At 36.5% G+C, this 103,003-nt stretch carries 90 protein-coding genes, 1 tRNA gene and 1 pseudogene; 10 read left to right on the top strand and 82 right to left on the bottom strand.

Features of this window, described 5'->3' with window-relative positions; translation table 11 throughout:
* Positions 1-776 precede the first annotated feature (776 nt).
* The 8 genes and pseudogenes from P9L98_05395 to P9L98_05360 form a co-directional block, all read right to left on the bottom strand.
* A complete protein-coding gene (locus P9L98_05395; GenBank protein MDP8216732.1) occupies positions 777-1,595 on the bottom strand; it encodes a hypothetical protein in 819 nt (272 codons plus the stop codon).
* Positions 1,596-1,816: 221 nt separating this feature from the next.
* Positions 1,817-2,914, bottom strand: a pseudogene (arsB, locus tag P9L98_05390) (ACR3 family arsenite efflux transporter).
* Between the two features lie 12 nt (positions 2,915-2,926).
* On the bottom strand, positions 2,927-3,610 hold the full coding sequence (locus P9L98_05385; GenBank protein MDP8216731.1) for an aromatic aminobenezylarsenical efflux permease ArsG family transporter: 684 nt from the start codon (positions 3,608-3,610) through the stop codon (positions 2,927-2,929).
* Positions 3,607-4,122: a nitrophenyl compound nitroreductase subunit ArsF family protein gene (locus P9L98_05380; GenBank protein MDP8216730.1), complete on the bottom strand. Its 516-nt coding sequence runs from the start codon at positions 4,120-4,122 to the stop codon at positions 3,607-3,609. The genes P9L98_05385 and P9L98_05380 overlap by 4 nt, the downstream gene beginning before the upstream one ends.
* Positions 4,123-4,449 (bottom strand): putative zinc-binding protein, encoded by a 327-nt coding sequence (locus P9L98_05375; GenBank protein ID MDP8216729.1) that lies wholly within the window; start codon positions 4,447-4,449, stop codon positions 4,123-4,125. It abuts the gene before it with no gap.
* A 54-nt stretch (positions 4,450-4,503) separates the two neighbouring features.
* Positions 4,504-4,734, bottom strand: coding sequence for a thioredoxin family protein (locus tag P9L98_05370; GenBank protein MDP8216728.1), 231 nt, complete (start codon positions 4,732-4,734; stop codon positions 4,504-4,506).
* Positions 4,735-4,752: 18 nt separating this feature from the next.
* Complete coding sequence (locus P9L98_05365; GenBank protein ID MDP8216727.1) at positions 4,753-5,925, bottom strand: permease; 1,173 nt, start codon at positions 5,923-5,925, stop codon at positions 4,753-4,755.
* 49 nt (positions 5,926-5,974) lie between these two features.
* A complete protein-coding gene (locus P9L98_05360; GenBank protein ID MDP8216726.1) occupies positions 5,975-6,316 on the bottom strand; it encodes a metalloregulator ArsR/SmtB family transcription factor in 342 nt (113 codons plus the stop codon).
* 535 nt (positions 6,317-6,851) lie between these two features.
* Between P9L98_05360 and P9L98_05355 the strand changes: the two genes are divergently transcribed.
* Positions 6,852-7,910: an integrase core domain-containing protein gene (locus P9L98_05355; protein ID MDP8216725.1), complete on the top strand. Its 1,059-nt coding sequence runs from the start codon at positions 6,852-6,854 to the stop codon at positions 7,908-7,910.
* 53 nt (positions 7,911-7,963) lie between these two features.
* Here P9L98_05355 and P9L98_05350 read toward each other — a convergent pair whose 3' ends face one another.
* From P9L98_05350 to murJ, 9 genes are all read right to left on the bottom strand, one after another.
* Positions 7,964-10,102, bottom strand: coding sequence for a class II D-tagatose-bisphosphate aldolase, non-catalytic subunit (locus tag P9L98_05350; protein MDP8216724.1), 2,139 nt, complete (start codon positions 10,100-10,102; stop codon positions 7,964-7,966).
* Between the two features lie 13 nt (positions 10,103-10,115).
* Complete coding sequence (locus tag P9L98_05345; GenBank protein MDP8216723.1) at positions 10,116-11,516, bottom strand: hypothetical protein; 1,401 nt, start codon at positions 11,514-11,516, stop codon at positions 10,116-10,118.
* A 160-nt stretch (positions 11,517-11,676) separates the two neighbouring features.
* Complete coding sequence (locus P9L98_05340; protein ID MDP8216722.1) at positions 11,677-12,582, bottom strand: hypothetical protein; 906 nt, start codon at positions 12,580-12,582, stop codon at positions 11,677-11,679.
* A gap of 213 nt (positions 12,583-12,795) precedes the next feature.
* Positions 12,796-14,259 carry an apolipoprotein N-acyltransferase gene (gene lnt / locus P9L98_05335; GenBank protein MDP8216721.1) on the bottom strand — a complete coding sequence of 488 codons (1,464 nt, stop codon included), beginning with the start codon at positions 14,257-14,259 and terminating at the stop codon, positions 12,796-12,798.
* Complete coding sequence (gene secA, locus P9L98_05330; protein MDP8216720.1) at positions 14,235-17,108, bottom strand: preprotein translocase subunit SecA; 2,874 nt, start codon at positions 17,106-17,108, stop codon at positions 14,235-14,237. The genes lnt and secA overlap by 25 nt, the downstream gene beginning before the upstream one ends.
* Before the next feature lie 9 nt (positions 17,109-17,117).
* Positions 17,118-18,192 (bottom strand): peptide chain release factor 2 gene (prfB, locus tag P9L98_05325; protein MDP8216719.1). Its coding sequence is split into 2 segments (ribosomal slippage): positions 17,118-18,131 and positions 18,133-18,192, totalling 1,074 coding nucleotides; the frame shifts between segments, so codons are not numbered across the junction.
* Between the two features lie 37 nt (positions 18,193-18,229).
* Positions 18,230-18,550, bottom strand: a complete 321-nt coding sequence (locus tag P9L98_05320) for an MGMT family protein (GenBank protein ID MDP8216718.1) — start codon at positions 18,548-18,550, stop codon at positions 18,230-18,232.
* Complete coding sequence (locus tag P9L98_05315) at positions 18,516-19,937, bottom strand: excinuclease ABC subunit UvrC (GenBank protein ID MDP8216717.1); 1,422 nt, start codon at positions 19,935-19,937, stop codon at positions 18,516-18,518. Before P9L98_05315 ends, P9L98_05320 begins: the two co-directional genes overlap by 35 nt.
* Positions 19,916-21,451, bottom strand: coding sequence for a murein biosynthesis integral membrane protein MurJ (gene murJ, locus P9L98_05310; protein MDP8216716.1), 1,536 nt, complete (start codon positions 21,449-21,451; stop codon positions 19,916-19,918). The genes P9L98_05315 and murJ overlap by 22 nt, the downstream gene beginning before the upstream one ends.
* 84 nt (positions 21,452-21,535) lie before the next feature.
* On the opposite strand from murJ, the gene rpsT reads away from it, so the two are divergent.
* Positions 21,536-21,802: a 30S ribosomal protein S20 gene (gene rpsT, locus P9L98_05305; GenBank protein MDP8216715.1), complete on the top strand. Its 267-nt coding sequence runs from the start codon at positions 21,536-21,538 to the stop codon at positions 21,800-21,802.
* 96 nt (positions 21,803-21,898) lie between these two features.
* Here rpsT and P9L98_05300 read toward each other — a convergent pair whose 3' ends face one another.
* The 25 genes from P9L98_05300 to P9L98_05180 form a co-directional block, all read right to left on the bottom strand.
* Positions 21,899-23,122 (bottom strand): peptidase U32 family protein, encoded by a 1,224-nt coding sequence (locus P9L98_05300; GenBank protein ID MDP8216714.1) that lies wholly within the window; start codon positions 23,120-23,122, stop codon positions 21,899-21,901.
* Positions 23,123-23,149: 27 nt separating this feature from the next.
* A complete protein-coding gene (gene carB / locus P9L98_05295) occupies positions 23,150-26,353 on the bottom strand; it encodes a carbamoyl-phosphate synthase large subunit (protein MDP8216713.1) in 3,204 nt (1,067 codons plus the stop codon).
* 182 nt (positions 26,354-26,535) lie between these two features.
* Positions 26,536-27,126, bottom strand: coding sequence for a hypothetical protein (locus P9L98_05290; GenBank protein MDP8216712.1), 591 nt, complete (start codon positions 27,124-27,126; stop codon positions 26,536-26,538).
* 36 nt (positions 27,127-27,162) lie between these two features.
* Positions 27,163-27,444 carry a hypothetical protein gene (locus P9L98_05285; protein ID MDP8216711.1) on the bottom strand — a complete coding sequence of 94 codons (282 nt, stop codon included), beginning with the start codon at positions 27,442-27,444 and terminating at the stop codon, positions 27,163-27,165.
* Positions 27,445-27,559: 115 nt separating this feature from the next.
* Complete coding sequence (locus P9L98_05280; GenBank protein ID MDP8216710.1) at positions 27,560-28,069, bottom strand: hypothetical protein; 510 nt, start codon at positions 28,067-28,069, stop codon at positions 27,560-27,562.
* Positions 28,070-28,081: 12 nt separating this feature from the next.
* Positions 28,082-28,369, bottom strand: a complete 288-nt coding sequence (locus tag P9L98_05275) for a DUF1805 domain-containing protein (protein MDP8216709.1) — start codon at positions 28,367-28,369, stop codon at positions 28,082-28,084.
* Entirely contained in the window at positions 28,362-29,210 is an 849-nt protein-coding gene (locus tag P9L98_05270) for a hypothetical protein (protein ID MDP8216708.1), read from the bottom strand. Before P9L98_05270 ends, P9L98_05275 begins: the two co-directional genes overlap by 8 nt.
* Positions 29,207-29,725, bottom strand: coding sequence for an LptE family protein (locus P9L98_05265; GenBank protein MDP8216707.1), 519 nt, complete (start codon positions 29,723-29,725; stop codon positions 29,207-29,209). Before P9L98_05265 ends, P9L98_05270 begins: the two co-directional genes overlap by 4 nt.
* Positions 29,726-30,676: a tetratricopeptide repeat protein gene (locus tag P9L98_05260; GenBank protein ID MDP8216706.1), complete on the bottom strand. Its 951-nt coding sequence runs from the start codon at positions 30,674-30,676 to the stop codon at positions 29,726-29,728.
* 32 nt (positions 30,677-30,708) lie between these two features.
* A complete protein-coding gene (locus tag P9L98_05255; GenBank protein MDP8216705.1) occupies positions 30,709-31,029 on the bottom strand; it encodes a DnaJ domain-containing protein in 321 nt (106 codons plus the stop codon).
* A gap of 2 nt (positions 31,030-31,031) precedes the next feature.
* Positions 31,032-32,741 carry a ferrous iron transporter B gene (locus P9L98_05250; protein MDP8216704.1) on the bottom strand — a complete coding sequence of 570 codons (1,710 nt, stop codon included), beginning with the start codon at positions 32,739-32,741 and terminating at the stop codon, positions 31,032-31,034.
* The gene (locus tag P9L98_05245) at positions 32,738-32,971 is read right to left on the bottom strand and encodes a FeoA family protein (GenBank protein MDP8216703.1); all 234 of its coding nucleotides are present in this window, start codon (positions 32,969-32,971) and stop codon (positions 32,738-32,740) included. The genes P9L98_05250 and P9L98_05245 overlap by 4 nt, the downstream gene beginning before the upstream one ends.
* Positions 32,961-33,746: a radical SAM protein gene (locus P9L98_05240; GenBank protein ID MDP8216702.1), complete on the bottom strand. Its 786-nt coding sequence runs from the start codon at positions 33,744-33,746 to the stop codon at positions 32,961-32,963. The genes P9L98_05245 and P9L98_05240 overlap by 11 nt, the downstream gene beginning before the upstream one ends.
* A gap of 645 nt (positions 33,747-34,391) precedes the next feature.
* Complete coding sequence (locus P9L98_05235) at positions 34,392-34,961, bottom strand: hypothetical protein (GenBank protein MDP8216701.1); 570 nt, start codon at positions 34,959-34,961, stop codon at positions 34,392-34,394.
* Between the two features lie 708 nt (positions 34,962-35,669).
* Positions 35,670-36,575 (bottom strand): hypothetical protein, encoded by a 906-nt coding sequence (locus tag P9L98_05230; GenBank protein ID MDP8216700.1) that lies wholly within the window; start codon positions 36,573-36,575, stop codon positions 35,670-35,672.
* Between the two features lie 308 nt (positions 36,576-36,883).
* Positions 36,884-38,161, bottom strand: coding sequence for a tetratricopeptide repeat protein (locus P9L98_05225; GenBank protein MDP8216699.1), 1,278 nt, complete (start codon positions 38,159-38,161; stop codon positions 36,884-36,886).
* 90 nt (positions 38,162-38,251) lie between these two features.
* A tRNA-Ser gene (locus P9L98_05220) sits at positions 38,252-38,343 on the bottom strand.
* Between the two features lie 72 nt (positions 38,344-38,415).
* Complete coding sequence (locus P9L98_05215) at positions 38,416-38,790, bottom strand: hypothetical protein (protein MDP8216698.1); 375 nt, start codon at positions 38,788-38,790, stop codon at positions 38,416-38,418.
* Between the two features lie 89 nt (positions 38,791-38,879).
* Positions 38,880-39,122, bottom strand: a complete 243-nt coding sequence (locus tag P9L98_05210; GenBank protein ID MDP8216697.1) for a hypothetical protein — start codon at positions 39,120-39,122, stop codon at positions 38,880-38,882.
* 158 nt (positions 39,123-39,280) lie between these two features.
* On the bottom strand, positions 39,281-40,687 hold the full coding sequence (locus P9L98_05205; protein MDP8216696.1) for an HD domain-containing protein: 1,407 nt from the start codon (positions 40,685-40,687) through the stop codon (positions 39,281-39,283).
* A 62-nt stretch (positions 40,688-40,749) separates the two neighbouring features.
* The gene (locus P9L98_05200; GenBank protein ID MDP8216695.1) at positions 40,750-41,043 is read right to left on the bottom strand and encodes a hypothetical protein; all 294 of its coding nucleotides are present in this window, start codon (positions 41,041-41,043) and stop codon (positions 40,750-40,752) included.
* 68 nt (positions 41,044-41,111) lie between these two features.
* A complete protein-coding gene (locus P9L98_05195) occupies positions 41,112-42,377 on the bottom strand; it encodes an oligosaccharide flippase family protein (GenBank protein ID MDP8216694.1) in 1,266 nt (421 codons plus the stop codon).
* Positions 42,370-43,311, bottom strand: coding sequence for an SDR family oxidoreductase (locus P9L98_05190; protein ID MDP8216693.1), 942 nt, complete (start codon positions 43,309-43,311; stop codon positions 42,370-42,372). The genes P9L98_05195 and P9L98_05190 overlap by 8 nt, the downstream gene beginning before the upstream one ends.
* Positions 43,308-44,252, bottom strand: a complete 945-nt coding sequence (locus P9L98_05185; GenBank protein MDP8216692.1) for an SDR family oxidoreductase — start codon at positions 44,250-44,252, stop codon at positions 43,308-43,310. Before P9L98_05185 ends, P9L98_05190 begins: the two co-directional genes overlap by 4 nt.
* Position 44,253: 1 nt before the next feature.
* A complete protein-coding gene (locus P9L98_05180) occupies positions 44,254-45,546 on the bottom strand; it encodes a nucleotide sugar dehydrogenase (protein MDP8216691.1) in 1,293 nt (430 codons plus the stop codon).
* A gap of 186 nt (positions 45,547-45,732) precedes the next feature.
* Between P9L98_05180 and P9L98_05175 the strand changes: the two genes are divergently transcribed.
* Genes P9L98_05175 through P9L98_05165 form a run of 3 tightly spaced genes read left to right on the top strand, consistent with a single transcriptional unit; the run spans position 45,733 to position 48,329 of the window.
* The gene (locus P9L98_05175; protein ID MDP8216690.1) at positions 45,733-45,942 is read left to right on the top strand and encodes a lysine biosynthesis protein LysW; all 210 of its coding nucleotides are present in this window, start codon (positions 45,733-45,735) and stop codon (positions 45,940-45,942) included.
* 12 nt (positions 45,943-45,954) lie between these two features.
* Positions 45,955-47,301: an RNA polymerase factor sigma-54 gene (gene rpoN / locus P9L98_05170; GenBank protein MDP8216689.1), complete on the top strand. Its 1,347-nt coding sequence runs from the start codon at positions 45,955-45,957 to the stop codon at positions 47,299-47,301.
* A 2-nt stretch (positions 47,302-47,303) separates the two neighbouring features.
* Complete coding sequence (locus tag P9L98_05165) at positions 47,304-48,329, top strand: sigma-54 dependent transcriptional regulator (GenBank protein MDP8216688.1); 1,026 nt, start codon at positions 47,304-47,306, stop codon at positions 48,327-48,329.
* On the opposite strand, the gene P9L98_05160 is transcribed toward P9L98_05165, so the two are convergent.
* From P9L98_05160 to P9L98_05020, 29 genes are all read right to left on the bottom strand, one after another.
* The gene (locus P9L98_05160) at positions 48,326-48,682 is read right to left on the bottom strand and encodes a PilZ domain-containing protein (GenBank protein MDP8216687.1); all 357 of its coding nucleotides are present in this window, start codon (positions 48,680-48,682) and stop codon (positions 48,326-48,328) included. The genes P9L98_05165 and P9L98_05160 overlap by 4 nt on opposite strands.
* Positions 48,683-48,901: 219 nt before the next feature.
* Positions 48,902-50,611 carry a hypothetical protein gene (locus P9L98_05155; GenBank protein MDP8216686.1) on the bottom strand — a complete coding sequence of 570 codons (1,710 nt, stop codon included), beginning with the start codon at positions 50,609-50,611 and terminating at the stop codon, positions 48,902-48,904.
* Between the two features lie 97 nt (positions 50,612-50,708).
* A complete protein-coding gene (locus P9L98_05150) occupies positions 50,709-52,247 on the bottom strand; it encodes a hypothetical protein (protein ID MDP8216685.1) in 1,539 nt (512 codons plus the stop codon).
* A 14-nt stretch (positions 52,248-52,261) separates the two neighbouring features.
* Positions 52,262-55,168: a S8/S53 family peptidase gene (locus P9L98_05145; GenBank protein ID MDP8216684.1), complete on the bottom strand. Its 2,907-nt coding sequence runs from the start codon at positions 55,166-55,168 to the stop codon at positions 52,262-52,264.
* Between the two features lie 37 nt (positions 55,169-55,205).
* Positions 55,206-62,408: a hypothetical protein gene (locus P9L98_05140; GenBank protein ID MDP8216683.1), complete on the bottom strand. Its 7,203-nt coding sequence runs from the start codon at positions 62,406-62,408 to the stop codon at positions 55,206-55,208.
* Positions 62,398-66,972: a hypothetical protein gene (locus P9L98_05135; GenBank protein ID MDP8216682.1), complete on the bottom strand. Its 4,575-nt coding sequence runs from the start codon at positions 66,970-66,972 to the stop codon at positions 62,398-62,400. The genes P9L98_05140 and P9L98_05135 overlap by 11 nt, the downstream gene beginning before the upstream one ends.
* Before the next feature lie 94 nt (positions 66,973-67,066).
* Positions 67,067-67,867 carry a hypothetical protein gene (locus tag P9L98_05130; protein MDP8216681.1) on the bottom strand — a complete coding sequence of 267 codons (801 nt, stop codon included), beginning with the start codon at positions 67,865-67,867 and terminating at the stop codon, positions 67,067-67,069.
* Between the two features lie 166 nt (positions 67,868-68,033).
* The gene (rdgB, locus tag P9L98_05125) at positions 68,034-68,627 is read right to left on the bottom strand and encodes an RdgB/HAM1 family non-canonical purine NTP pyrophosphatase (GenBank protein ID MDP8216680.1); all 594 of its coding nucleotides are present in this window, start codon (positions 68,625-68,627) and stop codon (positions 68,034-68,036) included.
* Positions 68,624-69,343, bottom strand: coding sequence for a ribonuclease PH (gene rph / locus P9L98_05120; protein ID MDP8216679.1), 720 nt, complete (start codon positions 69,341-69,343; stop codon positions 68,624-68,626). The genes rdgB and rph overlap by 4 nt, the downstream gene beginning before the upstream one ends.
* Before the next feature lie 14 nt (positions 69,344-69,357).
* Positions 69,358-69,870 (bottom strand): FumA C-terminus/TtdB family hydratase beta subunit, encoded by a 513-nt coding sequence (locus tag P9L98_05115; protein ID MDP8216678.1) that lies wholly within the window; start codon positions 69,868-69,870, stop codon positions 69,358-69,360.
* Positions 69,870-70,703, bottom strand: coding sequence for a fumarate hydratase (locus P9L98_05110; GenBank protein ID MDP8216677.1), 834 nt, complete (start codon positions 70,701-70,703; stop codon positions 69,870-69,872). Before P9L98_05110 ends, P9L98_05115 begins: the two co-directional genes overlap by 1 nt.
* A gap of 2 nt (positions 70,704-70,705) precedes the next feature.
* The gene (locus P9L98_05105) at positions 70,706-71,386 is read right to left on the bottom strand and encodes a 7-carboxy-7-deazaguanine synthase QueE (protein MDP8216676.1); all 681 of its coding nucleotides are present in this window, start codon (positions 71,384-71,386) and stop codon (positions 70,706-70,708) included.
* Complete coding sequence (gene queC / locus P9L98_05100; protein MDP8216675.1) at positions 71,383-72,051, bottom strand: 7-cyano-7-deazaguanine synthase QueC; 669 nt, start codon at positions 72,049-72,051, stop codon at positions 71,383-71,385. The genes P9L98_05105 and queC overlap by 4 nt, the downstream gene beginning before the upstream one ends.
* Positions 72,044-72,412 (bottom strand): 6-carboxytetrahydropterin synthase QueD, encoded by a 369-nt coding sequence (gene queD / locus P9L98_05095; GenBank protein ID MDP8216674.1) that lies wholly within the window; start codon positions 72,410-72,412, stop codon positions 72,044-72,046. Before queD ends, queC begins: the two co-directional genes overlap by 8 nt.
* A complete protein-coding gene (gene murI, locus P9L98_05090; protein ID MDP8216673.1) occupies positions 72,387-73,232 on the bottom strand; it encodes a glutamate racemase in 846 nt (281 codons plus the stop codon). The genes queD and murI overlap by 26 nt, the downstream gene beginning before the upstream one ends.
* Positions 73,216-74,295 (bottom strand): N-acetylmuramoyl-L-alanine amidase, encoded by a 1,080-nt coding sequence (locus P9L98_05085; GenBank protein ID MDP8216672.1) that lies wholly within the window; start codon positions 74,293-74,295, stop codon positions 73,216-73,218. The genes murI and P9L98_05085 overlap by 17 nt, the downstream gene beginning before the upstream one ends.
* A gap of 33 nt (positions 74,296-74,328) precedes the next feature.
* Positions 74,329-75,033: a polyprenol monophosphomannose synthase gene (locus tag P9L98_05080; GenBank protein MDP8216671.1), complete on the bottom strand. Its 705-nt coding sequence runs from the start codon at positions 75,031-75,033 to the stop codon at positions 74,329-74,331.
* A 191-nt stretch (positions 75,034-75,224) separates the two neighbouring features.
* Positions 75,225-75,695, bottom strand: a complete 471-nt coding sequence (greA, locus tag P9L98_05075; protein ID MDP8216670.1) for a transcription elongation factor GreA — start codon at positions 75,693-75,695, stop codon at positions 75,225-75,227.
* 1 nt (position 75,696) lies between these two features.
* On the bottom strand, positions 75,697-77,556 hold the full coding sequence (locus P9L98_05070; GenBank protein MDP8216669.1) for a phosphoenolpyruvate carboxykinase (GTP): 1,860 nt from the start codon (positions 77,554-77,556) through the stop codon (positions 75,697-75,699).
* 87 nt (positions 77,557-77,643) lie between these two features.
* Positions 77,644-79,164, bottom strand: coding sequence for a hypothetical protein (locus P9L98_05065; GenBank protein ID MDP8216668.1), 1,521 nt, complete (start codon positions 79,162-79,164; stop codon positions 77,644-77,646).
* Between the two features lie 135 nt (positions 79,165-79,299).
* The gene (locus tag P9L98_05060) at positions 79,300-80,241 is read right to left on the bottom strand and encodes a hypothetical protein (GenBank protein ID MDP8216667.1); all 942 of its coding nucleotides are present in this window, start codon (positions 80,239-80,241) and stop codon (positions 79,300-79,302) included.
* 101 nt (positions 80,242-80,342) lie between these two features.
* Positions 80,343-81,191 carry an acetylglutamate kinase gene (argB, locus tag P9L98_05055; GenBank protein MDP8216666.1) on the bottom strand — a complete coding sequence of 283 codons (849 nt, stop codon included), beginning with the start codon at positions 81,189-81,191 and terminating at the stop codon, positions 80,343-80,345.
* The gene (gene argJ, locus P9L98_05050) at positions 81,191-82,342 is read right to left on the bottom strand and encodes a bifunctional glutamate N-acetyltransferase/amino-acid acetyltransferase ArgJ (GenBank protein MDP8216665.1); all 1,152 of its coding nucleotides are present in this window, start codon (positions 82,340-82,342) and stop codon (positions 81,191-81,193) included. The genes argB and argJ overlap by 1 nt, the downstream gene beginning before the upstream one ends.
* A complete protein-coding gene (gene argC, locus P9L98_05045) occupies positions 82,339-83,361 on the bottom strand; it encodes an N-acetyl-gamma-glutamyl-phosphate reductase (GenBank protein MDP8216664.1) in 1,023 nt (340 codons plus the stop codon). The genes argJ and argC overlap by 4 nt, the downstream gene beginning before the upstream one ends.
* Position 83,362: 1 nt before the next feature.
* Entirely contained in the window at positions 83,363-84,121 is a 759-nt protein-coding gene (locus tag P9L98_05040) for an undecaprenyl-diphosphate phosphatase (protein ID MDP8216663.1), read from the bottom strand.
* Positions 84,118-85,332 carry an HD domain-containing protein gene (locus tag P9L98_05035; GenBank protein ID MDP8216662.1) on the bottom strand — a complete coding sequence of 405 codons (1,215 nt, stop codon included), beginning with the start codon at positions 85,330-85,332 and terminating at the stop codon, positions 84,118-84,120. The genes P9L98_05040 and P9L98_05035 overlap by 4 nt, the downstream gene beginning before the upstream one ends.
* Position 85,333: 1 nt before the next feature.
* Positions 85,334-86,533 carry an electron transfer flavoprotein subunit alpha gene (locus tag P9L98_05030; GenBank protein ID MDP8216661.1) on the bottom strand — a complete coding sequence of 400 codons (1,200 nt, stop codon included), beginning with the start codon at positions 86,531-86,533 and terminating at the stop codon, positions 85,334-85,336.
* Positions 86,530-87,318: an electron transfer flavoprotein subunit beta/FixA family protein gene (locus tag P9L98_05025; protein MDP8216660.1), complete on the bottom strand. Its 789-nt coding sequence runs from the start codon at positions 87,316-87,318 to the stop codon at positions 86,530-86,532. Before P9L98_05025 ends, P9L98_05030 begins: the two co-directional genes overlap by 4 nt.
* Positions 87,315-88,472, bottom strand: a complete 1,158-nt coding sequence (locus tag P9L98_05020; protein MDP8216659.1) for an acyl-CoA dehydrogenase family protein — start codon at positions 88,470-88,472, stop codon at positions 87,315-87,317. Before P9L98_05020 ends, P9L98_05025 begins: the two co-directional genes overlap by 4 nt.
* 116 nt (positions 88,473-88,588) lie before the next feature.
* On the opposite strand from P9L98_05020, the gene P9L98_05015 reads away from it, so the two are divergent.
* The gene (locus tag P9L98_05015; protein MDP8216658.1) at positions 88,589-90,490 is read left to right on the top strand and encodes a DEAD/DEAH box helicase; all 1,902 of its coding nucleotides are present in this window, start codon (positions 88,589-88,591) and stop codon (positions 90,488-90,490) included.
* 23 nt (positions 90,491-90,513) lie between these two features.
* On the opposite strand, the gene P9L98_05010 is transcribed toward P9L98_05015, so the two are convergent.
* The 6 genes from P9L98_05010 to glgP form a co-directional block, all read right to left on the bottom strand.
* Positions 90,514-91,524, bottom strand: a complete 1,011-nt coding sequence (locus P9L98_05010) for a LacI family DNA-binding transcriptional regulator (protein ID MDP8216657.1) — start codon at positions 91,522-91,524, stop codon at positions 90,514-90,516.
* An 82-nt stretch (positions 91,525-91,606) separates the two neighbouring features.
* Positions 91,607-92,608 carry an AmmeMemoRadiSam system radical SAM enzyme gene (amrS, locus tag P9L98_05005; GenBank protein MDP8216656.1) on the bottom strand — a complete coding sequence of 334 codons (1,002 nt, stop codon included), beginning with the start codon at positions 92,606-92,608 and terminating at the stop codon, positions 91,607-91,609.
* Positions 92,605-93,231, bottom strand: coding sequence for an endonuclease III (gene nth / locus P9L98_05000; GenBank protein ID MDP8216655.1), 627 nt, complete (start codon positions 93,229-93,231; stop codon positions 92,605-92,607). Before nth ends, amrS begins: the two co-directional genes overlap by 4 nt.
* Positions 93,224-93,739, bottom strand: coding sequence for a cob(I)yrinic acid a,c-diamide adenosyltransferase (locus P9L98_04995; protein MDP8216654.1), 516 nt, complete (start codon positions 93,737-93,739; stop codon positions 93,224-93,226). The genes nth and P9L98_04995 overlap by 8 nt, the downstream gene beginning before the upstream one ends.
* Entirely contained in the window at positions 93,730-94,326 is a 597-nt protein-coding gene (locus P9L98_04990; GenBank protein MDP8216653.1) for a nicotinamidase, read from the bottom strand. Before P9L98_04990 ends, P9L98_04995 begins: the two co-directional genes overlap by 10 nt.
* 27 nt (positions 94,327-94,353) lie before the next feature.
* Complete coding sequence (glgP, locus tag P9L98_04985) at positions 94,354-96,027, bottom strand: alpha-glucan family phosphorylase (protein MDP8216652.1); 1,674 nt, start codon at positions 96,025-96,027, stop codon at positions 94,354-94,356.
* 203 nt (positions 96,028-96,230) lie between these two features.
* Here glgP and P9L98_04980 point away from each other — a divergent pair, with 203 nt between their 5' ends.
* Complete coding sequence (locus P9L98_04980; GenBank protein ID MDP8216651.1) at positions 96,231-97,154, top strand: sensor domain-containing diguanylate cyclase; 924 nt, start codon at positions 96,231-96,233, stop codon at positions 97,152-97,154.
* Here P9L98_04980 and P9L98_04975 read toward each other — a convergent pair.
* Positions 97,151-97,630 (bottom strand): nucleoside deaminase, encoded by a 480-nt coding sequence (locus tag P9L98_04975; GenBank protein ID MDP8216650.1) that lies wholly within the window; start codon positions 97,628-97,630, stop codon positions 97,151-97,153. The two genes, P9L98_04980 and P9L98_04975, sit on opposite strands and share 4 nt — an antisense overlap.
* A 93-nt stretch (positions 97,631-97,723) precedes the next feature.
* Here P9L98_04975 and P9L98_04970 point away from each other — a divergent pair, with 93 nt between their 5' ends.
* Together P9L98_04970 and P9L98_04965 are read left to right on the top strand one after the other, a co-directional pair.
* A complete protein-coding gene (locus P9L98_04970; GenBank protein ID MDP8216649.1) occupies positions 97,724-98,401 on the top strand; it encodes a DUF3047 domain-containing protein in 678 nt (225 codons plus the stop codon).
* Positions 98,394-98,816: a hypothetical protein gene (locus P9L98_04965; GenBank protein ID MDP8216648.1), complete on the top strand. Its 423-nt coding sequence runs from the start codon at positions 98,394-98,396 to the stop codon at positions 98,814-98,816. Before P9L98_04970 ends, P9L98_04965 begins: the two co-directional genes overlap by 8 nt.
* Before the next feature lie 5 nt (positions 98,817-98,821).
* Here the strand turns inward: P9L98_04965 and P9L98_04960 are convergent, their stop codons facing one another.
* The 4 genes from P9L98_04960 to P9L98_04945 all read right to left on the bottom strand — a co-directional run bounded on the left by P9L98_04960 (position 98,822) and on the right by P9L98_04945 (position 102,691).
* Positions 98,822-99,490, bottom strand: coding sequence for a PhoU domain-containing protein (locus P9L98_04960; protein MDP8216647.1), 669 nt, complete (start codon positions 99,488-99,490; stop codon positions 98,822-98,824).
* Positions 99,491-99,504: 14 nt separating this feature from the next.
* The gene (locus P9L98_04955; GenBank protein MDP8216646.1) at positions 99,505-100,626 is read right to left on the bottom strand and encodes a Na/Pi symporter; all 1,122 of its coding nucleotides are present in this window, start codon (positions 100,624-100,626) and stop codon (positions 99,505-99,507) included.
* Positions 100,627-100,733: 107 nt separating this feature from the next.
* Positions 100,734-101,150 (bottom strand): peptide chain release factor-like protein, encoded by a 417-nt coding sequence (locus tag P9L98_04950; GenBank protein MDP8216645.1) that lies wholly within the window; start codon positions 101,148-101,150, stop codon positions 100,734-100,736.
* A gap of 134 nt (positions 101,151-101,284) precedes the next feature.
* Entirely contained in the window at positions 101,285-102,691 is a 1,407-nt protein-coding gene (locus P9L98_04945; protein ID MDP8216644.1) for a citrate/2-methylcitrate synthase, read from the bottom strand.
* 236 nt (positions 102,692-102,927) lie between these two features.
* Between P9L98_04945 and P9L98_04940 the strand changes: the two genes are divergently transcribed.
* On the top strand, positions 102,928-103,003 hold a 76-nt coding region (locus P9L98_04940; protein ID MDP8216643.1), incomplete at its 3' end, for a cold shock domain-containing protein.

Here is a 103,003-nt window from a genome sequence, read left to right as displayed (position 1 = left end):
CTTTATTTTTCCTGTATGCATTTTAAACCTCCCTTTTGGTTTTTATCAGGACGAATAAGATAGCGCCCTTCTTTTTTTATAATCCTCAAAACAAACATTGATGCATCTTTTATCTATTAGCTCTTCTCATACTTTCTGATAGTATTATACGACAAACAAAAACCCCTTGCAACATAGATAATTACAAAAGGTTGAAATATAAAAACTCCCCGTGCAAATATTAGTTATAATATCCTCTCTGATTCCTGGATCTATGAATGCATACTACTTAAACAGTTATATAAGATTATATGCCAATTCAGAGAGGATTTTATAGTGGCATTATCGCGGTAGCTAAAGAGGCTCGAACTTGTATTTAATAGACTGATGGCTTTCAGAGGGCCTGCCTGCCGACGAGGCAGGGTGCAAAAATTAAGAGAACCAGGCTAAAAGGTGAGTTTTTTGTCCAATTTTGTCCGGTATTTTGGAGAGTCAATTTGCATAACTTTTTTATCGCTTAGTAGTTAAATAATGTCTACTTCCTAAGGCCGCACATATCACTTGATAGAAAAGGCGGGCTTGATTTAATCAAATCTGCTTACTTATCATCCTGTTTATCGCTACTCTCTTAATTCTTATCTCCCCGCGCACTCCAAAAATCCGAACTTTTCTGTGACTATTTATTTAGGAATAAATTGCAAAAAGAAAGGCAAAAGAAGTACGATTGTGTTTTGAACATAAAAGCCGCCCTTTTCTTCCCTTTCCTATTGTCAATTAAAAATAGAAGCATCCCATTTTCACTTATTAAAATCAGCTAAAACATCAATATAGGTGTTAAGCCGTCTTTTCCATCCAGGCAACCATTTCTGTTCATTTCTTCTTGGCGGAGCGTTCTTAACGCGCTCTGTTAATAGTTTTTCAGCTACCTGGACAAACTCTTGAAGCACCTGGGTGCCTCTCTTGTTTCCCTTCATTTCTTCTAAAACCTGAAGCAATCCCCACCCTTGTCCTTTATAACGCTCAGTGGACAACGTTCCTTCGCCCTTAAAGTTAACATAATCTATCAATGCATACATTCCAGCAGGAGTAAGGGCTAAACGATAAAACTGTCTTTCTATGTGAGGCTGCAATTTTTCTGGGGCGGCCTTTAACATTTTTGGTAATGCCTCTTTCAAGCGTTCAACAAGAAATAATAATTGCAAAGATTTGGTCTCCATCAAAAATTCCCGCAAATCAGCTACTTTCTGATTCTGTAAATCCTGCAGAAACTCATCCCGACTTCTCCAAGGACAATGCGGCTCTCCTGACTCTTGTAACCAATTAGGTAGAGTCTTACCTTTTTCTTTAACAAAAAGTAATAATTTAGGAAAGCTTTCTTCAAAAGGCCCCTTTTTACCTTTTGGATACCATATAAAATGCCCTATCCCTATCGACATAAAATCTTCCCCTTCATTCCAAGTAACAAGAAATTCAATTTTACCACCGCATTCGTTGTAGAATATTTTCTTCCCTATCCATTCAGCCTGTTCATTCGTTAAAGAGATTTTCTGCCTTAGACTACAGATTACAGCAATAAAAATTACTATAACAATTATCCCTATAATTATTCTCTTCATTACATACATCCAATTGTAAATAGCAAAATAAAGAAACCCTCTGCAATGTATTATATCACAGAGGGCCAAAAATTAAAACTCCCCGAGACCCCCAAAAATCCGAACTTTTCAATAAACATATACGCAGGACAGAACAACAAGAAAAATGGAGATAGGTGGAAAGTGCTCTTCTAACGCCCAAGCTGCTTTAATATAACGTAATAATAAACCAAGCAAACTCATTAAAAGTTTTCCTGAGCACTTTCATGCCTAAACCAATTACTAGTCCTCAAACAAATCTTAACCAACATCAGCATCACAGGAACCTCAATCAAGACTCCGACAACAGTTGCCAAAGAAGCCCCCGAAGATAATCCAAACAGCATAGCTGACGTTGCGATTGCTACCTCAAAATGATTGCTTGCCCCTATCAAGGCTGATGGCGCAGCGTCCCTGTAAGGAAGCTTAAGCCATTTCGCCAGGCCATAAGCAATCGCAAAAATCAGGCATGTCTGAATAAAAAGCGGAACGGCAATCAAAAAAATCACTTGAGGCTGGTTAATGATAAGCTCGCCTTTAAAAGAAAACAAAAGCACAAGCGTTGCCAATAAAGCTGAAATTGACACAGGAGTAAGATAATGGATGAACTTTTCTTCAAACCACTTAAAACCCTTCTTGGCAATAATGATTTTTCTCGAATAATACCCCAGAAACAGAGGTAACCCAACATAAGCAACAACAGACAAAATAATAGTCTGCCACGGAATAGGCATCTGGTTCACGCCGAGCAACCAACCACCTAAAGGCGCATACAGAAACAACATTGTAAGAGAATTTATTGCCACCATAACAAGGGTATGGCCATCATTCCCTTTAGAAAGATGCCCCCAAACAAGAACCATCGCAGTGCAAGGAGCAATGCCAAGAAGAATACAACCCGAAATATAAGAACGGAATAGTTCAACCTGAGCACCGCCCTTAATGATCTCCACGCTTGGAAGCTATCCCTTAAAGACAACGCCAAGAAAAAAAGTCGCAATAACGAGCATAGTAAAAGGCTTAACACACCAATTGACAAACAACGTAAGAAACACTGGCTTTGGAGTTTTGCCGGCCTTAATCACCTCAGCAAAATCAATCTTGACCATAATCGGATACATCATGAAAAATAGACAGACAGCAATAGGAATCGACACCTGATAAACAGAAAACTTATCCAGCGCCACTGCCACATCAGGAAACAGCTTCCCAACAAAAATCCCAAAACCAATACAGAGAAGCACCCACAGAGGCAGGTATTTTTCAAACACAGACATACTTCTCTCAACTTTTACGCTCATCTTAATACCTCTTTAACTAAAAAAGTTTATCAACAAATGAGACCACACAAAATAAATCCCGACAAGCACAAAAATCCAGCCGGTTATCCTTCTCATCAAAAGCTCAAACTTGGCAGTCTTATGAAACCACTTTGAAAACGATTTCACGCCAAAAACAATGCCTAACGCAAAAACAACAACAGGAATACCAGTTCCTACCCCATAAATAAAAGGATGAATCATCCCAAAACTGCTTTTGAGAGCAAGCGGAATAAGGCTACCGAAAAACAAGGCAGCAGCAATAGGACAGAAAGACAAGGCAAAAAGCATCCCCAACAAAAAAGAACCCACAAGACCTGAATCTGCCAAGCGACTCTGCCGTTCATGCGAAATAGACAACAACGGGATATTCAACTTAACAATATCCACCAAAAACAGCCCAACAAGGATAAGGACAGGCCCGATAATCTTATTCATATAAACCTGAAGGAAATTAGCAACAGCGGGGACGCTCACAAGAGAAGCGATAATTACAGAACCAATAACTGCATACGACACCATACGCCCAACGACGTAAGCCATGCTCGAAAGAAACACAGCCCTAGGATGATTGACCTTCTTAGACAAGAAAGAAACAGCCGCAATGTTTGTAGCCAACGGACAAGGGCTGATAGAGGTAAGGATACCAAGCCACAACGCAGACAAAAGCTCAATCATGAAGAACCCCCTTCCGCCGAAAGGAACGCTTCGGTCTCTTTTTTGACATAATCAAAGAACTGACCTTTATCCCTGAGATACTGCCACACACCTTCAAGATTCTTATAATCAACTTTTTTCCCGCCTTCAACTTTTGAAAGGACTACGCTCTTGGTGTAAAGCTTGTAATCATTGACGAAGTGCTCATTGCCTTTCTCCTCAACATTCACAGCACGGAACTCAAGCCTTCCCGACGCAATCTCATCAGAAAAATACAAATCTAATGCTTCCTTCGTATAAGCCTCGATTGCCCTGCACGAAGCGCATCTGTAATTGCCATAAAAATAATACGCAACAACGACAGAATCAGAAACAGGAACAGAAGCAGCAGAAGAATCCTCAGCATTAGAAGCATCCTCAACAAGCTCTAAAGATGACATATCGTTCTCTTTAGGCGAGTCGCATCCAGATAACAAAGAAAAGCCTATAACACCCACTATCAAAACAACAAATAAAAACACACTCTTTTTCATTTAATCACTCCCCCCGATTATCCTTGACGTAACATCAGAAATCACGTTGTCATTTATCTCACTCTTTCCCTTCTCAAAACCGAACTGCTTAAGGACATAAGGCTCAGGGACAAATCCTGCATGCTCAAGAAGCCTTCTTGCACACATCGCTGGACAGCCGTCAATAGAGATTATCTTATCTGCTGATTTGGCAGATTCAATCATTCCGTCAACGTGAGCGCCAATCCCTGCAAGACAGAACATCTTTGCTTTTCCGTCCTTTGACAACTTTCTTGCAACAGCATCAGAAAGGGCACCCACATCAGCACCCCCCGAGCAGGGAAACACCAAAACCTTGTTTGTTTCACAACCACATTTTTCAGACATTTCAATTACCTCTTTTTATGAAAGCAGCCCCTTAATCTCATCGCTCGAAGGCACCTTGCCAGCAACCTTAACTTTTCCATCAACAACCAAAGCAGGCGTAGTCATAACGCCATACTCCGTTATTTTATCCATATCCTCAACCTTGACCAATTCCGCCTCAATGCCCAATTCATTTAAAGCTTTCTCGGCATTATCAAAGAGCTGTTTGCATTTTGGACAACCCATGCCTAAAATCTCAATCTTCATCTTTATTTCCTCCTATTTTTATCCTGCAATAATTCCAAAAATAATTCCGCTTATTGTTGCCATGACAACGACCAAGCTTACGTAAACAACCGTCTTCTTTGTGCCAATCACACCCCTGATAACAAGCATGTTAGGAAGACTCAAAGCAGGCCCAGCAAGCAAAAGAGCTAATGCCGGCCCTTTCCCCATACCTGCACCTATAAGTCCCTGCAAAATCGGAACCTCAGTCAAGGTGGCAAAATACATGAACGCCCCGACAATCGAAGCAAAAAAATTAGCAGACAACGAATTGCCGCCAACAAGCATTTCAATAAGCCGAGACGGGATCAAACCCTCATACCCCGGCCTTCCCAGAAGAAGACCCGCTACAAGAACGCCGGCAAGGAGAAGAGGCATAATCTGCTTTGCAAAAGACCATGACGAACCAGTCCATTCTTTAAGCTCGTTTTTCTTAAACCACCGAAACAGCATAAAGCCCAAAAGAGACAAAAAAACAAGCGTAATCACCCACTTCGAACCAAAAACAACAGCCCACCAGCCAGCATCACCAGTCTGAGGCTTTCCCCAATTAGCGAAAACAAGGACTGCGACCATAGAGAAAAAATACATCCCGTTCTTCCAAAGAGGCCGTGCTTCCTTTTCTTTACCAAACTGAAACTTTCCGCTAACCTGTCTCGCACGCTCTTCCTTAAGAAATATGAGATGCATCAAAAGCCCAACAACCACACTAAATACAATAGCTCCTATGGCTCTGGCTACGCCTAACTGCCAACCGAGAATTCGAGCAGTCATTATTATGGCCAAAACATTAATAGCTGGCCCAGAATAAAGAAAAGCAACAGCAGGCCCCAAACCAGCCCCTTTCTTATAAATACCGGAAAACAACGGAAGAACCGTGCAGGAACAAACAGCAAGAATAGTCCCCGAAACAGAAGCAACGCTATAAGCTAATACCTTTTTGGCTTCTGCGCCAAAATACTTAATCACTGATGCCTGACTTACAAAAACCGAGATAGCACCCGCAATAAAGAAGGCAGGAACAAGACAAAGCAAAACATGCTCACGTGCATACCACCGAACCAATGCAAGAGATTCAAAGACAGGATTTCTGAAAGGCAGAAGCTCCACAGGCAGATAAAAACATCCCAAAAAAGCTGCAAACATCAACAAAAACCTATCTCTTTCCTTCATCCTTGTCTCCATATTTCCATTTGGTTATATAATTTTTGCAAAAAAATATTTACTTCTTGCAGCAGAGCTTTTCTCTATTAGCTTTCTCTGTTTTCTTCAAATCATCAATTATCATTTTTTCATCATTTAACCACTGACTCAGTATTGTCAACAGCTTCTTTGCGTAAAGATTCTTTGGGCTAATGAAATAATTAGTCCAAAACCCGTCCTGCTCACAATCAACCAAACCAGCCTTTACCATTTTCTTAAGCTGCTTCGACACAGCAGGCTGAGAAACCCCCAAAACAAACGCAAGCTCACAAACACACATCCTGCGCCTGCCGAGAAGTTTCAAAATCCTCACCCTATTAACATCAGCCAACGCCTTAAAGATAACATCCAAATCTTTCATAAAAAACACCCTTTCACAACCAAATAACTAAATGGTTATATAAATATAACCATTTCCAAACCAAAAAGTCAAGAAACAAAAAAGTTCGGATATCTGAATAAGGGGGGTCAATTCGGGTAAAAATCCGAACTCTGTATTTCTACTGCGAGAAAAACATTTTCCCTATAAAAAATCCCCGGCTACGATAAGTAACTGGCTCCCCGTGCAAATATTAGTTATAATTATATCTCTGATTCCTGGGCTTATAGATATGCGCTATATAACCAGATATATCGGATTATATGCCAATTCAGAGAGGTTGTTTTAGTAGCATTATCACCGCCCCGCAAGAGGCTCGAACTTGTATTTAACAGGCTAATGGTTCCAGGGGGCAAAAATTAAGAGAATACGGCTAAAAGGTGGTAAATTTGTCCAATTTTGTCCGGTATTTTGGAGAGTCAATTTGAATAACTCTTTTGTTTTCAAACAGTTGCAAGATGTCCAGCCTCATGGGGTGGACATTTAACCAAAACGGTGCAATTTCAAGGAGGTAAACATGTCAAGCAAGTGCTTTTATAACACGAACGGCAGGCTTTTTCAAAAGTTTTTGTTTCTTTTAGAGCACTTAGTGCATAGCCGGTTGATCAGGCAGATAGAATACCTTAAGGTAGAAAACCAGATCCTGCGTAAGAAAATCAAAGGCCGTATCATTATTACCCCGACTGAAAAGAGAAGGCTCATTAAATATGGCCTTCCTTTAAAAGGTGATATACAGAAATTGATTTCTATTGTCAGTTATTCCAGTTTTAGAAGATGGGTTAAAGGCAGAGAGCCTCAGGGAAAACAAAGCCCCAAAAGAGGAAGGCCAAGAACCAAACAAGAGATCAGAAAGCTGGCCAAAGAGAACAACTGGGGTTATACAAGAATATTAGGTGAGATTAAGAAGCTGAGGATATACTGCCTATCACGAAATACCATAAAGAATATCTTAAAAGAGAACGGGCTTGATCCGACTCCCAAAAGAACTGAGGATACCTGGGATGATTTTATCAAAAGGCACGTTAAGACCCTCTGGGCTTGTGACTTCTTTACAAAGACCGTATGGACAATGGCGGGGCCAAAGAGCCTCCATGCGTTATTCTTTATTAATGTGCATACAAGGAAAGTTCATATTGCAGGAATTACCAAACATCCTAACAGGGAATGGGTAACTAACAGAGCAAGAAGTGTATCTTTTTTATTTGAAACAGGTAAGGAATCGGACAGAAAGCTTCTGATAAGAGACGGAGACGGGAAATATTCCAAGGAATTTGACAGGATAATCGAAGAATACGGAGTGAGGGTAAAGAAGATTCCCTATAGATCACCTAATTTAAACCCTTATGCAGAAGGGTGGGTGGGAACGATAAAGAGAGAATGTTTGGATTATTTCTTTGTGTTTGGAGAGAGGCATTTTAGGTATTTGGTTAAGGAGTACGTTAAATATTACAATACCGTAAGGCCGCATTCGGCACTGAATAATATGCCAATAAGATATAGGTCAAAGAATTTAGACGGCAGGGTTAAATGTGAATCAAGGCTGGGTGGGATTATTAGACATTATTATAGAGAATGAGTAAATTTTTGCACAGGTAGGATCTTATTATGATGCTTAAAACAGACAGAATTTTATAGGTTGTTGATTAAAATTGGCTCTTCAAATGAGCTTACATCTATTATATAATCACCTTGGAAAGGAAATTTTATTCTATAAAGTCTATAAGCAGCTAAATCATATCGGATTCTCTGCAACAGTTCTTCTCTACTTATTTGATTCATACTTGGTTTTCTACTTTCACGTTGAAGAATACGAGCTAAAACTTCATCTGTATCCTGCATATTATACTCCATTGAAACAGAGATATCAAAACCTACCTCATGAGGCAAATGATTAAGCATTACTCCTGAATATATTATTACGGCATCGCGAGGTATATTAAAATTTATGTTTCGACCACGTCTTCCTGTTGTTCGATCATATATTTGAAAAGGCACTGATAAGATAGCTTGACTGCCCCTTATGAACGAACCTAATTCTTCAAACAAATATTGCATTGCATTCTGATCGAAAAGATGTTGAAAGTATAAAAAATCAAAGTTACGATCATTAGTATCTAAAGATGATTGTCCTAACAGTCGTGTTTCTCTGCTTTCCAAGAACATTTCGTCATCTATCAAAACAACTGTATGCCCTTTATCTTCTAAACGCTTCTTGAGTCCTTGTATATTTAAATCTCCATCACCGTTGACAAATGTTGTTTTACCTGCTGCCATATCTCCAGTAATAGCAACTGTTATTGGTCGACTAATACCAGTATTTTCTTGTATCTCTCTTATAGCTTCTACATTGCTAATTATTTTATCTCCATAAATATCATAAGAATGCTGACTGGATTGCACCTGAGTTATACCATCCAATGACTCATAAAAATCCATAATTTTTGTGATGATTCTGCTTTGTATAAATAACTGCAAATAGTTTTCGTATCGTAAACTATTCATATTCTGCTCTAACAGTCTCAGAGCTCCTTGCACCTCACTATCTCCATAGGAATAGTGAGCATTGAATTCAACGACTTCTTTTAATTTTGCATGATCAGATCTAACATCTTCCTCACTCCAGCCTTCTGTAAGTGGAACCCATTTTTTCCAACGACCATCTAAAAATACAGCCTCAGTAATAACCTCTCGCAAATGAGATGGAACAAGACCGTTGTTGGCAACATTTTCTAAAATGCGCGTTTCTTCATCTGCCAAAGCTAATAAAGCACGTGTTTGCACTACTGGAACTTCCGGTGCAACATTTAGTGTATACACTCCTAATGAAGATAGTTTTTCGCGATCAGATGGATCCATAAAATCACCGTTGTGATATTTGACATAATAACCTTGCTCATTAATCGAAGCAGCCAATCGTTGAACAAAATCCTCATCTAGTACAGCTTGGCTAGTACCTCGCTCTCTTAAAGGAGAAGGATTAACAGTAACAAATCCTATCAGGTCTTGATTTAAACCCCGTAGTTCAAGAAGTCTTTTTAAAGAGACTAAAAAACGTTCTGTTATTTCAATCATACTTTGGTCCCAATATTTCCTTTCTCCCCTAACCTCATATTGAATAGCTGGTAATCCTAGCGTACAACGTTGGTTTTCAACATATTCAATCAGTTCAACTGTTCTCTGTAACATCAACATTTCTTGTACCTTACCTAACTCAACACACTCAGAACTATGAGGACTTCTACTAGCATCTATATGAAGTACATTAAAACCCGCTTTCAAATCTGCAAGAAGCGACATTTTAGCTCGCTGCATAGCTTCCTCAGCAGAAATCGCCTCTCTAAACTCTTCATCTCTTTGCCAAGGTCCACTATGATCACGATAAAAATAAACGGGAACATCGCTAGCTCCTAATTCTTGCATGCGTTGCCTTACAAATCCTACGAAACGTTCTTGATTCCAACCTTCCACATACCCACCACCAAATTCGTCCATATCAACCTGATTACGGCTAGGTATAAATATTAGCGGCTGCTGTTCAATTCGAGCTGCCAGTATTGCAGAATCTACAATTAAAGGTGATTGTGGCCCAATGAATAAAACAGTGACACCTTTTCTCCTGGCTTCATCTACTATATCAACGACACTGTTAGGAAAAGAAGTCTCTACATCCTGTATCCTTCTTGCGAATGCCACGTTCAAATTAAACAAAAATATTATGAGAGTGATGATACAGTTGAATCGATATTTTTTTAACTTAAAATTTTTCATCTGAATATAAACCTCATGGTGCGTAAGTATGTATAATTTTACACTTATCATAAGATGTTAAAGTAATACTTTCTCCCTTCTCTATTTCTAAAACCTCTCCAGGAAACAATGAATAGTGTTGACCTTCTTTGATTACATTCAATATTCCATTTAATACAAGTACTACTTCCGATGTACGTGTACGTCCTCCAATATTTCTACTTTCTCCATTAGAAAAAGTGATTTGATCAATCACATAGTTGGGCGTAGTCTCTATTCTCACTACACCATCATCTTCAGTAATTATACTTTCCTGTATTTCTCTTCCCGCATCAGAAAATTCAACTCTTGCTACATCGTCTCCTAATGCAACAGGAAGCCTCGGGCCCCACCAATTTATATTTAATCTTTGAGCTTCTTTAATAGTCCTTTCGCTATCTGTGTATTTATCTAATAATCTAGTAGTCACAGTTGGAGCTGCAGCTTCTTCCCCTGAATTAAATTCCAAGTGCATAATAAGTCCCTGAGTAGGTCTTGAAGTATGCACAGTACCCACAGGTATATTTCGAATAGTCAAATTTTCACCGCCAATATTCACAAAAGGTAAACTATCAAAAAAAGACGATACCTCTTCCATGTCAGACTCATGGAATAATCCTACTTTTTCTCTTAAATTTCCAAACTCATCTAGAAGCAAATGCAAAATCTCTCCATGTCCAAAATACAACTGAGATTCAGTTTTTTTCATATGCCACTGAACAGACTCATGTTCTCCTTGCATTATATATATGGCTTTTATCCCGAAAAGATCATTTTCCGCAATCCAGACTTCCATTCCCCAGGGTTTCGCTACAATATGTGAAGAGGAAAGAGTCTTTTCTCCTTCTGTAAGTTGAGCAATTTTTATTTCCGGAGTCATTAGATAGCTATCAATATTTCCATATAAAGCGCTACGTTGATTTCCATTTAAATCAGGCTCATTTTGCAACACAATGTTTAGTAACATATTACAAAATGAAACATTAATATGTTCAGCAACATTATTATTAATACGATTTATTGGAAAATAATTATAAATCTGTTCAATGCCTCCATTAATAATTACGTCAAGGTTTCTGCCAATTATCTCATATAAATCAGCTGGCACATTACCGTTTCTATAATTCCACAGCAGAGCTTCTTTTTTCCGGATCGTAATACCAATTATTTGTTCTCTTGGATAATTAGAAAAATATCTACATCTTCTATAAGCGGAATTTTGCGATACAGATGAATTGGAAATTTCTTTAGATATAAAAAATGAGTGAAGATTAAGCAAAAAAACTATCACACATACACTAAGTAAACATTTTTTTACGATTGCTATAATTTCATCCCCCTTATATTTTATTAAGCAATATATAGTATTTGTACCATATGTAATTACCGATTTCAAATAACCACGTCATTTTATTTGGATAAATAAAAAAGCCTCTGAAACTTATCGCTATACAGAGGCTTGAGATATAAAACTCCCCGTGTTGGACGAATTTCGCAACTGGCTATACTCAGAGGAAGCTAAAGAAAATTACAGATAAGATTATAATAACACCTGACTATCTAAAGCTTATTATCGGCATTCCTTGTGCGTACATTAGATACGAGCGATAAAAAAGATTGCCTAAGTCTCCCTCAAGATAAGATTTGCATTGTTTTAACCGAAGTGCTAGCTCTTCCAACTCGCCAATTTTTATTATCCTTCCGCCTATAAAAATATTTTGTTCTTTGATACTATCACCGCAAAAACTAAAACCAAACAATTCTTTATCATACTCTCTTAAAAAAATCTCTAACCCTTCAATCAATTTTTGTTTACTTGCTATCATAAGTACAGGATCCAGACGTCTTCCTCCTATCTCCGCGGCAATATCCGTGGCTAATATTTTAGCTGTTTCTCTTAAATCAGGATCTACTATATCATATGTATCTTTGATAGAACCTGCTTTTACTTGCCTAACACCTTCAAGATAGATATTAAATTCCTTTTCAGTTAAATTTGTTACGCTATAAAAATCATATATAGCAGGTGTAATAGGACTATTTGTTGGTACTCCAACTTGATAATGATTTACTATACCTCTTTCTTGCTCTATTTTCCTTATGCTATCGAGACTAGCATTATAAATTTCAACAAACTGGCCTGCCTCTGTCATCTGAGTAGAATCTTTTGGATTATATACGCATACCATAACGAACGCTTCATCGTTTCTTCGTATCTCTATGAGAATGCCAGAAGATGATTGGAAACGTATTCCATCGCGCAAACGTTCCCAGTTTCTTTCAAAAAAATCGGGTTGAGCAATATCTTGGAATTGAAAAGAAGAATCTTTTAATCTACGTAGGTGTAAAGCATAATCCTGGGTAGAATCTTCATTATTAGTAAATATTGCAAAATTTTCATAACAACCTACTATAATAAACATTAATAATAGAAACCAGCCAGCCATACCCTTTTTAATCACATTGAGCTCCTTTTTTCATTCCATCCCCCTCACGCCTCACAAAGTATCTGCAATATATATACCACATATATACGCAGTGTCAAATAACCACGCTGTTTTTAAAATAAATAAAAAAACCTCTGTAAGTTATTGTTTTACAGAGGCTTAAATATAAAAACTCCCCAACAAGGACTCGAACTATTCCTAATTGAAGAAAACTTAAATATTATAAACTTAGAACGTTTTTTTATTACTCCAAGCGGAATACAATAAAACAAAAATAAAAACAATAATAATAAGTAACAATAAACCATATTTAGAATAAAAAGATAACTCTCTATAAATTGGAACAGCAACCATTAAAACATCTGCCCTAAATGGATCTAATTGACTTAATATACGCCCCTTATAATCTATCAAGCAAGTTATGCCTGTATTTGTTGAACGCAAAAGCGAGCGTCTACTCTCGATTGCACGGAAAACCGCAATCTGATTATTCAGATATATCTCTTGGCTGTTCTTAAACCAACCTTCATCAGACTGATTAACTAAAAAAGAGGCACCGCTTAAAGCAGCTTTTCTTGTAATATCAGAGAAGATATCTTCGTAGCATATCAAAACAGAAAAATAGTGGTCTTGATACTTAAGAAGATTTGAATCTACGCCGGGAGAATAATATCCGACAGGATAAAACTCCGTTAAAAAAGATAATATTTTCTTACATGGAAGATACTCACCGAAAGGCACCAGATGATTCTTAAAATACCTGCCTTTGACCTCTCCATTCTTGCTAAATAAAAGAGATGAGTTATAAAGCTTGTCATCCTGATAATAAGGAATGCCTAAAATCAGATTGCTGTTGAGCTCTTTGACGATATCTTCTATATCATCCATAACTCTCTTATCTCTATTCCAGCTATAGGGCAATACTGTCTCAGGAAATATTATAAGTTCCGCCCCTCTCTCTTTTGCAATTAGCCCAAGCAACCTGATTCTTTTTAAATTATCTCCATACAGTTCTGGATCCCACTTTAGGTTAGAATCCACATTTGTCTGAATCAAGGCAACGTTATTAATACTACCTTCAGGCAGAAGAGAGTTCAAGCGATGCCTGCTATAACAAAAAGAACAGACTATGGTTAATAGGATTATTATAAAATTAACCGCCTTATACCTTCTATTTTTTTCGATAAATGAATAGAGTAACGCTGTATTAATCAAAACAACTGCAAATGATATACCGTAGATACCGAATAGATCTGCAATCTGAATAAAATTCAAACGGCTCCAAAAAGCATAACCCAAAAAACCCCAAGGAAAACCTGTAAAGAGAAAAGAACGCAAAAATTCAAGAGATACCCATAGAGTTGCTATATAAAAAGGATTAGTCAATTTTCTATTTCTACTAATTAGAGCTGTAAAGAGTCCGGGGTATAAAGCGAGATAAAAAATTGCCGCTAAAAACCCGAGAAAAGTTATATGAATAACCCAATATGACAAAAAACTAAAAGTTATGATACCCCAAAAATATCCTAATAAAAATTTTCTCTTAAGAGACGCTGTGCTTATTCCGATATAGATTAGAGGAGTAAGAGAGAAGAGCAGAAACAGGTCAGAATAATAAAAACCAGCTGCTGTTAATAGTGCAGAGAGCAGAACAGTCAAAAAGATTTTCATCCATATTTTGGATAACAGCATTTTTTATACTTCTTACCGCTATTACAAGGACAGGGATCATTTCTACCTACTTTTTTATTATCCCTCCTGTAGGTCTGGTGTCTATCTACTCCTAGCTTCTCATGCGGCGTCAAACGAGTTGGGTCTTCAGATTCAGATTTCATCTTTTTCAAAGACTGGAACTGATTAACCTCTTCATGTTTGTAGTCCTGGGCAGATTTTTCAATCAAACCGCCTGAAGCCATCCTAAACCTGGGATGAAATTTGAACAGATACTCGACAACATCCAGTTTGATCCTCGCAGCCATCTCTTGAAACATCGCATAAGATTCATTTCTATATTCAACCAACGGATCTCTCTGCCCATAAGCTCTAAGACCTATACCCTCTCTTAAATAATCCAAGCCATAGAGGTGCTGTTTCCATCTCATATCTATAACATGTAAGAATATCATCCTCTCTAATCTTCTTATCTCATTCTCTTCCAGCTCTCTCTCCCTATCTTGATAAATCTCTTTCATCTTAGTACTCAGATATTCAAAGCAGTTAGTTACGATCCTATGCCAGCTGCTCTTATGCTCTCTCTCACCCTCTAAAGATCTCTCTTTCAATCTATCTCCTGTAATCTGAACTCTAAATTTATCCAATAACCACTTAGAGAGCCCATCCCAATCATAGTTATCAGCCAGTTCAGATTCAGAGATATAAATCTCTATCTGATACTCTAAAACCTCATCTATTATTTCATAAATATGTTCTTTTAGATTTTCATTAAACAGAACGCCCCTGCGTTCATTATATATTGCCTGACGCTGCTTATTCATTACATCATCATAATCCAAGAGATGCTTCCTGATCTCGAAATTAAAACTCTCAACCCTTTTCTGAGCCGTACCTATAGCTCTAGTGATTAAACCGTGCTCTATCTTTTCGCCGTCTTCAATGCCCAGCCTATCCATAATCATAGCAATTCTCTCAGAACCAAAAATACGCATCAGATCATCTTCTAACGATAGGTAGAATTTTGAAGAGCCAGGGTCACCCTGACGGCCAGAACGCCCCCTGAGCTGGTTATCGATGCGTCTTGATTCATGACGTTCTGTTCCTATGACATGAAGGCCTCCCAATTCAATTACTTTTTTATGCTCATCCTCCACTAAAGATGAAACTTCCTGGGCTGCCTTTTTAAACTCCTCCTCGGTAATATCGTTACTATCTCTATTATTCTGTTTTAATCTAGCTTTTGTCAAAAATTCCGGGTTACCGCCTAAAAGAATATCTGTTCCGCGGCCAGCCATATTTGTCGCTATCGTCACCGCCTTAAGCCTTCCTGTCTGAGCAATAATCTCAGCCTCCTTCTCATGGTATTTAGCATTGAGTACATTGTGAACCACTCCTCTTCTTTTTAATAATTCACTTATAATCTCAGACTTCTCTATGGATGTAGTTCCCACAAGTACAGGCCTGCCCGCTTCATACATCTGGCTAATATCACCGACAACTGCATTGAACTTCTCTCTCTGACTTTTATAAATCACATCGGGGTTCTGCGATCTTCTTAAGGTTTTATTGGGAGGCACAACGATCACTTCTAAATTATATATCTTGTTAAACTCCGGGGCCTCCGTAGCCGCCGTCCCTGTCATACCGGAGAGTTTCTGATACATTCTGAAATAGTTCTGAAAGGATATAGTCGCAAGAGTCTGATTCTCTTGTTCTATCTTAAGAGCTTCTTTAGCCTCAATCGCCTGATGTAAACCGTCAGACCAGCGGCGCCCGGGCATAAGACGGCCTGTGAATTCATCTACTATTAAAACCTTGCCATCTTTTACAACATAATGAGTATCTCTCTTAAATAGAAACCTGGCTCTCAAAGACTGGTTTATGTAATGAGACCAGGGTTCAGAATAAGCATTCGGCATCTCCTCCCAAAGACTATCTATCTTCAGTATCTCTTCACACTTTTTCTCACCTTTTTGAGTTATGCGAGAATTATTGCTCTTCTCCTCGGCTATAGCATCACAGCTGTCGTTAAACTCCTCCCGAGGAATCTTCTCTTCACGTCCATCCTGAGTTCTGATTACAGTAAATCCATCCTGAGTATTTCTTGCATCAATAATCACTCTTGCCTGAAGCTGCTTAGCTACTCTATCTGCAAGATAATATTTATCCACTGACTCCTCAGAAGGACCCGAGATAATAAGAGGGGTCCTTGCCTCATCAATGAGTATCGAATCAACTTCATCTACTATAGCGTAATGGTGAGCTCGCTGAACCACATCTTCTTGAGATATCACCATATTATCTCTTAAATAATCAAACCCAAACTCATTGTTTGTGCCATAGGTAATATCGCAATTATAAGCTTCTTTTTTCTGAGCATGGCTCTGTCCATGCACAATAACGCCTACAGTTAAGCCTAAAGATTCATAGATAGAACCCATCCAATCCCTATCACGTTTAGCAAGATAATCATTTACAGTAACAATATGTACGCCTTTTGAATTTAAAGCATTTAAATAAGCAGAGAGTGTCGCAACGAGAGTCTTACCTTCACCTGTTGCCATCTCAGCAATCTTACCCTGATGAAGCACTGCTCCGCCTATAAGCTGGACACCAAAATGTCTCATTTTCAGTCTTCTTTTTGCAACTTCCCTTACAACCGAAAAAGCATCGGGTAGAATATCTTCCAAGCTCTCTCCAGCCGAAAGCCTCTCTCTAAACTTATCGGTCTTAAGACGCAACTCTGCATCGGTTAATCTCTGCATTTCGTTTTCATAAGAGTCTATCTCATTAACCAAAGGATTGAGTTTTTTTAACTCTCTTTCGTTCTGGGTTCCTACGATCTTTTTCATTATAAAATTAAGCATGGTATACCCTTACCTTTTCTTCAAATAGGCTTCTATAAAACCGTCTATGTTACCATTTAATACACCCTGGACATTACCAACCTCCAATCCAGTTCTATGGTCTTTTGCCATGGTATAGGGATGTAAGACGTAGGAACGTATCTGGTAACCCCAGCCTATATCTCCTTTAACCCGCATCTCCTGAAGCTCTTCCTTCTGCTTCTCTTTATTTAAATCATAAAGCTTAGATCTCAGGACCTTCATAGCTGTAGCTTTATTTTTATGCTGGGAACGTTCATTCTGGCACTCAACAACAATGCCGGTTGGGTTATGCGTTATTCGTATTGCAGAGTCCGTTACATTCACATGCTGACCGCCGGCACCAGAAGAACGGAATGTATCAATTCTTAAATCTTTACCATCTATATTAACTTCAATATCTTCGACTTCAGGCAGCACCTCAACTAATGCAAAAGAAGTATGTCTGCGCTTATTCGCATCAAAAGGTGATATTCTCACCAATCTATGAACCCCTTTCTCAGCCTTTAAAAAACCGTAGACATAATCGCCCTTTATGATAAAAGTAGCATTTTTAACACCAGCCTCTTCACCTTCTAGAATATCCAGCATCTCTATCTTATACCCTCTTTTTTCAACCCACCTGGAATACATTCTGATTAACATCTGAGTCCAGTCACAAGACTCCGTACCGCCAGCCCCGGCATGGATTGACATTATAGCATTGCCGGAATCATGGGGTTCACTTAGGTAAGCCTTGAATTCTAATCTATTAATCTCTGACTCAACTTTTTTCAACTCTAAAGACAAAGAATTGTCCTCTTCATCCGTTGATATATCAATCAACTCTTTTAAATCTTTTAACTCTCTCTCTAAAAACTTGGAATCTCCAACACTCTCTTTAAGGATTTTGAGTTCTTTAAGGATGCTGGTATTTATAGAGCCCTGATCCCAAAATCCAGGCTGAGATATCTTCTCTTCTATCTCTGCTATATGTTTATTCTTTTTATCCAGGTTAAAGAAAACCTCGCAGTTCTTGAAATCTCTCTTTAAGCTCTACCACTCTCTGTATTAAGTTATCTCTCATATCTCCTCCCAATAGATTCATAATATATACAAACAGGTTACCTAGACTTCTCTATTATAACGGATTTTACTCTTTTTTCCAAATCTAGTAACTTCTTTTTAATTTCCAAACCAAACATATATCCGCCAGGGGTTCCATCGCTCCTTATAACTCGATGACAGGGTATTAGGAAAGGATAAGGGTTCTCTGATATAGCTCTCGCAACAGCCCTTACTCTATTTGAAACTCCAATCTCTTCTGCAACCCGTTTATAACTACGGGTCTCTCCATAGGGAATCTCCAATATCTTAAGATATACCATCTCTTTAAACTTCGGCAACCCTTTAAGAAGTTTCTTTAATTCCTTTCTTTTTAACATAATTATATATCCTCCCTGCAAGCATATCGCCGATGCCTTTAATTCTTTTTAGATCTGAAACCGATATATCTTTATAGCGACCTAAATCGCTGAGGTATTTTAAAACAGCATTGACTTTAGATATACCGACTCCGGGTATATTTTCAAAAGCAGTCTTTTTCATTCTCTTCCCTCTCAAACGCCTGTGGTATCCAATAGCAAACCTGTGAGCCTCATCTCTTATCCTGATAAGAAGATTCTTCTCCAAAGAATTTTGAGATAGAGCTACGGGGCTCTTTCTATATCCGGAGTGAATGAGATCTCTTCCTTTAGCATAGGCAATCAAAGGTATATCTATTTTAAAATCCTTGTTAATAATCGCACTAATTCTATTCAGATGACCCTTACCGCCATCAAGCATGATAAGATCAGGCAAATCTTCTTTTTTCTTGAAAAGATCCCTGTAACGCCTCAGCATAACTTCAGACATCATTTCATAATCATCTATAAAATTCTGTTTTTTTAGCCTAAATTTGCGATAGAGATTTTTATCTCTAACTCCGTCTTTAAATCTAACCACGGCTCCTGCTGCAGAAGTGCCAGATATATTAGATATATCCACAGCATCAATAATGCGGGGCACTTTAGGAAGATTTAAAATCTTCTTTATGTTCTCCAGTACATTAATCCCTCCGCTAAGACCAAAGATGCCTGAACTGCCTCCCAAAGCCCTCAATCTATCCCGTACCTTAGCAGCTTTCTCATACTCTCTATCTTTAACATAGCCGTCCATCTCTTCCGTTAAATCTTTCACTACACCTTCTCTATCTCCAAGAAGAGTCTTCACTATAATTAATATGCTCTTGCGATACTCTGCTTGGCTTATTTTGCTCAGGCAAGGCCCAGGACAGAAACCTATATGTAAATAAAGGCATCCGTTCTTACTAAAATTTCTACAACTTCTAAAAGGAACAATCCCTCTCAAAATTTTAAGAGTCAACTTCAATCCCTTAACATCCGGATAGGGGCCCAGATAGAGCGAACCATCTTTACTCTTATTGCGAGCTACAAAGATACGCGGGAAATCATCTTTAAGCATAATTTTAAGGTAAGGATAAGACTTATCATCCTTTAAACTTATATTGTAAAAAGGCTTCTCTCTTTTAATAAGATATGATTCAAGCAATAACGCTTCAGCCTCAGAAGAGGTGATAATATAATCAATATTCTTTACTCTGGAAATCAATCTCTCGCTTTTTGAGCTAGTATTTTTGGAATAAAAATGGTTATAGACTCTTTTAAATATTGATTTAGCTTTTCCTATATAAATAGTCTCTCTTTTTACATCTTTAAAAATATAGACACCGGCTAAATCCGGAAGCTTATCTATCTTTTCTTTCCAGACCATATAAATCTCCGCAAATCTTCGCTGTTTATAAAAAGACTTGAAAATAGATAGACAAATATTGATATCAATATCAGGGAGATAAGCACCAAAATATCTGAAGAGATATTTTCCAAAAACAACCTCTTGGTAAAGAGTAGGGCTCCAGCCATGATAACAGAGCAAAGCAAGATCTTTAAAATACCTGATACAAAATTTTTATTATAAAACTTTATCTTTTTATTTAAAGCCAGGAACAGCAGAATAAAATTACAACTTGCCGCAAAAGAGGTGGCAAGACATAAGCCTGAGACTTTCATTGGAAACATCAAGGCAATGCTAGCTGCTATATTTACAGCTAAAGATATCACCGATATCTTTACCGGCGTCAAAGTATCCTGCATAGAATAGAAAGTAACAACGAGAATCTTTATACCCGCATAAAATAGCAGACCTAAAGCATAGAACCTCAGAGCACCAGATGTTATAGCTGTAGAATAACTAGAGAAACTACCATGTTGAAAAACAACAGATATTATCTCTTTTGCTAAAATGAAAAAACCAAACGTCGCAGGTATCATAATAAAAGAGACGAACCTTAAAGAGAGAAGCAGATTATCTCCTATAGATGCATTTTCATTTTTTGTTCTCCTGGCAGAGAAGAAAGGCAGTACCGCAGTTGCAAGAGAGGTAGCAAAAACAGCCAGTGGAAGCTGTACAAACCTTTGAGCATAATACAGAGCTGCAATAGCACCGGAACCTACGATGGATTGAAGAGAGGCTAAGATAGTATCTATAAATATGCTAACTTGATAGACTCCAGCACCAAGAAACCTGGGGAGCAACAGCTTCCAAATCCTACCATATTCCGGATGGAACATCCTGGTCTTTGCCCTATACACTCCTTTTCCTCTTATAGCAAAAAACTGCATCAAAAGCTGAATGACCCCACCTATTATTATCCCAAAAGCCAATGCATAGACTCCATATCTTCTGCCTAAGACAAGAATGCTGGATATGATAGAGATATTTAAAACGGCAGGAGCCCAGGAATAGCTCCAGAATATCCGTTGAGACATTGCAATACCCGCTACTATAGCCGTTAACCCTATAAGAAGTACATAAGGAAATATTACCCTGGTCAACCTAACGGAGAGAACATATTTTTGGATATCAGCTATAAAGCCAGGTGCTATCAACTTAATTAACAATGGAGCAAAAAAAATCCCACCTATAGTAACCAAAGTCAACATGAAGGCAGAAGACTTTATAAGAGATTTAGATAGACCTTTAAAATTGTCTGAATCTTCCTTAGCTCTATATTCAGATAGAACCGGGACAACCGCAGCATTAACCGCCTCCTCCCCCACGAAACTACGCCAGATATTCGGAAGACGAAAAGCCACAACAAAAGCCTGAGCTTCATAGCCGGTTCCAAAGAAAAAAGCAATCAAAATATCTCGTATAAACCCCAATACCCTGCTGATAAAAGTGGCTGTTCCAATCGTAAAAGAGTTCCTTAATATCTGTCTAAACATATTTATGCTTATATATCTATTAAAATTGTTTGACAAACCGAAATGATATATGCTATATTTTGTCTCAAAACTGGAGGTTTTACAATGCCGAATTTAAAGTCTGCCTGCAAAAGACTCAGGCAAAATGTAAAGAGAGAGTCTAAAAATAAAACTGTAAAATCAGAACTTAAGACTAAAATCAAGAAATTCAGAGTACTGGTAGCAGAGAAAAAACTATCAGAAGCTGAAGAATATTTTGAAGAACTTAAAAAGAGATTGATGCAGGCTGAAAGCAAAAACATTATTCACAAGAATAAAGCTTCACGCTATATATCAAGATTACAGATCCTACTAAACAAAGCAAAGGGTTAAAATTAACACTTGTTTTTAATCTATAAACTCAATTTCAATATAAAACTTTTAACGTTTTCAAAGAGACATTAGCGCCATACTACACTACCTCTATTCTTATTTTTTTCTCCAGATATAGACCTTGTCTCTCTCTTTGACTCTAAAAGGAATTTTGATTCCGGCTAATTCGCTTTTCTTTACTCGAGTTACATATTTATGCTTTTGCTGAATTTCAGACGCTTTTACAAATTGAGCTGAAGTACTTTTACCTATAAATAATAACTCATCCTCTTTTTTTAGAGTACCGGCTTGGATTAATATCTCTGCAACAGAAATCTTAGGATAATACTTTTTAACCTCACCTAAATATATCTTCTCATAGAGATGCTCTAAACGCCTGCTTATATCTCCATCAGGGTTTTTAAAATAGAAGCCGTCTGAAAATCCTCTATTATATACACTCTTAAGTTTTTTCTTAAGTTTCTTTTTTAAAGATTCGTTTAGCCTATTTTCATAAAAAGCATCTATTGCCTCTCTATAGGTAGATACTACAGCCTTTATATACTCTGGAGAACGCATCCTGCCTTCAATCTTAAAAGCATCTATCTCTGCTCTTATTAAACTATCTATAAAATCTATCGTACATAAGTCTTTTGGGCTTAAGATATAGTCTTTCCCTAAACTATACTCCAAATCGCCCCGCCTCTCTTTTATAATGAACTCACGCCTGCAAGGCTGAAGACACCTGCCTCTGTTTGCAGACTCTCCATAAGAATATTCAGATAAAAAACATCTTCCCGATATACTGACACACATCGCACCATGGATAAAAGTCTCTATCTGGGTATCTATATTTTCTCTTTTTATTAAACCTTTAATCTTTCTTATATCAGAGAGACTACATTCCCGTGCTAAAACAACTCTCTTAATACCTAATCTGTTATAGCATCTTATTGCTTCAATATTAGAGACGCTGGCTTGAGTTGAGAGATGAATTTTTAATCCCATTCTTTTTGCCAAGGAGATAATAGCCATATCCCATGCTATTACAGCATCAATATTGCTCTCATTAGCCTTTAACAAAATCTTCTCTGCTCTTCTTAATTCATCATTCATGACTACGACATTGAGAGTGAGATATCCTTTTACCTTTCTCTCGTGTAATAATCGCATGATCTTCTTTAAGTCTGAAATCTTAAAATTGGAGGCGCGTTCGCGCATATTTAATCCTTGGATACCGAAGTAAATACTATCTGCCCCATTCTCAATAGCCGTGACTAAAGATGGCCAGTCACCGGCAGGAACAACCAGTTCCGGTTTATGGAAAGTAAAACGCTTCATATCAGAGTTGAAGGATAAAAAGAACTGCTATTTATCCTTATAATAATCCTGCAAAGCCTTAACTGTAAGCTCTTTATCTTTAGCAGCTTCAATTCCTTCTACTCCAGCCAATGCAGCTGAGATAGTAGTCATATAAGAGACTTTATTCTGAATAGCCATAATCCTAATGTAGCTGTCATCATACTTGCTCTCTTTACCAACAGGAGTATTTATAATAAGCTGAAGCTTTTTATTTTTAATAAGATCTACTATGTTGGGCCTACCCTGATGCAGTTTCTTTACCCTTAGAACTTCTATGCCGTTATCTTTTAGAAAATCGGCCGTACCATCTGTAGCATAGATCTTAAAACCTAACCTATCCAACCCTTTTGCGATTGGAAGAAGCGGCTCTTTATCCTTATTTTTAACTGTCAAAAGAACAGCTCCTGAAGTTGGTAATTTAACACCAGCAGCTTCCTGAGCCTTATAAAACGCAAGCCCGAAACTATCGGCTATACCCATCACCTCACCTGTTGCCTTCATCTCAGGTCCTAATACAGGATCAACCTCAGGAAACATATTGAAAGGGAAGACCGCCTCTTTAATTCCAAAGTAAGGTAAATTATATTTTTTTAATTCCTTAAAATCTTTTATCTTTTTACCCAGCATAAGAAGCGTTGCAATTCTCGCTATAGGTATTCCGGTAACTTTTGAAACCAAAGGTACTGTACGGGATGCTCTAGGGTTTGCTTCTAAGATATAGACCTTATTATCACAGATAGCATATTGAATATTTATCAGTCCTACAACTTTAAGCTCTTTTGCTATTGACCTAGTATACTCCTCTATTTTATCAAGATGTTCTTTAGATATAGTTCTGGTTGGAATAACACAGGCAGAATCACCAGAGTGTACTCCGGCATACTCAATATGTTCCATAACAGAAGCAACAAAAGTATCCTCACCATCCGATAAAGCATCGACTTCAAGCTCAACAGCATTCTCTAAGAATCTATCAATAAGCATCGGGTATTCAGGCGATACGTCTATCGCCTCCTCAGCATATTTTAAGAGCCTATCTTCGTCATATATAACCTCCATACCCCGCCCCCCTAAAACAAAAGAGGGTCTAACCATAAGAGGATATCCGATATTATCAGCTATCTTTACAGTCTCATCTACTGAACGTGCTATACCACTCTCGGGCTGAAGAACACTTAAATCTATCATCTTTTTTCTAAAACGTTCTCTATCTTCTGCAAAATGAATACTCTCAGGAGAAGTCCCCAATATATTAACCCCGCAATCTTTTAGCTCCTGGGCAATATTTAATGGTGTCTGGCCGCCAAATTGAACTATAATACCTTGAGGTTTCTCTTTTTTGTATACAGCTAAAACATCTTCAACCGTCAGAGGCTCAAAATATAACTTATCAGAAGTATCATAATCGGTAGAGACGGTTTCAGGATTGCAGTTAACCATAATAGTTTCAAAACCTTCATCCTTTAAAGCAAATGCAGCATGGACACAGGTATAGTCAAACTCTATACCCTGGCCTATTCTATTAGGCCCTCCACCGAGAATCATAATCTTTTTATTATCCGATACAGAAACTTCATCTTCTCCTTTAGAATAGGTCGAATAATAATAGGCTGTATCTTCGACTCCGCTTACAGGTACAGCTTCAAAGCGAACATTTATATCTAAAGAGACTCTCTTCTCTCTAACTTCTTTCTCTTCAACACAGAAGATAGAAGCTAAATATTTGTCAGAGAACCCAAGTTCTTTAGCTTTTCTCAAATTACCCTCAGATAAACTTTTCCAATCTCCAGTAGCTATTTTCTCTTCAAAATCAACCAGCTCTTTTATCTCTTCCAAAAACCATTCTCCTATATGAGTAATCTTATAAAGCTCTTCTACCGTGATACCTTTTCTTAAAGCTTCATATACAATAAAGACTCTTTCACTTGATGGGTATATCAGCTTCTTTTTTAACTCATCTAACGAAAGGTCTCTAAATTTTTTCACTCCTCCTAAACCATACCTCTTTATCTCAAGAGACCTGATAGATTTCTGAAAAGACTCTTTAAAAGTTTTAGCAATACTCATAGCCTCTCCCACTGCTTTCATCTGAGTACCAAGTATATCTTTTGCTTGTGAGAACTTTTCAAATGCCCAACGTGCAAATTTAACTACAACATAATCACCCGAGGGGGTGTACTTCTCCAACGTTCCATCTCTCCAATAAGGAATCTCATCCATTGTTAGGCCTACTGCAAGCTTGGTAGAGACCCTTGCAATAGGAAAGCCTGTTGCCTTTGAGGCCAGAGCTGATGAGCGAGAGGTTCTGGGATTTATCTCAATAACAACTATTCTTCCGTCTTTTTTGTTATGGGCAAATTGAACATTTGTCCCGCCTGTTACACCTATTGCATCTACTATTTTATATGAAATATCCTCTAATTTTTTCTGCAGATCATCAGATACCGTAAGCATCGGCGCAACACAGAAACTATCCCCGGTATGAACCCCCATCGCATCTACATTTTCAATAAAACATACTGTAATTTTCTGATCTTTAGCATCACGGACTACTTCAAGCTCAAGCTCCTCCCAGCCGATAACAGCTTCTTCAACTAAAACTTGATTTACAATGCTTGCCGCTAGACCACGCGTAACTATGGTCCTTAACTCTTCAACATTATAAGCTATGCCTCCTCCTGTACCACCCATAGTATATGCAGGGCGTAATACAACGGGATAACATAGTTCGCTGGCTATTCTTTCTGCTTCCTCAACCGAGTGAGATATCTCAGACTTTGCAAGCGGAATACCAAGTTTATCCATTGTCTCTTTAAAAACCAGCCTATCTTCGCCGCGTTCTATAGCATCAGTCTTTACTCCTATTACCTCAACATTGTATTTATCAAGTATTCCTTCTTTATATAAGGTAGAAGATAGATTTAGTCCTGTCTGACCGCCAAGATTAGGAAGTAAAGCATCAGGCCTCTCTTTCTCTATAATTTTTGCTATACTCTCAATCGTTAAAGGTTCTATGTATGTTTTGTCAGCCATATCAGGATCAGTCATGATAGTTGCCGGATTAGAATTGACAAGGATAACCTCATAACCTTCTTCTTTAAGAGCCTTACAGGCCTGAGTACCTGAATAGTCAAATTCACAAGCTTGCCCTATAATAATCGGACCTGACCCTATTATTAGAACTTTGTGGATATCAGAACGCTTCGGCATAGACCCTCCTTATAATGGTTGAAATTTGAGCACTATTATACCAATAAGGACTAACTAATCAACAGCAATTTGGAGAATTTTATAACTCTTCTTTGAGATGAGACCACTCCATAGAGGTTGGGATTAAAATACTAAACTTATCTATTTTAAACAAGCTAAAAATTAAATATTTAATCTGAATTTTAATAGGAACTGATAAATTCAGCTATTCGTTCTTCCATTCTTTCTTTATACTTTGTGAACTCTTCATCACTTAATAAATCCTGAGCCTTTTTTATACAGGAGATTTCAATAGGACTGCCGGCATGTAATATCCTTGTCAAACTCTCTGCTGATGTTTTTATGCTTTTGGCAAAATCTTTCTCCTCTACACCCAATATATTTATTGCTTCTTCAAGCAGCCAGCGGGCATAGATATAACCGGGATAATAAAACTCTCTCTGATTTTCCTGCGCATGTTTTTGCTGCAATTGACTTATCTTTTCAACCATATCATCTGCTATATCTGCTTCTGCACTAAGAATCTTTTCTAATTCACTAAGCTTAACTTCAAGCTCCTCAGCTAAAACAGAATTATCAACACTCAATGTATCCTGCAACCTAATTAACATATTTAGCCTATAAAGCTGAGTTGACTTATTGAATATCTCATCTGAAACAGGAACTTTATAGCCTAATATCTTACTTAGATGAAACTTTGTTATACCAAGTTTTAAAGCAAGTACTTTTCTATTTAATCCAAATTCAGATTGCAGCCTTACAAGCACTGCCACTCTATCCTGACCAGGCTTAAATCTCTCTCGAGCCTCTTAAAGGCGAGCATCAGGGATAGCCATATTACCTACAAGGTATAAACGCATAAACATAACTGATATGTTTAATTCCTTAGCAAAATCTTCTATAGAAAGACCTGATCTCTGCTTTATCTCTCTAAGCTCTTGTTGTGCCAAATCTATATCAGAACCAAGCTTATCGTCTGGATTATTCTCATTAGGGATGGTTTTTGTTCTTCTGGCAAAAGAATTATTGATATTGAGATTAGATAAAAAAAACAGACTGATTATTATCAAAAATCTTAAGTATAACCTCAAAATCCCCCCCCCTTCGCAAATTGAAAGATACTATAGCTATTAACTACAACTATATTATACAGAAAATTAACTACTTTTCAAATTAGAAAAAAGAGAAAAATTATAAAAGCAGACTTTAGAAATAACCGGCAAAATCCTCTAAGTCAAACTTAAATGATTCTTTATCGCCGCCTCTCTGCATGCTCTCTATCTTAACCCAGATCTGATAACGCTTTCCAGCTACCACTTTCTCGCTTGGTATCTCAAATTTTAAGAGCTCTTTTGTAAGCGTTCCCGATGTTTTCTTTGCTTCTTCTTTACTGGAGAACCTTATAAAACCACCACTTTTTTTTGTCGGAAAAGGCTCTTCGTCTTCCATAGTAGGATAAAGAGTCTCACGCATCTTAGGTACCAAGCGACCAATCTTAGGACCAATCACTATCACATTATATATTCTAGGTTTTGTCCTATCCATCCTGGCTATTACTTTTACTTCCAGAATATTGCCTTCTAGATAAGCCTCGACTGCAGCGGTTGCTCTCCTATGTTCTTTTGCCTCTCTTAATAGAAGCACCCTATCTTGAGCGTAGCCTAAAGAAGATAAAATTAAAACTAAACCGGTAACGGCAAAGGTTAATCTTTTCATAACTTATACCTCCTATACGATTAACTCAAGAATCTCATTAATACTCTGGCCCTCATAGATACCGATATTTTTAGCCTCTCTACTAACCTCTTCAGCTTCAGTATTTAATGCTTCCTGAATTGTCCTAATCCCTGTTATCTTAATCGCAACATCCCCAAAATTATCTGCTGCATCCATACTAAGATAACCACACATAACGTAACCCCTGCTACCTCTTAAAACAATAAGATTATGATTATCTAATTCAATTGAAACAGCCTCTATAAAGCTATCTCCTACTTTTATCATCTCTTTAATCATTATTTAAAACTCCGGCAGATATTTTAAAAATCTCTCTGTGTGTAAAAAACAGGATCAGATCCAAAATTAAAGAGTAGGCATCTTTCTTACCCGTTTTAAAACTCTTCTCCAGATGGACAATAAAATCAGCCTCTCTATTATCTACATTATCAAGAAAACGAGGCATAAGAGAGAGAAGTATTCTCTCGTCTTTATAGCCTTTCTCCTTTAGAGATAAGACTGTCTCAAGAGAACGCTTCGCGTCCTTTGCCAATACCATCTCGTAAAGATACTTTATCTCGGGCGGTTCTCTCTCCTGAAGAAATTCACTGAGAGAACCTAAGTCTATATAATCTTTCTCGGGATAAAGCAGCTCAACTTTTGAAACAGCATCAAGAATAGATTTAAAATCTCTGCTTTTGTTATATACCTTCACTATATGGCTTAGGACTTCTTGAGAAACCTTCTTATCGCTAAATTCCTCAAGGTATAGCTTTATGTCGCTCGGGTTAAATCGCAATTCTATAACTTTTAACCCCTTGATGCCCTCCCATTTAGGCAGCTGCAGCCAATAAGTCTTGCTTATAAGATTAAAAATGTAGCTATCTTTAAGTTGTGTAAAATCTATTTTTTCTTTTAAGAAGGCTATATTTTTTGGTTTAAGAGCTTCTGCATTATCTATAAAATACAATGTTCTATCTTCAAAAAGAGAAGAATTAAATATATCAGCTATAATATTTTCAAAACTTATAGATTTAAAAGAATATCTTTGGACTCTCTTGGGATTTAATCTTTTGAACTGAGACTCTAAAAATATCTCAGCAAGAGTACTATCTTTTGAATGTATTAAAAAAGCACTCACCAGTTAATTACTACTCTATCTACAATCTTTCTGGATAGATCACCCAGAGCATCCCTTAAAGCCTGAGTCTCGCTTTTAGCATTAGCACCTGCTGTAAGATAGGTTGACTCTCCAGACATGCTTTCAGCCCAGAGCTCTTTTTCTTTCTCTATGAGACGGACATTTGTACTAACCGTAATCTTATACTCATCAACATCCTCGTTGCTAGCATAGCTTAGAGCACTCTTGTTATAGTCTAATATCTCACCTTCTACGACAATATCAGCATCTTGGACACTAGAGACGGGTAGAATATTACCATCATATCTAAACCTCTCTCTTAAAATATTCTCAAGCTCTATCTCTAGACCGCGATAATAGAGTTTATAATCTGAAGAGATGTTATTTATAGAGATCTTATTAAAGAATACCGGAATGTAGATTGTCTCATAAGGTGAATCTTGAGCGCTTCTCAAAGTATAACCGCAACCTGAGACAATTAAAGCAGCCAATAATAACGTCGCTAATCTTTTCAATTAATTTTCCTTCTTCTTCAATGCTGCAACCTTCCCGGCAGCTATTACAGCCCAATCAGTATTAGGATATTGTTTAACTATTTCTTCATAATATATCACAGCACTATCATATAACTTTTGCTTCTCATAAAACTTAGCTGTATTATAGAGACTCTCCGCCTTACGCTCTTTTAACCTTATTAATATCCTATCACCTTCTTCAGGCATATCACCAATTTGAGACATCTCTTCTAGTCTCTTGATTGCAATCTCTGTCCCTTCCTGAGAATAATCTACCTTGGCTTCTTTCTCTGATGCAACCTCTGCAAGCTGTATCACTGCATCATCCGCCAGCTCAGAACCCGGATAACCTGTAATAAGATTTTTAAAAGCTTCTTCTGCTCCGGGGTAATCGCCTATTCGTTTATACACCAGGCCTAATTTAAACTGAGCCAAAGGCGCATACTCTCCGTAAGGAGAATTATCGACTACTTTTTTAAATATCTCAATAGCTTTCGAGTTATCATCCAAGAAAGATACCCTCTCTATTAAATTCCTATCTTCATTATCTCTCACAAAATAGAGATTGGCTATCTTGTATTCCAGAGATATAACCTCATCTACTCTTGAGGTATAAGGATAGGTGTCTATGATCTTCTGATATGATTTAAATGCCGAATAATATTTGCCCAGCCTCTCGTAAGCCTGGCCAATGTAGAACTGTGCTTCCGGAGCATATTTTGACTTTTCATAATATTTGACGAGTTTTTTAAAAGCCTCAATAGCTCCTTTAAAATCTTCCTCCTGAAATTTCTTATAACCCAGATTAAACTGTTCCTCAGGTGTATCCCGAACATAACTATCAGGGTTTATCCATTTACCTGTCTCAGGGGTCCAGATCCAAAAAGAAAACGCATTGTTTAAGAAGCTGAAAAAGACTATAAGTACGATAAGAACCTTGAAGTTTTTCATAGCAAGAATTCTAAATAATAAGGGTTTAAAAGTCAAATAGATAAATCTCCTAGCCAATTATCAAAGAACCTGTTCATGTGGTCTTTTATTCCTCTGTTTAAGTCTAAATGTTTCTTATTAAAATCCTCTTCCTTGAAAGAGAATTTATAATGGAATAGATAATTCATAATAACTTCATATGCCCATGATATCTCCCTGAACCTCTCTATCGCTTTCTCCTTGTTTTTATCTTTAGCAACATCCGGATGGGTCTCTTTTGCTAATTTATGAAAAGAATCTTTAACCTCTTGAACCATGGCCTCAGCCTCTAAGTTAAGAATCTTCCTATCTTTATCCAGTTCTTCAAATTTCATAGTTAGAGTATAAAGTTAAGTATTCCTCCAACCATAAGCGCCACTCCTACCATAATAAAAGCCGCCTTTAGCATATCTCTTAACCCCAGCTCTCTAAATAAGACTATGAAAGTAGCAAAACAGGGAAAGTATATGGCAAGAATAACACAACCTACAGTAAGCTGTTTCAATGTTAAACCCATTGGCCCCAACATACCCACAGCAACATCTTTTCTTAAAAACCCAATCAATAATGCCGATATTGCCTCAGGCGGCAAACCCCAGATGTTTTTAAGTACCGGTGAAAAAATGTGAGCAAAGAAATCTACAATTCCAAAAGCATAGAGCATATTAACCAAGAGAACACCTAACAAAACATAGGGTATCGCAGTAATAAAAAAACTCGATATCCGCATCCAAAGCTTCTTTAAAACAGCCCTAAAATGAGGTCTCCTGTATGGAGGAATCTCAAGAATCAAAGGAGCACTCTCTCCTCTTAAAACCTTATTTAAAATATATCCTATAATGAACCATAGCAAGAGAAGGGTTAAAAATACAATCATTACCGCCCTACCGCTCCTAGCCCCTAACAACCCGGCTATAACAGCGATCTGAGCCATGCAGGGTACCGCAATACTAAGAAGCGTTGAAGCAATAAACTTCTCCCTCCTGCTTTCAAGTAATCGTACTGATAAAGCACCAGAGACATTGCAACCTAAACCTAAGATCATCCCAACAGCAGCATAGCCGTGTAATCCTAATTTATGCATTACATTGTCAACTAAAACAGCAAGACGAGGCAGATACCCAAAATCTTCCATGAGCCCTAGAACAAAATAGAAGCTTAAGATATAAGGAGCCACCATTACAATGGGCACATAGAGTCCTGTAGTCAAAAGCCCGAATGAGAGCCCAAAGTCTATCCCTCCATTAATCAACTTGCCTATGATCACATAATGCAAAAAGCTAAACTTAGAGAGAACAGTGCTTAGACTGTTCATTACGGGAAGCCAGTAATTTTCAAATAGCGGATCCAATAGATGGTTGATAACACCTTCGCCTATAACCCTTACTACAAAGAAAGAGGCTACCATAATAATTAATCCTATGATCAGACCGCTAACCGGTCTAATGCTCAATCCTTCTAATATCTCAAGAAATGTATGGTGCCTGTGGCAAAGTCTCTGTACCTCTTGAGTAATACTGCCTATCTCTATCCAACGCTGCTGATCAGAAACATCCTCTTTCTGTTTTGGCTTTAAATCTTTCATCTTTGATGCTATTTCTCTTATACCTTCCCCCGTTAAACCGCAAGTACTTACAACAGGTACTCCTAACAGCTCTTCTAATCTCTTGATATCTATACTAATCCCACGATGCTTTGTCTCATCCCAAATATTTAACGCAACTATAACAGGCAGACCTCTTTCGATTAATTCTAGGGTGAGATAGAGGTTTCTTTCCAAATTCGTTGCATCAACTACATTGATAACAATATCACCCTCATCAATCATCTTAACTGCAACCTCTTCAGCGCAACAATTGGGTTTCAAACTATATGTACCTGGAACATCTATTACATCTACAATATCTCCGAAGATCTTACTTCGACCCTTTGTATATTCAACGGTTGAGCCAGAAAAGTTAGATATAACAACCCTTGCCCCGGTAAGACGAGAGAATATCGCACTCTTACCTACATTGGGATTTCCAACTAACAGAATATTTTTCATTTACCTGTATCTACCCTAATCTTCTTAGCCATACCATGACCGATAGCAACTTTAAAATTATCAATCTCGATAGTCTGCGGGCCTCTCCAGAAATGAGAACTAACCTTAATGACTCTCTTACCGATTCTTATGCCCATGCTCTGAAGGCGGTCAATAAGACCACAGCCGCCTTTTATCTCAATAATCACACCGCTCTCTTTGGATTTTAGATCAGTTATATCAATTATCATAATCCTTTCCCCTTCTTCTCATTGTATCTTTTTTACTTATTGATTCTACTTTTTTCTTCTCTCTATCATAAACCGAAATAGCATTGAAACCCTTAAAGCAATCCTTTATTTTATCCATATCGTCTTTCGAAAGAGCTTTGACTTTAGAATCACGCAAGGGAGTATTAAGCTGCACTTCATCTGGATTTAATTCTGATGCAATTCTTGCAATACCTTCTGCCTCAAATTTATTTGACTCTAAAAACATAATCTGGATTCCAAATTTTCCTTTATAATTAGCTTTGAACTTCTTAATTCCATCTAATATGCTTAAAAAATCTAAATCTTCATGAGGCCTGTTGATAACCCTTAAATGTTCATCGCTACAAGCATCTACCTTGGCTATTACAAAATCAATATCTAAAATATCATCTCTAACATCTTCTCTTAAAAGCATAGTAGAGTTAGTAAGAAGAGCAACTGGATGACCTAAGATACTCTTTGCAGCGATAGTTATATCCTTAATGTTTAAAGCCAGAGTAGGCTCGCCCCTACCTGAGAGAGTAACGTAGTCAATATCTAAACCTGAAGGTAGAGCCTGAAGTTCATTAACAATCAATTCAGTCTCTACAAAAATCTTTCTCTCCATGCTTAATAGACTCAGCTCTTTTATTTGACAATATACGCAGTCAAAGCTGCATATTTTATTCTCTCCCGATATAGGGTCAATACCCAAAGAAGAACCCAATCTCCAGGAAGAGACCGGACCATAGATATATTTAAAATTACTCTTCATAATAATTCTTTAAACAATTACCTCCATACAATCAATACCAATAATAACTATTTGATTAACACCCACAACATATACGCATTAATAAACTATACTATGAAATATTTCTTTGTAAAGAGTCTACTGGATATATGCATATAAGATTAAATTATAAAAATATCCTAAGGTAGTATACCTAATATAGGTACAGCTTGACTAACTGAGGGATATGGCTTATTAGCGAGAAGCTAACATAATTGATTTTATAGAACCTGTAATTAGAAAATCTATCTCTTCTTTATTTAAACAATTATCAAAGAGACTTATTAATTCTCTTCTTCTCTCCGCTACATTTAGATCCTTTGATTCAAAAGAATGGATGGAACAGTAATACCCGAAAACAAATTATCATTTTAGAAAATTTGTATCGCTTAACGCTTTCTCGTCCTGCAAGAAATACTTACAAGGCTATCTTTATTATAATAAAAGCATAACAAATGCTAAAATGAGTAATTTTCTCACATTATCTATAAACACTCTCTTACCGTTTAGATATCGTATACTATACAAAAAAGTAAAGGTAAGACACAATAGTAGTGACTAAAATCTCCGCACGTCAGTTATTACCTATCGGTCTATTGTTTCTGACGATTTAAAGCTTTTTTAATCCTATTCTACGAGATTGTTTGATTTCATCAAACTGAGCAATAAATTCTTTTTAACGCATATGATTAAACAAATTTTGCGGAATAAAGTGAAGTAATTTTTGGATGGAGCCTGCAAAAATGTCGAAAACAAAGTCGTAGACACAGCATGATACAGAGAGGCAGCATAAGAAATACTAATTAAAATAGAACTCATTGATTTATTACTTGGAGGGTGCCCAATGTATTTGCCATTGACTTTTTTGCCATATTTGGGTGGGTTGTAAATCTTTTTAACTTCTTTAACTTTGAAATTATTCTTAATCAAATCAGTTTTTACAAAAAAAGCGTTGGTTCCTTTTTTATCACATGCCACTAAAGTATACCCTTTTGATTTACTAAGTTTTGTTAATGCTAATAAACTCGCTCCAAAATAATTAGTGCCATCCCAATGGGCATTTTGATCATACTCTATAGTCTTACTTTCTGCTGGAGGAATAGAGGAATTATATTCAATAACTACAACTCTTGGGGAGTATCCCCTGATTGCCTTCCAAATCCAATAATCATTGAAATCTATATCGATAGAAAGCAAGTCAAATTCTTTAGGAACATTGTAATTTACTAATAACTGATTAATATTCTCTACAGTTATATATTCTTTTCTAATAACTTTTCCATCACCATTTTAATCCATCCATAAACAATTCCACCCTTTTTTTTGTAGGTAAATGGTATTACCCTCCATTGGATGAATGCCAAACTCTACACAAAATTTATTAGTTGATCCTATTTTACCAAATATTGCTTTTATTATGCCATCCTCTCCATTTTGGGAATAAAACATTTGTTCGAAGAGAGCAAAATTTTTAATTTTGCGTATTATAAAGAAACGTCTAACTAATGAAGAAAGAATATTTTTTATAATCCACCCTTTCTTAAAATATTTGTAACATTTTATAAATTTTCGTTTTTGGCTTAAAGATGCATTACAGTAAACTGTTTTAAGTATTCTTTTAAACATATTCTACATTACTAAAAGAGGTGGAACTTCTAATTTGAAGCCAAAATTAACTAGCGGAGAGGCTGGGATTCTGTTAGGCTAAATCCCTTAACTCCTTATACATCAATAAACTATACTATAAACCTCTTATTTGTAAAGGATTTACTGAGTGCGGATTGTTACGTTTGCTTACGTTTGCCTACGGATGTTTCGATGTAAGATGGGCACAGTTTGGGCACAGAAATAAAACTCTCTATTATCGTTCATATTGCAGAGCTATCAATTGACAATTTAATCTATTTAATACTGAACCACTTTACCTTCTTCGTCTATGAAAACGTGAATTGGATTTATCTCTCCACCTAAACACAGAAAGGAACAAAAAGATTTAATCTGGCCTATAACAACTCCATCCAACTTAACTATCCAATCACCAAGAACTTCAAAATTATCCAATTCTGTTCCTACTGGCAACGATGGATAATTTGAAGAAAAAACTTTGCTATCATCAAATATCACCCTATACATATCAACACCAAACCTTAGATTGTCAGCATTGCCAATAGAAAAAGACTCTATACTTTTAATAAGATCTGTATTGCTTAAATTGGTTCCTAGACTTCTAATACCCAAAAGAGCAGCTTGAGCATAACTAACTGTCTCTAACTTAGTGACACGCTGCATAATAGAAATTATCAGAGGATTTTGAGACAATGTGGTTGCTTTGGTAACACCTTCAACCATATTTGAGTAAGCAACAATCCAATTTGAAACCGTTAAGCCAATACCATTTTTGCGCATCCCTTCATCTATAGTAATATCTCCCAATATTATCCATCCTTCATTAATTTCCCACTCTCGAAATCCCACATATTTTTGTTCAATGTATATATCAGCTTGTAATCCAGGCCTACCTTCTACTTTTTTTATTCGTAATTCTAACTTTTCTCCTGTCTCTAAATTTGTTGTTATAACTCTATCTAATTCAGAACCTCTATAATAATATTCATCTAAAACATGACCTAATTTATCAACTATTTTTAATGGACGAAAATTACCATTATAACTTTCATAATAAGTAACTGTCCCAAAATTATCAACTTGAGTTAATACTTCCCTCACCCTTCTGGCAAAAGAAATATTTGGAATAAATAGACCAAGCGCTAAAAATATCAAAATAATTCTAATAATTGAAATTCTCTTCATTTTATGCCCAAGCCATCCTTTTATATATTTATACCATATAGATATATACGATACAAATTGAGGGGTAATATAGATTTAGGAAGGATTAATGGCGGAGAGGCTGGGATTCTATTAGATTAAATCCCTTAACTCCTTATATATCAACATATATGTTATAAACCACTGCTTTATGAAGGACTTATCGAGTGCGAATGGTTACGTTTGCCTACGTTTGCATACGTTTGTTTTGATGTAAGATGGGCACAGTTTGGGCACAAGAGTATTTTACCAAGAGAAAATTGTTTTTAGATAAATTCACTTATTTTTACTTATAGTAATCTTTGAACTTCAGGCGGAAGACGATCCTTCATGCTAGGGTCTAGTTTAATCGCTTTTCTGACAGCTTCAATTCCTTCCTGTGATTGTCCTAATTGGAATTTGCAATATCCAACATGAAACCATGCCTCAGCATTATTTTGGTTATGTTGAGCTGAATATGTAAAATATTCAAGCGCTTTATTAATGATCCCTAAGTTAATATGAACCAGACCAAGATTATAAAAAGCTTCCGATAAAATTGATGGATCTGGTGTTAATTTTATTGCTTCTCTAAAACTTTCTTTTGCTTCATCATATTGCTTTAGAAAGGCCAAAGCAGTCCCGCGATTAAACCACGCTTGGGCTAGGTTTGAATTAAAACCTATCGCTATATCGCAATCATCAACTGCCTCACTGTGTAATCCTAGAACAATTTTAGTAGAAGCGCGATTGTAAAAAGTCTCGGCTAAATATGGGTTTAACTCTATCGCTCTGTCAAAATATCGAATTGCCTCATTGTATTGCCCTTGATTAGATAAAATTAAACCAATGTTGCTCCAAGCTTGAGCCACTCCCGTTGCTCTACCATAACACTCGACTGCCTCATTAGTGCGTCCCGCCTGTTCTAACATCCAACCACGATTATAGTATCTACCTTCAATTATCCCCTGCTCGTTTACCCTTTGAACAATTTTATATATTTGAGGCAAATTACTCCCTTCTTTTAAACACCATATACTTCCTTCTCTTTGATAATTTTCATCCCAGTTAAAAACCTGACTCTGATAATAATTAGAAACTAACTCATTAGCTAAATCTAAAACCACATGACCACTATCTAATTTAATCAGATTGGCTCCGTGTCCTGGATAAATTGGAATTACCTCCACATCTAGCCCTAGCGTTTTACCTAAAACGTAAAAAAGCTCGGCATAACCAAAGCAAATGGATTTTCTACTATTAAGCACGTCTGATAATTCAAAATATAATAAATCTTCTCCTTCACTCCAGCTATGTGCAGATATATTTTGTTTTATTATATCAGCTAAAGCTACAATCTTTGCCTGAGGAGATAAGGCTTTAAGATCCCCAAAATCAGGGAAAATTTCTAATATTAAAGCATTGATTTCACCTGCTTCTTGCTCATATCCAATTCCTACAAGTATTTGATGCAAAGAAACTGCTATATTATCTGCATTCTTAGTTCTTCTAGCAAAAGAAATATTTGGAATAAATAGACCAAACGCTAAAAATATTAAAACAATTTTAATAATTGAAATTCTCTTCATTTTATCTACCAAGCCACCCTTTTATATATTTATACCATATAGATATATCGAATACAAACTAAGGAAGAATATAGATTTAGGAAGGATTAATGGCGGAGAGGCTGGGATTTGAACCCAGGGACCTAATTTCTTAGGTCAAACGATTTCCAGTCGTTTTGATTCGGCCGCTCTCACACCTCTCCATGCCATCAATTGTAAAAGGAATATAAATAAATTGCAAGTACAGGTACAAAACAGGATAAGGATTGGTAAAATTACAACTCAGGGCCTTCAACTAATTCTAGAGAGTAGCTTAACGCCTTACCTTCTTGTAAAAAACCATAAAAACAATACACAGGAGATTTGGCAAATTCATCTGAAAGTATTGTCTCTTGAGTTTTGCTGAAAAGAATGAATCCCCCTTTAGGAGAAAGGCGCTGATTTACAATATACAACGTATTATACTCCGCATTATCACCTTCCGGACTTATAGACCTAAAGTAAAAGTAATCCTGAAAAGGTTCTACCCCAAATACATTATTGTTACACGATGGAGCACAAAGCTCGACTCCATTTTTGTTCACAAGATATGAAACCATCGCCTCATTAATAATAACTTCACCATCTATTTCAACTCGCAACGCTGTCATACTATTATCTTTATCCTTAGAAAACAATACCGTTGCCTTTTTATTAGCATATTTTTCACCCAGACGTATTCGAAATTGACCGAGAAGCGTTACCCCAAAATGCTGTTCGTACTATAGTTAATAATTCCATTCTCATCCACAGGTACATCAGTTACAGATATCACTCTATTTTCATCAGTAAACATATTTCGCAATCTCTTCCAGGAAATACTGCCATGAGGCCCACAGCGAAGTTCATCAAATACAATTACCTTGTCCACATGTGTAATCCTTTCTTCTAAATCCATCAAGATATCTTGGACTGTTTGATAAAAATTAATATTACCGCCCACTCTTACTCTTCTGAAACAATTCAGCGAAATATCCTGAAATTTGCCAGATGAGACAACAGACAAAAGTAAGAAAAATATAACAAATAGACTGCGCTTCTTTATAATAGATTTTTGCCCCCTTACCTTAAAAATACCGCATTTCTAAATATGTGTCAAATTTAAGACTTTATATGACTTATGTATTTCATTGCATCTTCACGAGTTTTAATTTCACCCAATGCCTGTCTCTCCTGAATCTCTTTTAAAATCTGGCCTACCTTTCTAGATGGCTCTATTTTTAAGATCTCTATTATATCATTTCCGTTTATTAGTTTAGGCGGTATTATCTCCTCGCTCTTATTAAAATATTCTTCAATTAAATCCAGTAAAACTTCTCTATGATTAGCTATATCATTTAAATCGGATAACTCTCCCCGGGTAGCACTCTTATCTGCTACAGATAGAAGCATGATTGAGACAGCCTCAGAATCAGTATCTCTAAAATACCTGAACTTCGCCTTTTTAGAATGGATACACTCAATAAGACAACCCGGCCTTAGATGATAATAGACCATATCGGATATCATTGTAGATTCTCTCTTGGAAAGCTTAAGCTCAAGAGCTAGATCATCAATCATCTCTCTGCCCAGTTTATCATGACCAGTAAATTTTATCTTACCATCACTATCTACAAAATAGGCAGAGCCTTTACCGATATCATGTAACAAGGCTGCAAGCTTTAAGATATCAACTCTTCTTCGGTTCTCTCTTATCTTTTCATTTAAGTAGTCTTGGACTCTTAAATTATCAGCCAAATCTTCAAGTAAAGACTCAAGCTGTTTTAAGCTCTCTATAGAGTGAAAATCTACCGGAAGATGATGATAAGGACCGGGATCCGGGATAGAGAGCCCTGCCCAACCTGGCAATATAATGCTTAAGATACCCAGCTGATGCAATATCTGAACATACTTATAAGAAGAGCTGCCCTGAAAGAGTCTAAAAAGCTCAAAGCTTATTCGTTCCCCGGCAATACTCTTAATAAGACCTGAATGTTTCTTTAGTAATTCATAGCTTGAGGGTTCAATGGTAAAGTCGAGATAACTAGCAATGCTCACCCTTCTCAAAATCCTTAGAGGGTCGGAGAGCAGATTATCTTCAGAGATAACTCGAACTATTTCTTTACTCAGGTCATTCAAGCCCCCGCAAGGGTCTATTAAATTTTCAGTATCTAAACCTTTTTTTTCTACCTTAAGCCCTAGAGCATTTATTGTATAATCTCTGCTCTTTAGATCTTCTTCTATGCTCTCTCCCCTTAAGGCAGAGAAATCATATTGAATAATAGACTCTTCTCTTATTACCACCCTATAGATACGGTTAAAATCATCCAGACTGACCCAGCTCCCGCCTATACTCTCTGCAAACTTTTTAGATATTGACCCAACATCGCCTGAGGAGGCAAAATCAAAATCAAGAGAATCTCTTTTTCTGCCTAAGATTAGATCCCGTAAAAATCCACCCACCAGATAAATCTCTTCATCATCTAAAAATTGATAAAGACCATTTATATGTTCAATTACTACTCTCATAATATAAAAATAGAAAAAGGGGGGCCTAAATTACCCCCCTGCTAAAACATAACTTAACTAATCTATTCTTGCTTGGGCTCTTCTTGGGGTGCTTCCTGCTGCTCTGTCACTTCTTGAGATACAGCTGGTTCTGGCTTTGGTTCTTCTTGAGGCTCTTTCTTCTCCTCTTTCTTTCTAGCTATAGCATCTCTAATTTCACCTACTGCAGCTATTGCCATAATAGCACCAATGAAAGCCAGAAAAGGACAACCTCCGCCTTTTAACACTATAAGAAAATTCGGCCACCAAGCAACTGCTCCTACAATACCCAATACAACAAAAAGAACTCCTAAAATCAACACAACGTACTTTACCATCTAAACACCTCCTTATTTCTGCTTAAGTATTAATAACTTACTCGAAAAGTTATTTCAAGTCAACTTAATTAAGTGAAATTTTTCTTAATTATTACTACGTTTGCTAAAAAGAGTACAAAAGCAGCAGCTATGACAATACCCAATATCTGACTAAGGCTATTATGCCAGAAATATATTAAACCTGCCTCTAAGACCAGCACAATGAGGAAGGGAATCATAAACTTTATCCTGTTTAAAGACAGATAATAGAGCAGAAAATTAAAACATATGGCAAAAAACCCCATACTTACAGCGAATAGCCTCACCAGGTTGTAGCATTGAGGATAGACCTTACCTGTAAACAATTTTACCATAAGTTCCGGGAATATTATAATCACAGAGGCTGCAAAGATAACAAGTACTACTATATAAAGAGTAGAGTGCTTAAGATGGTGTATCGTCTCTTCTTCTTTAGCATGAGAGTTAGCAACCTTTGGCAGCATCACCATGCATATCGCAGCCGGAAGAAAGAGCACCATCTTACCTATCATCTGAGCTATAGAGTAATATCCCGCTTCAAGAGGGGTAAAGAAATGTTTAACGAGAATAAGGTCTAAATGAGTCAACATCACAAAAGATAACATTGCAAGACTGACAGGTAAAATATAGAGGTATATCTCTTTGAAACTCACATCTACATTGGTATCTTTTTCAAAATCTATCTTTCTGATAGAACTCTTTAGAATCGCAAAAGCAATAACAGCACCAATCAGAACTCCTGCAGTCAAAGAGTTTAAAGCCCCTGTTACGCCGAAACCTAACAAAACAAAAGCAACAGCCAATATAAGTTTCCCTACATTCATGCAGATCATACTCAAACCTAAAGAGAGAAAATGCTGCAGACCTTGTAAACCTGCCATAGTAACCGGCAGCAATAGGCTAGCCATAACCACACCTGCCATACTGTAGACAGGCATAAGATTATCTATATGCAGATAGCCGGCTATAGATCTTGCACCCACAAATATTACTGCTGCAATAATGGCACCTAAAATAAATATTCTTCCTGAGATACCCTTAAGTAATCTTACTATTGCCGATTTAGAGCCCATACCATGATAGCGTGCTACAAAACGAGTAAGCGTAATTTGAAGATTTCCTGTAGGCATAGCAAAAAACATGATACAGGCAAAAAGAGTGCTCATAACACCGTAATCTTGAGGGCTAAGCGCCCGAACCATAAAAAGGTGATACAACAGACTAAAGAAGTTACCTACAGAGGCAGCTAAGAATAGAATTGTCGCCTGGGAATAAAGCTGTTGTTTTTTGAATACCACTTTAATTTTGTTAATCAAGTGACAATCTTTCTTTAAAGTACTCTATGGTTTTAGCAAGCCCTTGCTCTAAAGATATCTCTGCTTTCCAATCAAGCAGCCTTTTTGCTTTAGTTATATCAGGCCTTCTTAATTTAGGATCATCTTGAGGAAGAGATAGAAACCTCTTCTTACTTTTACTCTTTGTAATATCCAATATAATACCGGCTAATTCTACTACCTTTAACTCCCGAGAATTTCCCAGATTAACAGGTTCATGTTCCTTGACTCTCATAAGAGCCAAAATACCTTTTATCAGATCATCCACATAACAGAACGACCGGGTCTGAGTCCCATCGCCAAAGATACTCAGGTCTTCTCCTCTTAATGCCTGAGTTATAAAATTAGGTACTACTCTACCGTCATCATATCTCATCTTAGGGCCATAAGTATTAAATATTCTGATAATCCTAGTATCTATATTATGCACTCTTCTATAGGCCATAACCATAGACTCGGCAAACCTTTTGGCCTCATCATATACCCCTCTAGGCCCAATCGGATTCACATTACCCCAGTAATCTTCAGGCTGGGGATTTAGGAGCGGGTCGCCATAAACCTCTGAAGTTGAAGCAAGCATATATTTTGCACCCTTGGCTTTAGCCAGACCTAAAGTATTGTGGGTACCCAACGCACCGGCCTTGAGAGTCTGAATAGGGTAATTCAAATAATCTGTCGGAGATGCGGGAGAAGCAAAATGGAATACCCAATCAACTTCACCTGGAATATCTATATACTTAGAGACATCGTAGTTTATATGTTCAAAAATAGAATCAGAGTTTATCTGCTCTATGTTTTTCAAATCTCCGGTAATAAGATTATCTATAGCCACAACTTCAAACCCATCTTCAATCAACCTTTGACACAGATAAGACCCTAAAAAACCGCAACCTCCGGTAACAACAGCCCTTTTCATATAGTATTCTCCTTAAACCATTCTATGGTTCTCCTGACACCCTCTTTGAAATCAACCTCTGCTCTATACCCCAGAATGCTCCTTGCCCTTGTTATATCTGCAAGGGTATGTTTGACATCTCCAACTCGCGGAGATTCAAACTTAGGTTCTAATTCGATTTTAAAATAATCTTTTATGATCTTAAATAACTCCAAGACTGTATTGGCTCTACCTCCGGCAATGTTAAATATACCGCTAGCATCTTTCTCAGTTGCTGCAAGAATATTTGCATTAACAACATTTGTTATATAAGTGAAATCTCTGCTTTGAAGCCCATCGCCGTATATAGGAGGTGGTTCTTTTTTGATAAAAGAGTTGATAAACTTAGGGACTACAACCGCATATTTATTTTCCAGCGACTGTTTAGGTCCAAAAACGTTAAAATACCTTAAAACTATAGTCTGGACTCCATAAAGCTTTGAGAAGACATTACAGTAATACTCTCCGTTAAGCTTTGCAGCGGCATAGATAGAGAGCGGATTAGGCAAGTCACTCTCTTCTTCAGGCAGATCTTCTCTCTCCCCATAGACAGAACTTGAAGACGCATAGACAACGCGCTTAATATCAGCTTCTTTAGCTGCAATTAAAACATTCATCGTACCTTTAACATTGACTTCGTCATAATCTCCCGGATTATGAAAAGATTTAGGTACTGAGCGCAGAGCTGCCTGATGTAATACATAATCTATATCCTTAAAAGATTCCTTAAGTAAATCCATATCTCTAATATCCCCCTCTATAACTCCAAAACCAGAAAGATTCTCGCCGGAGAAAACGAGATTCTCTCTTCTGCCAGTAGAGAAATTATCAAATATCTTAACACTCTCCCCCCTCTTTAAAAGCTCCTCTACGATATTAGAACCTATAAATCCAGCACCGCCTGTAACCATCCAGTTTGCCATTTTATATCCTAATCAGGTTTTTACCTTTCCACTTTATCACTCCCCTTGTATCTATAAGAAGAGCTGCCTTCTTGAAAATATTGTAATCTATCACGCTGTGGGCCGCAGCAATAATTACTACGTCTTGCTCTACTACTTTTTTCGTATTTAAATCAATAGACTTATACTTTTTGCCCTTTAAGTTTAACTCTTTTACTAATGGATCATAAAATTCAATCTTAACCTTGCTCTTATTGAGTAACCGCATTATCTCTATAGCAGGCGACTCCCTTGTATCATTAACATCTGCTTTATAACTTACACCTACAATTAGAACCTTAATAAAGTTTAAAGCTGTCTTTCTCTCCTTAAGCGCATCTCTTACTAACTTTAGGATATGCTGAGGCATGCTGGAATTTATCTTATGGGCTGTGCGAATAAGGTCCGGCTCATACCCAGAGAGCCGTGATTTCCAGGCAAGGTACATCGGATCTGCCGGTATGCAATGGCCTCCGATACCAGGCCCGGGATAGAAAGGCATAAAACCAAAAGGCTTGCTCTCTGCTGCCTTTATAACCTCCCAGACATCTATATCTATTCTATCGCATATTAAAGCCATTTCATTAGCCAGAGCTATATTTACAGCCCTAAAAGAGTTCTCCAGGAGTTTAACCATCTCAGCAACTCTGGGAGAAGATACGGCTACAACCTCCTTTACAACTTGAGAATACAACAATTTACTAACACTAAGACAGCTCTTGGTGCAGCCCCCTACAACCTTGGGAATATTCTTCGTATTATATCTCTTATTTGCAGGGTCTATCCTCTCGGGTGAAAAAGCCAGGTAGAAATCACGCCCCACCTTAAAACCGCCGCCGGAGAGCAGAGGTAATATTATCTCCTCCGTTGTTCCAGGGTAAGTTGTGCTCTCTAAGACAACTATGGTATTCTTCTTAAGATATCTTTTAAGTTCCTTAACAGCAGCTATAACATAAGATATATCAGGCTCCTGGGTCTTCCTTAAAGGGGTAGGCACAGATATAATAACAGCATCGGACTTAGCAATAGTGCTATAGCTTGTCCCGGCTCTTAAACTCCTCTCTTTAACTAAAGTTTGGAGAATCTTATCATCTACATCCACTAAATAAGACTTACCTCTATTCACACTCTTGACTCTCTCTCTATCTATATCTATTCCGCAAACCCTATATCCTTTCTTTGCAAACTCAACAGCTAAAGGCAAACCTACGTAACCGAGTCCTATAATTGAAATTAGCGCATCTTTTTTTAAAATTAACCTCTTAAGGTTATGCATAGTGCATTAATTATAGACCAATTTAGAATTTTGTAAAGAGAATCAGAAGCGGCAACCCTAAGATTTCAACTATTTCCCCTTGATTTAAATAAACCTCTACTAATTTTTATTTGAAGCCCTCTGTTTTTATGTTAAACTAAGTGAGATTTAAAAGAACAAAACAACCAGATAAAAGGAGAAATAAGAATGGAAGAGCTCACTGCAGTATGTCCTGCTTGCGGTGAAGAGATACTTCTTGATTTTACACCTGAGATCGGGGAGACAATCTCCTGTCCCCAATGCAATACTTCATCAGAGATAATAAGGAAGAATCCTCTGACACTTGTGGCAATAGAGGATAATAATGAAGATTTCCTCAAAGAAGAGCCTGGAGATTCTAAAGAGGATATGTTTTAAGCCCAAAAGATTATGGAAAGATTGATTCCCCGTCTTGAACAGCACCTGGCGCTAAAACTTAAGCTCTTGCCTCAGTTTTGGCAGCTCCTAAACCTTCTCCAGGTACCAATCACAGAACTCAAAGAAAAACTGGAAGAAGAGTTCGAAGAGAACCCGCTTCTTGAGATCGAAGAAGAGAAAGATCCCGACATCCCGGATGAAGAGAAATTTGAATTCCAAGAAGATAATATCTGGGAGAAGAGGTCTGAAAAGTTTGGCCAGGAAGACATTAAAAAAAGAGAGTACCTTGAAAGTTTAGTTACAAAACCTGAAACACTTCAGGAGCATCTCTTAAAACAGCTCCATATACAGAAGATGACCATTGAGGAGCTTTTAATAGGCGAAGAGATGATAGGCAATTTGAACTCCAATGGATATCTTGAAATAACCCTGCCTGAGATAGCTGAGAAATTAAAAGTCTCAAATAGAAAATGCGAGAAAGTTTTAAAAATAGTTCAGGATTTTGAACCTGCCGGAATCGGAGCCAGAGATATAAAAGAGTGTCTGACCATACAGCTTGCAAGAAAAGGGTTAAAAGAAAAAATATTCCAAGAGATAATAGAAAGATTCTTAGAGGAACTTGCTACGCATAATTACAAAAGAATAGAGAGAGAACTCCAGATAACCGATAAGAAAATGGAAGAGTTTCTCCAGATATTGAAGAGCCTGGATCCAAAACCAGGCAGAAACTACAGCAGTATATTCCCCAGCTATGCAATACCGGAACTATTTCTGGATATAACACCGGACGGCAAATATAATCTTAAAATTAACAAGAGAGATATTCCCAAAATAAGGATAAATAAACAGTACCTTAAAATATTAAAAGACCCTCTAACCCCGCAGGAGACTAAAAAATATTTAAAAGAGAAACTTAAAACCACAAAAGAGCTTATCCAGGCAATGGAACAGAGAGGCAACACTATAATCAAAATTACTGATTTTATCATAAATTACCAGAAAGATTTCTTTAAGAAGGGCAAGGCCGGACTTAAACCCTTAACTCTAAATAGAGTTTCAGATAACACCGGATTAGATGAATCTACAATCTCAAGAACCGTAAACGGTAAATATATCGATACACCTTCTGGGATATTTGAACTGAGAGATTTCTTCTCAAGCAATGTGAAAGGTATTTCAAGTGAACTTATTAAAGAGAAGATAAAGGACGTAGTCGTAGCAGAAGATTCCAAAAAACCTCTTAGTGATAATAAAATCGTACAGCTATTAAAAGAAGACGGGGTCAATGTTGCAAGAAGAACAGTAGCTAAATACAGAGAGGAACTTAAAATATTGTCTACAAAGTTAAGGAGGGGTTAAATATGGAAGAATATCAGAATCCATTTCCAGAGATAATAGGCACAAACAGTCAGATGAAAGAGAGCTATAGGATTATGGAGAAGGTTGTAAATACAAATAGCACAATCTTAGTAAGGGGTGAGACAGGAACAGGCAAAGAGCTCATCGCTAAAGCGCTTCATTATCACTCTAAGAGAAGGAACGCTCCTTTCATAGCTGTCAACTGCTCAGCCCTGACTGAGACACTGCTTGAATCAGAACTATTCGGCCACATCAAAGGCTCATTTACCGGAGCAATCGCAGAGAAGAAAGGCCTATTTGAAGCAGCCGATAAAGGAACATTCTTTTTAGATGAAGTAAGTGAGATTTCACCAGGCCTGCAATCCAAGCTCTTAAGGGTCTTGCAGGAAGGGGCCATAAAGAGAGTCGGCTCAACAAATGATATAAATGTAGATGTAAGAATAATCGCTGCAACAAATAAAAATCTCGAAAAAGAGGTAGAGAGAGGCGCCTTTAGAAGAGACCTCTTTTATAGGATCTGCGTCATAGACATTCCGATTCCGCCATTAAAAGAGAGAAAAGACGATATTCCGGTCTTAGCAGAATATTTTCTGAGGTTATATACCGATAAAAATGATAAAAAATCCATCAAAAATATAGTACCGGATACAATAAAATATTTCTTAGAGTATGACTGGCCAGGCAATATACGGGAATTAGAGCATGAGATAGAGAGAGCTGTGATACTATCGGAAGGATCTCATATACTGCCCAGCGACTTATCTGAGAAGATAAGGTCAGGGGGTGTCAATCTTAAACTAGAGGCAGTAAAAGATAAGACGCTTAAAGGCGTAGTTGAGATATACGAGAAGAGGCTATTGACTGAGATACTATATGAACTTAAATGGAATAAATCTAAGGTTGCAAATCTACTTGGCATATCCCGTCAGGCTTTGAATAAGAAGATAGATAAATACGACTTAGATAGAAGGAAGAAACAGAAAGAGTTAGAGAGAAAAAGAGAGTTGGAGAGGAAGAATAGATCTTAATTCAGGTTTTTTCTGACAATATTGGAAAGCTGAACTCTTGCCTCTGAAGGAATCGTATCAAACTCAACACCTATCTCATACATATTGGTATGAGAATCTCTTACCGACCAAACAACCTTAACAGTTGCTTTAACAACCGGGATATCATTGAGATCCATGTTTACAACAAGCTTACTATCTTTAGGAAGAAATTTATCAGTTGCAAATCTTATACCGCCTTCACTTATATCTCTTGTCTCTGAATCTAATGGAGAACGGCTGAATTCACCTACCTCTCTGAATTTAAGAGGTACATTCATATCAACCCGAGACCACTGTCTTCTTTCAATCCCATCGTAAATCAATTTGCCCACCCCTTATGTAAACTTAATTTCTGTTCTACCATCTTTTCTTACCTAATATATTTGTACCATATAAAGTAGGGGCTGTCAAATTTTATCACTACTTTTAAAAATTATGGGGGTAAAAATAAATACCTGATGAATATTGAGTTACAATAAGTCTATTATTCATTATCAATAATAAATCTAAAATCTATATTCTCTCTCTTTATCTTATATTCAAAACTACCATCACTTTCTATTGTTAGAATTCCCCCCCCCCATAAAAGATATCTGCGTTTTAAAACTTAAACCTTGATTATTTATCCTGCCTCTAATCTTAACTTCTTCACTAAGTGGTATACCAAAACCTAGATATAAATCGTCTTCAAAATCATAACCAAAACACCAGTTGGTAGAACTATCTTGAACTTCCAATCCTCTAAGAAGAATATCCAAGGCTGATGAACCAAGTAAGCTATCTTCTACACTCCTTACCTCAAACCCTTCCCTGTTGATATCACCCTCGATATTTTTAACTCTAAAAGCTACAGATTCAATATTTCCATCAAGGGATACTCCTAACTTAACTAAAGATAGCGCCGCTAAATCAGCAAGCTTAAATAGAACTAGACCATCACTATTATAACCAACTTCAGCTGTAGATGCAGTTGAGATACTTGATATATCAGCAAGACAATTAATCTGAATAGCATCTGGTTCTAAGCCCATCTTTAAGGCTAGGCTATCCTCTATTAGTGGAAATGTAAGCTCAGCGTTTTTTTGACTATTATTACTAGATAAATCCAAATATAGACGTACTTCGCCTGGAACTACTAATCCCTGTCTCTGCTCATTTGCATCCTGAACTATTTCAAACATACCTTCTAAATCATCCCCTGTTGCCTCCCATAAAACCTCTCTTATATCATCTACCGTCATATTAGGGTCAAGACTATCATCGTCTTCTGCTAACTGTACGACCATCTTTTGTAAATCAACTGCAATCTCAGTATAGAATTTATCTATTATCTCCCGCATGCTACCATTTTGAGTTATCTCAAAGTAACCGCCCTCTCCTATTCTTAACACAACCTTCTGCTCATCTTCATTTAATGTAATTTCAATATTTCCATCAATATTTCCATCTTCGATCTTAAAAGAGTCGGAGCTTAAAGATATGCTATCCTCAAAAGACATTGGAAGATTCATATTAAGCTTTAAAGATAGCTCATCTTGATCTAAATCAACCGATAAAATCTCCTGATCTGAATCTTTTAAAATAATATCAAGATAAGGTTTATGATTCACAAAACCCAACGAGTACTCTCCATCAAACACCCCAAGATTAAACTCTTTCTTATAGTATATCCTGGGGTATACCTCACTATTTAAAGGTTTAATTGATATCCCTAGGCTCTCTTCAGAATCACAAACAGTTATTTTAAAGCGTTCATTAGCCCATTCAAACTCAAGGAAAGTATCTTTAAACTCACCCTCTAAATCATAGAAACCATCATCTTTAACCATAAAACTTATACTGCTTCTCTCTTTATTGCCCAAGATAAGCTTAAATACTTTATTTCCCTCATCTATAACTTCTACTGAAATAGGTAACTCAACAACAATCTCTTCTATTTCGATATCAGGCAATTCAACAATATTATCAAAACAATATGGACTGAAATTACTTTCAACCTCTATATTAGAAAAAGATACACCACTAAGATCTATGTTGGACTTGAAATCATCGCTTAACTCTTCTAAATTGAATATAGGAAGCATTGAAAAAGATTGGATAGATGTGTTAATGTTCCAAACGGTATAAGATTGACATTGGACAGGATATACCCCTAATATAGACATCCCTGAATTTTCTAAATCTTCTATTGCATATGAAATATTTAAAAGCAACAGGGATAAAAAAACTAGAACAAACAGTACAATCTTCTCTGTTTTCACCCCTTCCTCCGTATAAGTAATTATACCATTAAATTGAAAAAATAGAATGTTTTTAAATATAAAAGACGGGATAAAAACAAATCGAATAATCGCAGGCTTAATTCTGGAATACTTTAAGATCTTCCTCTTTGATAAAACCTTGATTTTTAAACCAATTGTAAGTAAAACCCCACATTTCCTGCAATTGCTCCGGTTGTTTAATCACAGCATAGTAAATTGCTTGTGAAAATTTTAAAACATTTTTTTCTTTCAACCGTTTTGATATTTTGCATACTAACTGTGTCGCCTCAGGAATATTTAATCCTTTTTTTACAAAATATGCTCGTAAAGTATCTTCGAAGTATGTTTTAAGAATAGCAAGCTTTTTATCGTTCTCTTTCATAACAATATCATTCGAAAGCAATATATAATACATCTGAGAGTGCAACAGATTATCTTCAAATATTCCACGACCAAATACTAAAGTTTCCACTGCTAAATTATCTAAGTTAATATCGTTATCCATTCCATAATGCCCAATTCCCCTAATTGTAAAAATGAGAGAGTTGGGGTGTTTTGCGACTATCTTTTTTATTTGACTTCTAAAATCATCATCTCTTCTTTTAATATTATACTCCCAATATCCCTCAATAAATCTTTCTATAGATTTAATATACTTATCAATATTGTTGAAAAAAAAGTAATTGATAGCCTTGCTATAATATTCCATGCTGTCAAAAACAACTATCTTTTTCCATGCATCATATCGCAAGTCTTCCATGTATGATTCAATCTTATTCTTTGCTAAATATTGATAAAGCTGTCTATAGAATGGATTGGTTTCACCTAAAATAGCAACTCCTTTTCCAACATTAGATATATCTTCATTTAACATCTTCTTAATTAGCTCAAAAGCCTCTTTTTCTCCAATTTGATTTACCTTCATATAAGATTCAATAGACCTTTCTGGAATTAAGCCTAATTCATCAATGTAAATAAGTTTCTTATTTGTCCTTTCCGCCTCTTCTTTTAATTTTTCTAAAACTTTACGCAATAAGTTAAAATCTTCACCTGAATGATAAAAATAAAGAGCAACAAATTTATTATCCCCCTCCTTATTCAGTAATCTTTTTGCTTTAATATTAACAAGCGGTTTTGAAATAACCATACCTTCCCAACAAGAAAAAAAATCACGTTCATCTATAAAAATTTCCTTTCTATCGGGCAAAATACAACTAAATACAGCTTTATTATTTTTAATCTCTATATTTTTAACAACATAACATAAATCTCCATTTTTGAGTAAAGATATAAACGCTGTTTTATTTTCTTTAAGTTTCGTTATATCTTTAGACTCTAAAGCAAACGCTTCTAAAAAAACTCCCTGTTTCCGCACAGCTCTGACAATATTTACAATAAAACTTTCTTTAGAAGCCTTCGCCTTTAAAGGTGTTAGTTTTTCAATATCTTCTATTAGTTGCTCTTTGTCTAGCAAGCTACCCCATTGTTCTGTCAAAATCAAAACAGCTGAGATTAATTTATCTTGACTAAACTCATTACCTTCTGAATATGATAAAAAAAAGCAACAAAACAATAAGGAAATACTTAAAAAACAACCTACGTAATAAATAATATTTCTTTTACTCAATACTTTCATACATATTAATTAAATTACAAAAATTGATTAAAATCAAATTCAATATTTCCAAACTGCTGATCAATTACAGCTGTATCTACTCCTGGAACAGTAAGAGAGGTGTTTGTTTCTATCGTTGGAACGCTAATATTATCCACTTCATCCCACCTAATGCTACGTATAATACTTGTACCTAATAAAATTTGAGGTAATTCTGCTTCCTGTTCAATGCTATCCAAAATATTTCCTTGAGCAGCAATAATATCTATATCTCCATTTACAAAATCCCAAATATGAGCATTAATTGCATCCTGAAACTCTGAAGATATTATTTTTTGTTCCAAAAAAATTGAACATAAATTTTCTACTAAACCTGTATAAAAAAATTCTACATCTTGATAGACTTCTAAGTTTTCCATGTACTCTTTCCGCTGAATATTTTGGTCTAAAAATTTACTCCAGTCTTCCCAATTACCCAAATCACTTAGCTTTAAATAATCTACCGAATAATCTATTTCATTATTCCACTCTAAATCAAATTTCTCAATAGCAGTAAACATTTCATTTAAGTAGTTTAATGTATTTGCTACATCAAATACATGCAACGTTAAAGAGTCTGTATCTCTACATTCAAATAAAGACTCTTGAATAATAACATCCATTATTCCTGAGTCTAATTGTGGAAACTGATGCTGAAGAAGATTCTTTAAAAACTCCACATCATCTAAGCTATCAACATATAATGCTATAGCTATTTTAGAATCTTCATCCCCTAATGATGTACATACATCCCACGCTATATTACACACCATTTGCTGAGCTTGGTTTGAATCTATTTCAGCATTTATAAATCTATTAATAATACTCACAAATTGAGGAATATATTTCTCGAACATTTTATTTTGCATACCAAAAATTAATTCCACACTTTGCATAAAAGAACTTTGGGAAATGGTTGAATCTTTTAAATCTTGATATAAGTCGCTCAATACTACATACGACTTAAAAACATGCTCTATTTTAAAAATATCAAAATTATTATCCTCATTGCTTACAATATCTAACATTTTCTGTACTATATCTGTCGAAGTGCCAGAAATACTTTTTTCCAGCACAGATTTTAAAATTCTATCATCCTGAAGATAATTTATAGCTAATCCCGATGCTACCCGTATGCCAACATCTGACTCCAAATTCCATAGCTGAGTGAGAAAATTCACCTCAAGCTCTTTCGCTGTAAGCACCCCCGAAATAAAAAGATCTATATCGTTTAATAGCCTATTTTCAACTTGTTCTGAAATCAATTTTTGACTAAAAATTAAATTTTGATTTATCTGTTCCAATAAATCAAATTCATCGGAAGTATAATCATCAATTAATGCTATGACATCTTTTATAGAAGAATATGCGCAAGCAAGAATAGCTGCTTGCTGCCCATCTATTTGTTTAAAATAAATCTCCAAATTACTATCAAATATATTACAAGAACTTGCAATAATAATATTACTCATTTCTGCTGGGGTTAAATCTGGATTTTCATTCCAAATTAAGCCAACCATTGCAGTAACAAAAGGTGCTGCAAGGGATGTTCCTCTCTTAGATTTAGTTTCAATTAAACTACCGTCCTGAATGTCGTAAGTCCAAACATCTCCATAGGCATACCCTCCTGGAGCATATAAATCTACCGCATTGCCATAGCGAGAATAACTTGCAATATTATCATTATAGCTTGCCCCAACCCCAATTACTCCAGGATAACTCGAAGGTAAAGCCATGCCTGAATCATTACAATTACCAGCTGCAGAAACAATAATTGCATGTTGAGAAAATTCTTCAAAATCTTCATAAAGAGGACTTTTTACAAAATACTGGAAATCGCGTCTTGCAACATGTTCAGCATATTTAAGTAAACTTATCTCTTCGTCAAACAAAGAAAACTTCTCTCTAACAATTGCCCAATCACTTTCATCCCAATTCTGAAAATTATTAATTATTCCAGAATCAACCATTGTAAAAATCTCGTCAACAATACCATAAGATTTGATTCGAGCCTCATTACGATAATCAATATAGCTATCATATATTGCTTTATCATCCTGACCATCGATTCTTGCTTCTTCAATTGATTGAGCTAAATAATAATCTCTTAATAAAAACTTCATTGTATCATAACTAAAAGATTCTAAAGAAATGCTCATACTAGAATTTATAATCAATCGCTCTTTATTATCTCTAGTCTCTCTGATAGCATATTTAATCCCCTCGATAAATGTTCCTAATCCACCATCGAACTGTATGTGCATAATTTCAGAACCTTCTCCTAAAGTGCTGAGTAATGTAGCAACTTGAGTACCATGGCCATTTGTATATTCTTCAATATTGTTAACCACATTTACACTATTATCAACACTCCTTTGGAAACAAACTCCATTGCGATATATTCCTGCATCATTCAACTGTTGAATCAATTCTGGATGAAGACCAGAGCTATCAAGAAGAGCAAATACAACACCGCCACTTTCAGGCAATAGTGAACTGTACAATTGCATATACTCTTGTGCTTGTAAAAATCCTATTTCATTTAAACTACTCTCGTTTTCATCTCGTGCTCTTTTTACTACGCCTTCTAAGTCAGACATGCTTTGCGCATGCATATAGTAACTGGGTAAAACATATCTTACTCTTTTATCATTTAGAAAGCTTCTTTTCACTTCGCTATAATAAACTCCTCGAGGTAAGACTAAAGCGTAAACCCTAAACTCATCAATCGGAGCCATCAGCTCACACCCATACTCTTCAATAAAAGATTCTATCTCTTTATTGCTACTATTATGTTTAAACCCAACAATAATCTGATTATATATATAGTTCCAGTTTTGTCTTTCCGAAATAATTTGTTTAAAACCAGAGATATTATCTGCCCAACCCGGACTTACCAGCACAGTGAAAATGCATAACACTACAAATATTACTTTAATATCAGTTCACCAAATCCAAAATAACTAAAATTTCATATATATCAGCTGCTTCTTCTAAGAGCCAGTCATTAAAATCACTCTTAATTCCATAATGAACAGCAGCTTGTTCGCCACCAAAATTATTCAACACCATTGATTTATATGTAGGAACAACTCTACTCGTTGCTGTCTCTCTTTGAGAATTTTGCGAATTAGGATCCGAAGGAGTAAGATATTTTAACATTATTGCTTTTAAGTCTCCATTTCCTACATCATCTAAACACTGATTAATAATCTCCGGCAAATTATTGTTTCCAATACTTCTTGCAGAGTTTGCAAATAATGTATACAGCTCTTCAATGTTGGATTTTTGATTTATTGATAATAGCGGTGAATCCAAGATTCTCCACCTTAAATAAACCAGTTGCGGAGAAATTAAATTATCCTCATTTTCTAAAGTTTGTATTAATTGAATTTTTGTTTCTTCGCTACAATAGAGAGAGTCATTTTGAATCCAGCCTTTTAAGTTATCGACTGTTATTCCACCTAGCGTTTCAAATATTCTAAATTCTTTAAACACTTGATGTGGATTATTCCTTGCATGTATTTGCCCTATTAAATCTTCTTTATCTTCGGCAGTAAAATTCTTAGATTCTTGAATTTCCTGAATTTCCTGAATTTTCTGCTGTTGTTCTTGGGTTAGATTGCCATTAATTCTTTCACCCAATCCCCGTATAAAATCAACCTGAAATTCATATAGTGGTTTGTATTGCTCCATCACATTCATCAAAGTTCCAAGAACTGATTGAACATGAATACCTTGAATTTCTTGAATACGTGCATCTAAAAAACTAAATTCATTCATCCTTGCGTCACCAATTGAATCAGACAATCTTACAACACTTGATTCAATTGTTTCCCACCATTCCGGATGAGCTATGAACAATTTTTGATATTGCTGCCAAATTGGATCATTGACAAAATCGGTAGAGAAAAATACTGCAGCAGTCCCTGGTCGCCCTCCACGTTTTGCTCTTCCAATAATCTGCTGTGTAAGCCATAATGCCATTAATCCATCAGCAACAACATGAAGATTGCGATATATTGAACCCCACTCTCCTTTCATTTCATACAATACTTGATCTGAGTCGCCAACATTAAACTCTTGTCCAATATTTGGTGAACAGAAAATAATAAATCTCCCTCCCTCTCCATTAATTTCATTAGCTTGGTCTATCTCTGCTTGAATTTTTGCTTTTACCTCTGGGGATAAATCACCTTCTTTAGTGCCGTAACTAAACAATACTACTTCTTTACCTTCATACTCTATTCTAATTTTTCTAGCACCTTCTAAGCCTTCTACAGACTCAGCTTCTATATCATCTAATGCTAAATAAGATAGGAATTCATTCAGTGCATCCTCATGCTTTTCTGAAGCAAATACAACAGCTTGACCACTTAATGTATTCTCCAGTACTTCCTGAATCAATTCATTTTTAGATATCGCGTTATTATCAGTAGAATCTTCAGAAATTCTTTGTGATGTATCAATGTCAATTCCCCTACCAAAAATCGGAGAACCAATTGTAATTAATCCCATTTCTCCTGCTAATTGTTCAATCATACCTTTTAACACTGGGTCTAAATCTTCCCGAGCTCCATATTTCTGTACATACAGAACATCTCCCGTAGACAAAGTTACCTTATAGCGTATCTTACCCTCTGTTTCCTCTATAGCTTCTTCTTCTATTTGGGCACCCTGATCTCTAAAATATGTCAAAACAGCATCACACTTCTGTTCATATTTTAATGTTGCCAATACAACAGATTCGCCGTGCATAGCATGCTCTATAAGGCTTCCAATCATATCCTGTTGACTACGATCATAATTTGTATAACCATATACAGGAGTTGTCTTTCGAAACTGCTCTAAATCATTTAAAGCTTCAGGAAAAGTCATAACTGCGGCATTAAGAAGATCTTGCCAAACTTTTTGAAATACATCCACAGTGCCTGAAAGCCCTACAACATAACCCATTTTTGCAAGTATTTCATACATAATAACTGAACCTGAAGTATAGCTAGTCGTACTCACAGGAACCCCTTCTACATAAGATTCTATCATTTGGTGTATCCAATTCTGCCATTTTTTACCTGGCTGTGCTTCGTGACTAAATTCACTTACAATAATTACTCTTGGAACACCATTTTCAAACTCTATAATGTACTTATCTTTATAATTTTGTATTATACTCTCGGCTGATCCCAGCGCCTCAATTAAGCCAGAGTAATTTAAATCTGCAATATTGTCAGCTAATATCTCTGGAATCTGCTCTCTTAACTCAGACGATACTTTTAACTTCCAGTCACGATATACCTGCAAAGGACTATTCCCTGCACTTAATTCTTCTATCAGATTTTCTCTATCCTCATCGCTAATATCCCTAGATTCTTGGATTTCCTGTTTCAAAGCATCAATATCTACCTCAGGTGATGATTCCCACAAGCCAAACTTGCCGAATAAATCCAATCCGCGAATATATCTACCTACAGCTTCAAAGAAATCTCCCTCTGGCGTACCAACGCGGTATGTTTCTGCGCCACCCCTGCTTATTATAAATGGACTCTGTGCTTGTTCTAAGGCAGTAGCATCAACTTCATCAAGAATTACAGCTACTCGGTCTAAATTATCAAATTCTGAATAATCCTCATCAGCCAGTTTATAAGCAATGTGAAATATTATATTTGAAATAGGTGCATAAACAATGTCTGGCTTATGCTGCCCTCTCAACCTTTCTAGTAAATTACGTTTGTAATCTACAAATGATTTAACTGTATTATCACGGGGTTCCTCTAAATGGGCTACTCTTAAGCCCAAGGCGCTATAAAACTCCTGCATATCGATATTAACACCTCTGTCGTTATCAGTTTTACCCTCGAAATCTCTTTTACAAAGAATATTAGAAGAGAATGCAATAAGCACCGTATCAAATGCTTTTTCCCCGTCTTTCCTCATCAATGCAAGCGCTGCTGCAGCTGCAGGTTCTATATAGGTTTTGCCTTCACCTGTAGATACATTAAAGACTTTATCTATAATTGAACGTATTTTACCTGTATCAGTTTTTCTTACATTGTATCCCTCACATACAAAGTATGCTGCAAGCAGTTGCGGGAATGTTAGATTTAAAGGGATGCCTGTTCCTACGCTAAGGGTATTGTGCATAACCGTATAGACTTTAGCCAACGCCTGAGCTAAAGAAACATCTGTCCTATCTGTTAGATTATTCAAATTTTCAGATAAAGCACGGTAAAATTGAGTAAAGAATGGCATATTTCCAGCACTTATTAATTCTTCGGCTTCGTCTCCTTTCAGTTCCTGAAATCTTTGTAATTCTTCTACTGTTAATCCAATCAATTCATATTTAAGTTTTAAAAATCCTGCTTCTGTTAATGTCTTACTTTGGTCAACATTCTTTTCATATAACACATCCCAGAAGTTTCTGACTTCACCACTAACTCGTACTTTAAAACCTTTTATATAATCAAGAAAACTCTCCTCATTCGGAAACTTCTCTAAATCAGCAAAATACACAAACTGTGCAGTGGGCTCTTCGTCTGATTCACTCTGACTCTCAACGCTACTTGAAGTAGAAGAAGATTCCACTTCTAGAGCAGTTACATCTAAGCCGGCAAAAAGTCCTGCGCTAAAAACTATATTTGCCTGATGTATAGTTGCCCGAGCCGTCTTAAATTTATTCAGCACATTTTGCAAAGCTACTTCTGTTTTAAAGCCTTCTATCTTTTCTTGAATCTGTGTAATAAGTGGGACATGGATCTCATATTTACGACAAAAATCTAGCATAGGAGATCTTGTAGGCCATCTTCCAGTCCTTGCAAAGTTAAATCCATCCAATGCAACAGATATAAATTCAAAAACATCTCCTAAATTACCTAGACGTTCAGACGCAGGGATTAAGAATCCAACAGGATTATTCATGAAAGACCATAAATTCCTCCCTGGTTTTAGATAACCCATTGCTGCACCTGTACCTACTATAGAAGCGTTAACTCCATAACGTAACGCCATACCAAATAAATTCGGACTTAAACTCCCCAGCATCCTACCGGCTTTACCCATAAATGGCAGCAACGACTGCCACATTAGTGCTGCTTCAGTCGCATTATCTACATAGACACCTAAAATCCTGGTAACCGCCTTAAATCCTGCCCAAGTACCTTTTGCCATCTGTGCACCGATACTTGTTGACGCCTGAATCTTCTGTATAAATGGAAGGGTCTTAGACCAAGCGCCTAAGAATCGACCTGCAAGAAATCCCAGTTTTGCAGATGCAATACTTAAAATGACAAAGGTTGCCGCACGAGCTATTCCTACACGAACAGCTACTTTCTTCATCTGACTTGAGATCTCAGTATCAAGCTCACCAAATAAACCTGTTATAAAGTGACGACTATCGTCATACTCTTGAGCATGGTTATTATAGATCTCCATGCCCTCTGCCCAATTACCTTGGGAGAACTTTTGCAGTGTTTCAATGAATGGATAAATATCGCTTTCTATTCCATCTGAGTTGGGTGAAATATTTATACACCATAATATTTTTGCATTCCGACTCCCTCCATGGATATATGTTAAGCGATCAACGTAGTAATCACAGACCCGTATATACTCCATCTTCTCTTTAAAATCTAGACTAATGGCTGATATTTTATCGATTACTACAGCTGTCTCTGACCAATCACCCTCTTCGATTAAAACATCCAAATCATAAAGCAATGAATTTAGTCCTTTAACTTCTACAAGTTCACCATCTTCTTCTACGCTATGGTCGTCAAGCATTCCATTAGCTAAGTCTAAAAACATAGCATTCATATCTAACTCGACATCTTCTGGAAGCTTATGAATTATTTCTATATCATTCATTTTATCTACAGTGACTCTCTCAGCTAATATTACAACAAGACTACCAATTTCAAGTTCCATCTCTGGGGTTGATATAATAGACTCTATTTCATTTCCTGTATAAATTAAACTTTTGCTTTCATAATCAATATCTACTCTCCCTCTAGCACCTAATCGCCCGGATACATTTGCTAGAATATCATAAAAAACATCACAAGCTTCGTCATGAGATCCTCCATCATCTCTCCATTCTAATGGAAGAGATTCTCGTAATGGATCTGCAAATAAAATAAAGTATTGATATGGAAGCACTATTTCTACTACATCTTGAGGAGAACTCTGGTCAATATTAATAGATACCGCAACATTTCCTAATGTATCTATCAAATCATTATCCAGTAGATATTTTAAGGCATGCTGTCTGAATGGATTTTTAAAATATAAATCCTCTTTATTTTCATATAACTCATCGACTGTAAAACTCTCTAAGGTAGTCGTAACATCATCTAATCTTTCGCCAAGAATAATCGTATAATATTCTCCATTCAGAGCCTGTTCCCGCACCTGCTCAATCGTTGCAATAACACCTTGAGGTTTTTCTGGGAGATCTAATGCTGCTCCAATATATTCATTTAAAGCCGCTGTTAATTTACTCGGGTCTCGATCATAAAAATACAAATCAGGAGAAACCCAACCCAACCACGCTTCTTTTTCTTCTTCAGTAAAATCAAGATTAAAAACAACTTCGGAACTATTCTCATCAAATCTAACACTTCCAAAATCACCTAGATAATAACCTTTCTTTACCTCACCTGTCTCATCACCTGTCTCATCATACCTAAAATGCCAATAAGCTAAGTCTTTAAGATACCCAGGTAAATGGATTATATCGTCTAGTTCCTGCATATCTTGTTCTTTTCTTATAATGTCATATCTAAGCGCATCCCAAATATCCTGCATTATTAAATATGTAAGGTCGTCATATTTATCGTCTATAACACTATATGAGGGTCGAGAGTATTCTTTTGGTGGAGGGACATCTCCTAACAAGTAAACAAAAGGAACACTAAACTCTACACCCTCTGTTCCATCACCTACTTTAACTCTTATTTTAACGTTCCCGTCCTCATCAATAAGATTTTTATTTAAAAGCGTCGTAAAAGTATTGACCATGCCCCACCTTTCTTCCACTTTAAGGCCAGCACCAAAATTTAAATATTCTATTTCATCGCTTAAAACTGCCCCTCCTTCTTCATCTATTATTGCAGTAGCTTCTTCATCTAATCCTGTATCAACTTCTTCATTTATTATTATAGCCGTAGAGGTTATGTTATTTAAATTTGATTCAGAACTAAAAGAAACAAAACCAGAATAAGCAAGCATTGAATAAATATTAATATTAATATTTGCTTCAAAATCATACTGATCTTTCTGGTCGTCATAATTTATCCGAAACGCAATCGGTTCTATTTCACCAAATAAACTGGGATCAATATGACCTCTCAGCAAATCACGCTGATATTTAAAATAGCTTTCCCTGAAATCATCAGTAAATATCCCACTGAAATCTTCAGGGCTTGTAATAAGCCCGCCATCATCAGTTCTGTCACCCTCAAAATATCTTTGTCCATCTGGATCATAGCTGTTAAACATTGTTTTTTTAAGTATCTTTGTTTGATAAGAACTAAACTGTGTAAGTTCACCCTCTTCAATAACCCCGAATGTACCGTCAATGACTTCAAATTCTGCATTCCAGATAATAAAACCACTACTCTCTCCGTCTCCAGACTCACCAGGTTTCATGTCTAAATTGCGATATGTTATATATGAAGAACCCTCTTCTACTAAAGCCAAGGAATCAGCATGTATCCATCCGTTTTCATAAACTTCATATCCAGATACAAGAAAATTGTTAAAAACAGGATCTTCTTCCGAACCAAAAGGAAGAGTAATCTGATATGTTCCATCTGTTATTTCTTCAACATTAACCGGCACAATTTGATTATCGCCGGCATCAAATATAAGAGTACCTACTTGGCTTGGTGCACCTGAAATAGTCTGACTAACTGGGAAAAGACTTGTTTCATCGAGTGGAAAAGCAAAGTCAGTAGCATCCCCGAAAAAAGGAGGAAGCTGATCTGGTTCGGTAGTTATTTCTATTCCATAACATAACTGTGTTACAAGAAATATCTCACTAATTAAAACAAGTATTATCTTCTTTATAAAATCTTGTAAAGACCAATCCTTAAATACTTTTGCAAAGTATTTATTTTTAGAATATTTTTTTTGGCCTTTATTCTCCATCTTCAAGCACCCCTAGTTCAGATAAAATTTCATATACCATCTTCCAAGAATCAAAATCGGTATTTAAAGTTGCTCGCCATTCCTCATTTTCCACACCATAACTATCTAATGCAACCCCTAGCTCTATCCCTGTTACATCTTGATCTAATTCTTCAAGCAATCTTTGTACTCCCAAAGGCATAGCAATAGCCCCCGATAATTGAGAACTACCATAGCTACGAAAACTGCCCCGCGTCGTCCAATTTCCAATATAATGAGATACGTTATTAGCTGTTGTAAACGGTCTGATTGCTTGATATTCGCCACCGCTATATATAACACTTGTATTCATCGCCCAAGACCCAGGTATAAATAACGGCATAATTAATAATGCCCCTATATTAGCCAATTCATGAATCCAAAGATTCTGAGAATCTTGAGGATCCAAACCTTTTCTCCTCATAGCAATATTCGCCACTCCTTCCGCTATAGGCTGAGAAATAAACTTGTAACTACCAATAAACCAACCAAAACGTTCTGCTAAAGTCAATACTTTATGTCCTTTAAAAGCTGTTCCAGTAGCTGTCTTTATAAGAGGTATTAGAAGCGCTCTTTGGCTAGCAGATTCCAAAAGGAAATTGGACGCTCTAACAGTACTTCCCAGTATTTTTGCAAGCAAGGGACGTCCTAATCTTAATGTTCCACTTATAACGCTAGGCAAAATTTGATAAGTTATCCCTAGAAGAAAACCCTGAATACCTCCATATGGGGCTTGCGCCCATGATCCAGTCATTACTCCAGTTAACAATGTTCCTGCAACAGTAAAAGCAGCAACTTTCGCAAGACCTGCATTTGCAACTATTGGAGTTAACCATACAGGAAGAGTAACTGCAGAAATTGCACCTATGCCCGAAGCAACAAGAAAAGCAGCACTTAAACCCGTTAAAGACCAACCTGCAAATTGAGCCCAGTTCATACGATCAGAATAAGGAGCAATCATTATATCCTGAGTCGGAGCTACTCCAAAAGCAGGATAACCTACATCTCTATTTGCTTCCATCCAAGCGCTAAATAAATCTGCTCTCCGTTCATAAGCATCGTCTGCGCTCTCTTCCCCTCTTCTTGTCTTTAAATACGCACAAGATAATGCACTTCTTATTTCTTTATCGGTCCAGTCGTTGAAATCTTCTGTACCAATTAATACAACGTCTAAATAATCTTTTATTACATCAGAATTTCTACTTGCAATAGAATTAAAATCTGTTATTAATTCATCTAAATCAATATCTTCATAATCATCGTAATATAACAATAGCCGATTTAAAACTATTTTAGCTATTTCAGGATCACTTGTTATCACCCCCATCAATCCAACCTCTTCTTTAAATTCTCTATACTCCTCACTATCTATCAATGCTTGCATCGGAGTTCCTTTTATAGAATCTTCAAAAGCAGTAATCATAATTTGTTCAATATCATCTCCATATACTTCTTTAAGAAGCTGCAAAACACTTTCCGATTCCAACCGACATGCATCTTCTATAGCAAAAAATTCATCTACCTGTTCAGAGCTATATCCAAACTCTGCAAGGTTTACCTCGATCTCTGCCCTACTCATATAAACCAGTTCGCTTGCTATTCCATCAAGAGATTCATCTATCGCCAAAAAACCTTGTATCTGCTCTTCACTATATCCAATAGATTCCATTCTAAAGACCTCAGCAATAACTTCATTACTTTCATAGAGACAGGCAGCGATTTTAGACTCTTCGGTAATACCAAGCACTTCTCTAAGATAATATTCACGCCTAACTACACTAAGATGTTCTAATTGCTCTTCTCTCATCTCATTGGAAAATCCTAATCTATCAGCTATAGTTTGATTAATCTCGTAAAAAACAACACTGAGTGGCTTACCTTCTAATTCTGAAATTGAAATATTAAACTTTTCAATTAAACCTCTGGTTACGGTATTTAAATTTAAAAATGTTTTAAGTATCTCTGGATCTCTAGACAAAAATTCATCTTGCGTAAAATAGCTTTCGTTAAATGTATCACCAAATTCAACAGGTCTGAAAGATTCAAAATCAGGGGTAGCTGCAACATTAAGCCCATCAGTAGCATATCTCTTTTTTATAAGAGTAAGACCGACCTTCCCATGACACATCCACTCTGGAACCTTGGGAATCATCGGAAACAAACTATTAGGCGCCTGATTCATCTCTTCCCAATCACCAGGGGAGCCTGCTTTTAATATATCCTCGTGAGGAAAAGAAATAAATTCCCCGTCTAACTCGCAAGCTATAGGACTCCCTTCTTGATCCCATTCCGTAAATTTATAAATATTAGCACCCGCCCAGCGCTGCAATAATCTACGCTCTTCTCCTGCTGTCTCCTGATAAACATCAACAAAAGCCAATTCTCTGTCATTATAAAAATTATCTTTACCCATATAAAATTCTTCTATTCTAATATCCCCGGGAAAAGCTTGAATGTTTGATTGATAAGAACATATTGTATCCACGAAAGAGTTGAGAGAATCAGAGCTTTTAGCCCCTCCAAGGATATACAAAAATTTATCTGCAAAATCACTCTCGTCGTATTTTGGAATATCTACTTCTTTCATAAAGTATCTATCAAAAATTTCAACAAAAGTTTCGTATTCAGTATCAACACTTTCAAAGACTGCACTTATTAAACCTTCTTCATCTATTTTTAACGGCTCCAAAAATTTTCTAAATACATCTCTTTTCTGCTCAGACGTCAATTGAGTAAACCAAGAACCATTCTCTTCCATTATCATGTCATATAAATCCATAACCTTGCTTTCTAAAGAAGTATTTAAAATTGCATCTCTTATATTAGCTTTATCTAAATCAATTTTATCAGATTCAAATGCTACAATCCCCCATACATCTACTAAACCATCCGCAGTTTCGATTTGACGAAGAGGTAAATATCGCTGTAATTCCTGACCAAACAATGCTTTTAAATCAGAACCGTCGCTTGTTAAACATGCCCTATATTCATATAATCTTTGATATATGGACGAGGAATATTCACCATGGTATCCACCAATATCCAGCATGTTGTAATAAATCCCCTCGCCTGTTTCAGAAGACGCTACTGCACTAATTAAAACCTGGTCTATGCGTTGACTTAAAGTTATATCACCTAATCCAAGATTTTGATCAGAAAAACTCCATACATTTCCGACTATATAAAAGTAATGTTGAAATACTTCATCAGAGGCATTCTGCCAAGAATTAACATCTGAAACATTTTTCATGTAATCTAGTTGATATTCACCTTCGGCTGGATTCATTACATAATGCTCTTCTCTTCTTATTTTCTCTGTAACATCATAATAAATTATAATTTTATTCCATTTGTCAGCAAGAACATATCTGCTTGAACCATCATCTAATCTCTCTGTTTTCCTCTGAGAGACTATCTCCTCATTAGAATCATACTGCGTTTCAGAAAAAGACAATATCTGCAAACCATCTTCGCTTAACTCTCTCTCTGCCTTATACAACAATTTTTGTGTCTGGCAATCTCTAATCTCTATTGATTCCCAAGGATTTTCTAACGCACTTTCGGGGAAATATGTTATTTTATGACTTAATGACTGTAAAGCTTCACTGTCTTTGCTAAAAGACAGCGTATACTCGGCAGGTAGATTGAGACCTCGAGATATTTCAACTACACTGTTTATAGTTACATCCATATCTGTTGAATCTTCTTCCAGAGAATTTATCGACATATGCTGATTATCATAGCTTATAATGTAATCATTACCTGGAAAACTAACTTCGAGAGATGAAATAGACTTAGGCCAACTACCTGTAGCATTATTAAAATAACTATTTAAAACAAAATGCATGAAAAAATTCAATTGCGAGGCTAACTCTGGATAATTTTCTTCCATATATGTAGTTCCAACTATTTGAATAAAATTTTCCACTGAAGAAATTGAATTTACTGTATCTGGATAGTTTAATTCTCCGTTATCAAGCTCACATGAAACCTCTAAATAATCTATTACTATACCGCCTTCTACGCTTACTTGACCTGAAGACTCATCCAATTCAATCCTCTCTATTGCTAAATTTTCTGAATTAATAACATCTTTAAAGCTATAACAAAAAACATCTTTTTCTTCATCTACATTAATTCTTTCCAAAAGAATTTCCTGCACTCCTACTGGATTTTCCAGATAATTACGTATATCCTCAACTCCTTGTAGCGGCGGTACACTATCTGCAATAACTATTTCGACATAAAAATATTGGTTTATAAGTTGAATATTATTACTACTATCAGATTGAATTATTGTAAAACCATTTATTTCTTCAAGTGTCGACTCGCTAGAAGCAAAGAAAGTACTATCTTCATATTCGAGAGGAATATTAATTGAGAAAGAACTATTCGTATTGATTGGACAAGAAGCTGTAAATCCAGGATCATAAGAAGAGAGCATCTCTTGTGAAACTGAAGCCCAGCCTATTTGAGATAGGAGAAAAAATTCTAGAAAAATTATTGAAAGCACTTTAAAACTTGCTTTCCTTTTAATCTGTCTCATTTAATATTCTCCTTAATTAAAAACTTTACAAAAGTTTCAAAAAACAATTCCAATAAAACCTCTCCCGAAGGAGAGGCTTTATTTAAAACCTTATTTAAAATCCGTTATCCATATTTACAAGTAATGTAGCAGCTTCGGCTAAATCTGCAATGGCTGTCTTTTTCTGACTAGTAGTTCGTGCTAGCCCAAGAGCTTCTTGAAAATTTTCAACTTTCTGTAACTGCACCTTATAGCTTGCTAAATCATAAGTAGATACTGATCCAGTAGGATCTTCTGTATTTCCTTCTGCATCAATAATAACTTTTCCATCTTCATTTACTGGGCTCCCATTATCATCTAACTTCACAGTAGTACCTGAGCTAGCATCCCAGCTTAATAATGTTTCCGAAATACTAACAGAGCTTTTCATACTTGCTGCTAACTTATCTAAATCAACACCTGTAGGAAGAGCTCCAGGAGAAGCAGTAAGTACTCCAGTAGCATAATCAATCTCAATTTTTGTAAAATCAATAGATGAAGGGTCTAATTCTTGTATGTTAATTGCTACACATAAAGCTCCACCTATAACCCCACTAAATGTTGTTGCGTTGCCGAAAGCAGATGCAGCTTTTGTTCCCCAATCTACAACAAATGGAGCAGCAGCCGTAGAAGCCACCAAGCCTACATCATCACTAGCTATCTCTGGAGCAACAAAACCGTCACCCACTTGGCCAAAAGCAGGCGTTGTACATAATGCCACCAAAACTACCAGTGCCAAAAATTTCTTCATCTTACCTTCCTCCTTTTTTACTAAATTAAACACATACTTATTTGAATTTCTTGATCTATCTTGACAACGCCCCTCCCGAGCATCGATAATACAGAAAATCATATTGTTAAACTTTATTCTCTTCATGGTCTCACCTTTAAGCCCTTCCACCTCCTGCTACATTTATATCACAATACAACCTACTGTCAAGTCGATTTCTGAATTTTTTTAATTTACTCATTTTAAACATTTTATGCAATATTTGTGCAATATTTATACCATACTACATAAAATGCAAATTGCCCCCAAAATTCTAATAATTCTCCTTTATAAAGTTAAAAACCTCTCTAATCGCCTTATATCTATGTGAAATCTTATTCTTTATATCAACTCCTAGCTCAGCCAGTGTTTTGCTATATTCTTTAGGTATAAATATAGGGTCATAACCAAACCCACTATTACCCTTTATATGACAAGATATGTTGCCATCTAAGACACCTTCAAATGTCTCTATATTATCCTCAGATATAACTAAAGCAGCGGAACAGATAAAATGGGCTCTTCTATCTTCTACACCCTCTAATATGTGCAGCAATTTAAGGTTATTTTTGTAATCATCCTTCTCTTCTCCTGAAAAACGAGCTGAATATACCCCAGGCTCACCATCTAAAGCATCTACTCTAAGTCCTGAATCTTCAGCTAATGTAACAATACCGGTTTGAATATAATACTCTTTTGCCTTTTTAATCGCATTCTCTTTAAATGTCCTACCATCTTCGGCTACTTCCTTTATATTATTAAAGTCTTTTAAGTATAGAAATTCGATATCAAGATTTGAGTCTTTAGCAATCTGAGTAATCTCTTTGACCTTATTATGATTGAACGTAGCAAGAAGAAGCTTTTTCATTTAACCTTTAAAGCTTTCTTCTGAATAGCTATAAGCTCTTTTATTCCTTTACTTGCTAGTTTTACAAGCTCATCCATCTTCTTCTTTGAGAAGGGCTCACCCTCTGCTGTTCCCTGGACTTCAACGATATCACTTAATTCAGTCATAACAATATTCATATCAACATCGGCTTTAAAGTCTTCACTATATGCTAAATCAAGCATAGCCTCTTTATCTACCAAACCAACAGATACTGCAGCCAGAAAAGATTTAGCTGGATTTTCCTCAATAGCATTATCTTTTATAAGCTTCTGAAATGCTAAATATAGAGCAACAAAACCTCCTGTAATAGATGCTGTGCGGGTTCCTCCGTCTGCTTGGACAACATCACAATCTATCCAGATAGTTCTCTCTCCAATTCTTTTTAAATCTACTACCGCGCGTAAAGATCTACCTATTAGACGCTGAATCTCGCTAGTCCTACCTCCAACTGCACCCTTCCTAACTTCTCTTAAAACTCTACTCTTACAAGACCTAGGCAACATACTATACTCTGCTGTAATCCAACCGCTCCCTGAATTTCTCAAAAAAGGCGGTACTTTCTCTTCAACTGAAGCGGTGCAGATTACTTTTGTATTACCTACTTCAATAAGACATGAACCTTCTGCATATTCAATATAATCTTTTGTAATTTTAACCTTCCTCAATTCATCATTATCTCTCTTATCCAACCTCATATCTCACTCCTCCCCTAAATTGTTCTCCCTTTACTATCGATTCCAACAACCAGAGGGAATTTCTCAACCTCTAGTATTCTAATTGCCTCAGCACCTAATTCTTTAAATGCTACTATTTTTGAACTCTTAACAAAGCTGTTTAAGTAGGCACCACAGCCGCCCCAGGTTAAGAAATATATTCCTTTATATTTTTTAATAGCACTAACCACATCTTTAGCTCTCTCTCCTTTTCCTATTGTTGCTCCTAGCCCTAACTTATGTAGTAAAGGAGTATAATTATCCATTCTAGAGCTTGTCGTAGGACCACAGGAACCTATAGCTTCTCCTCTCCTCTCTGGAGTAGGACCACAGTAATATATAATCGAATCTTTTAGATCAAGAGGCAGTTCTCTTCCTTTATTTATTAAATCAAACATTTTCTTGTGGGCTCTATCCCGAGCTGTATAGATAACACCACTCAAGTAAACCAGATCCCCTGCTTTTAATCCTTTAACTACATCTCTATTTAATGGACTCCTGATATTCATTATTTAAACTTGATAACCTTCTTAGCACTCCTTGCAGCATGACAAGATACTGTTACCCCAAGAGGTAATCCTGCGATATGGGTTGGGGCTGTTAATGCTTTAACTCCTAAGCATGTTGTCTCTCCACCCACGCCTAAAGGCCCTATTTTAAGCTTATTTACTTCTTTTTTTGTTCCTTGCTCTAAACTCACCAATCTCTTATCTTTACTTCTCTTATCTAAGCTAATTAATGTCGCCTCTTTTGAGAGCGTAATAGCCTTATCAGCTGTTCCTCCGATTCCAATGCCTATAATGTAAGGCGGACAAGCTTTAGAACCAACAACCTTAATATGATCAACTACTATATCTACAATATCGCCATATGAAATATTCGGATTTAACATACAAAGCTTAGTCTGATTCTCAGAGCCAAAACCTTTAACTAAAAGTTCTATTTCTAATCTCTTACTATTATTAAATTCTACATGGAATATAGGAGGTATATTGGGGGCTGTTTTTTTTCTATCTAATGGGTCAATTACAACAGAGCTACGCAAATTACCTTTAATAGTTGCCTCTCTTATTCCTTTAGTTAAATCTTCTGTTATATTATTTAAATTCTTAATACCTACATTACCAATTTTTAAAAAAAACACCGGATAACCTGTATCCTGACAGATTGCCATTCTATTCTTCTTAGCAAGCTCCGCGTTCTTTAAGATTGCACTTAGAGCTTCTTTAGCTAGCTTATTTCTCTCCTGACTATAAGCTTTAACCAAAGCTTTCTTGATATCTTTCCTTAAATCAAAGCTCGCTTTGAGATAAAGCTCCTTGGCTACTCTTTTAAAATCCATTCTCATCTTATATTTATTCCTTTATGCAGTTGAGGTATTACTCTTACATGCATAAGAGACCTAACGGCCTCCTTTTGGAATTTTAGCAGTTTATCCACGAGCTTAGGAGAACTATCTTCAAAATAGGGCTGTATAACAAGAGGGATTGAGGTATCAACAGAGAGGATAATCTCAAGGGCTCTTCTAAAATCTTTCATAGTAGTCTTTTCTGTCACAACTATCTTAACAAAGACCTGCTTCTCCCAGGCAATAAGCAGGAACCTCCTATGCTCATCCCAAAAAGGTTTTAGTCCTGTAGCTGAAGGAAGCTTCATATCCATAGCAACTATATCAACATTCTCTATAACCTTCTCAAGCTGATCAGACAGCACTCCATTGGTCTCAAGGTAGATCTTTTCACTCTTCTCTAAGTTTTTAAGGAGCTTTTTGATAAAATCAACCTGAATTAAAGGTTCTCCTCCTGTGATAGATATAGAGTGGCAGCCTTTATTTAAACCTCTAATCTCTTTTTTAAGACTATCCAGGGTATACTCCTTAAACTTATTAAACTTGGTATCGCAATACTTGCAGCTATCTAGATTACAACCCCAGAACCTTATGAACACCTGGGGATAACCCAGATATATCCCCTCTCCCTGAATAGAATAAAAAATCTCCGATATCTTAGCCTTTAAATCTCTCATTTTTTAACTATAGGATCTTCTAATCCTGCTTCTTTAAAACCCTTCTCTCTTATTAAGCAAGAATCACACTTCATGCAGGATTCACTACCTCCTCTATAACAAGAGAAAGTTAAATCAAAAGGAACACCTAAACTATTGCCTAGTTTTATAATCTCTGATTTTTTTAGCTCTAAGAGAGGGGTTGATATCTTTATCGGTTTACCCTCAACGCCTGATTTTGTTCCGCAATCTGCAACTCTTTGGAATGTTTCTATAAAAGAGGGTCTGCAATCCGGATACCCGGAATAGTCAACTGCGTTGATACCAATAAATATCTCATCAAATAACTTTGCCTCAGCATAGCTTAAAGCAATGGAGAGAAAAACTATATTTCTTGAAGGTACATAACTTAGAGGTATCTCTTCTCTATCCAAATCTCCCTGAGGCAGTTCTATATCTTTATTTAAAAGAGCACTGCTGCTCCAGCTAAAATCTAGATTGATAATCTCATATTCAATCCCTGCTGCACAAGCTATACTCTTAGCCGAATCAATCTCTCTCTTATGTCTCTGACTATAATCAAAGATAAGAGCTTTAATCTCGTAACCCTTATTAAGCGCATAATAAAGAGCGGTTGAAGAATCAATCCCCCCCGATAATAGAACAACACCTCTTCTGTTATTCATAGTAGCTGGCTTTAGAGGAATCAGTCTCCCAGACATCAACTCTTTTTACTTTAATACCATTCTCAGGCAAAGCCTCCCCCATCGCTTTAAAGATATAACAGGCAATATTCTCAGATGTCGGATTCAAGCTATCAAACGGCTTAATCTCATTTATATATTTATGATCTAACTTAACCAATATCCCTTTTAAGACTGTTTTAAAATCTATAAAATCAATGACCATGCCTTCTTCATTCAATCTATCCGATTCAACATAGACCTCTACATTCCAGTTATGGCCATGAAGATTCTCACACTTGCCCTTATACTCCCTTAAGTTATGGGCAGCAGAGAAACTATACTTTATTGAAATCTGATACATTATTACACTCCTTTAAATCAACTCTTTTAACTCTACCTATAGCAGCGCCTAAAAATAGCTCGCTAAGCTCATTGAATTTATCCGGCTCATCTGTTACATAGAAGCTATACTCTTTATCATCTCTCCTGGAGAGTAAATCATCGCTTAATAAAACCTCTCTTACCTTCTTTACGAAAGCTTTGGCAGAATCTATCAGCGCAACATGTTCTCCTATCCCATACTGAATCACCCTCTTCATTAAAGGATAATGTGTACAGCCCAATATTAAAGTATCAATCTTTTTATCCTTTAAACTCTTTAAGTACTTAGAGGCTATCTTATAACTCTCAGGCTCATCTATCCATCCCTCTTCAACAAGAGGAACAAAGAGAGGGCAAGACTTACTGAAGACCTGTAAGTCAGAATCTAACTCTTTTAACTTTCTCTCATAAACCCCGCTGCTTATAGTCGCCTCTGTCCCTATCACTCCAATCCTCTTAATCCTGCTCACCTTAGCGGCCTCTTCTACTCCTGCATCGACTACCCCCAGTATTTTAAAACCATAATCTCCGCTAAGATCAGGTAGAACCAGGCTTGATGAGGTATTACAAGCAACAAGGAGCATCTTTATTCCCTTAGACGCGAAAAAAGAGACAGCCTCCTCTGTAAACCTCTTAACTGTCCCGGCTGATTTAGCTCCATAAGGTACCCGCGCAGTATCACCTAAATAGAGGACTGACTCTTGAGGTAAGATATTTAAGATCTCCTTAATAATTGTAAGTCCTCCTACTCCGGAATCAAAAACAGCTATCGGCAGTTCTCTTCTATCTATTATATCCATAGCTCACCAGATACTCTTTCTCATAAGATTCAACACCTCTAACTAATGCCTCTGCTACCTTATTCTTAAATCTCCAGGTCTTTAAATTAGACTCTTCATGTTTGTTGGAGATAAATCCAACCTCTATTAATACAGCCGGCATCTGCGCACCTCTTAAAACATAAAAGTTGGCGCTCTTTAAACCTCTATTTTTAATTGAAACCAGACTATCCACAGCCAAACATATCTTTCTACCCAGCCTTATTGCATCTTTTCTATTCTCAGTATATAGAAGGTCCCAGATAGCTGCCTGAACATTTAAATCTTTAGATAGACTCTCCTCAAAACCCAGGGGATAGTTCTCGGCTGCAGCAAGCGATCTTGCACTTTCATCACTCGCTTCTGAAAGATAGAAGACCTCAAAACCGGAGGCACTCTTTGCCCGGGCACTATTGGCATGTATAGAGAGAAAGAGGTCCGCTCCCTCACGGTTAGCAAAAGCAACTCTATTCCAGAGCGAGATATAGCTATCATCATTGCGTGTCATCTTTACTTTATAACCTGCACGTTCCAGTTTAGACTTAAGTATCTTTGCTATACTTAAAACCAGATCTTTCTCATAAACTCCGCTTGCACCTATCGCCCCCGGGTCTTTCCCGCCATGGCCGGGATCTAATACGATAGTATGTACTCGATAGATATCAGATATCTTTTTCTGTTTCTTCTCCTGAGGTTTCTTATCATAATAGATCTGATTTATAATCATTCTGGCACTTTGGGAAGAGAGCCGGAGATCGCCTTTCTCTACCCTTAGGCTGCCTTCCAGCCTAAGGACCTGGTTATTTAGCAAGGCTACCGAAGATTCCAGTGCAAATATCAGCTCAATACTATCTCCCTTGGTAAGATATACTTTCTTGAGAAAGGGGTCAAAATCTATTTGAAAATCATACTTCCTGGCAAATTCATTTAAAGATATATGTCCTCTCCCCTCTATCTCTTTATAATAAGAAGAGTATCTTCTTGAAGGCGCAGTTGCACAGCCTATCGATAACACCAGTAATATCAATAAAAATTTGTATTTCATTTTAAAAATTCTAATACGTAATAGCTGAATTATTCAATCATATCTTTTAAAAACAAGTTTTATAAGTGTAAAGGCCGAAATTAAAACCTCTTTAATATTCAGTTTTGACTTACCCTCCTCCCGCTCTCTATATATAAAAGGCACCTCTTTTATACCATACCCTGATCTCTTAGCATAGAGAGTTGTCTCAATTTGAATAACATAACCTCTGGATATAGGACCTTTTTTTATAAAATCTTCTATAAAATCTCTTGAGAATCCTCTAAAACCAGAAGTCGCATCTCTTACACCTATCCTCAGCATAATACCGGCTGTCAGATTGGTTAAACGGCTCACTAATATCCTAAACAGAGACCAGTTTCTGACCCCGCCTCCGGCTATATTTCTGGAGGCTATAACAAGGTCTGAAGAGTCTAAACCCCTTAATATTGCATCAATATACTCAGGAGGATGGGAGAGATCGGCATCAAGCTGTATCAACCTCTGATAACCATTAGTTATCCCATAAAGATAACCAGAGCAGAGTGCTCTGCCTAAACCCTCCTTCTTCTCTCTAAAGAGAAGCTTGACCCTCTCGTCTCTCATAGAGACCTCTTGAACTACTCCATAAGTCATGTCGGGAGAGTTATCATCAATAACTAAGAGATCAAACTCAGGATACCTCTTCCTTAAGATATCTATAAGAAAAAGAATATTATCCCTTTCATTATAGGTTGGAATTATTATAACTGTCTTCAAAAGATTAAATATTGGCACTAAACTTTTAAAAAACTTGAAATCTATTATATTACCTATTAAACGAAAAAACTACTCTTTCCAGCAATATTACGAAAAAGGAGAAAGAAAACATAATTATATTAATAAAAACTGCAGAAGATAGAGAATTGACAAAAGACTATCTGCTGGGAATAAACTCTATAGATAAAATTCTAACGGGAGATATCGATAACTTTATATTTTAAGATTCCAGCCGGAACTTTTATATCCAACTTATCATCTCTCTTATGTCCCAAAAGCGCCCTTCCTATAGGAGAATCAACGGAGATAAGACCTTCTGAAGGATTAGACTCATCAGCACCGACTAATCTATATTCAGACTCCTGTTCATCGTCAAGATCAAGCAGTTTAACCTTAGCTCCTATCCTTATCTCATCTTTTGAAATATCAAGATTATCAATAAGTTCAACTGTTGAGAGCTTCATCTCTATCTCGTAAATCTTTTTCTCGTTCAGCCCCTGCGCCTCTTTGGCCGCATGGTACTCGGCATTCTCTTTTAAATCTCCTAAAGACCTAGCATACTCTAGGTCTTTAGAGATCTGTCTACGTTTAACAGACTTAAGCTGCTTTAGCTCTTCTTTAAATCTTTCGTAAGCTTCTCTTGATAAGTATGTTCTTCCCATTTTAAATAAATTTATCCGGGACTATTAAATCACCGAATCTATTCTGAGCCTCTTTAATCCTATTCTCCTGCTTATCTAACACAGAGAATACAGCTTCAGGGATACCTTTAAATCCGTGATAGATATTACTTATCCTTTCAATCTTATCTAAATTCTGAGAACATCTTATACTAAAGAATATCCGATATTCATCTAAAGAAAAATCTTTACCTAATAATTCTTTAAATATTTTCTTGACCTCTTCATATTTGGGTATATTGCCTATAGGAGTCTTTACAGCTTCAACCTTTCTATTCACTCTTAGCTCCATCCATTTAAGCCATACTCTCTTATCATGCATACCGCTTATATATTCGCCGTGTTCATTACGCAGAAAATAATTTACACCGAATATAACCGGGGGCTTTTCAATATCTTTTACAAAATCGAGATGGTTCTTTATATATTTTCCTATTGGAATAGATAGAAAATCTAAATTAGCCATAAGGTTGAACTTACGCTCGCCAGTCTTACCTAAGGTTGCTGCAGTTGTCTCAGATTCCAGAGATGCTGCTATTGCAACAACACCGTGAATCCAATCAAAGCTTTCAAACACAGGTACCCAGGTATTAGAATCCCTGCCGCCATAGATTATCCCTTTTACAAAAACTCCTTTTGGGTTATCTATCTCACTATCAACATTCTCTAAGTCCTTAAGCCCTATTGTATATCTTGCATTGGCATGGGCAGAAGAAATCTCATTACCGAACTCATCTATCTTACCTAAATACCAATGACCTGAAAAGTTCTCTCCCTCTCTCGGCGTAACTCTACCATCACCTTTCCAATGAGGAACCTTATCTTTAATCAGTATATTCGAGAATATTGCCTCTCCCTTCCCATTGAGTGCTTCCCATATCAAGGGGGCATCGTTAGAGTTAACGTCTCTTATAATACCGAATATACCTCTCTCTACATTAACTGCATAAACAGAACCGTTTCTTTTCTTTAAATAAGCAATATCATCTCCTACGATTTTTTCACCTTCCACCATACAGGTCGAAGTCTTACCGCAAGACGACGGATAGGCTCCTGTAAAATAGTTCTTATTCCCATCTTCATCATGTACAGCCATAACAAACATATGCTCGGCAAGCCAACCTTCACGGTCAGCCTTTCTTATTGCAAGACGGAGGGCTAGCTTCTTTAAGCCCACTGTATTACCGGCATACTGAGTATTTACTGAATATACTGAATCTTTTGAAAAATCAACATAGACACGCCTCTTATCTATATTCTTACTTGCCTTATTCTCATTCAACTCGCCTGCTGAATGGACATATCTAAAAAAACCAAGATCCGGATTTTTCTTAAAAACCTCATATGCCCCCCTATAAAGAATATCTTCAGAATGAGCTACATAAGAAGAGTCTGTTAATTGAACAGCATAGACAGAGAATTCAGAATCAACAGGACCTAAACCCATAAAGAGAATATACATCTCTTTGCCCTTCATAATATTTTTAAGCAGCTCTTCTATCTCATCTATCCCTTTATCTCTATCGATAGAGTTAAGACCTTCAAGTTTAAAGTCCGGAGTGATTAAGAATTTCGTATTCTCCTTATCTCTGGCCTGATCACGGATGCCGTCAAAATGGATAGTATGGCCTTCTGTCTTAAGAGCTTTCTCTTCTCCAAGCTCTATCGCCTTATTCCTAATATACTCTGCATCCTGCTCTGAATCGCTCCTTATGAATACGCTATCGGGATTACATAGTCCAACATATTTAACGATAAAATCAATAACTTCCTGACCCAAGCCGAAAATTTTCTCTAAACTCTTACTATCACATCTCTCTTTCAATAAATCTAATCCTACCACATCTTCCTCCTAGTTTAATTATTGGATAAGATTATACTAAAAAGGACTTTAAAAACAAAGAAACTTTACATTTATATTAAAACATTGCTAATTTTTTATAAATGCGATAGAAGACAGTTCAAACGAACATTCCGGATCAGAAATAGCCAGATAGTTTGCAGGTTTTGATATTAGCCAGGGAATATTTATGCTAATTATATGCCATTCAAAATCAGAAGGTAAATTAATTCTCCTCTTTTTACCTAAAATATTATCCTGTTCATTTTTTAACTCTATATAAAAACTATTAGGTTTACCGCTTATATTTCTTACTTTAATAACCATTATCCCATATCCAGAAATATCCGTAGGAGATATATATCCTCCTCTCCATCCCGGGGCACCATAAGTATTGCTGATTCTTATAACATCACGATTATTATCCTCAATTATATCTAAATTACCATGACTTGGGCTCCAGTATTGAACAATCTCATTTCCCCCTTCCACTACAGGCACTATTTCTGATGTATCAATTTGTTCCAAAAAAGGATGCTCTTTGGTAATCAATATATTATTTAAACAGATAACCCCTTCACGTCCATAAGGTCTAAAATTAGAAGGAAGATTTGCAGGGTTATGAATAGCAACTGCAATATAATTACAAGAATATGTTTTTGTTACAATATCAGGATTAATTTCAACAACGATTGTCTTCCATAACCCATCCTCAGATATAACGCCTTCCTGAGTAGTATTAATACGAGCAGTTGCTAATCGTGTATCGTCTCGTTTTAATTCGATGTCAAATAAATGTGGCTTACTATCAGCGGGTATAGAAACTACAAGATAATTCATCTCAGATATATTGATACCTTTCGATAAATAAGTCCCCCGAAAAGCCCATTGATCCCCCGAAACAGGAATACTAAACTCAAATTCCAATATGCCTCCAGAACGTACATCATCAATGAGCACGGAGTAACCGAGAGAACTAACATTTTTACCGTGCAAATGTCCCGGCTGCAAATAATCGTTTAGATTAACACTGGAATCTGAAGATGGTAATTCTTTAGTCTCTACAGTAATCTGGTTTTCAGCTGGCAAAGGATATGGCTTTGTTGGCGTGTATATAGTCTGATTCTCCCGCATTTCCATCATCTGTTCATATTTAGAATCTAACAGCTGTACAAATCTATCGTACATGGTAATATCTGTTCCCGGAACGAAATTATTTTTAAGGTAGAGCTCGACCTCGGAAACCACACCCCCAGTGGAGGCTAAGATAGTCATACCCTTACCATCGGCAGTAAAAATATCTGCATAACCATCCGAGCCGACAGACTCTACTGCTCCTGTTTGAGTTAAAACACCTGGAAAATTGTAAAAATTATTCAACCAGATAGCACCTATTCTTCTATCTATTAACATTGCCATAGCCGTTGCAAAACCAACAGCAACATCGCTTCTATCTACAGGCTGTGCAGCTATTTCCGGAACACCCATCTGTCGATAACTACCCTTAGAATCATAAACTGTCGAAAGGAACCCAGGTAAACCATTTTTATGTGCAAAATCAGCCTGAGCATAAAGAAAATTTTCATATAAAGGAGCTAGCTTAGAATCCATAAACGGTAAAAATGCCAATGCCCAATGTTCATGGAAGGAGCCCCTAAAACCTTCTAACGTAGTAATATCTTCTCCTGCTTGAGTTCTATATTCTATAGTAGGAATATTTAGGTTATCCCAAACTTCTTCGGGTATTTAACCATTAAGCACCCCCCATAATACTGCCATGGTTCCTTCAAACATATCATTAAGCACATAATTTGTTCCTACCCACTCTCCTGTATCAAAGCTCAACCCTACAGCACCATAGACAATACCTAAATCAGAATCATAAAAATTAGAATAATCCTGAGCTTTAAGAATATCTTTTGCCATACGAACTAAAAGACATTCTTTGTCATTATTCGATTCTTCTAAAGCAGAAACCAAAACAACTAGAGCCCATGTAAATTGACCATTATCAAGAGAAGGAATTTTATTATCAGAAGGACTAATGTTCCCATCAAAATTAATCTCTACCCATGGTATAAATCCTCTATACTCAGGATAAGTATCAATGAAATCAGAGATAGTGCTTAATGTAGATACTAATATATCCCTTGCCTCTTCTGGTTTCATACCAACATTTTCAAATCCAGGCTTCTGTTGAATTACCCCTAACAAAACAGGGATTTGCAAAGAAAATTTAGAAGGAGCTGAATAATTACCTACCTGAGTAATTTTTCCAGAATCAACTAAAATGCGGACGTGGTCATATACCAGCCCTGTCTTTTCATCTAAACCTATATCATGGTTAAAAAAAATGAACTCTTTTGGAACCAATTCTAATTGAATAAAATTATCTAATTCAATAATTTCTTGAAACTGATAGATATCTGAAAAATTTATAAAATTATCTAATAATATTTTACTGAAACCTTTTTCCGAAACGTCGTTAGGATATTCCCCAGATGCAATCCCTGGTAAAACTAGCAAACAATCATCCCAATATTCACAATAGGAAGTAGGATATTCTCCAGATGCAATCCCTGGTAAAACTAGCAAACAATCATCCCAATATTCACAATAGGAAGGACGGGACAAAACAGTTGTCAATAAAAACAAAAAACAAAAAACACCAACTCTTTTTTTTATCATATTTTATACCCCCAGTATTAAACTCGAATATCTAACTGCAATAGTTATAACATGAAAATAGAAGAAAAACAAATAATACTACTATTTTTCGCTTACGTAACTTAAATCGTAATCTCTGTCCCCACACCCTCTTCTGTAAATACCTCCAGAAGAATAACATGAGGTACCCGGCCGTCTAAGATGTGAGTCTTTCTGACGCCTCTGTCTAAGGCTCTGAGGCAGGCTTTTACTTTAGGTATCATACCGCTTGATATAACATCTATTTTTATAAGCTGATCTACTTCTGATGTATGTAAGCTCGATATCAAGCTCTCTTCATCACTCCTATCTCTTAAAATACCCTTTACGTCAGTAAGCAAAACTAATTTTTCAGCATTTAAACTCATTGCCACTTCTGCAGCCATATCATCTGCATTTATATTGTATAACTCACCCTCTTTATCAAGCCCAACAGGCATAATAACAGGTATAATCTCTCTCTCTATTAGTTTTAAGATATCTCCCGGTTTAATTTTATCAACCACTCCTACATAGCCTAATTTCTTTGACTCCTGCCTTACAGATACACTTTTATCTATCTTAGAATCAATACCCTCTGCATTACCTCTAAAACTCTTGATCTCACTAACTAGATTCTCATTCATATCCTTAAGAACTCTATAGACCATCTGCATGGTCTTCTTATTTGTAACTCTCTTTCCTTCGATGAACTTAGATATTCCTCCCGATTGAGCTATCGACTCTGTAATCTTATAACCGCCGCCGTGAACAATAACCGGCTTTATGCCTACAAGAGACATAAAGGCTATATCTTTTAATATATTATCCTTTGCATCTTCACTTAATAAAGCCCTGCCGCCGTATTTAATTACAATAATCTTGCCTCTAAACTCTTCAATATAAGGAAACGCCTCAACCAATATCTGAGCTTTTTTGATTAAATCTTCCATTAGCTATTTAATTTAACATAGTCAGGGGAAAGATCTGTTGTATATAGGAAAAACCCGTCCTTACCCCTTTTAAAATCCAAAATAATTTTTATCTCTTTAGACTTCTTTAAATAATCGTTGGCTCTCTTTTTATTATTATACAGACTCAGACCATTTTTAACAACTTTGATATTGCCATAACTTATATCATAACTCTTACCAACACCCAAACATAAAGAGCCGACTGAAGATAGAACTCTGCCCCAGTTAGCACTATTACCATATAGCGAGCTTTTAAAGAGCATTGAAGATGCAAGCTTCCTGCATATTTTTTCAGCTATCGCTTTACTCTTTGCAGACTTTACTTCTATCTTTACAACTTTAGTTGCCCCTTCACCATTTTCAACTATTCCATATGCTAAATCAAATAATACCTTAAAAACAGCTTCTATAAATTCGTCTCTCTTATCTTTAGAAGCCTCGACATCAACAGAGCTAACGCCATTGGCCAAAGCAAGAAAAGTATCGTTTGTACTCTGGCCGGCATCAATAGATATCCTGTTAAAAGTCAGATCAAGGGCTGATCTTACAATCTTAGCCAGAGAACTCTTTCTTATCTTCCCGTCTGTCAAAAGAAACGCTAGGGTTGTAGCCATATTGGGCTCTATCATCCCGGCACCCTTGGCTATGCCTAATATAGTAACACCGCTCTTTAATTTAAGAGAAGAGGTCTTGGGGTATCTATCTGTCGTCATAATCGCTCTAGCAAAATCTTCTGCCTTAGTACTTGACGCTCCCTTTACTAATCTATCGACGCTAGAGACTATCTTCTTCTCTTCAAGGGGTATACCTATCGGACCTGTAGAGGCAAGCAATATATCAGTCTTCTTGGCTTTTATCTTTTCGGCAACTTTAGAGCATATCCTTAATGCTGCAACCTCTCCTCTCTTACCCAATCCGCAATTAGCACAGCCGCTATTTACAATAATGGCTCGAGCAAAACCGTCTTTAATATTCTTCTTACAAACCAGAAGAGACTCAGATTTATATTCATTTTGGGTAAAAAATCCAATCGCATTTGATCCTGCCTCAGTTATTATAATACCAAGGTCTTTAGTTTTCTTAACATTAGAGTCTATTCCGTTAAAAACAAACCCTTTAGGTACAATCATATTAGCCCCTCTCTCTCGTCACAGCCAAGAGCAATATTCATGTTCTGCACAGCTTGAGAGGCGGCTCCCTTACCTAAATTATCTATACATGAAATTATCAAAAATGTATTGTCGTTTATAAAATCTAAATAACCCAGGTCGCAAAAGTTAGTAAAAGCAACGTTCTTTAGTTCAGGAGACTCACTCTTCTTAGATATTCTGATAAAAGGCTCTTTGGAATAATATTTTTTATACAATCCATAAAGGTCTCTTCTCTTTTTATTCTTAAATACAACATATATCATACTGATTATACCTCTATTGATAGGTATCACCTGAGGAATAAAACTTAAATCCAGGTTTTTCTTTAACTCATCTTTAAAAAACGCTACAACCTCAGGCATATGCTGATGTTTATTTATCTTATAAGGCCTGAGATTACCGTTAAGCTCAGAGAATATCAACCCTGTGGCTGCCTTTCTTCCTGCACCGGAGGTACCGGTCTTAGAATCGACTATAACTTGCGCATTACCGAGCAATCCTTCCTTAACAAGAGGATATAAACCTAATATCATACTTGTCGGGTAACAGCCGGGATTAGCAATAAGCTTAGCTCCTTTAATCTCGTCTCTATTGATCTCAGGAAGACCATAGACAGCCCTTTTTAAATTCTTCTTATCCAGATGGTCTACCTTGTACCATCTCTGGTAAGACCTGTAGTTTTTAAACCTGTAATCCGCAGAGAGATCTATCAAAAGACTCACTCTATCTAAAATATCCGGAGCAAGCTTCATAGATATAGTATGCGGAAGAGCAAGAAAGACAACATCAACAGAGTCTAGATCTTTTTTGTTAAACTGCTTAACTTTTGTATTTACTATATTTTTAAACTCAGGGAATATTGAGTCTATTCTCTCACCCTTTTTATCCACCGCTTTATCCCAGAGCTTATATATCTTAACAATCGGATGTCTAGAGAGATAATGTATAATCTCCTTACCTGTATATCCTAATGCCCCTATTATTCCTACATGTACCATTCTAACCTCCTATAAATACGGCAATTAACCCTATTATACAACAGTAGCAGCCGAAAAATGAAAGCTTCTTTCTGAAGACCACTCTTTCTAGAAGATAGAGTGATGCTAAACCTACAATGAAAGTTATCATAAAATAACCTATATAGGAAACATTGATAGCACTAAACACTTGGAAATTCCAGTCTGATTTGAAAAGCTCATAAAAACCTGCTCCAATTATTGTCGGAATAGCTAAGAAGAAAGAGAATCTAAACGCTTCTTCTCTAACTAATCCAAGCAACAGGGCTATTGCAATAGTAGTACCGGAACGCGATATCCCTGGAAAGACTGAAAACCCCTGCGCAAAACCTATTAACAATGCAAACTTAAAAGTTAGGCTCCGGCCTTGCTTCTTTCTCAATCCCGGCAAAAACAATAACACCCCGCTTATTATAAAAAATAGTCCTAAAATATTTAATCCTTCCATACTATATACGGCAATGACATATTTTCTAAGAAAAAGAGCAACTATAACAGTTGTAAAAAAGGCTATAAGAACCTTTAATATATACACTCTATCTTTTAGTAGAATTTTTATTCTGGGATAAAAGTAGAAGAGTATTGCTATGAGAGTAGCCAGATGAAGAAATATAGCGAAGATAAACCTATCGACACTTAAACCTAATAAATTACTCAAGAATAGAAGATGCCCTGAGCTACTTATGGGAAAAAACTCTGCAATTCCTTGAATAAAGGATAGAATCAAAAAGTCAAACTTCAACTATAAATCCTAGCTGTCTCCTCAATAATCTTAGGATCAAACTGCGTCCCGGCATTATTTTTAAGTTCTTTTAATGCTTCTTTGAAGGTAAGAACCGGCCGGTAAGGCCTTTTGGATGTCATAGCATCAAGCGCATCGGCAACTGAGATAACTCTAGCTCCTAACGGTATCTCCTCGCCTTTTAAACCTTGATGATAACCTTTACCATCCCAGCGCTCATGGTGATATCCTGCAAAAACATATTTCTTAAACGAGGGAATTGAATCAAGCAGCTCAACTGTCACCGCAGAATGCTTCTTAACTATCTGCCACTCCTGTTCTGTCAACCAGGCCGGTTTATTCAATATCATATGCGGAATAGCTAATTTACCTATATCATGCAGATAGGCAGCCCTTCTTATCATAACCACCTCATCCTGTGGTAAATTCAATGCTCTTGCAATCTGTACCGAATAATGCGTATTCCCTTTTGAGTGGCCTATTGAATCAGAATCTATTTTAAAATCTATTAAATACCCAATAAATTCGAATAGTCCATCTTCATCTTTATGGTCAAGGAACAGTTGTAAATCTTTGCTCCTTATATACTCCAAAATCATATCCTGAGGCTTAAGATATAATTCCATAAACTCTTTATCTCTTACAACCTCTTTTAAGATACTCAAAATATCAGGGTCAAGCTCTTCATTGGACTCTAGAATAGTAATCGCTGACTGAGAATTGATCTCACTCTTGTTCTGTCCATGCCTAGAGTAGATATCAAAAGCATCGGCCGCTCTTAAAATTCGGCCTCCAAGCAGAATCTCATTTTTTTTGTACTGACGAGGATATCCCACCCCCTTCCACCATTCATGGTGTTCAAATATATAATCCGACATTCTATACTGACCCTGGAAGAGAACTGGAAACATCCTCATTAAATGCACGCTTCTGTAAGGATGTTCGAAGATATCCGGATCTTGAATCTGTGCAAGCAGATCAGGGTGGTGTAAAATATGATTCCTAGAGCCCAAACCTCCTATATCATGTAAGAGCCCTGCAAAGAACATTAAATCCTTCTCTTGAAGCAAGACTTTCTCTGCTATCTTCTCAGAGAGAAGAGCTACTCTTACTCCATGCTTATAGCTGCCTTTCTCATCCAAATCCTGAGCTATTGAAAGCAGGTACAGCGCCTCTTTTACAAGATTTTCATAATCTTTCTCTACTTTCAATCTAGACCCTCGCTTTTTTCAATATTTCATTTAATCTCTTAGTTAAAAGAGGCACAACTTCAAAAAGATCTCCCACTATTCCGTAAGTTGCAACCTTAAATATTGGAGCTTCAGAATCCCTGTTTATAGCAATAATAACATCTGAAGATTGCATACCTACTAAATGTTGAATCTGACCTGATATTCCACAGGCAATATACAGTTTAGGGCAGACAGTACGTCCAGTCTGACCTACCTGATGAGCATAAGGAATCCAACCATTATCTACGGCCGAACGCGATGCTCCGACAGCAGCATTTAAGACCTCGGCCAACTCTTCAATAATTTTAAAATTTTCAGGTTTACTCAAGCCATACCCACCAGAAACTATAACATCAGCCTCTGTTAGATTTATACTCTTACCTACTTCATCTACAACATCGACCAGCTTTGTTCTGGAGCTTAATTTACCATTATAATTTATGAACTCAACCTCTCCAGTTCTAGTGCTATCGACCTGAGCCTCTTTCATTACTTTATGCCGTACAGTCGACATCTGAGGCCTATGATTAGGCGTAATTATAGTTGCCATAATATTACCACCAAAAGCAGGACGTGTCTGGAGTAAAATCTTTTCTTTAAGGTCTATCTCTAATCCTGTACAATCTGCAGTAAGACCTGCACCTATCTTAACTGCAACGCGAGATACAAGTGCACGTCCAATAGTTGTAGCACCGGTCAAGACTATCTCCGGCTTATGTTTTTCAATTAGATCAACGAGCACCTGAGTATAAGGCTCATCAAGATAGTTCTCTAAGAGCCCATCTTCTGCTGCCAGAACCTTATCTGCTCCTCTGACTATTAAATCTCTGGACATATCTTCTGTTATATTATTTCCAAGCAATACCGCCCAGAGCTGAACTCCTAAACTATCGGCCAGCTCCCTGCCTTTTCCAAGCAGCTCATATACAACCGGCTGAACTATACCTCTCTTTTGTTCCGCAAAGACCCAGACATTTTTATAGACCGAAAGATCACGCTCTCTCTCTTCCATTTTAATCTCAATAGCTGAGGGAGGACAAATCTCAACACAGGCTCCGCAAAGATTGCACTTATCTAAATCTATTACCGCCTTTTTATCTTCAATCTTAATAGCTGAAAAAGGACAAGATTTAATACATATTCCGCAACCGCTGCATTTTTCTATTAATACTGTAATCATCCTATCAAAACATCCCTTATTAAATCTGCCAGTTTATCAACATTTTCTGATATATCTCCCTCTAAGATTATACCCTTCTCTCTAACAGGAGGCGTAAATATCTTTACTACTCTTGTAGGAGAGCTGTTTAATCCAATGCAGGATTCGTCTAAATCTAAATCTGCTGCTGACCATGTTTCTATTTCAGCTCTCTTTGCGCGCATCTTACCCTTAAGTGAAGGAAGCCGGGGCTCATTGATCTCTTTTACCACAGTAAATAGAGCAGGAAGAGGAATCTCTATGATATCATAGCCCTCTTCTGTCATCCGCTCAACAGTAGCTTTATCTTGGGATAACTCTTCTATATGCTTAACATATGCTACCTGAGGAAGGTCGAGCCAGGATGAGATGCCAGGACCAACTTGAGCAGTATCACCATCTATTGCCTGCTTACCGCATATAATTAAACCATAATCCCCTATCTTCTCTATAGCTTTTGACAGGACATAGCTTGTAGCCCAAGTATCTGAACCTGCAACCTTTCTATCTGATAAAAGCACCACCCTATCTACACCTAAAGATATTGCTTCTCTTAATGCCTCCCCTGCCTGAGGAGGACCCATGGTTAAAGCAATTACCTCTACCCCGTCCAGTCTCTCCTTGATACGCAAACCTTCTTCAATGGCATAAGTATCAAAAGGATTAATAATGGATTCAACTCCTTCGCGGATTAAAGTATTGGTCTCCGGGTCTATTTTGACATTTGTTGTATCAGGAACCTGTTTTATGCAGACTATGACTTTCACTTTTTCTTGGTCTGCTCCTTGATAAGATGGGATGCAATTACACCCCTTAATATCTGATTTGTACCTTCATATATCTGAGTAATCTTTGCATCCCTCATATATTTTTCTATCGGGTACTCTTTCATATAACCATAACCACCGAATATCTGAAGACAGTCAGTCGTAACCTTCATAGCAACGTCGGATGCAAACATCTTAGTCATAGCTGACTCTTTAGCTACAGATATATTACCGCTGTCTGCCATTCTACATGTAGCATAGATTAAAGCCCTTGCTGCTTCAATCTGTGCTGCCATATCGGCAAACATAAACTGTATCCCTTGAAAACTTGTTATCGGTTTATCAAATTGATGTCTCTGATGAGCATATTCAACAGCCAGCTCAAGCGCCCCTTGAGCAATACCCAGAGCCTGTGCTGCAACTCCAGGACGAGAACGGTCAAAGGTCTTCATAGCAACTACAAAACCTAAACCTTCCTTACCTATAACATTCTCTCTTGGAACACGGCAATTGTTAAAAAGAAGCTCTCTTGTTGCTGAAGCACGAATGCCAAGCTTATCCTCTTTTTTACCAAATTCAAAACCTTCCATACCTTTTTCAAGTATAAAAGCAGTTGCACCCCTGGCACCCTTAGCTTTATTTGTCATTGCAATAACTACATAGGTCTCTGCCTCACCGCCATTTGTAATCCATTGTTTTCTTCCATTTAATATATAGGAATCGCCATCCTTTTGGGCTTTAGTTTCCATAGCAGAAACGTCAGATCCAGCATTAGGTTCTGTTATCGCAAAAGCAGCTATCTTCTTACCACTTGCAATATCAGGTAAATATCTATCTTTCTGCTCATCGTTGCCGAGAAGAATAATAGGATAGGTTCCTAACGCTGAAGCTGCATAGCTTACAGCAATACCACCGCAAGCGCGAGAGAGCTCTTCGACGACTAGAGATAGCTCAAATACACCTCCTCCAAAACCGCCATATTTTTCATCTATATAAACCCCGAACAGGTCGCTCTGAGCAAGAATCTTCATTATACCCCAGGGAAATTCACCCGATTCATCATACTCTTTTGCAACAGGACGTATCTTCTCCTCTGCGATCCTATGAGCTAACTCTTTTAACATCTGCTGCTCTTCTGTTAACAGGTAATCCAACATTCTATCCTCCTTAATTTAAATCAGTGTCTCAATATTAATATAAATAGCCTATTTTGTCAATTCAGGCTGCTTTACCTTGAAAGAATGCCATTTATTGTATAGTATATTTATTGATGGTAACAGAAAAAATCATACTTGATGACTTCCAAAAAAATGCCATTGAGCATATAGAGAAAAATAACTCCGTTATTGTAGCAGCACCAACAGGTGCCGGCAAGACTCTTATTGCTGAATATATAATCGAGAAATGCCTTAAAGAGAATAAAGGGCTTATATATACAGCACCAATAAAAGCTTTGAGTAATCAAAAATTCAGAGATTTTTCCAGAAACTTTTCTCAGAGAGTCGGCATAATAACAGGTGATGTCAAGATAAACCCCAGAGCCCCTATTTTAATCATGACAACAGAGATATTTAGAAACTATCTCCTCCAGGAACCGGAAAAACTGAAGGATAAAAAATGGGTGATATTCGATGAAGTACATTACCTCGATGATCCAGAGAGAGGTACTGTTTGGGAAGAGTCTATCATATTCCTGCCTCCAGAGATGAGAATATTAGCGCTATCTGCAACACTACCTAACGTAAGTGAGTTTAAAGATTGGATCAAGCAAGTTCATAACCAAAACATAATAGAGATAGAAGAGGCTACCAGACCAGTACCTCTGCATTTCTACTTTCAGGCAGATAATCAGATTTTCTCAAGCCTTAAAGGTTTAAAAAAATATACCTCAAGAAATAGAGGTAAATTCTTCTTAAATAATAGAATAGACTCTTTAATTAAACATCTAAAAATCAACGGTTTCTTACCTTGTATATATTTCTGTTTCTCAAGAAAAAAATGTGAAAATTATGCAAAGGAGCTCTCCCGGTTCAATTTTTTAACCCAAGAGGAAAAAAGAGATATTGAGGGTCTATACAAGGATTTGATAAAAAAATTCAAAATAGAACACCACAGGTCTACTCACGACATGTTCTACCTGTTAGAGAGAGGTATTGCCTACCATCATGCAGGATTACTACCCCCCTTAAAGGAGATTGTTGAAAGAATATTTACCAAAAAGATGATTAAAGTGATATTTACAACAGAGACATTTGCACTGGGTATCAATATGCCCTCACGTACTGTCTGTTTTGATGAAATAGCAAAGCATTATAAAAGAAGAGCGCACTACCTAAGAACCAGAGATTTTTATCAAATGGCAGGACGTGCAGGCAGGCGTGGAATAGATGAAGAAGGCTTTGTCTTTGTGAAACTCAAACCGTTTAAAGATGATATTGAACAGATGAGAAATATTGCCAGGAATAGACCCGAACTTATAAAGAGTCAATTTAACGCATCCTATGCAACGATCTTAAACCTATACAACGATATCCAAGATGAGATAGTAACAATCTACCCTAAAAGTTTCCACTATTTTCAAAATAGGCATAGAAAGTCAAGAGAAGCAAAGATGCTTAGTTCTAAATTAAAACTATTGAAAAACTTAGGTTATATAGAGAACCAGGGATTAACATTGAAAGGCAGATTTTCGTCCAGTATATTTGGTTATGAGCTCATAGTAGGCGAGTTATATGAAGCAGGTTTTTTTGAAAATATATCCTGGATAGAACTAGCAATAGCAATATGCGCAATCGTTACAGAATCAAGAGCTAAAGATAGGGAGGTCAAGATAGATAAGAGATTGAGAAAACTGGAATTAAGAATCACTAATACCGCAACTAAGATACAGAAAATAGAAAAAACACATAGAATATATCCACAGATATTAAAGCCTCATTTTCAACTCGCACAGACACTTCAAGCTTGGCTTGGAGGCAATGAATTCAATAAAATAATTAACCTAACATCTATAGATGAAGGTGCAATTATAAGAAACTTCCGCATGACAAACCAGGTATTGAGAGAAATGAACCAGAGAATAGTATCTGAAAATCTAAGAAAGAAAATAGATAAAGCATCTAGTATTTTAAACCGCGATATTGTTAATGCTGAATGGCAGCTTAAAATTTAACCCCTATTAGATTATTTTTTAACTTAGCAGGACTCTCTTTGGACCAATCTATAGTTAAGCTGAAGCTTTCTATTATCTGTAATCTCTCCAGTTAAAATGCCGTATATCATTTTTACTGCCTCATAACCCATATCGGCAAGCGGAACATGGACGGTTGTTAGCGGAGGATTCATATGTTCTGTAATAGCTATATTATCAAAACCGACAACTTTAACATCCCTAGGACAATTAAGATGCAGTTCGCCTAATGCATGCAAAATACCTATTGCCATAGCATCATTAAGAGCATATATCAATCCTCGAAAATCAGGATTTTCAATAAATATTTTCTTGGTCATCTCATATCCACCAATTTCATTGAAATGACCATTCAAAATCCTATTTTTATTAAAAGCTATACTATAAGCAGCAAGTCCGTCTAAAAAGGCTCTTCTCCTTGTTTGAGCATCCCTGGAATAGGTCTCTCCACCTAAAAGATAGAGATCCCTATTACCTCTCTCTATGACGTATTTCGTCATATCATATGTTGCCTGATAAGTATCCATATAGACCTGGCTAGTATTTAGATCCTCTCTATAATCATTCATAACAACAAGAGGAAAACATTCTGTCTCTTTTAATTCTTTTTCCAAATGAGAATATGCAATATGATAAGCATGAGCAATAATAAGGCCGTCTACCCCGGCACTATCAAGCAACGCTTGAAGTGAAATAAATTCCTCCTGAGGTATAAGTTTTAAGTCATATCCTATCTCGTCTAAGCCTTTTAATATACCTTTCATTATCTCGCCAACATAGCCCGAAGCAGTATCTATTCTAAAATTCATAAGTAGACCTATTGTCCGTGAAAAACCCTGTCTTAAAGAGCTTGCAGATCTATTGGGTAAATATTTTAACTCTCTAATAACATCCTTTATCTTTTGCAGAGTATCCTGCTTGACAGACTTCTCTGTTTTAGAGCTTAAAGCTCTTGAGACCGTAGCAATTGATACTCCGGCTCTCTCTGCCACCTTTTTTATTGTTACATCTTTCATAATCTATCTTCTTATGTAAACGTTTACTGTAATCGTTTACATCTAATGTATAACATAGGTTTATATCCCTGTTAAATAAAAGTTAGAATAGCCCGTCTACCAAAACCCCACAATAAGGACAGCTTCCTCTATCTACATTATTAATGCTAAGATTAAGGCTAACCCTTTCTATAAGCAGCTTACCGCAATTATAACAGAGACTATCGTTACCCTCTAATACATTACCAAGATAGATATATCTTAACCCTCTGCTTTTAGCTATCTCTTTTGCCTTTTTCAAAGTTTCAATAGATGTGGGTTCAGATTCCAAATATTTATAATCCGGATGAAACCTGCTTATATGCCAGGGAATCTCTATCCCAATAGAAGCAATAAAATCAGCTATCTGAGTCAACTCTTCATCAGAGTCATTCTCTCCGGGAATAATTAAAGTTGTAATCTCAATCCAAATTCCTCTCTCTCTCATATATCTGATTGAATCTAAAACCGGTTTTAAGTGAGCTTTACAATGTTTAACATAAAAATCATCCCTAAAACTTTTTAAGTCGATATTCGCTGCATCCAAATATGGAGCTATCATATCTATAGCTTCAATACTCATGTAGCCATTAGTAACAAAAATATTATGCAAACCTTCTTTTTGAGCTATTTTAGCTATATCGTAAGCATACTCAAAAAAGACAGTCGGCTCTGTATAGGTATAGCTTATACTGGAACAATTATTCTCTCTGGCATGAGAGATAATACCTTCAGGGGAAATTATTTTTTTCGACTCAAAGTTCTCTTTCGACATCTGAGATATCTGCCAGTTCTGACAAAACCCGCATCTAAAATTGCACCCGATAGTTGCTATAGAATAAGATAGGCTGCCGGGATAAAAATGATAGAGCGGCTTTTTTTCAATGGGGTCTATATGTAATGCCGCCGGCTCTGCATAGATATTACTGTAAAGAATACCTTTCTCATTCTTTCTAACACCGCAGAATCCATATTCAGAATCAGCAATTACACAATTATGATTGCATAGAAAGCATCTAACCTTGTTATCTTCAATCTTATGATATAGATAAGCCTCTTTTCTCATTTTCTCTTACAGAGACCGCTGACAATGCATTTAAAACATAGTGGATTCCGCGCTTTGCAAACCTCTCTGCCATGATTCACCAAAATATAATTTAATTTCAGCCAATAACTCATAGGGAAAATACTCATCAAATCCCTCTCTATCTTATCAGGATTACTGCTGCTGCTGAAACCGAGCCGAAGAGAGAGTCTCTTAACATGGGTATCAACAGCTACTCCTTCTGCCTTTTGAAATCCAGAAGATAAAACTATATTGGCTGTCTTTCTTGCAACTCCAGGCAATTTAAGAAGAGAATCCATATTGTCAGGCACCTCACCATCAAACTCTCTGACTATCATCTTAGAGGAAGCTATTATATTTTTGGTCTTATTTCTATAAAAACCGCTGGAATGAATCTTCTTTTCTAACTCCTTTTTTCTAGCAACTGAAAAATCATGAACATCCTTATATTTCTTGAAAAGGCCAGGGGTTATCTCATTAACTTTACTATCGGTACACTGTGCAGATAAGATTGTTGCAATAAGAAGCTGAAAAGGATTTTTGTAGAATAACGCTGTTTTGCTTTTAGAGTACTCTTTGCTTAAAATCTTTATTATCTTAATAGCTCTTTCGCTATCATTCATATTTCTCAAAAGACCTGGCCAAAAGAAATAACAGATCTGATAACCTATTTAAATAGATTAATATTAGATCGTTTAAAAGAATCTTTCTCTTTTTTAAACTTACTGCTCTTCTCTCTAATTTTCTCGATATAACCCGGGCAACATTTATTGAAGCTGAATAACTGTTGGAGTCCAGGTTAATAAAAGAGTCTTGCTTGTACTTCTTCTCAAAACTCTCTATCAATCTTTCAAGATGAGATATTCTCTCTGCGGTTATCTTTTCCTTTAAACTCCGATACTTAGACTTGCTTATTACCAGCTCAGCAGCTATCAGAAATAGATCTTTTTGAATATCAGCTATAATTTTTTTTCTTCTCTTACATCTTATTTTGGACTTTGATAAACCTAAAAAAGCATTGAGTTCATCCAGAACACCAACAGCCTCAATTAAGATATTATCCTTGTCTACTCTCTTTGAATAAAGAAGCGATGTTCTACCCTTATCTCCTCTCTTTGTAACTATACCCATCCTGTCTCTAACTCCTTAAAATCTATCAGAGAGGCACCCTGAGATACCATCTCATCCAATGCCTTTCTAGAATCATCTCTCTCTATATTAACACCCTTTATCCCGTCAGTTAAAACCATAACTTTAAAACCCAACCTTAAAGCATCCAGAGTTGTAGCCTTAACGCAGTAATCAGTAGCAATCCCGCCAATATAGAGCTCCTCAATACCTAGACCCCTTAAAACACCCTCTAAGGCTATATCTTTAGAGTCTCTCCCCTCAAAAGCAGAATACCCATCTTCATTAACGCCCATACCGGATGAGATAATAATTATATCCTGAGGTAGTTTTAAATCTGGATAAAACTTGGCTCCTTCTGTACCCTGCACGCAGTGCAGCGGCCAGAGACCGCCAAAGTCTTTAAAATGCTGTGAATTTTGGGGATGCCAATCTCTAGAAGCAAAGACTGAATATTTTTTTTCCTGGAAGAGAGTAATATATTTATTTAATGCTGGAATAATCTCATCAGCACCTTTAACGGCTAACGCTCCTTTAAAACAGAAATCGTTCTGAACATCTACTATAAAGAGAGCCTTTTTAAAATCCATATTTAAAAAGTTTAATGCTGATTTCTCTTAGCTAAAATATGCATCCGTTATATAACGATGCATCATGCGATGACTATTAAAATAATTTGCAACCTTACCGATTGAATTTTTCATCATACCGATCCAGTTGTCTCTCTGCTCATAAAACATCGGAAGTATCGCGTATTCAAGCTTACCGTAAAGATCGTGCTTCTCTTTTAGGTCTAAATCTTCGGCAGCAAAACCCTCTTCAGTAGGACCTATAGCCCAGCCGGTAACACCTTCGATGCAGCCTTCAACCCACCAGCCATCAGGTATGGAGAAATTTATACCTCCATTTAAAGCTGCCTTCATACCGCTGGTGCCGGATGCCTCCATCGGCCGCTTGGGAGTATTCAACCAGATATCAACCCCGGGAATCAATTTTTGAGCTTTCTCTATATCATAATCTTCGATATAGGCAATCTTTATCTCATCTTTAAGCTCGTTGATATAAGAGAATATCTCCTGAATCATCTTCTTGCCCGGCTCATCGTAGGGATGTGCTTTACCGGCGAAGATAATCTGAATAGAGAATTTGGAATTGATGCTCTTAAGCCGCTCCAAATCCTGAAACATAAGCGTATGTCTTTTATATGTCGTTGCACGCCTTGCAAAACCTATAGTAAAAACGTCCTCAGAGAATTTTATCTCTGATTTACTATTTATAAACTCAACCAGATTTTTCTTTGCTTTATAATGCGCCTCCCAGATCTCTTCGTGGGGTATAATCTCAACTCTGCCCAAAAGCCCAGGCTCTTTAGCCCAGCCGGGAAGATATTTATCGTATAGTTTTTTAAAACTATCTTCCGTCCAGGTATAAGGATGGACTCCATTTGTAACAGAACTTATGACGTAACCAGGAAACATCTTCTTTGTTGTCTCACCATGCTTCTTTGCAACACCATTAACAAAACCGCTTAAATTTAAAGCAAGCAGCGTCATATTTAAAGAGTCTTTACCGGCAAAACTCTTAATGGTCTCCAGAGGTATGATCTGAGGCAAAATCTCAGCTACCAGCTGATAGGAGAACTTGTCATGTCCAGCCTTAACAGGAGTATGAGTAGTAAAGACACATTTTTTTTGCACCTTTTCAATATTACCATCAAACTCTTTAAAAACTTCAAGAGTAAGAAAACTTGCATGGCCTTCGTTTAAATGATATTTCGAGACTTCAACTCCAAGCGCCTTAAGTATTCTCACTCCGCCTATCCCAAGAACAATCTCCTGCTTCATTCTATAACGCTGATCACCTCCATAGAGATAATGAGTAAGCTCTCTATCTTCCCCGCTATTACCTTCTATATCTGTATCAAGGAATAATACCGGCACTCTGCCTTCGGTAGTACTCTGTACTACATATAGCCAGGCTTGAACCTTTACAGTTCTTTTTTCTATCTCGACTTCAATCTGCTGAGGTAATAATGCAAGATAATCTCTTGGTTCCCAATTATCCGGTCTCTCTATCTGCCAATTATCCTGATTGAACTCCTGCCTGAAATAACCTTTACGTGAAACAAGGGTAATAGCAACTAGAGGAATATTTAAATCTGCACTGGAGCGGACGGTATCACCGGCCAAGATGCCAAGACCGCCGCTATAAGTCGAAAACTCAGGCTTTATGCCTATCTCCATAGAGAAATATGCAACCTTACTTCCCTTAAAAACATCTTTGTATTCCATCTATCTATCCTCTCTTTTCTCGAATAAAATTAGATTACTATAAACCTAAAAACAAGAGCTATATTGTACCACAGTTATCAATAGCTGATAAGAACTAAAGGAGACCTATTCAAGAAATAAAATTCACATAAATTGAAAATATTCAAAAAGTTTGTATTTTAGCTAAAATATGGCATATTTGTATAAAGGGCTTGAAATAAATTATGGAAATTAAATTTAAAAATAGGGCTATTTTTTCGGCATTATTGATATCTACGCTTATATTTACATCTATAACATCTGTAGGTTCATCAGCTTCTCATAACCAATCTCTGCGCAGAGCAAAGACTCCTTCCAGCAATTTCTATCCAGAACTATCTATACCTATAATTGAGACCGACAATGATGGAATAGTGATAGAGGCAAACGAATCAGCCCTATCAATCTTCGGAACAGATATCATAGGTCAAAATATTGCAACTGCATTTAGCATAGAGAGTACTCCTAGATCCGATTTTGTATATGAAATAGATACTCAGGTATTCAAACTGATATCCAACATAAACCCTGACGGAATAACATGGACTGGATTTAATATAACAGAAGACTACTATGATAAATTGACTAAAGTCGCTTATAGAAAAGATTACTATCCGGTTAGATTAAGAGAAGCTATATCTTTCTCAACACACGATGGTCCACTCTCTGTTATTATGATAGATGGTGATTATATAAAAGACATCAATGACAATTTTGGTCACCTTGAAGGTGATAGAGCAATAGCGTTTATGGCAGAGACGGTAAAAGATTGCCTAAGAGAGAGCGATCTCTTATTCCACTTTGGCGGCGATGAATTCTCTGTTATCCTTCCCGCTACCTCAGAAGATGAAGCTCAGATTGTAGCCGATAGAATAAACCAAGCTTTTAGAGATAATCCTATAGTGATAAACGGAAAAGAATATATTATTACAGTAAGCTTAGGGTTTACTACTTTCAATCCTAACGAAGATACAATTGCAAGAATAAAAATAGGACTCGAACTAGTGAACAGTATAACTAATACTGCAGATAAGGCACTCTACAATGCAAAAGAAAGCGGTAAAAATTGCAATAGCTATCTAGAATTAGAATTAGAAGATTTACTTTAGTAAACCCTGCTATTGCCTCTACCCTTCCAAATACTGAACAATCTTAAGCTATCCTCTCTTAAACATCCTGGTATAATCTCAATCTTACCTTTACCTATATCCCTCATCTCCTTGCTGGATATAACCAGTTCAGAAAATCCGAAACTCTTTGCGTCTTCTATTGAAGCACCATAGACAATCTTATCTATCTTAGCCCAATGAATAGCTGTAAAGCACATCGGACAAGGCTCAGTTGTCGAATAGATTACGCAGCCCGATAGGTCAATACTACCCAGCTTCCTGCAAGCTTCTCTTATTACTACTATCTCAGCATGAGCCGTTATATCGGTTGCTGCCCAGACTCTATTATAACAGCACGATATAATCCCATTGTTCTTTACAATACAAGCCCCAAAGGGTGTCTGACCGCTCTCTACTCCCTCAATTGCCTTAGCAATAGCCAGCTCCATAAACTCAATATCTCTATCTTTATCCATCTCTCTCTTATTTAAACATTATTTCCGGTTATTATATTACATCTTATAATAACTAATTTGACTTCCAATATAATAACAGATAGAATGAGTTTAATGAGCTTTAAAAAAATATTTATAGCCTTCACAATATTAACAACCACTACGTTAACCTCTGCGGTATTTGCTCTGGATATTCCAAAACTATTCAACTTTAGAAACAGAAGTTCTCTGGATAACTGGCAAGAGAAGATATTTAAAGATAAAGTTCTCTATACAGTTGAGACTGCTCATCAGGAAGGATATCTCTCTGCTAAGAGTAATCAATCCTGCTCAGGACTCTTCTATAAAATAAGATTCAACCCTCGGAAGTTTCCCATGATAAGCTGGAAATGGAAAGTATTAAAATTCCCTGATAAATCAAAATCAGTAAGGGCTTCGGGCGGCTGGGTAGAGAAAGATGATTATCCGGCAAGGGTATATGTGATATTCCCAAGCATATTATTTACCAACACAAAATCGATAGAGTACGTCTGGGATGAAACAACGGAAGAAGAAACATATATGAGCAGCCCTTACTTTAAAAATATCAAGATAATAGTTATTGAATCGGGAAAAGAGAATTTAAATAGATGGGTCTATGAAGAGCGTAATATAAATGATGACTATATACAGCTCTTTGGCAAAAAGCCTCCAAATGTAGGAGCAATAGCAATTATGACTGATGCAGATAACACAGCCTCTAGCGCAGAAGCGCTATATGCTGAGATAAAAGTGGGGTATAAAAATGAATAAAAATAAAAGAAAAAGATTCTTTGCAAACAAATTTCACAGACAAATTTTTTTCATCATTGGCCTTGCAGCATTATTGCCTACAATTATTGTTTCAATAGCTCTATACTACTTAATCTTCGGCATAATAGCGCAGGAGATAGCTATTCCGGAAACTATTGCTTACCATATCATGCCTGCTGCGAAGAGAGCTACTCTTATTATCTTTACAGTAGCTCCCTTAATCATACTAACAATCCTTATAATTGCCCGCAGAATAACGCACTCAATACTTGGCCCTTATGACAGGATAATAAGAGAGATTGATGAAAACATGGAAGGTAAAAACAGGCACCAGATAAAACTAAGAAAGCACGATAAGTTCTTACCATTGGTTGAAAAAATAAACAGACTATTGGCAAAAATAAATATTAGTTAAATATACTATCTCTTCTCATCAAAATAGTCTAAATCAGATAAGGGTAAAACTACAGATGTTGCGATATTAGTAAGGTGCGCTGCTATACGCTTAAAATATCTTGCAATAAGAGTAAAACATACCGCCTCATTTACTGAGATATCGCTTTTAGCCAGTTTTTCTAATGTCTCATCACATCTTTTTGCTATCTGACGTTCATAGTTCCAGGATGCTACAGCGGTATCTTCATCAGATTCTAAAAAAGCCTTCTTAGTATCTTTGAAAAGTACTGCTATCTCCTGATCTATATTATTAAAAAGCTCTTTATACTTATTCTTATCAATGGGATCAGTTAAAAATTTACTAACCTCAAAAAGATTTTTAGAATAATCGCCTAACCTTTCAGCATCTTTTACAACGCTCATCAATAGAAGTGATGTAGGGACATCAACTGAAGGCTGAATCGAAAGATGTTCTATAATCCTTTTCCTAATCTCTTTTTCAGCTTTATTTACTCTACTATCTATTCCATATATCTCTTTTTTTAGAGTACCTAAATCTCCTTCGTTATAAAGAAGTTTCTTAATAACTAGATTAAACATGCTCTCCGCATCGTTAAGCATAGATTTAAAATCCTCAAGCACCTGATTCAAGAAATCTTTACCCTTCCAAAAACGCATTAAATTCTTAAACATATTTATCCTCCTTATTAAAAAAATTTAGACATAGCAATCAATATGCCCGGAATTATAAAAAACATCGTTAAAACATAAAAGATAACATAACGTCTTCTCCTATAAGCCAGAGAACCGAGATGAGTAGAGAGAAACATAGGAATTCTTCTCAAAGGCTTTATAGGATAGATCAATGTTACGCCAATAACATTAAAAAGAAAGTGCACAAAAGCAATTGTTATAGCAGAGATATTCCCAGTAGCAAAGGATGCGAGTATAGCAGTTGTAGTCGTGCCTATATTTGCACCCATAACAATAGGAAGCACCCCTTCAACTGTAAGCACCCCAGCAGCTGCAAGCGGAATCATTAAAGAAGTAGTAATAGAACTGCTCTGGACTATAGTTGTAAAGATAAGTCCGGCCAGAATAGCCAATAATCCATAACGACTGATAACATTATTCAAAATTATCTCAGCTCTGCGGACTACGACAGAACGCATAATCTTAACTATAAAATACAACGCTAGAAATAATAAAAAAAATGCAGATATCAAAAGCAGCAGGTAAGATATATTAGATGACAAACCTATGTTGACAACGGCTTCCTTCATAATATTTATGACCGGTTTGGTTACCATCTTAACAGGGCTTGTAAACCTAATACCACCACAGCCTGCAAATATATGACTCATGAACCTAGCCATCTTCTCTAAAAATCCAGTCATCAGATGAAGCGGAAACAATATAGCTACACAGATAAGGTTAAAAAAATCATGTACAGTACCGGCACTTACAGCCCTTTTAAATTCTTCACGCCTACCGATATGACCCAAAGAGACAAGCGTATTTGTAACAGTAGTACCGATATTCGCACCCATAATTATCGGAATAGCATTTGTAACAGTAATAACACCTGAACCAACCATGCCGACAATAATAGAGGTAGTCATGGAAGAGCTCTGAACAATACTCGTAGCTAAGATACCTATGAACAGACCTGCAAGAGGATTGGAAGTTGTCTGGATAAGACTTTCAGCGAAACCCCTACCGAAACCTTTAAAAGCTACGCTCATAAGACCAATGCTTAAAAGAAATAGATAAAGAAAGAACGCAACTAATACAATTTTAAAGAGAGTCTTCAAAGCTTCTGTTTTCATGGATAAAATAATGAATAATCAATCTAAAACATAATACCTAATTAGGGAGTAAAGACAACTTAAAAATTACAATTAAAGTTAAAAAGCAAGGTTATTTAAAGCAATCTTTATCTCAACGCATCCCTAACTGACATATGAGATCTCTCCTCTTTTTTCTTAGACCTTATCTTTTTATCATGCAACATTTTTTCTTTAGCTCTTTTTGACCTCTTGCGTTTCTGCCTTTTTATTTTCTCTATTCTCTTTTTCTCTTCTGACTCTTTATCCAAAATCATCTCTTCAATTTTATTTAGATGCCTTCTTCTTGCAAAAAACCTGTTTAAATTCTGAGACCGCTCTCTTTGACATTTAACCTCAATACCGGTAGGAATATGCTTCAGATAGACACAGCTTGATGTTTTGTTGACCTTCTGCCCGCCACGACCCCTAGAACGAATAAACGTTTCCAGGATATCGCCTTCTTTAATCCCCAGCCTATCCATTTTATTCTTTAACTCATCTTGCTTTTTTTTACTCAACGCCATAGTTTTATATCCCCAGACCTTAAAAAATATTGAGGGCAAAAAACAGAGTTTCTTACAAAATCATCTCTATCTATCTTTAGCAAGATATCTTGAATCAAGGTAATTGAAAATTGTCTAAACTTTAAAGTTAAAATTTAGCGTTTTTCTATTGAAATATATTTTTTATTAAGTTCACCAGAATAGACAGCTCGAGGACGAAAGATACGATTGTGCATATGATACTCTCTTACTCGTGCGGTCCAGCCAGACACCCTGCTTGCTGCAAATATGGGGGTAAACAGCTCTTTCGGTATACCTAAAGCGCTATAGACAAGACCGGAATAAAAATCAACATTGGGAAATATCCTCTTATCTTTACCCAAGGTAGATACAACCTTCTTCTCTAATTTTCTTGCAGTTGTAAACAGATTTTTGGCATCTCTATCACCCTTGCTCTTAATAAGGTATTCTGCTAAAGGTCCTAAAACTCTAGCTCTTGGATCATAGGCTTTATAGACTCGATGCCCAAAACCCATGATTTTTATCTTTTTATCTCTGGCATTCTGATACCAAGAATCGACATTACTGCTGGCTTCAATCTCACTAAGCATGCTTAAAACCTGCTCATTTGCCCCTCCATGAAGAGGACCGCTTAGAGCAGCTATACCTGAACCAACCGCAAAATAGATATCTGACAAAGTTGAAGCCACAACCATAGTAGCAAAAGTACTGGCATTCATACCATGATCTGCATGGAGGATAAGTGCTATATCCATAATACGCTCTTCAACGGGATCAGGCTTTCTACCTGTAATCATATATATTAAATTTCCAGCATGACTCAATTCGGGATCAGGATCAACCGGAAAAGAGTCGGCTTTGAAACGAGATACAGCACCGACAACAGAAGAGACACCGGCTATTAAGTCAACGTAGGCTTGCTCAGCCATGGGATCATGAAGATCTCCCTCCACTTCTCTCGGCTTCTTAACAACTTTCTTTTTAAACTCATATATTGCATGCTCTTCTCCTGTAGGATAGGTCTCCATGGGGATAGAGTCTTCATCGGAACTAATAGCTGTTTTAATATCAGGATGATATTCAGCTCTGTCAATAAAAGTCCTTTCATGGCGCATAAAGTTAGTGCCTATACGTAAGGCTGCCATAGTATTGATATCTTTAACGGGAAAACCCATTAAAAGACGTATTGTTTGAGGAATAGATCTTGATACTGTCAAATCCTTCTTAAATTTATTTAACTTAGATTTAGTAGGCAAATTACCGTATAAAAGAAGGTATGATACCTCCTCAAATGTCGAATAGGCACAGAGATCAAATACATCATAACCTCTATATATAAGTTCACCTTGAGCACCATGAACATAGCCAATCGCACTCTCGCAAGCAATGGCACCTTCTAATCCCGGACCAACAGTACATTCTACAGGCCAATCAATAGGGCCTGTAAAAGCAGGCTTGATATCCTTCTCTTTACACTTATGGGCTTCTTTCTTAGCGTCCAATATCAAACTTTTAATATCTTTAATCTCTTTACTGCTCATAATATACCCCTTTAGTTATAGCCATTATATTGTATATTGTTGTCTCTATGCTTTCAAGCTTTATAATATTTATTTTAATGTTTATTCTCTTGACTAACTATAACTAATATTGTAGAATCCCGATTGTAGTGATGAGGAGAGTAAAATATCAGTCCGCAAGGTGAGCATTCTATCTCCCTTGCGTTTTTTTTTATCCCTCTATTGACTGCAAATTTAAAAAAGGAGGTTTTACCAGTATGAAAGGAACAGTAAAGTGGTTCAGTAACGAAAAAGGTTATGGATTTATTACTCCCGAAGAAGGCAAAGATGTAT

The organism is Candidatus Kaelpia imicola, assembly GCA_030765505.1.
GTDB lineage: Bacteria > Omnitrophota > Gorgyraeia > Kaelpiales > Kaelpiaceae > Kaelpia > Kaelpia imicola.
The sequence above is the reverse complement of the archived record's forward strand: the minus strand, read 5'-3'. Positions and strand labels throughout refer to the sequence as shown.

What these genes read in the sequence shown, in the direction of transcription:
- P9L98_05395 (MDP8216732.1), bottom strand. Translation starts at nt 1,595, where the DNA reads ATGAAGAGAATAATTATAGGGATAATTGTTATAGTAATTTTTATTGCT.
- P9L98_05385 (MDP8216731.1), bottom strand. Translation starts at nt 3,610, where the DNA reads ATGATTGAGCTTTTGTCTGCGTTGTGGCTTGGTATCCTTACCTCTATC.
- P9L98_05380 (MDP8216730.1), bottom strand. Translation starts at nt 4,122, where the DNA reads ATGAAAAAGAGTGTGTTTTTATTTGTTGTTTTGATAGTGGGTGTTATA.
- P9L98_05370 (MDP8216728.1), bottom strand. Translation starts at nt 4,734, where the DNA reads ATGAAGATTGAGATTTTAGGCATGGGTTGTCCAAAATGCAAACAGCTC.
- P9L98_05365 (MDP8216727.1), bottom strand. Translation starts at nt 5,925, where the DNA reads ATGAAGGAAAGAGATAGGTTTTTGTTGATGTTTGCAGCTTTTTTGGGA.
- P9L98_05360 (MDP8216726.1), bottom strand. Translation starts at nt 6,316, where the DNA reads ATGAAAGATTTGGATGTTATCTTTAAGGCGTTGGCTGATGTTAATAGG.
- P9L98_05355 (MDP8216725.1), top strand. Translation starts at nt 6,852, where the DNA reads ATGTCAAGCAAGTGCTTTTATAACACGAACGGCAGGCTTTTTCAAAAG.
- P9L98_05350 (MDP8216724.1), bottom strand. Translation starts at nt 10,102, where the DNA reads ATGAAAAATTTTAAGTTAAAAAAATATCGATTCAACTGTATCATCACT.
- lnt (MDP8216721.1), bottom strand. Translation starts at nt 14,259, where the DNA reads ATGCTGTTATCCAAAATATGGATGAAAATCTTTTTGACTGTTCTGCTC.
- secA (MDP8216720.1), bottom strand. Translation starts at nt 17,108, where the DNA reads ATGCTTAATTTTATAATGAAAAAGATCGTAGGAACCCAGAACGAAAGA.
- P9L98_05320 (MDP8216718.1), bottom strand. Translation starts at nt 18,550, where the DNA reads ATGTTAAAAAGAAAGGAATTAAAGAAACTTCTTAAAGGGTTGCCGAAG.
- P9L98_05315 (MDP8216717.1), bottom strand. Translation starts at nt 19,937, where the DNA reads ATGGTCTGGAAAGAAAAGATAGATAAGCTTCCGGATTTAGCCGGTGTC.
- murJ (MDP8216716.1), bottom strand. Translation starts at nt 21,451, where the DNA reads ATGTTTAGACAGATATTAAGGAACTCTTTTACGATTGGAACAGCCACT.
- rpsT (MDP8216715.1), top strand. Translation starts at nt 21,536, where the DNA reads ATGCCGAATTTAAAGTCTGCCTGCAAAAGACTCAGGCAAAATGTAAAG.
- P9L98_05300 (MDP8216714.1), bottom strand. Translation starts at nt 23,122, where the DNA reads ATGAAGCGTTTTACTTTCCATAAACCGGAACTGGTTGTTCCTGCCGGT.
- carB (MDP8216713.1), bottom strand. Translation starts at nt 26,353, where the DNA reads ATGCCGAAGCGTTCTGATATCCACAAAGTTCTAATAATAGGGTCAGGT.
- P9L98_05280 (MDP8216710.1), bottom strand. Translation starts at nt 28,069, where the DNA reads ATGAAAAGATTAACCTTTGCCGTTACCGGTTTAGTTTTAATTTTATCT.
- P9L98_05275 (MDP8216709.1), bottom strand. Translation starts at nt 28,369, where the DNA reads ATGATTAAAGAGATGATAAAAGTAGGAGATAGCTTTATAGAGGCTGTT.
- P9L98_05260 (MDP8216706.1), bottom strand. Translation starts at nt 30,676, where the DNA reads ATGAAAAACTTCAAGGTTCTTATCGTACTTATAGTCTTTTTCAGCTTC.
- P9L98_05255 (MDP8216705.1), bottom strand. Translation starts at nt 31,029, where the DNA reads ATGAAATTTGAAGAACTGGATAAAGATAGGAAGATTCTTAACTTAGAG.
- P9L98_05250 (MDP8216704.1), bottom strand. Translation starts at nt 32,741, where the DNA reads ATGAAAAATATTCTGTTAGTTGGAAATCCCAATGTAGGTAAGAGTGCG.
- P9L98_05245 (MDP8216703.1), bottom strand. Translation starts at nt 32,971, where the DNA reads ATGATAATTGATATAACTGATCTAAAATCCAAAGAGAGCGGTGTGATT.
- P9L98_05240 (MDP8216702.1), bottom strand. Translation starts at nt 33,746, where the DNA reads ATGAAGAGTAATTTTAAATATATCTATGGTCCGGTCTCTTCCTGGAGA.
- P9L98_05230 (MDP8216700.1), bottom strand. Translation starts at nt 36,575, where the DNA reads ATGAAGAGAATTTCAATTATTAGAATTATTTTGATATTTTTAGCGCTT.
- P9L98_05225 (MDP8216699.1), bottom strand. Translation starts at nt 38,161, where the DNA reads ATGAAGAGAATTTCAATTATTAAAATTGTTTTAATATTTTTAGCGTTT.
- P9L98_05215 (MDP8216698.1), bottom strand. Translation starts at nt 38,790, where the DNA reads ATGACAGCGTTGCGAGTTGAAATAGATGGTGAAGTTATTATTAATGAG.
- P9L98_05205 (MDP8216696.1), bottom strand. Translation starts at nt 40,687, where the DNA reads ATGAGAGTAGTAATTGAACATATAAATGGTCTTTATCAATTTTTAGAT.
- P9L98_05200 (MDP8216695.1), bottom strand. Translation starts at nt 41,043, where the DNA reads ATGGTAAAGTACGTTGTGTTGATTTTAGGAGTTCTTTTTGTTGTATTG.
- P9L98_05190 (MDP8216693.1), bottom strand. Translation starts at nt 43,311, where the DNA reads ATGAAAAGGGCTGTTGTTACCGGAGGTTGCGGTTTTTTAGGGTCTTAT.
- P9L98_05185 (MDP8216692.1), bottom strand. Translation starts at nt 44,252, where the DNA reads ATGGCAAACTGGATGGTTACAGGCGGTGCTGGATTTATAGGTTCTAAT.
- P9L98_05180 (MDP8216691.1), bottom strand. Translation starts at nt 45,546, where the DNA reads ATGCATAACCTTAAGAGGTTAATTTTAAAAAAAGATGCGCTAATTTCA.
- P9L98_05175 (MDP8216690.1), top strand. Translation starts at nt 45,733, where the DNA reads ATGGAAGAGCTCACTGCAGTATGTCCTGCTTGCGGTGAAGAGATACTT.
- rpoN (MDP8216689.1), top strand. Translation starts at nt 45,955, where the DNA reads ATGGAAAGATTGATTCCCCGTCTTGAACAGCACCTGGCGCTAAAACTT.
- P9L98_05165 (MDP8216688.1), top strand. Translation starts at nt 47,304, where the DNA reads ATGGAAGAATATCAGAATCCATTTCCAGAGATAATAGGCACAAACAGT.
- P9L98_05150 (MDP8216685.1), bottom strand. Translation starts at nt 52,247, where the DNA reads ATGAAAGTATTGAGTAAAAGAAATATTATTTATTACGTAGGTTGTTTT.
- P9L98_05140 (MDP8216683.1), bottom strand. Translation starts at nt 62,408, where the DNA reads ATGGAGAATAAAGGCCAAAAAAAATATTCTAAAAATAAATACTTTGCA.
- P9L98_05135 (MDP8216682.1), bottom strand. Translation starts at nt 66,972, where the DNA reads ATGAGACAGATTAAAAGGAAAGCAAGTTTTAAAGTGCTTTCAATAATT.
- P9L98_05130 (MDP8216681.1), bottom strand. Translation starts at nt 67,867, where the DNA reads ATGAAGAGAATAAAGTTTAACAATATGATTTTCTGTATTATCGATGCT.
- rdgB (MDP8216680.1), bottom strand. Translation starts at nt 68,627, where the DNA reads ATGAAAAAGCTTCTTCTTGCTACGTTCAATCATAATAAGGTCAAAGAG.
- rph (MDP8216679.1), bottom strand. Translation starts at nt 69,343, where the DNA reads ATGAGGTTGGATAAGAGAGATAATGATGAATTGAGGAAGGTTAAAATT.
- P9L98_05115 (MDP8216678.1), bottom strand. Translation starts at nt 69,870, where the DNA reads ATGAATATCAGGAGTCCATTAAATAGAGATGTAGTTAAAGGATTAAAA.
- P9L98_05110 (MDP8216677.1), bottom strand. Translation starts at nt 70,703, where the DNA reads ATGGATTTTAAAAGAGTAGCCAAGGAGCTTTATCTCAAAGCGAGCTTT.
- P9L98_05105 (MDP8216676.1), bottom strand. Translation starts at nt 71,386, where the DNA reads ATGAGAGATTTAAAGGCTAAGATATCGGAGATTTTTTATTCTATTCAG.
- queC (MDP8216675.1), bottom strand. Translation starts at nt 72,051, where the DNA reads ATGAATAACAGAAGAGGTGTTGTTCTATTATCGGGGGGGATTGATTCT.
- queD (MDP8216674.1), bottom strand. Translation starts at nt 72,412, where the DNA reads ATGTATCAGATTTCAATAAAGTATAGTTTCTCTGCTGCCCATAACTTA.
- murI (MDP8216673.1), bottom strand. Translation starts at nt 73,232, where the DNA reads ATGGATATAATAGATAGAAGAGAACTGCCGATAGCTGTTTTTGATTCC.
- P9L98_05085 (MDP8216672.1), bottom strand. Translation starts at nt 74,295, where the DNA reads ATGAAATACAAATTTTTATTGATATTACTGGTGTTATCGATAGGCTGT.
- greA (MDP8216670.1), bottom strand. Translation starts at nt 75,695, where the DNA reads ATGGGAAGAACATACTTATCAAGAGAAGCTTACGAAAGATTTAAAGAA.
- P9L98_05065 (MDP8216668.1), bottom strand. Translation starts at nt 79,164, where the DNA reads ATGGATTCTAAGCTAGCTCCTTTATATGAAAATTTTCTTTATGCTCAG.
- P9L98_05060 (MDP8216667.1), bottom strand. Translation starts at nt 80,241, where the DNA reads ATGATAAAAAAAAGAGTTGGTGTTTTTTGTTTTTTGTTTTTATTGACA.
- argB (MDP8216666.1), bottom strand. Translation starts at nt 81,191, where the DNA reads ATGGAAGATTTAATCAAAAAAGCTCAGATATTGGTTGAGGCGTTTCCT.
- argJ (MDP8216665.1), bottom strand. Translation starts at nt 82,342, where the DNA reads ATGATTGTACCTAAAGGGTTTGTTTTTAACGGAATAGACTCTAATGTT.
- argC (MDP8216664.1), bottom strand. Translation starts at nt 83,361, where the DNA reads ATGGTACATGTAGGAATAATAGGGGCATTAGGATATACAGGTAAGGAG.
- P9L98_05030 (MDP8216661.1), bottom strand. Translation starts at nt 86,533, where the DNA reads ATGATTACAGTATTAATAGAAAAATGCAGCGGTTGCGGAATATGTATT.
- P9L98_05015 (MDP8216658.1), top strand. Translation starts at nt 88,589, where the DNA reads ATGGTAACAGAAAAAATCATACTTGATGACTTCCAAAAAAATGCCATT.
- P9L98_05010 (MDP8216657.1), bottom strand. Translation starts at nt 91,524, where the DNA reads ATGAAAGATGTAACAATAAAAAAGGTGGCAGAGAGAGCCGGAGTATCA.
- amrS (MDP8216656.1), bottom strand. Translation starts at nt 92,608, where the DNA reads ATGAGAAAAGAGGCTTATCTATATCATAAGATTGAAGATAACAAGGTT.
- nth (MDP8216655.1), bottom strand. Translation starts at nt 93,231, where the DNA reads ATGAATGATAGCGAAAGAGCTATTAAGATAATAAAGATTTTAAGCAAA.
- P9L98_04995 (MDP8216654.1), bottom strand. Translation starts at nt 93,739, where the DNA reads ATGGGTATAGTTACAAAGAGAGGAGATAAGGGTAGAACATCGCTTCTT.
- P9L98_04990 (MDP8216653.1), bottom strand. Translation starts at nt 94,326, where the DNA reads ATGGATTTTAAAAAGGCTCTCTTTATAGTAGATGTTCAGAACGATTTC.
- glgP (MDP8216652.1), bottom strand. Translation starts at nt 96,027, where the DNA reads ATGGAATACAAAGATGTTTTTAAGGGAAGTAAGGTTGCATATTTCTCT.
- P9L98_04980 (MDP8216651.1), top strand. Translation starts at nt 96,231, where the DNA reads ATGGAAATTAAATTTAAAAATAGGGCTATTTTTTCGGCATTATTGATA.
- P9L98_04975 (MDP8216650.1), bottom strand. Translation starts at nt 97,630, where the DNA reads ATGGATAAAGATAGAGATATTGAGTTTATGGAGCTGGCTATTGCTAAG.
- P9L98_04970 (MDP8216649.1), top strand. Translation starts at nt 97,724, where the DNA reads ATGAGCTTTAAAAAAATATTTATAGCCTTCACAATATTAACAACCACT.
- P9L98_04965 (MDP8216648.1), top strand. Translation starts at nt 98,394, where the DNA reads ATGAATAAAAATAAAAGAAAAAGATTCTTTGCAAACAAATTTCACAGA.
- P9L98_04960 (MDP8216647.1), bottom strand. Translation starts at nt 99,490, where the DNA reads ATGTTTAAGAATTTAATGCGTTTTTGGAAGGGTAAAGATTTCTTGAAT.
- P9L98_04955 (MDP8216646.1), bottom strand. Translation starts at nt 100,626, where the DNA reads ATGAAAACAGAAGCTTTGAAGACTCTCTTTAAAATTGTATTAGTTGCG.
- P9L98_04950 (MDP8216645.1), bottom strand. Translation starts at nt 101,150, where the DNA reads ATGGCGTTGAGTAAAAAAAAGCAAGATGAGTTAAAGAATAAAATGGAT.
- P9L98_04945 (MDP8216644.1), bottom strand. Translation starts at nt 102,691, where the DNA reads ATGAGCAGTAAAGAGATTAAAGATATTAAAAGTTTGATATTGGACGCT.